A 112,080-nucleotide genomic window follows, 5' to 3' on the forward strand; every position below is an offset into this window, starting at 1 on the left:
GCCGTGTCCCCCCCCGCCCCCCCCCCCCACCCCCCCCCCCGCCCCCCCCCCCCCCCCCGCGCGGCCCCCCCGCCCCGGGGCCCCCCCCCCCCCCCCCCCCCCCCCCCCCCCCCCCCCGCCCCGCTACCAGCCGTTCCCCCGGGCCTCGGCACCCGTCACCGGCTCCGCCCGCTCCGCCTCCACCGCACGGGCCTCCGCCGCCCGGGCCGTCGGCGCGGGCCACACCGCCGGAGCCACCCGTCCCGTCGACATGCCCCCCGGCTCCAGCCGGGCGGCGGCCACGGACACGCCCTGCACGGCCTCCGCAGCCCTGAGCCCCGGCACCGACCGCGCGGCCTCCGCCCCGGACACCGCCGGCGCCCCGGGCATCGCCGGCGCCCCGGGCATCGCGGGCACCCCCGGCATCGCGGGCACCCCGGGCACCCCGGGCATCGCCCCGCCGACCGTGCCGACGCCCGCACCGGAGCTGGTCCGCAGACCGCCCCGGACGGCCGGGCCCACCGCCTCGGCGGCGGCCGGGGCCGCGCCCGGACGCTCGGCCACCGTCGCGGAGAGCCGGAGCACGAAGTTGCGCTCGGTCGGGTCCCCGTTCGGCCAGTCGCAGTCCTTGCTGCGCAGGATCCGGCTGCGCAAGCCGCCGGAGGTCTGCCACGGGTACGGCAGTACCCGGACGTTGGGCCGCCAGCCCACACCGGGCACGCAGTGCTGGAGCTCCAGCTCCCACTCCTCGGCCCGCACGTCCAGCGAGGCCCCGGCCCTCCCCTCCAGCACGAACGTGCCGTACGGGGTGCGTACCACCGCGCGCTGCTCGTAGTAGGCGTCCTTGTCGAGGACGGTGATCCGCAGCGGCCCGTTCATTCGCAGCATGGTGGCCCTTCCCGGCGGTCGAAGCTCTCGGAACCACGACGGCCCCGCACTCTGATCGACGGGGCGCCCGGAGGCCCGGGTTCATCTCCTGGCGGCAGGTGAACCCCAGGTGGACGTCCGGCCGTTGAACACTGGAGACGGGTCGTCCCGGTGTCCGCCCGGGGGCCCCGCGGCCCCGCCCGGGGGCCCTCTCCGGCCGTTCCCGTTCGGGCAGCGGGGCACGCCCTAAAGCGCACTCCTCCCGAACCGCCGGGCACGCGCTCCGCCCGGACGACCCGGGCCGCTGGGACCCCGCTCCCGGGACCGCCGCCCCCGGTCGCACCCGACGGGCCCGCCCGCACCGCCGCCCGCACCCGGCGCCCGCGCCCGCCGCCCCGGCACCCGACCCGCCCGCCGTCCCCTTTGTCAGCACGCGGACGACAGTGCCTCACCGGCGGCGCGACAACGGGCCCGGAGCCGCGCCGGGCGAACGCCGCGTCCGCCTCCGAACGGGGAACGCCCCCGCGCGCTCTCGCAGGAACCACGAACCGGCTGCCGTCAACCCCCCGGTCGGACAGATACCCACCATTCCCGAAATCGCACACCGAACGTCACAGGACGAACCTTCAGCGTGGCTAGACTGCGCCCCGCACAGGGAGGGAAGCCCTTGCCCACCCGCTCTCACCAGGGAGGATCCGTGTTCGTTCGGCTGCTGGGCCCGGTGGAACTGCGGACCGCCGACGGCCGGTCCGTCGAGCCCGCCGCCGCCAAGCGGCGCGCCACGCTGGCCCTGCTGGCGCTCGAACTCGGCCGCACCGTCCCGGTCGGACGCTTCTTCGAACTGCTCTGGGGCGACGCTCCGCCGGCCCGGGCCCGGGCCGCGCTGCAGGGCCACATCGCCGCGCTGCGCAAACTGATCGCCGGCTCGGGCCTCGTCCTCTCCACCCGCCCGCCGGGCTACCGGCTGGACGGACCGGCGGACGCGGTGGACTCGCTGCTGTTCGAGCGGCTGGTCGCCGACGCCGCCGCACGCAGCGCCCCGGACGGCGACGAGGCGGCGGCCGGGCTGCTGCGCCGGGCGCTCTCCCTGTGGCAGGGACCCGCCGCACTCGCCGACCTGCCCGAGACCGACCTGCGGGACGCGCTCGCCGACCGGCTGCGCAAGGACCGGACCCTGGCGCTGGAGGCGTGGGCCGACCGGCTGCTCCGGCTCGGGCTGGGCGCCGACGCCGTGCCCGAGCTCGACCGCGCGGCGGAGGCCGATCCGTGGAACGAGGCGCTGGCCGCCCGGCTGGTGCTCTGTCTGCAGCAGTCCGGCCGCTCCTGGGACGCCCTGAACGCCTATCACCGCACCCGCCGCCGGCTCGCCGCGGACCTCGGCGTCGGGCCCGGCAGCGCGCTGCGGTCGGCGGTCTCGGGCGTGCTGTCCGACGACCCGGCGCGGCGCCCGGGCACGGCGCCGGGACCGGTCCGCCTGATCGGACGGCCCCGGCCCGGCAGCGCCCCGGCCGCCGTCGCCCCGATCGTGGTCCGACCGGCCGTCACCCGACCGGCCACCGTGCCCGCAGCCGTCGCCCCGGCCGACCGGCCAACGACGGCGGTGCCGTTCGCGAGCTGCAAGTCGACGGCCCGCCCGGTCGGCGGCGGTCGCGCGGCCGCCGCCCGACCCGCGCCCCCGGCCCCCGCGCCGGACCCCGCCGTCACCACCGCACCGGCCGCGCCCGCCGCACCTCCGGCCCCCAGCGCCACCGCACCGGCCACCGCACCCGCACCCGCACCCGCACCCGCACCCGCACCCGCACCCGCACCCGACCAACTCCCCCGGCCCGCGGCCGGATTCGTCGGCCGCACCTCCGAACTCGACTGGCTCTCGGACCGGTTGCGCGGCTCGGACGCCGCCGACCCCAACCGCCCCGGCCCGCTCGGCGTCCTGGTCGGCCCGGCCGGGACCGGCAAGACCGCCACCGCCCTCCGCTGGGCGCACGACGCGGCCGCCGGGTACCCCGACGGACGCCTCTTCGCCGACCTCAACGCCTTCGGCCCGGGCCGTCCCGCCGACCCCGCCGCCGTCCTCGGCCGGTTCCTCCAGGCCCTGGGCGTACCGGAGTCGGACCTGCCCGCCGACCGGTCCGCCCGCGCCGCCCGGTACCGCTCGCTCAGCCGCCACCGCCGCCTGCTGGTGGTGCTGGACGACGTCGCGGACGTCGGGGACCTCGCCGACCTGCTGCCCGCCGGTCCCGGCTGCGCCACCGTGGTCACCAGCCGCAGCACCCTGGCGGACCTCGTGGTCACCGAGGGCGCCGCCCCGCTGCGCCTCGGCCCGCTGCCCGCCGAGGAGGCCGGACAACTGCTGGAGCACCTGCTCGGCCGCCCCCGGGTGGCCGCCGAACCGGAGGCCACCGCCCGGCTCGCCGAGCTCTGCGGCCGGCTGCCGCTCGCCCTGCGGATCGCCGCCGCCCGGCTGGCCACCCGTCCCGCCTGGGCGATCGCCGACCTGCTGCCCGAACTCGACGACGAGCGGACCAGGCTGCACGCCCTGGACACCCGGGGCAGCACCAGCCTGCGCGGCGCGCTCGACCGGACGCTCCGCCGCCTCAGCGGTACGGCGGCCCACCTGCTGGCCCTGCTCGCCGTCCACCCCGGCCGGGACACGGACGTCCCCGCCGCGGCGGCGCTGCTCGGCGCCGGACCGGACGAGGCCCGGGACGCGCTGGCCGCCCTGACCGCGCACCACCTGCTCAGCGAGATCGCACCCGGCCGCTACCGCCGCTGCGACCTGATCCGGCTCTACGGGGCCGAACTCCTCGACGAGCGGCACCCGTCCGAGCACACCACCGCCACCGCCGCGCTGGCCGACCACTACCTCGCGATGGTGGCCCACGGCGCCGCCCTGCTCCAACCCGCCCCGGGCGCCAGGGCCGCCGGTACCGCCGGTGGCCCGCCGAGGTCCGGCGGGCGCCGCGCCGCCCGGCCCCATCTGCCCACCGTCCGCTCGATCCTGGACTGGTTCCAGGCCGAGGAGCCCGCCGTCCGGGGCCTGGTCGCCGCCGCCTCCGAGACCGGCGACCACGACCGCGCGTGGCGGCTCGCCTACCGCGCCGACGGCCTGTACTACAGCGTCGGGCGCCGCACGGACCGGCTGTCCTGCCTGCGGACCGGCCTGGACGCCGCCGGCCGCACCGGTGATCCGGCGGCGGTGGCCGCGATGGAGGCCGTGACGGCCCGGGCCCTGAGCGGCCGGGGCCGGACGGTCGAGGCGCACCGGCTGGCCCGCCGGGCGGTCGACCGCAGTTCCGGCACCGACGACGCCGTCCGGGTGCAGGCGCTCACCGTGCTGGCCGTCACCACAGCGGCCGGCGGGCGGCCCGACGAGGCGGTCCGGCTGGGCGAGCGGGCGATCGCCCTGGCCGAGACGCACGGCCACGCCGAACACACCCCCTACGCGCTGAGCAACACCGCCGGCCTGTACGGCCTGGCCGGCGATCCGGCCCGGGCCCTGCGCCGCGCCGGCGAGGCCCGGGCCCTGCTCGCCGAACACCCGCTGGCGGTCTTCCACCTCTCCGCGATGATCAACGAGGCGCACGCCCTGCAACTGCTCGGCCGGTACGGCGACGCGGAGGACGCCTGGCGGCAGACGGTGGAGCGCTGCCGGTTCGCCGGCGCGGTCCATCTGCAGGCGGTGGCCGAACGCCACTTCGCGGACTTCCTGCTGGCGACCGGCCGCGCCCCGGAGGCCGTCGGCACCCTCCGGGCGGCCCGCGGCCTGTACGGGCGGCTCGGTGACACCACGGTGGTCGGCGAGCTGGACCGGCGGCTGGCGGCGTTAGCCGGCTGAGGTGCCCGCGGACTCCCCCGCCTCCCCCGTGAGCTCGGCCGTCAACAGGGTGACACCGTCCTCCCCGAAGCGGTGCAGCAGCAGCGCCACCCACTCCACGGCCTCCGCGCGCTCCCGCGCCGTCCACGCCCCCGCCGACGGGTACTCGTCCACCACCAGGGCCTCGGCGATCAGCCGCAGCCCCTCCGGCACCACCGCGGGCGCACCGCCACCGGCCAGCCGCCGCGCGGCCGCGACCACCACCGCCCCGGCGGCCGGCGGCACCGCCCACCCGCCGTCCGGCGGTTCCCCGCCACCGGCCCCGTCCTCACCGGGCCGCTCCGCCGCGAGCCACCCCGCGACCAGCTCCCGGACTCCCGCCTCACCCACCGCTTCCGCCATGGCGGCCAGCTTGCCAGCACCACGTCCCGAGGTCATCACTGTCACGCAGACGGATACGGCCCGCACCCCGCCCCGCGTTCACCACCCACCGCGAAGCCCTCCCCCGGCGCCCGCCCGACGCCCGCCCGGCTCGCGCCCGACGAGCGCCCGCCGGGGCGGCCTCAGGCTCCGGTGGCGCCGTCGATCGCCTCGCGGAGGAAGTCCGCGTGGCCGTTGTGGCGGGCGTACTCGTGGATCAGGTGGAGCATCACCAGCCGCAGCGAGACGTTCTCCTTCCAGCGGGCCTGGTAACCGGTGACGTCGAGCGACTCCGCCTCGCGCTCGATCCGCCGGGCGTGCTCCACCTCCGCCTCCCAGGCCGCGAAGGCTTCGGCCCGGTCGGCGCCGGTGGTGTCGTAGGCGACCTGGTAGTCGCCCTCCGCGGACCACACCAGCGGGACGTCCTCGCCGTCGATGACCCGCCGGAACCAGGTCCGCTCGACCTCCGCCATGTGGCGCACCAGCCCGAGCAGGCTCAGCGTCGACGGCGGGCTCGACCGCAGCCGCAGCTGTTCGTCCGTCAGCCCGGCGCACTTCATCGCCAGCGTGGCCCGGTGGAAGTCCAGGAACGCCCGCAGCGTCTCGCGCTCGCCCCCGGTCAGCGGCGGCGCGATCCGCCCGTCCGCCGCGGCGTCCCCCGCGACAACACCCGTGCCCGTGCCCATCCCCATGATGCTCCCCGTCCCCTTCGGATCCGAACGATCGATCGGCGCCCAGTCTGGCAGGCCGACCGCCCCGTCGACACCGAGTTCCCGTCCGTCCCTCCTGACCTGCTCCGCCCCTTCTGAAACCACCTCCTTCGGGTAGTTCCACCATCGGCCGGTTTGGGTACGTACTGCGGCGCGCGCCCGCGGGAGGCCCGGAGCACCGGCCCTCCCCCGCCCGCGCCCGTCACCCCGGCCACCGCCGTCACCCGGCCGTCGCCACGACACACGAGGAGCCCGAGCGAGCCATGAGCCAGGACCACATCCCAGGACCGGTACGCCGGACCTACGGCGCCGACGACCTGTCACAGGCCGCCTCCTTCGCGGGCGGATTCATCAACTTCGGCGACTGGCGCGGCGTCCGCACCACCGATCCGACGACCGAGGACCGCGTCCGCAGTCAGGAGAACCTCTACCGCCGGGTGCTGCGCGCCTTCCCCGGGCCGGCCGAGTCGCTGCGGCTCGGCGAGGTGGGCTGCGGGCGCGGGCTGGGAGCGGCGCTCGCGCTGTGCGAGTTCCGCTTCGCCGCCGTCACCGGGGTCGACATCCACCCCGACCAGATCGAGCGCGCCCGCGCCGTCAACGCCAAGGCGCTGGCGACCTTCCCGGACCGGCTCGGCTACACCCTGGGCTCCGCCGACGACCTGCCCTTCGCGGACGGCTCGATGGACGGCCTGTACTCGGTCGAGGCGGCCCAGCACTTCCGCGAGCTGACCGGCTTCGCCCACGAGGCGGCCCGGGTGCTGCGCCCGGGCGGCCGGCTGGTGGTGACCACGTTCTTCTCCGCCGTGGGGCCCGATGTCGCCGAGCGGCTGAGCATCCTGCTCGGCAGTTTCGCCAACGGCCTGGACGTCCCCCACCCGTTGGAGGGCTTCACGGCCGACCTCGGGGCGGCCGGCTTCGCCGAGGTCACCACCGAGTCCATCGGCGCGGACGTCTGGCCCGGCCTCGACCGCTATCTCGAAGGCACCGTCCCGCCCGGCCACTGGACCCGCAACTTCCTCCCCTCCTGGCGGGACGGCCTGCTCGACTACTACCTGGTCACCGCCACCCGCCGCTGACCCGGCGAGCACCGCCCCGGCACCACCGCCGCCACACCACCACCCCGACACCACCCCGCCCCTGCCCGACCTCCCCCGAGCGATCCCCGCACGCCGCGGGGATCGCCCTGCACCGGTCGTCCCAGGTCGTCCCAGGTCGTCCCGGGTCGTCCCGGCCGGCCCCGGTCAGCCCGTGTGCACCAGCAGCGCGCTCCGCACGGCCGACTCCAGCGCGCCCTCGACCCAGGCCGGCTTGGTCGAGGTGTGGTCCCCCGCGAAGTGCAGCGGCCCCTCCGAGCCGGGGATGTCGGGGAACAGTTCGGTGTGCTGACCCGGCAGCAGCACCGACGCCTCCCCGTAGGCGTAGTGGTCACGCATCCACGACTGCGTCCGGCCCTTCGTGGTGAAGAAGACCTCGCAGCGGCGGCCGAAGACGGCCTGCACCCCGGCCAGCGCCCGCAGGTACCGCTCCTCGTCGGCGTAGGCGTCCCACTTCAGCGCGTCGTCCGCCCAGCTGTACGAGGCCAGCACCACGCCGCCGTCGCTCCCCTCCAAGGGGTGGGCGTGCTCGAAGTAGGTGAACCGGTTGGCGTTGTCGCTCACCGCGCCGCCGCCGCGCACATGGGCGGCCGGCGGGTCCCCGCCGACCGGGCGGAAGGCCGCGAAGCACTCCCGCAGCTCACCGGGGACGCTCACCCCGAGCGCCTTCACCGAGTCGTGGGCCCCGAGGTACCGGCCGTCGGGGACCTTGCCCTGCCGGTACTTCTCGTGGAGGCCGGGCTCGACGGAGTCCAGCGCCGCCCGCCACTCCTCCTCGGTGAACTCCCACCAGCGCCGGGAGAACTCCAGCAGCACCTTGGTCGCGGCGTCGTAGTGGAGTTCGGTGACGGCCCGCCGCTTGCCGTAGCCGAGCGGCGGATCGAAGGTCACATGGCGCAGCCCGGCGAACGGGACGGTGACGATCGCCTCGTCCCCCTCGAAGACCTCGGTCGCCCCGCCCCGCCCGGCCTGGCACGCCTCGGAGACGGTGTGCACCCGGACCTTGCCGCCCTGCCGGTCGATCCGCACCGCGCGCCGGTCGAACCGCACCTTCCCCTTCACGGCCGCGTACAGGGCGTCGACGAGCTTCGCCGTGCCGCCCCTGATCTCCCAGAACCTCGTCCTCGGGTCGATCAGCGCGGCGGACAGGAAGCTGTGCACGAAGGACAGGTGCAGACGCGAGGTCACGTTCTGGACCGTGCCGATCAGGTCGACGGTCCTGGTGTCGAGCCCGCCCTCCTCGGTGAGGTACCGGTACATCGACCAGTGCCCGTACCGCCGCAGCACGGTGGCCCAGCCCTCGACCAGGGCCGGCCCCTCCTTGCCCCGGACGAGCGCCAGCGCGTGCTCCAGCGCCTCGGCGTAGACGGCGGCGGCGGTCCGGGTGCGGTTGGGGCCGGTGACGCCGAAGGACTCGTTGACCGCCGAGGGGTCCCGCTCGTAGTCGGCCCGCCGGACGTGCAGCCCGTTGACGTGGATCCAGGTGCGGTTGGTGCGCTGCGAGGGGTTCTGCGGGTCGACGTCCACCAGCAGGAACTCCTGCCGCGGCAACCGGTACTTGTCGAGCAGTTCCATCACCAGCGGGTGGCTCTCGGGCAACCGCATCGCCCCGGCCTCGGCGTACTGGAGCGGGTCGGCGAAGGGCTGGGCGCCGTTCTCGTGCCCGCCGGCGCGGAAGGTCTTGATCCGGCCGCCGACGCGGTTCCCGTTGGCCTCGATCACGACGACGTCGTGGCCCGCCCGGTTGAGCAGGTCGGCGGCCAGCAGTCCGGCCGGTCCGGCCCCGACGACCAGGACCCGCTTGGTCGCCCGGGCCCGTCCCGGCGGCAGGCCGTCCCGGACGATCTTCAGGTAGGCCGGGACGAGCGGCCGGTCGTGGTCGTCGTAGACGGCGATGGCGCGGGCGACCGTCGTGTACGCCCGCTCGTCGGTGCCCGGCGGGTCGGCGGCGGGCGGTACGGCGACGGGCGGGTCCGCGGCCGGCGGGACCGTCGGCGGGACGGCGGAGGCGAGGGCGGCGGCGGGAACGGCGGCGGCCGCGGCGAGGCCGGCGGCGAGCACCGAAACGCCGGTCGCCGCGACGACCGACCGCCGTGCGGGTCCGGGCACGGCGCCGGTCGCGCTCGGCCGGGGAGCGTCCAGGTCTTCAGTGGTCATGGCGCACCACTCTTGGCCCACGAACGGCCGCGCCGGAACCGGTGTCACCCGGACGGGAGGTATCCGCCACCCGTAAGCGTGGACCGGGCCGCCCCGCCTTGACGATCAAGCCTGCCGGGTCGGCAGCGCCACCAGGTGACGGAGGTTCACATGGCGAGGGCGGGTGACGGTGAAGGCGATCAGCTCGGCGATGTCCCCGGCGGTCAGCGCGGGCATCGCCTCGAACATCCCGGCGAGCTGCCCGCGCAGCTCCGGGTTGTCGATGTGCCCGCCGAGCTCGGTGTCGGTGAGCCCGGGTTCGAGGGCGGAGACCCGCACGTCCCGGGGGCCGAGTTCGGTGCGCAGCGCGGCGGACAGCTGGGTGAGCGCCGCCTTGGTGGCCCCGTAGACGGCGTAGTCGGGGAACAGGACGTGGGAGGCGATGGAGGAGACGTTGACCAGGTCGGCGGCGCTGCCCTCGGCGGCGGCCGCGACGAGGTCGGCGGAGAAGGCGCGGACGATTCGCAGCGCGCCGGTCAGGTTGGTGTCGATCATCCGGGTCCACTCGTCGATCCGGCCGTCCGCGAGCGGGTTGGGCAGCATCACACCGGCGTTGTTGACCACCAGGTCGACCGGACCCCAGGCGTCGTGCACGGTCCGGACCGCGGCGTCCACCGAGGACTGGTCGGTGACGTCGGCGGTGACGGCGATGGCCCGGCCGCCGTCGGCGGTGATCGCGGCGGCGAGGGCGTCCAGCCGCTCGGCGCGGCGGGCCAGCAGGGCCACCCGGGCTCCGCCGGCGGCGAGCAGCCGGGCGGTGGCCTCTCCCATGCCGCTGGCCGCCCCGGTGACGACGGCGGTCCGGTCGGCGAGGGAGGAGTACGTGGCGAGGGAGGGGTGTGCGGCGTGGTTCATGGTCTGCTCCGGTGCGGTCGGTCGGTACTGAGGGCCTGAGGGCCTGAGGGCCTGAATGCCTGACGGGGACCACTCTGGTCCCGCCGCCCCGCGCCACCCAGGGCCCTGCTCCACCGGGGTCCACGCGTCCCGGGTCCGGCGGACCCCGGGTCCCGCAGACCCTGGATCCCGCAGACCCTGGGAGCGCCCGTACCGCACGGGCTCCGTTCCGCGCCGACGCCCGCACCGCACGGGCGTCGGGGACCGGGGCCGGTCCCGCGGATTTCGCCGCGGCCCCGGAAGGATCCGCGGGACCGGCCCCGGTCAGCGCTTCATCAGCAGGTGACCGGCACGGTGACGGTGGCGGTCGACGGCGGCCAGCCCCACTGGGTCACGTTGAACGTGGCCTGGACGCTGGAGCCGCACGGCGCGGTGCCGGAGACGTTGCCGACCGGGATGCCGCCGGGGGTGATGAGCACGTAGGGCGAGTCGCTCCCGATCAGGGCGCCGCCGACGACGCCGGCGGTCAGGTTGAAGGAGACCTTCTGCGGGTTCCAGGCGATGCTGGCGGGGGTCGCGTAGCCGGAGAACACGACCTGGTCACCGGTCACCGAGGCACAGAGCCGCAGGTTCACGATGCCCGGGAACCCGTCGACGCAGTTCTTGGTGCTGGGGCCCGAAGGGCCGCCGGTGGTCTGCGCGGTGGCCTGGGTGGCCCCGGTGACGGCCAGCGCGGAGAGCGCGGCGCCGGTGGCGAGGAGCGCGGCGAATCGCTTCATCTCGGTACTTCTCCTTCGTACGAACAAGAGGGTGGGGTCGTGCGCGAGGCCGATATCGCACGTGACATGTGCAATGTCACGCCTCACAAGTCGGATGCTGCCACGCCACCCCCGGGAGTACCGACCGGTAGCCCGGATTCCGAAGATCCTTGCCGGATTCGACCTTCTTCTGGCGCGATTTCGCGGCCGTGCCGCAGACTCTCCGGGACGGCTCCCACCGCACCCGCCCGCACCAACGCCCCGCATCCGCACCAGCGCATCGGAGAACCCCCACGGTGACCACGAGTCGACAACTGGAGATCCCCTTCGCCGACGGCCGCTCCGGCAGCGGCCCCGCCACCTGGGGCCAGCGAGCCATCTGGGACGTCGTCAACCGCCTGGCCCCCGCCGACCGCCCCCGCTACAACATCGGCACCGCCACCCCGCTCGACCCCGGACTGCCGCTCCCGGTGGTCCTGGACGCCCTCGGGAAACTGCTGCACCTGCACGATTCCCTGCACACCCGGCTGCACCCCGGACCGGACGACCCGACGGAGGAGCCGGACGGCACCGAGGGCCCACCCGCCGCCGGAGAGCCGCGGAGCACCGGCCTGCGCCAGACCGTCGACCCGGCCGGCACCCTGCCCGCCCTGGTCCACGACCTCCCCGCCGGCACCGACCGGGCCGGGCTCACCGCCGCCGGGGCCGCGCTGCACCGGGAACTGACGGGCCGTACCTTCGACTGCGGCACCGAGTGGCCGATCCGGGTCGGCCTGGTCGTGGCCGACGGCCTGGTGCGGCACATCTCCCTGGTGCTCTCCCACACCGCCGTGGACGGCACCGGGATGGGCCTGCTGGTCCGCGACCTCACCGCACTCGCCCTGGGCGCCGAACCGGCCGCGCTGCTGGCCGCCCGGACCACCCAGCAGCCCCTGGAGGAGGCCGCGTTCCAGACCTCGGAGCGCGGCCGCAAGCGCGACGCCAACGCCCGCGCGCACACCGTGCGCAAACTGCGCGCCGCCCCGGCCCGGCTGTTCCCGCCCGCCCCGGCGGCCGACCCCGCCGCCCGGTTCCCGAACGCCGTCCTCAGCTCGCCCGCGCTGCTCCGCGCGGTCGACACGGTGGCCGCCGCCCACCGCGCGGGCTCCTCCGCCGTCCTGCTGGCCGCCACCGCCGCCATGACGGCCCGGCTGGCCGGACGTCCGGACGCGGTGCTCCAGGTGGTGGTCAACAACCGCTTCCTGTCCGGCCTCACCGACGCGGTGAGCGTGATCGCCGGTGACGCCCTGCTCCACCTCCAGGACGCCGACGGCGAGTTCGGCGCGGCCGTGCGCCGCACCCACGCCGCGTCGATCGCCGCCTACCGGCACGCCTACTACGACCGGCGCCTGCTGGACGCCGAGATCGAGCGCCTGACCGCCGACCGGGTACCGCTCGCCGACCGCTCCTGCGTCTTCAACGACACCCGCGACCTGCTGCCCGGCGGCCTCACCGCCCCGGACCCGGCCGTCGCCGGCGCCGGGGCCGACGGGGGCACCACCCTGGACTGGCCGGTCGAGTTCGACCCGCGCCCCGGGCTCACCTACGCCCTGGACGCGCAGCGCACCCCGACCGCCCTGCAACTCGCCCTGACGGCCGACCCCGCGGTGCTCCCCCGGCCCGCGATGGAGCGCTTCCTGCGCGGCATCGAGGAGCTGGTCCTCGCCGAGGAACACGCGCTGCGCCCCTGAGCGCACGCAGGGGCCCGGCCGACGCCCACGGGCGTCGGCCGGGCCCCTGTCACCGGTCCATCACGATGACCGACCGTCAGCCCTGGTGCTCGTGCACCGCGTTGGTGTCCTGGATCTTCTGCCAGGACTTCGGCTGCGCCGGCGCCGCCGCCGCCGCCCCCGGGGCGAGGCCGGCGAGCCCGGGCGCCGCCGCGAGCGCCGAACCGGCCCCGGCCGCCGCGCCGGCCGAACCCACCGCCGGCTTGCCGGCCGTGAACAGCCAGGTGTTGAACAGCGCGCCCAGCGGCTTGCCGGAGATCCGCTCCGCGAACGCCTGGAACTGCGGGATGGTGGCGTTGCCGTACTTGCGCTCGGTCGGCCACCCCTTCAGGATCGCGAAGAACTTCTCGTCCCCGACCGTGTTGCGCAGCGCCTGGATGGCGATCGCGCCCCGGTCGTAGACGGCGCCGGCGAACTGGTGGTCCGGACCCGGGTCGCCCGGCCGCACGGACCAGAACGCGTCGTCGGCCGGGTAGTAGCCGTAGACGTAGTCGGCCAGCTCCTGCGCGGTGCCCTCGTCCTCGTGCTCCGACCAGAGCCACTGCGCGTACCGGGCGAAGCCCTCGTTGAGCCAGATGTCGCTCCAGCGCTGCACCGAGACGCTGTCGCCGTACCACTGGTGGGCCAGCTCGTGGGCCACCACGGAGGTGTTGGCGCCGCGCGCGAACTGGGCCGGGCTGTAGAAGACCTGCCCCTGGGTCTCCAGCGCGTAGCCGGTCGGCACATTGGGCACGTAGCCGCCCACGGTGTCGAACGGGTACGGGCCGAACAGACCGCTCAGCCAGTCGGTCAGCTCGCCGGTGCGCTCGACGCTGGCCTGCGCCGCGCCGAGGTTGACGCCGAGGTCCGGGCTGTAGGCGGTGATGACCGGCAGCCCGCCCGGGGTGGTGTCCTGGCGGATGTCGAACTTCCCGATCGCCAGCGTGGCCAGATAGGTGGCCTGCGGCTTGGTCTGCCGGTAGTTGTAGCGGGTCCAGCCGGGCCGGGAGCTGGTGGTCCGGGTCCCGTTGCTGATCACCTGGGTGCCCTCGGGCACCAGCACCGAGACGTCGAAGGTGGCCTTGTCGGTCGGGTGGTCGTTGGCCGGGAACCACCAGGCGGCGCCCTCGGGCTCGTTGGCGGCCACGCCGCCGTCGGGGGTGCGCAGCCAGGCGGAGTACCCGCCGCGCTCGACCTCGCCCGGCTTGTCGGCGTAGCGGACGACCACGGTGAGCGGGCTGCCCTTGGCGACGGTCCGGGACGGGGTGATCACCAGCTCCTGCTCGCCGCTGGTGGTGAACTTCGCGGCCCGGCCGTTGACGAGCACCTCCTTCACGCTGAGCACGAAGTCGAGGTTGAAGCGGGTGAGGTCCTGGGTGGCGGTGGCCAGGACGGTGGTGGTGCCTTCCAGCTCGTCGGTGGTGGGTGAGTATTTGAGCCGGATGTCGTAGTGCGAGACGTCGTAACCGCCGTTGCCGGCGTTCGGGTAGTAGGGATCGCCGATCCCGGCCGCGCCCGGGCCGGCCTGGGCGGCCGAGGCGGGGACGGACAGCAGCAGGGCGAGCGCGCCGGCGGCGGCAGAGACGATCAGCCTCTTGCGCACAGGGGTCCTCCACAGGGTCACTGGGACAACGGGTCGGATCGATCCTTGTCCCAACGAACCCGGTCCTACGCCTCAACGATGAAATGTTCATGAGAAGAAACAGGCCGAAATGGCCGGGCGGCCAGGTCGTGACATGCCGTCATCGGCCCTCCACGGACGGCCTGCTGTCGCCGCATCAGGCGCCGAGCGCCACCGGCGCGCGGACCAGCGAGCCGTATTCGGTCCACGACCCGTCGTAGTTCTTGACGTGCTCGAAGCCGAGCAGCTCGGTCAGCGCGAACCAGGTGTGCGCCGAGCGCTCCCCGATCCGGCAGTAGGCGATCACCTCCTGCTCCGACCCGACACCGCGGCCGCCGTACAGCTCCCGCAGCTCCTCGGCGGAGCGGAACGTCCCGTCCTCCCGGGTCGCCTGCGACCAGGGGATGTTGACGGCGCCCGGGATGTGCCCCGGCACCTGGGCCTGCTCCTGCGGCAGGTGCGCCGGCGCCAGCGCCTCGCCCCGGAACTCGGCCGGCGAGCGGACGTCCACCAGTACCGCGTCCGAGCCGGGTTTGGCGAAGACCTCCGCCTTGGCCAGGACCTCGTCCCGCATCGCCCGCACCTCCGGGTGCTCGGGCCCGGTCATCCGGTACGGGCTGTGCTGGTGGTCCATCACCTCCGCGGTCAGCTCCCGCCCCTCCAGCTCCCACTTCTTGCGCCCGCCGTCCAGCAGCCGCACCGGGCCGAAGCCGCGCAGCCGCAGCAGCCAGTAGGCGTAGGCGGCGAACCAGTTGTTGTTGCCGCCGTAGAGCACCACGGTGGTGTCCTCCTCCACCCCGGCCGCTCGCAGCAGGTGCTCGACGCCCGCGCGGTCGACGTAGTCGCGCCCCACCGGGCTGTGCAGGTCGGTGGTCCAGTTCCAGCCGACCGCGCCGGGCACGTGGCCGCGCTCGTACGCGCCGTTGTCCTCGTCCACCTCGACCACGCGGAGCGTGCCGTCGTCCAGGTGCCGGGCGAGCCACTCGGTGCCGACCAGTGCCTCGGGGTGTGCGTAGCCGTTGCCGGTCATCGACGCCCTCCTTCGCTCGTGCCCTTCGGTCGTGGTGTCCGCGCCGGGTGCTACGCGGCGACGTCCAGCCGCGCCACGTAGTACTGGTTCAGCGGGTCGCCCTCGATCCGCGACACGTCCACCGAGCCGAAGCCGGCCTCGGCCAGCATCCGGCGCGCGGTCTGCTCGCCCCATACGGTGCCCAGCCCGGCGCCGCCCTCACCGAGCGAGACCGTCATGCAGTAGAAGGTCGAGAAGGTGTACAGCGCCGGGGCGAGCGGATGGTCGATGTTCTCCTCCAGCAGGCTGCTGGCGGCGATGTCGCCCATCAGGAAGACGCCCTCGGGCCGCAGCACCCCGGCGACGGCCCGCAGGGTGCGGTCGGGACGGGCCAGGTCGTGGACCACGTCGAAGGCGGTGACCAGGTCGTACCCGCCGGTGAGGTCGGCCGAGTCGGCGAGCACGAAGCGGGCGTTGTCCAGGCCGTGCGCGGAAGCCTCTGCCTTGGCCGCGCCGATGCCCTGCTCGGAGATGTCCACCCCGGTGAAGCGGCTGGCGGGGAAGGCCCTGGCCAGGACGTTGACGGCGTGGCCCTGCCCGGTGCCGATGTCCACCACGTCGATCCCGGCCCGCAGCCGCTCGGGGAGCCCGGGCACGAGCGGCACCACGGCGTCCACCAGCGCCAGGTCGTAGCCCGCCGCGCTCTCCTCGGCCTGGAGCGCCTGGAAGCGCGGGTAGGCCGAGTAGGGCATCCCGCCGCCCTCGCGGAACACGTCGACGAGCCCGTCCTCGACCTGGCCGAAGAGGGCGAGGTACTGCATCATCCCGGCCAGGTTCTCCGGGCCGCCGGCCCGGGTCAGCGAGGCCGCGTGCTCCGGTGGCAGCCGGTAGGTGCGGGCCCGCGGCTCGTACTCGACGAAGCCGCCGACGACCATCGCGCCCAGCCACTCCCGGACGTAGCGCCCGTCCAGCCCGGCGGCCAGGGCGAGGTCCTCGCTCGTGGACGGGGCGAGGCCGGCCATGGTGTCGAAAAGACCGGTCCGGTGGCCGAGGCTGGCCATGAATCCCAGGCAGGCGTCGTTGAGCACCTGCAATACGCGACCCGCGAACTCCTCCTGCTCCGCCGGGTCCGGCTCCCGTTCGGACATCGTTCCTCCTGCGCCGTGTCGGGACCTGCGCGAACCCCTCCCCCGGCCACGCTACGCCGTTCGGGCGAGGTCCACCCGGTCCGGCCGCTCCGGGTGGACCGGGTGCGGGGCCGGGCGCCTCGGCCCGCACCCGGCCCGCGCCCGGCCGACGGCGGCGTCAGGAGAAGACGACGGAGCGCAGCTTCAGGCGCTGACCGAGGATCTTGCCGGGGTTCATCACGTAGTAGACGTCGCCCGCGCAGTCGAATTCGACGAAGACCGTGGCGGTCGACAGGGTGAGGTTCCGCGGTGAGTGCGCGGGCTCATCGTCGCTCGTGCCGGGCAGGTTGAGGCAGTCCTCGCTCGGCGGGTCGGTCAGCCCGTGCGGGAGGCCGGGGCCGGTCTTGTAGAGGAACTCGCCGGTCGCCGCGTTGGCGGAGGAGGGAATGGCGAGGACGAGCGCGATCGCACTGGCGGCGGCGATCACGGTGTTGCGCAGACGCATGACAGGGAGCCTTTCGGGCGTTATTCCACGAGTTCGTATGGAATCGTGCGAGATAACCCTAGAGGCGCAAAAATTGCCGAAACGATTCTTCTTATCCATCCTTTCGAGTGGTTTATCCATTGTTTGCGCGACCTTTTCGTCTCCGACTCCACACCCTCGACCGCTCACCCGGGTGGGGCCGTGAAGTGGTACCCGGAGTCGATCAGCACCGGCAGGTACGCCTTCAGCGCCGCCACCGTCTGCGAACGGTCGCCGCCCCCGTCGTGGTTGAGCACGATCGAGCCCGGGCGGACGTCCTTGAGGATCCGGTCGGTGATCACGCCGGTGCCGGGGCGGGCCCAGTCCCGGGGGTCGACCGACCAGGCCATGGGACGCATGCCGAGTTCCGCGCTCACCTTCAGGGAGGCCGGGGACCAGTCGCCGCCCGGCGCCCGGAACCAGGTGGGCGCCTTGCCGGTGGTCCGGTGCAGCAGCTCGGAGGTGCGCTCCAGCTCGTCCCGGACCTTGGCCTCCGAGAGGTGGCGCAGGTCGGGGTGGGTCCAGGTGTGGTTGGCGATGTGATGGCCCCGGGCGGCGATCTCGCGGACCAGGTCGGGATGCTCGACCGCGTTCTCCCCGATCAGGAAGAAGGTGGCCCGGATGCCGTGCTGTTCCAGCAGCGCCAGCACGGTCGGGGTGTGCCGGGGGTCGGGGCCGTCGTCGATGGTGAGGGCCACCACCCGCCGGTCGGCGTCGAGCTCGTACACCGGACGGCTCTCGGCGGGCGTCAGCGCCCGTGCGGGGGCCGCCCCCGCCTGGTCGCCGGACGCGGCGGAGGGAGCGGAGGAGGCGGAGGGAGCGGAGGAGGCGGTGGGCGGACCGCCCGTCGGCGCCGGCGCGGCGACGGGCGAGGACGGGGCCGTGGGCAGGGCGGGGTCGGCGGGGGACGGCGCGGCGACCGGGGCCGGGGCCGGCCCGTCGGCGGGCGGCGTCCCCGGCAGCGGGTCCGGGCCCGCCGAACGGAGGGCGGCGGCGGTCGCCGCCACCTCCTCCGCCCGGCCGCAGCCGGCGACCCCGAGCAGCGACATCCCCGCCGCGACCAGCAGCAATCTTCGCGAAGTAATCTGACGATCAGACAGCATGACGGATGTGTCCCCCGTTCATCGGCCCGTCTCCCAGCGGCTACCCCGACCGGTCCGATCACCACCCCAACGGCCCATGGCGCCGGCTGTTCGCCCACCCCGTGACCGGATCCGCGCCGGGCCCGCTAATCTGACCTCTCCCAGTGTGATGATCTGTCTTAAAAGGACGTGGCCATGACGACGAGTCAGGACTTCGCCGACCGGTCCGAGAACGACGCCGCCGAACTCAGCCAGTGGGAGAAGTACGGGGTCGACACCAGCACCCCGCACTCCGCCCGCGTCTACGACTACTGGCTGGGCGGGAAGACCAACTTCCCGCCCGACCGCGCGATGGGCCAGGCCATCGAGCAGGCCGTGCCCACCATGAAGGCGCAGGCCAAGGAGAACCGCGGCTTCCAGAAGCGCGCCGTGCGCCACCTCGCCGAGCGCTACGGCATCCGCCAGTTCCTCGACCTCGGCACCGGCATCCCCACCTCGCCCAACACCCACGAGATCGCCGAGTCCGTCAGCGCCGGGACCCGGGTCGTCTACGTGGACAACGACCCGATCGTGCTGGCCCACGCCCGCGCGCTGATGGTCTCCACCCCGGCCAGCCGCACCACCTACATCCACGCCGACCTGGGCAAGCCCGCCGAACTGCTGGCCGACCCGGCCCTCAACACCACGCTGGACCTCACCCGGCCGGTCGGCATGCTGATGATCGCCGTCCTGATGCTGATCGCCGACGAGGACGACCCGTGGGCCAAGGTCGCCGCGCTGCGCGACGCGCTCCCCTCCGGCAGCTACATCGCGCTCACCCACCCCACCCAGGACTTCAACGAGGCCGCCGTCGCCCAGGTGACCGCCTCCGCCCGCGCCGCCGGGATGACCCTGGTGCCGCGCAGCAAGGAGGAGGTCACCCGGTTCTTCGACGGCTGGGAGCTGGTCGAGCCCGGCGTCGCCCCGGTGATGGCCTGGCACCCGGACGGCGAGCAGCCGGCCGACCCGTACGCGGCGTACTACTGGGGCGGACTCGCCCGCAAGCCGTAGGCCGTTCCCCCGGTCCCCGCCGGCCCCGCCCTCCCACCGCGGAACGGGGCCGGCCGACGGGGCCCGCCGCTCCGGGCGCCGGCCCCTCCCGCGGCCGCGCGCTACTTCAGCAGCCGGGACAGCCGCCGGTCCGCGAGCGGCTTCCCCCCGGTCTGGCAGGTCGGGCAGTACTGCAGTGAGGAGTCGGCGAACGACACCTCCCGCACGGTGTCCCCGCACACCGGGCAGGGCTGCCCGGTCCGCCCGTGCACCCGCATCCCCAGCTTCTTCTCCGCCTTCAGCTCCCCCGCCGCCAGTCCGCGCGAGCGCTCGACCGCCTCGCGCAGGGTCGTGCCGAGCGCCTCGAACAGCCGCGCCGACTCCTCGTCCGACAGGTCGGCCGCCAGCTTGTACGGGGACATCCGGGCCACGTGCAGCACCTCGTCCGAGTAGGCGTTGCCGACCCCGGCCAGCACCGTCTGGTCCCGCAGCACCCCCTTGATCCGGCGGCGCTCGCCGCCCAGCAGCGACCGGAAGCGCGCCAGGTCGAAGTCCGGGTCGAACGGGTCCGGGCCCAGCCGGGCCACCCCCGGGACCTCCTCGGCGTCCCGCACCACGTAGACCGCGAGGCCCTTCTTGGTGCCCGCCTCGGTGAGGTCGAAACCGTCCCCGTCCGGGCCCTCCAGCCGCACCCGCAGGGCCAGCGGGTTGCGCCCGCCCGGCTTCGGCGGCTCCTCCGGCAGGTGCTCCCGCCAGCGCAGCCAGCCCGCCCGGGCCAGGTGCACCACCAGGTGCAGCCCGTCGGCCCCGATGTCCAGGAACTTCCCGTGCCGGACCACCGCGCCGACCGTCAGCCCGGCCAGCGCCGTCACCGGCGGGTCGTAGGTCTTGAGCGCGCTGATCGCCACCGGCCGCACCTCGGCGATCACCCGCCCGGTCAGCCGTTCGGACAGGAACGCGGTCAGGGCCTCGACCTCGGGCAACTCCGGCATGTGCCCAGTCTCGCCCCGCTGCCCGCCGTTCGCCTCCTCCACCCGCTCTCCGCTCCCGCCCTTTGCCCGGACCGCCCCCGCGGCGCAGGCTGGAGGAGTGGACCGCGCGCCAACCCGAGGAGGTCCGGCCGGCCATGAGCACGCTGGAGGAACAGATCGACATCGACGCCCCCGTCCTGGCGGCCTGGGAGCAACTGCACCGCGTCCACGAGTACCCGCGCTTCGTCGACGGCGTCCGCACCGCCCAGCCGCACGGCCGCAACCTCGCCCACCTCGGGGTGGAGATCGCCGGCACCGAACTGGACGTCGAGACCGAGATCACCGACCGGGGCCGGGGCCGGGTGATGGCCTGGCGCACCCTGGACGGTCCGGCGCTGCACGGCGCCTTCGCGCTGCGCCCGCTCGACGCGGCGCACACCCGGGTGCAGGTCCGGGTCGAGTACGACCCGGGGGTGGTCCGGGAGGTGTTCGGCGGTCCCGGCGGCTTCGCGCTGGCCGGGGCGATCGAGCGGACCGTCCGGACCGACCTGGAGCACTTCCGGGAGCTGGTCGAGGCCCGGGTCGAGGCCGCCGCGACACCGCCCGAGCCGGTCGTCGAGGCTCCCGGCACAGCCACTGTAAACGGCATATAAGCCCAGCTCAGAGCCGGTGGTGAGGATCTTCACAGCGGGCCCGGGAGCCACTCGCCGGGCCTTCGACCTGTGGCACACTCGGGACTCATGAACTGTGCCCGGGACACCAGGACGCTGCGCGCGGCGGTCTTCGCCGCGCTGCTCGTGCTGCTCGCCGGGCTCGGCCAGGTGCTGGTCACCGGACGCCCGCTGCCGCTCGGCACGCTGGCGGTGGCCGGGGCCGCCGTGTTCGCGGTGGCCTACGCGCTGTCCGGCCGCGAGCGCGGCTTCCGGGTCGTCGCGGCGGTCTTCCTGCCGCTGGAACTGGGCCTGAGCGCCCTGTTCGAGCTCGCCCAGTCCACCTGCCCCTCGCTGCCGCCCGGCGCCGCCCGCGGTCTCGAACCGCTGCTGTGCGGCGGCGGCTCCCTCGGCGGCCTGCTGCTCGGCCACGGCCTCTCCCGTCCGGTCGGGCTCGCCCTGCTGCTGCTCCTGCACACCGCGCTCGCGCTGGCCGCCGCCTACTGGCTGCGCAGCGCCGACGCCGCGCTGTCCGGGCTGGCCCGCACGGCGCGGACGCTGGGCGACTTCGCCCGGAGCTTCCCCGCCGCGGCCGGCCACTGGCTGAGGCTGCTGACCGCGCCGCTGCCGGCCCGTCCGGTGGCCCGGGTGCCGTTCCCCCGGGCCAGCCGGGTGCTGGTCCCCGCCGAGTCGGTCCGGCTCCGGCCCGCCGTCCGGCGCGGCCCGCCCGCGCGGCTGCCGGCGCCCGCCCGCTGAGCGACCCCGCGGACCCTCCCGGTCCCCCGGTCCCCGGCCGGCCGTGCGCCCCCGCGCCCGCACGCCCCGCCACGAGCACCAGGACGACCTCCACCATGAGCACCTCCCCCAAGAAGAACACCACCCCCGGCGACCGGAAGGCCGCCCGCAAGGCCGCCACCGAGCGGATGCGCCAGGAGCGCGCGCAGGCCGAGCGCTCGGCCCGGATCCGCCGCCGGGCCGTGGTCGGTACCGCCTCCGCCGTCCTGATCGCCCTCGCGGCGGGCGTCGCCTTCGCCGTCGGCGGCTCGACCGGCTCCGGCTCCGGCTCGGCCGACACCGCGTCCGGCCCGCTGGTCGTACCGGCGAACGCGAGCGGCGCGGACGGCACCGTGGTCACCTACGGCAAGGCGGACGCCCCGCACACGCTGGAGGTCTACGAGGACTTCCGCTGCCCGTTCTGCGAGCAGCTGGAGACCACCACCGGCCCGACCGTCCAGCAGCTCGCCGACGCCGGCAGCTACAAGATCGAGTACCACCTGGCGACCTTCCTGGACCAGGGCCTCGGCGGCAAGGGCTCCCGCACCGCGCTGGCCGCCGCCGGCGCGGCGCTGAACGAGGGCGTGGACAAGTTCAAGCAGTTCCACGACGTGCTCTACGCCAACCAGCCGGACGAGCGCGACGACGCCTTCGCCGACGTCAACCACCTGCTCGACCTGGCCGACAAGGTGCCGGGCCTGAAGACCGACGGCTTCGTCAAGGCCGTCCGCGAGGGCACCTACCTGCCCTGGGCCGGCCAGGTGAACAAGGCATTCGACAAGAGCGGCGTCACCGGCACCCCGACCGTCCGCCTGGACGGCAAGAAGCTCGACGTGTTCTCCGGCGGCAAGGCCGTCTCGCCCGAGCAGTTCACCGCGATGGTCAAGCAGGTGACCGGATGACGGCCCCCGCTCCCGCCGGCGCCCGGCCCGGGTACGGCGCGAGCCGCCCGTTCGCCCTGCTGCTGGTGATCGGCGGCGCGCTGGGGCTGTTCGCCTCCGCCGTCCTCACCCTGGACAAGATCCGGCTGCTGAAGGACCCGTCCTACGTCCCGAGCTGCAACATCAATCCGATCATCAGCTGCGGCTCGATCATGCGCAGCGACCAGGCCGAGGCGTTCGGCTTCCCCAACTCGCTGCTCGGTCTGGCCGGCTTCGCCGTGGTGATCGCGATCGGCGCCGGACTGCTGGCCGGCGCCACCTACCGGCGCTGGTTCTGGCTGGGCCTCCAGGCCGGCACCGTCTTCGGGATCGGCTTCGTGACCTGGCTGATGTACCAGGCGCTGTACCGGATCGGCGCGCTCTGCCCGTACTGCATGGTGGTGTGGGCGGCGATGATCCCGCTGTTCTGGTACACCACCCTGCACAACCTGCGCACCGGCGTCCTCCCGGTCCCCCGCTCCCTGCGCCCGGCCGTCCGCGAGGCGGCCCGCTACCACTGGGTCGTTCCGGCGCTCTGGTACGCGGTGATCGCCCTGCTGGTCCTGAAGCGCTTCTGGTACTACTGGTCGACCCTGCTCTGACCGGACCCTACCGACGGCTCCCACCCGCGGTTTCCCGGGTGGGAGCCGTCCGTCCGTCGCCTCCGGGCCGTCCACGGACCGCCGGACCTGGTCGGTGCGCGCCGGGGACCCGCCTTCCGCCGGCAGCGGAACGCCGGTCCCACCGGCCGGGCGACCACTACGGTCCGGGTTCATGACGACGATCACCACGCGCGCGGTCGAGTACCCGGCCGACGGCCTGACGATGACCGGGCACCTCGCGCTCCCGCCCGGTGCCGACCGCCGGCCCGCGGTCCTGGTCGGACCCGAGGGGATGGGGCTCGGCGACGTCGAGCGCCGCCGGGCCGACGCGCTCGCCGAGCTGGGATACGTGGCACTCGCCTTCGACCTCCACGGCGGGCGCTACCTGGGCGAGCCCGAGGAGATGCTCGCCCGTTGCCTGCCGCTGCTCGCCGACCCCGGACGGATGCGGGGAGTCGGCCACGCGGCGCTCGACGTGCTCCGCGCCGAGCCGCGGACCGACCCCGACCGGATCGCCGCCGTCGGCTACGGCACCGGTGGCGCGATCGCGCTGGAGCTCGGGCGCGACGGCGTCGACCTGCGCGCGATCGGGACGGTCAACGCGGTGACCACGGGCCGACCGGGCGAGGCGGCGCGCATCCGCTGTCCGGTGTGGGCCGGGGTCGGGTCGGAGGACCCGATCATGCCGCCCGCGCAACGGGACGCGTTCACCACCGAGATGCAGGCCGCGGGCGTCGACTGGCGCCTCACGGTCTACGGCGGCGCCCTGCACGCCTTCCACCACCCGCCGGTCGACCACACCACGGTCCCCGGCGTCGGCCACCATCCGCGGCACGCGCGACGGGCGTGGCGTGACGTCCTCGACCTGCTCGCCGAGTGCCTGCCCCTGACGGAGTGATCCGGTCGGCGACGCGCTCCGACGCGCCCGCGGCGCCGTCCCCGGCCCCCGCCCCGGCGCCGTCCCCGTTCCCGGGGGCGGCGCCGCGGGCGGCCTCGGACGCCGGGGTCGGCATCAGACGCCGGGGGTGCCGAACTCGTAGGCGTCGACCTCGGCCAGCAGAGCGGCGCGGCGCTCCTCGGGCAGGAACGAGGCCCGGAAGGAGTTGGCCGCGAGCAGCCGCAGGGTGTCCTGGTCCAGGCCGAGCGCCTCGGCGAGGGCGTCGAAGGTGTCGCCGACATAGCCCCCGAAGTAGGCCGGGTCGTCCGAGTTGACGGTGGCCAGCAGGCCGGCCGCGAGGATCGCGGGCAGCGGGTGGTCGGCCAGGGTGTCCACGCAGCGCAGCCGCACGTTGGAGAGCGGGCAGAGGGTGAGCGGGATCCGCTCCCGGACCAGCCGCTCCACCAGCGCCGGGTCCTCCAGGCAGCGCAGCCCGTGGTCGATCCGCTCCACCCCGAGCACGTCCAGCGCCTCGGTGATGTACGAGGCCGGGCCCTCCTCGCCGGCGTGCGCGACCCGGTGCAGCCCGGCCTCGGCGGCCCGCCGGTAGACCTCGCGGAACTTGGCCGGCGGGTGGCCGACCTCGGCGGAGTCCAGGCCGATGCCGGTGATCCGCCCGCCGAACCAGGGCCGGGCCGCCTCGAAGGTCTCCAGCGCCGACTCGGCCGACTCGTCCCGCAGGAAGCACATGATCAGCCGGGTGCTGATGCCGTGCCGCTCCCCGGCCCGGTCCAGCGCCCGCCCGAGCCCGTCCACGACCACCGGCAGCGCGACCCCGCGGGCGGTGTGCGCCTGCGGGTCGAAGAAGATCTCCGCGTGCCGCACCCCCTGCGCGGCCGCCCGCTCCAGGTACGCCTCGGCGAGCTCCTCGAAGTCCTCCTCGGTCCGCAGCACCGCCATCAGCGCGTAGTACAGGTCGAGGAACGACTGCAGGTCGCCGAACGCGTACGCCCGCCGCAGCTCCTCGGCGTCCGCGAACGGGAGCACCACGCCGTTGCGCCGGGCGAGCGCGAAGGCGAGCTCGGGCTCCAGCGTGCCTTCGATGTGCAGGTGGAGTTCAGCCTTGGGAATTGCCATCGACGCCTGTCCGGTGATTTCGGTACGAATACGAAGGTTTCATCCTACGTTTCCCCGCCCGGTCCTTGCCCGATCCGGAGCCGGGCGGCCTCCCGGCGCGGCTCCACCGCCGTCGAACGGGTGTACCGGTGGGCCCGACGGGGCACCGGGTACTAGGGCGTGTTTGCACATTCCCGCCGGGTCCGCGACGCCGGGCATCCCGGCTGGACGCACGCCCGAATCGCCCAAGTACGACCCAGTACGAGGACGATTCGGGCGCACGCCCAGCCGGGCGCCCAACGCCGCGGCCTGGTCCGACGCGAATGTGCAAACACGCCCCAGGGGGTGCCGACACCCCCTTCGGGGGGTTCCCGTTCCGAGGAGGCAGTGGACATGGCGCAACCCGACACCGCGCACGCCAGGCCGCAGGGCATCTCCCCGCACGCCCTGGGCAACGACACGCTGCTGCACGAGCTGGAGCAGCTGCACCGGACCAGGCACGAAACCTTCCTGTACGGGTCGGAGGACGCCCTGAAGCGGCACACCCTGCGCACCGGGCAGCTGGAGGCCGAGTACCTGCACCGCTTCCCCAACCGCCTGGTCACCGCCGGGCGGACCAGGGCGGGCGCGCGGGCCCGTGACGCCGCGGTCCGGGCGGAGGCGCTGCCGGAGTAGCCCCGGCCCCCTGACGGCCGCGAGCGGCTCGGAGCGGCCGGGAAGAGGCGTCCGCCGGGACACGCCGGGCGGCGGTGGTGCCCCGGGCCCGGGCGGTGGGCCAGGGTGGGAGGACCGACACCTCCACCCCCGCGCACCCCTGGGAGGGGCCCCGATGCCCATCGCAAGCGTGAACCCGGCGACCGGCGAGACCCTGGAGACCTTCGAGCCGCTGGACGCGGCCGGTCTGGAACAGCGGCTGGCCCGCGCCGAGGCGGCCTTCCGCACCTACCGCACCACCTCCTTCGCCCAGCGCGCCGGACTGCTGCGCCGCGCCGCCGAACTGCTCGACGAGGACCGCGAGACGGTCGCCCGGACGATGACCGAGGAGATGGGCAAGCCGATCGCGGCCGCCCGCGCCGAGGCCGCCAAGTGCGCCAAGGCGATGCGCTGGTACGCCGAGAACGCCGAGGCGCTGCTCGCCGACGAGCACCCGGAGCCGGCCGACGTGGCCGACGCCGGGGCGGCCCGCGCCTATGTGCGCTACCGGCCGCTGGGCGCGGTACTGGCGGTGATGCCGTGGAACTTCCCGTTCTGGCAGGTGGTGCGGTTCGCCGCGCCGGCGCTGATGGCGGGCAACGTCGGGCTGCTCAAGCACGCGTCCAACGTGCCGCGCACGGCGGTGGCGCTGGAGGAACTGTTCCGGCGGGCCGGCTTCCCGGAGGGCTGCTTCCAGACCCTGCTGATCGGCTCGGGCGCGGTCGAGGGCGTGGTCCGCGATCCCCGGGTGGCCGCGGTGACGCTGACCGGCAGCGAGCCGGCCGGGCGGGCGGTCGCGGCGGCGGCCGCCGACGAGGTCAAGAAGGCGGTGCTGGAGCTGGGTGGCAGCGACCCGTACGTGGTGATGCCGAGCGCGGACGTGGACGCCGCCGCGGCCACCGCCGTCACCGCGCGGGCGCAGAACAACGGCCAGTCCTGCATCGCCGCCAAGCGATTCATCGTGCACGCCGAGGTCTACGACCGGTTCACCACCGCGTTCACCGAGGCCATGCGGGCGCTGCGGGTCGGCGACCCGATGGACGAGGCGACCCAGGTCGGCCCGCTGGCCAGCAGCCAGGGCCGGGACGACATCTCCGAGCTGGTCGAGGACGCCCGGGCGCACGGGGCCCGGGTGGAGTGCGGCGGGCGGCGGCCGGAGGGCCTGGAGGCGGGCTGGTTCTACGAGCCGACGGTGCTGACCGGCATCACGCCGCGGATGCGGATCCATCTTGAGGAGACCTTCGGCCCGGTGGCCACGGTCTACCGGGTGGCGGATCTGGACGAGGCGGTGGCGCTGGCCAACGACACCCCGTTCGGGCTCAGCTCCAACGTCTGGACCGAGGACCCGGCGGAGCAGGAGCGGTTCGTCCGGGACATCCAGGCGGGCGGGGTCTTCTTCAACGGCATGACCGCCTCGCACCCGGCACTGCCGTTCGGCGGCGTCAAGCGCTCCGGCTTCGGCCGTGAGCTGTCGGGCCACGGCATCAAGGAGTTCTGCAACGTCACCACGGTGTGGATCGCCTGACTCCGCTCCCCCCGCGCGACCTTCGCGCCCCCGGCCGGGGCCGTGCGCCCCGGCCGGATCCGGCCAAGTTCGGGCACGGTTGATTGCTCCGATTTGCCCGGTTGTCCCCGGCCCGCCACCCGAAGGGGAACCCGCCACCCTTCACAGGGTCCGGCCAGAACCTCCACAGAAATCCCTTCGCCGACAAACTGACGTGAATTATTGCGCTAATATTCAGAGCATTTATACGGCTCTATTGCCAGTGGCCGAAGAAAGACCCTCGATCTGGCCGGTAATATCGCCATCCCGCATTTCCGGATATGTTCCTCAACGACCGGCCGGAGGGCCGGTCACCACGGGAAGGAAATGCGATGAATCTCCTCCAGCGCACCGTCGCCCTCGTCGCCTCGACCGCCGTCCTGGCCGGCGGCGCGACCGTTCTGGCCGCCGGCCAGGCGAGCGCCGCCACCAGTGAGATCACCCTCCAGAACGTCGCCACCAGCCGCTACCTGGACAGCAACGGCAACGGAAACGTCTACACCCTCCCCGGCAACGGCGGCTCGTACCAGCGCTGGTACGCCGGCGACCTGGGCGGCTCCACCTTCACCCTGCGCAACAAGGCCACCGGCTTCTGCCTCGACTCCAACGGCAACGGCAACGTCTACACCCTGAGCTGCAACGGCGGCAGCTACCAGAAGTGGGTCCGCGGGAACGGCTCCTACGGGCACACCTACCGGAACCTCGCGACCGGCCTCTACCTGGACAGCAACGGCAATGGCGACGTCTACGCCCTGAGCGGCAACGGCGGCTCGTACCAGCAGTGGCGGTGAATGTCCGTCAGATCAGTGATCATCAAGCCAACATGATGATCTGACGAACAGGCAGAGAATAGGAACCCTCCCCGGCGCCTCAATCGCCGGGGAGGGCTTCTCCATGCTACGGTGCCCGCCCGGGGCCGACACGCCCGGCGGCGTTCGCCCGTGGCTGAACCCGCCCGCCACCCCGAGGCGTCGAACAAGAATCGGCCGCAGACCACTCGCACCCGGAACGACGGGGATGTTCAGTGACAATTAGTACACTCACATCAGCACTTCAACGCAGGACGGAGGGTGACGAACCGTCGAGCGCGGCGTCCCCCGCCGATCGGCGGGTGCGCTTCATCCCCTGGGCGGTCACCCTCACCCTGTTCCTGGTCTACGCTTTTTTCACCATCCGCCGTCATGAACTCCTCCTCACCAGCGGGTACGATCTCGGGATCTTCGAGCAGGGCGTCCGCGGCTACGCCGAGGGCCGCGGCCCGATCGTCGAACTCAAGGGCCCCGGCTTCAATCTGCTGGGCGACCACTTCTCCCCCGCCCTCGCCGCCCTCGCCCCGTTCTACTGGCTCTGGCCCTCCGCGAAGCTCCTGCTGCTGGCCCAGTCCGCCCTGGTCGCCGTGGCCGCCTTCCCGATCACCCGCTGGGCGTTGCGCGAGCTCGGACCGATCGCCGCCGGGGTCACCGGGGTCGGCTACGGGCTCTCCTGGGGGCTCGCCTCCGCCCTCGGCTTCGACTTCCACGAGATCACCTTCGCCGTCCCGCTGGTCGCCTTCTCCGTCGTCGCGCTCGGCGAACGGCGCTGGACCGCCGCCCTCGCCTGGGCCGCGCCGCTGGTCCTGGTCAAGGAGGACCTCGGCATCACCGTGGCCGCCGTCGGCGCCTACATCCTGTGGCGCGGCGACCGGCGTGTGGGCGTGGCCGGAATCCTCCTCGGCATCGGCTCCTCGCTGCTCGAACTCCTGGTGCTGCTCCCGGCCATGAGCCCCGGCGGCAGCTTCGCCTACTGGGACAACCTCAGCGGCGGCTCCGGCGGGCGGAACCTGCTCACCCTGCCGCTCGACCTGGTCACCCCGGGCGAGAAGGTCACCACCGTCCTGCTGCTGCTGGCACCGACCGTGCTGCTGGCCGCCCGCTCCCCGCTGATGATCGTCGCCCTGCCCACCCTCGGCTGGCGGCTGCTCTCCAACAACCCGGCCTACTGGGGCACCGGTTACCACTACAGCGCCGTCCTGATGCCGATCGTCTTCGCGGCCTTCGTCGACGTGCTGGTGAGGGCCCGCGCCTGGCAGCGGCCGCTGCCCCGCCGGATCGCCCGCGCGGCACTGCCGGTCAGTCTGACGGTCACCCTGGCGCTGCTCCCCGGCTTCGCGTTCGGGCAGCTCTTCTCCACCGAACTGTGGCGGACCCCGGCCCGGGTCGAGGCCGCCCGCTCCGTGCTCGCCGACATCCCGGACGACGCCCGGGTCGCCGCGTCCAACCGGCTGGTGCCGCAGCTGACCAACCGCTGCGAGGTCATCGTCTTCGGCTGGCCGCAGAACTGGGCGACGGCCGAATGGATCGTGGTCGACGAGGGACAGCCGATGGGCTGGCCGCTGCCGCCCGAGCGCGAGCGGCAGGAGCTCACCACCGTCAAGCACAGCGGCTACCAGGTCGTGCGCAGCGACCACGGCATCACCCTGCTGCGGCGCGCCCCAGGCACCGCACCACCCGCGGCGGCCGACCCACCGGCGCCCGCCGCACCCGCGGCCGGCTGATCCGGCGCCCGCCGCACCGCGGCCCGCCCGGACAGCAGCCCCGACCCCCGCCCCCGACCACTCCAGGGATCCCGTGCCAGTCGAAACCGGGCTCAGCCCGTCCACCCGCCCGAGCCGACCGCTGCTGCCGCGCACCGGACGCCCGCCCGCGCCCGGCGCCGCCGCGCTCTCCGGCCGCCGGACCGCCGTCCTCACGCTGCTCTGCTTCGCCGTCACCGCGGCCTGCGGACTCCAGCAGTGGTCGGCGGTCCTGCTGGGCGGCTTCGACCTCGGCATCTTCCACCAGGGCGTGGCCGGCTACGCCCACTTAGAACTGCCGATCTCGCCGGTCAAGAGCTACCACCACGAGTTCCCGCCCTCCTTCTCCCTGCTGGGCGACCACTTCTCCCCGATCCTGGCCGCGCTCGCGCCGCTCTACTGGATCTGGGAGGACCCGCGGACCCTGATCCTCGGACAGGCGCTGCTGCTCGCCGCCGGGGTCCCGCTGATCCGCCGGATCGCGGTGCGCTGCTTCACCCCGCCGACCGACGGCGGCGAAGCGGGGACCGAGGACCGGGACGGGGACGGGGACGGGCACCCGGCCGGGGACGATCCCGCGCGACTGCGGACCGTACGCCGGGTCGCCGACCTGGCCGGCCTCGTCTACGGCCTCGGCTGGCCCCTGCTCGCCGCCGGCCGGGGCGGCTTCCACGAGGTCGCCTTCGCCGTCCCGCTCATCCTGCTGATGCTCGAACGCGGCCTGGCCCGCCGCTACGGCACCGCCGCCCTCGCCGCCGCCCTGCTCTGCCTCACCAAGGAGGACCTCGGCCTTCTGGTCGGCATGTACGGCCTGGTCCTGCTCTGGCGCGGCCGCCCGCGCGGCGACCGGCAGGGCGAACGGGCCGGGGACCGGCGCGCCCTCGCCTACGGCGCCGGCCTGCTGATCGGCGGCCCGCTGGCCTCCGCGCTCGCCATCGTCGAACTGATCCCCGGTATGGGCGGCAAGCCCGACTACTACTGGGTGTACGGCCCGCTCGGCCCGGACGCCGGGACCGCGTTCGGCAATGTGCTCGGGGACCCCCTGCTGCTCGTCCAGGTCGCCACCAACGCCACCGTCAAACCGCTGCTGCTGCTCTGGCTGTTCGGCACCCTGCTGCTGCTGCCGCTGCGCTCCGCCACCACGCTCTGCCTGCTGCCGCTGCTCGCCGAACGCGTCCTGTCGGACAACCCCAACCACTGGTCGATCGCCCACCACTACGACGCCTTCCTGTGGCCGGTACTGCTCACCGCCACCCTGGAGGCGCTCGGCCGCCTGCACGCCCGGGGCGGGCGGCACCGGCGCACCGGCTACGGCCTGGGCCTCGCAGCCGTCGCGATCTCCCTGGTGAGCAGCCTGCTGCTGGGCGGGGTCAGTCTGCTGACCCCCGCCTTCTGGCGCCCCTCCGCGAGCAACGCGGCCCTGGTCCGGGGCGCCGCGCAGATCCCGGACGGCGCCCTGGTGGAGGCCGACAACCAGGTGGTGCCGCGACTGGTCGGCCGCACCGACGTGGTCCTGGTGGACGGCGTGCCGCGCGGGCGCGACTACGTCCTGATCCGCTCCGACACCCGGACCTTCCCGTTCCAGACCTCGGCCGAGCAGGCCGAGCGGATCGATCTGCTGCTGGCCCACGGCTACCGGCAGGTCTGGGGCGAGGACGGGGTGGTGCTGCTGCACCGCGAGAGCGACGAGCCGGTGCCCGGCGCGCGGGTGCCCGACGACGGCAGTACGCCGGTCAAGGAGATCGTCCCCTCCGATGTCGGCCACAACCTCTTCAAGGGCTGAGCGCCGGTCCCCGGCCCTGTCCCCGAGCGCGGGCTCGGGGACAGGGCCGGGGACCGGACGTGGGACTGGAACGGGGACCGACGGGGCCGGGGCCGGGATGCTCCCGGGGCGGGTCAGGTGGCCATCCGGTGACGGCCCCGGCCCGGTGTGGCCCATCGGGCGACGACGCCGACCAGCGCCAGCACGGTCACGCCCCAGATGACGCTGAAGACGATCAACCAGGTCAGCGAAGCCTGGGTGCCGATCGCGCCCAGACCGATCGAGAGGCCGACCAGGAAGACCACGGCCGTCGGGGAGAGACTGCACAACCAGTGCCAGACCCGGTGCGCCGGGCTCGGGTGGGCGGGCGCGTCGGGGCCGGTGTCCTGTGCCTTGTAGGTGATCAGGTCCATCGGGAATCGCCTCCGGGGGTGAGGGGGGAGGTCACGAGGCCCTCCGGGGAGCGGCGGGCTTCCGGGTCGTGGTGGTGCTCTTCTTGGCGGTCGTGCTCTTCGCGGTCGTGCTTCTCGCGGTCGTGCTCGTGGCGGTCGTGCTCTTTTTCGTGGCCGTGCTCCTGGCCGTGCTCTTCTTGTCGGTCGCGGCCTTCTGCGCGGTGGCGGGCTGCTTCGCGGTCGTGGACTTCCTGCTCGTGGCGGCCGACGGTTTCGAGGCCGTCGCCTTCGGAGCCGTCGTCCTTGTCGCCGTCTTCGCCGTCTTCGCCCTCGGGGCCGCCGTGCTCTTCGCGGCGGCACGTCCGCGCGGCGGCGGCCGCTCCTCGACCGACCCGGCCTCCGCCTCCCCCGGCTCCGCCCCGGCCTCGGTCCCGTCGGCGCCGGTCCGGTCCGGATGGGCGTCCTTGGCCCGCCGCAGACTGCTGCGCAGCGCCTCCATCAGGTCGATGACGTTGTCCGGCGCCTCCCCCGCCTCCTCCTCGTGCGGGATCTCGACCCCCTGCAAGCGCGCCTCGATCACCTGTTGGAGCGCCTGCTGGTAGTCGTCGTGGAGCTGTTCCAGGTCGAAGTCCTCGGAGAGGGTCTCCATCAGCGAACGCGCCATCCGCAACTCCTGCGGCCGGACGGTGATGTCCTCCTCGGGCGCGATCCCCGCCGCCGGGCGGACCTCGTCGGGCCAGATGCAGGTCTGCAGCACCAACGTGCCGTCGTGCACCCGGAGCACGGCCGGCGACTCCCGGCTGCGCAGCGCGATCTTGGTGACGGCGATCTGTCCGGACTCCACCAGCGCGTCGCGCAGCAGCGCGTACGGCTTCGAGGCCGCCTTGTCGGCGACACCGACGTAGTACGCCTTGGAGAACATCAGCGGATCGATCTCGCCCTCGTCGACGAAGGCGAGCACGTCGATGATCTTCTTGCTGGGCAGCGGAAGGTCGGCGAGGTCCTCGTCGGTGAGGGTGACCGTCCGGCCGTCCGGGGACTCGTAGCCCTTGGCGATCTCCGCGTACGGGACCTCCTTCTCCTCCTCCTCGCAGTACCGCTTCATCCGCACCCGCCCGCCGTCCTTGGCGTGCACCTGGTGCAGGGGGACGTCGTGCTCCTTGGTGGCGGAGTACAGGTGGACGGGGATGGAGACCAGGCCGAAGCTGATCGTCCCCTTCCAGGTGGTCTGCATGGGGTCGCTCCTTCCCGGAGCCCGCCCGTCGGTTCGCGGTCGGTCGCGCGACGGGTCGCACCGGCCGGGGCGCCCGGCCCCGGAGACTCCCACTCTGCCCGGGTTTGCCCCGATCGGCCACCGGCCGCCGACCGGCGGACAATGGACGGCGGAACGGAGGTGGACGCACCGTGCGCGACACCCGACCGCCCCCGCCGCCGGACACCACGACCTACCGCGTCCGCTACGCCTTGGCCGGCCGCCCCGGTGTACGGCGGGCGGAGGTCACCCTTGTGCCGGGATACTCCCGGGAGAGCGACATCCCGGCCCTGCTGGCCGCCCGGCTCCGCCTCGATCCGGACGGCCGGGTCGTCCTCCTGGACGTCACCGAAGCCTGAAGCGCCCGGCCCCCGCCCCCTGGCCCCCGTCCCCCGGACCCCGCGGGCCGCACCCCGCAGGCCGTCGCTCAGGCCCGGAGCGAGGCGAGCGTGACGATGGTGATGTCGGACGGGGCGCCGACCCGCACGGGCGGGCCCCAGGCGCCGGCGCCGCGGGTGACGTACAGCTGGGTGTCACCGTACCGCTCCAGGCCCGCGACGGTCGGGTTGGCCAGTTCCGCGATGTAGTTGCCCGGCCACAGCTGGCCGCCGTGGGTGTGTCCGGACAACTGGAGGTCGACGCCGTGCCGGACCGCGTCGTGGATGGTTACCGGCTGGTGCGAGAGCAGGACGGAGGTGCGGGCCGGGTCACGGTCCCCGAGCGCCCGCCCGAAGTCGGGGCCGTCACCCTCGCGCTCCCCGGCGATGTCGTTGACCCCCGCCAGGTCGAAGCCGCCGAGTTCGACCCGGGCGTTCTGCAGCGGGTGGACGCCCAGCTCGCGGACGAAGTCCACCCAGGGCGCCGCGCCGGAGAAGTACTCGTGGTTGCCGGTGACGAAGTAGGCCCCGTCGCGGGCCCGGAGCCGTGCCAGCGGCTCGGCGTCCCGTCCGAGCTCCGGCACCGTGCCGTCGACCAGGTCGCCCACGATCGTGATCAGGTCGGGCCGGGCGGCGTTGATGGTGTCGACGATCCGCTGGGTGTGGGCGCGGCCGAGGATCGGGCCGAGGTGGATGTCGCTGACCACCGCGATCCGGTAGCCGTGCGCGGCGGCCGGCAGCTTGGCGAGCGGGACGGTCACCTGCTTGAGCTTCGGCCCGCGCAGCACCCCGTACATTCCGTTGCCGACCACGGCCGCCGCCGCGCCGGAGGCGCCGATCGCGACCGCGCGGGCGACGAACAGCCGCCGTTCCGGCGAGGGCGCGGCGGGGACGGGGGCGGCCGTCGGGGCGGCGGGACCGCTGGCCGGGGTGGCGGGCGCGGGCCCGTCCGGCGCGCTCCCGTCCGCTTCGGGCCCGTCCGCTTCGGGCCCGTCCGCTTCGGGCCCGTCCACTGCGGGTCCGTCCGGCGTCGACGCGGCCGACACCGCCGATCGGGTCCGGGACGGCAGGCGGAGCAGCAGCGGCCGGAGCAGTTCCCCGACGGCGAGCGCCAGCAGCAGGTACAGCAGCACCGCCAGCCAGAGGTAGCCCGGCCAGGCGAACCAGCGCTCGACCGCTATCGGGAACGCCCGCCCGCCGACCAGCGCCCCCACCGAGAGCAGCGGCAGGACGACGGCGAGCACCGTGCCGGTCCGGCGCCAGGGGCCGCCGGGTGCCGAGACGTCGCGCACCAGCCGGCGCCAGAGGTACCAGTGGACGAGGGTCAGCAGGGCGAGCACGAGGAGGACGCCGAGCACCACGAGGACGATCATCACGCCGCCAGTATGAACGGCGCCCCGACAAACCCCCCGGGAGGGCCCCGAGTTACTGGCGATGCGTCAGATCTGAGCTTTCCCGGACACCAGTTCACCCACCCTGACCTGGGCCTTTACGTCCGCTGAGCGAACAGTTCCCGATGCCTTGTTCCGATACCCGGAGGTAGAGGTTAGGTTGCACCGCAATGCGCGGATCCGTCCCCCCACCCTCCGGTGATCGAGCCGAGAGTCGGGCCGCGCCGGAAAGGCACAGGGCACCCCACGATGAGTGCGGACACCACCACCCGGGCCGGATCCCCTCCGCCCCGTGACTCCGCTGAACGCCACCCCACCGGGCAGGGCCAAGGCGGCGACGGCCACCTCAAGGCCGGGCTCAAGAACCGCCACCTGTCGATGATCGCCATCGGCGGCGTGATCGGCGCCGGCCTGTTCGTCGGCTCGGGCGCGGGCATCGCGGCCACCGGCCCCGGCATCCTGCTCTCCTACGCGCTGGCCGGTGTGCTGGTCGTCCTGGTGATGCGGATGCTCGGCGAGATGGCCGCGGCCGACCCGCAGAGCGGTTCCTTCTCCGCGTACGCGGACCGGGCGCTCGGCCGCTGGGCCGGATTCAGCATCGGCTGGCTGTACTGGTTCTTCTGGGTCGTGGTGCTGGCCGTCGAGGCCACCGCCGGCGCGAAGATCCTCAACGGCTGGATGCCGGGCGTCCCGCAGTGGGCGTTCGCCCTGATCGTGATGGCCGTGCTGACCGCGACCAACCTGGGCTCCGTCGCCTCCTACGGCGAGTTCGAGTTCTGGTTCGCCGGCATCAAGGTGGTGGCCATCGCCGCCTTCCTGGTGGTCGCGACCCTGGCCGCGTTCGGCCTGCTGCCCGGCACCCACGCGGTCGGCACCAGCAACCTGACCGGTCACGGCGGCTTCCTGCCGCACGGGGTGGGCGCGGTCTTCACCGGCATGCTCACCGTCGTCTTCGCCTTCATGGGCAGCGAGATCGTCACCCTGGCCGCCGGCGAGTCCGAGGACCCGGAGAAGGCGGTCAGCAAGGCCACCAACAGCGTGATCTGGCGGATCGGCGTCTTCTACCTCGGTTCGATCCTGCTCGTGGTGACCTTGCTGCCGTGGGACTCCGCGGCCGTCAAGGGCAGCCCCTACGTCGCGGTGCTGGAGCACGTGGGCATCCCCGGCGCCGGCCGGGTGATGGACGTGATCGTCCTCACCGCCGTGCTGTCCTGCCTCAACTCGGGCATGTACACCGCCTCCCGGATGGCCTTCTCGCTCGGCCAGCGCGGCGACGCGCCCCGCGCCTTCGCGACGGTCACCCGGCGCGGCGTGCCGCGGGTGGCGATCCTGTCCTCGGTGGTGTTCGGCTTCGTGGCCGTCTTCTTCAACTACACCTCTCCCGACACTGTCTTCTCCTTCCTGCTCAACTCCTCCGGCGCGGTGGCGCTCTTCGTGTGGCTCGTGATCTGCTTCTCCCAGCTCCGTATGCGCCGGATCATCGAGCGTGAGATGCCGGAGCGGCTGACCGTCCGGATGTGGCTGTACCCGTACCTCACCTGGACCGCGATCGGCATGATCGGGTTCGTGATGGCGTACATGTTCACCGATGCCGACGGTCGGAAGCAGATGTACCTGTCGCTGGTCGCCGCGGCCATCGTGCTGACGGCGTCGGCCGTGGTGGGCCGTCGGCGGCGGGCCGCGGCGGAGGCGCCGGCATCCTGAGCCGGCGCGCAGTACCGTCCGCGGGCACCGGGCCCGGGAGCCGTTGCGGAGGCTCCCGGGCCCGGTGCCGTTTCCGGCACCCGGTTCTCCCCGCCACCCCGGCCGTCTCCTCCGCCTGCGCCGCCTGCTCCGCCCTCTGCCTGCTCCGGCGGCTCCGGCTGCTCCGCCCTCTGCCTGCTCCGGCGGCTCCGGCTGCTCCGCCCTCTGCCTGCTCCGGCTGCTCCACCTGGCTCCCCGGCCAGGCACGTCCGGTTCCGTTCCGTGACGGGACGGACATGACCCGGCGACCCGTCAGCACCTACCCTTCCCCTCATGCGAGATCTTGCAGCGGGGATGGGGTACCTGGCCAAGGGCCAGAAGTGGGTGGCGCGGCACGGCCGCTGGTGGGCGTTCGGGATGATCCCGGCACTGATCACCCTGGCCGGCTACGTGGTGGCGCTCTTCTTCCTCGGCGGCTGGGCCGGGGACATCGCCGCCTGGGCCACCCCGTTCGCCGACCACTGGACCTCGTTCTGGCAGGACCTGCTGCGCACCACGCTCGCGACGCTGGTGTTCGTCGGCGGGCTGCTGCTGTCCGTGCTCACCTTCACCGCGGTCACCCTGCTGGTCGGCCAGCCCTTCTACGAGGAACTCTGCGAGAAGGTCGACGAGACCGAGGGCGGCGCGCCGACCCCGCCGGACGTGCCGCTCTGGCGGGAACTGGTGGTGGCGGCCCGGGACAGCCTCTTCGTCCTGGTCCGGGCGGGCGGGTTCGGCGTGCTGCTGTTCGCGGCCGGGTTCATCCCGGTGGTCGGGCAGACCGTCGTCCCCGTGCTGGGCTTCCTGGTCTCCGGCTTCTTCCTCACCCTGGAGCTGACCTCGGTCGCCCTGCAGCGGCGCGGGGTGCCGCAACGGGAGCGGCTGCGGCTGCTGCGCGGGCGGCTCGGGCTGGCCTTCGGCTTCGGCGTGCCGCTGGTGCTGGGGTTCCTGGTCCCGCTGGTGACGGTGGTCGCCATGCCCGGCGCCGTCGCCGGGGCGACCCTGCTGGCCCGCGACCTGGTGCCGGTGGAGGAGGAGCCCATGGCGGACGAGGACGGGGACGGGGACGGGGACGGGGCGGGTGCGGAGGCCGCGAGCGGGGAGGCTCCGGGCCCGGCGGAGGTCCCGGACCTGCCGGAGTACCGGGCACAGCGGCCCGCGACGGCCAACCCCTACGCCGAGAACCCGTACCCCGAGAACCCGTACGTGAAGGACTCCTACGCCGGTGCGCCCCGACCCGCGGAGCCGAACCCGTACCGGAGCGCGTGACCGGAGCGCGTGACCGGAGCGCGTGACCGGAGCGGGTTGCCGGGCCGGCCGCCCGGAGCTCGTGACCGCACCGTCACACCGCGTGCGGATCGCCGCGCCCGCGTGTGAGGCCCCCCACAGGGCTCCGGCGATCTACTGCCGCCGATAGTGGTGGACGGCGAAGGCATTCGCCGCTCCCGACCCGGGCCCGTCGGTCCGGCATTCGACCGGGACGGCGGACCGGTCACCACGGACCCGAAGAACGCAGGCGGTCAGCCGCTTCGGGCCGATCGTTCGTCGACGATCCCGGGGCCTGTGCCATCGATTCATCAAAACGGACAAATCGTATCGAAGTGCCCGCCATGGGTCGGGCACTTCGCCGTTTCGGCGCCTTCGTGCCACTACCGACCGTAGTAGCCGGCGCCTTTGCCGCCCGTTCCGGGCTCTGCCAAGAATGGTCCGTCGCCAGGCAGCGCGGCCGGTCCCCCCGCCGCGCAGCTCCCGCCGCCCCGCACCTTCGACGGGGCACGCACCACGGCCGTCCCGTACGCCACCGCGGGCCGCTCACCCGAGCGGAACCCGCGTGATGCCCGGCGCCCGCGCCGCCGCCCCCACCCCGGGGACGGCACGCCCCGACGGCCACCCAGGTCCTGACGGCACCCCGACGGAAAAGGATTGTCCGCTCCATGCAGCTCAGCCATGCCCGCCGTAACTCGCTGATCACCGGTATCGCCACCCTCGTGGTGGCGAGCGCGGCCACCGCCGCCCTCGCCATCCCGGAGAGCGGCACCGCCGTCGCCGAGGCGCCCGTCGCCGCGGTGGCCGCCACCACCGACGGGATCTCGGCGGACGGGCAGGCGGCCGCGCAGGCGCAGGCCGAGGCGGACACCAAGGCACAGGCCGACGCCCAGGCCCAGGCCGACGCGCAGGCCGCCGCACAGGCCGAGGCTGATGCCGCCGCCGCGCAGGCCGACGCCCAGGCCGCGGCGAAGGCCCAGGCCGACGCCAAGGCGAAGTCCGACGCCGCCGCCTCCCGCTCGCAGGAGCGTTCCGCGCTGAACAGCAAGCCGACCTACTCCGGCAGCCCGCGCGAGATCGCCGCCCAGATCGTCCCGGCCGGCCAGCTCCAGTGCTTCAACAACATCGTGTCCCGCGAGAGCAGCTGGAACGTCACCGCGACCAATGCCTCCTCCGGCGCCTACGGCCTGGTCCAGGCCCTGCCCGGCTCCAAGATGGCCTCGGCCGGCTCCGACTGGCGCACCAACCCCGTCACGCAGATCAAGTGGGGCCTGGACTACATGAACTCCCGCTACGGCAGCCCGTGCGGCGCCTGGTCGTTCTGGCAGTCCCACCACTGGTACTGAGCCGACCCCGGCCCAGCCTGGGCCCCACTCCCGCGCTCGGCCGTGACCGTGGCCTTGGCTACGGCTACGGCTACGGCTACGGCTACGGTCTTGGCATTTTGCAAACAAGAGCTGTTTGCAAAATGCCAAGGGCCGACCGGCGGTGCAGCACCACCGAAGCAGCCCTGGGCAGCTGTCCCGCATTTTGCAAAGCCGCACTTTGCAAAATGCCGATAGGAGCGCCCACCCCCGAGCCCGCAGGCACACGCTTGCGGGCTCGGCGGCGTTCGGGGCACCGGGCGGATGCGGGCCGGGGGCGGGTTCGCGACCCGGACGGCCTCCGGCGATCCGGAGTTCGGCGGCCTCCCGCGATCGGCGGCCCTCAGGGCCCGGTGGGCGCTCGACGATCGGCGTTCGGCGGCCCTCAGGGGTCGGGCTGCAGTCGACGCCCAGTGGCGCTCCGGCCCGGCGGGTCTACCGGGCCCGGCCGTGCTCCGGCCCAGCGGTGTGGCCGGGCCCGGCGGTGCTCCGGCCCACGCTGGATCTCGGGCCCACGCTGGATACCGATCCCGGCCGGGCTCCGGCCCACGCCGGGTGTGGACAGGTCCGCCGTCAGGCCCGGGCCGTTCCGACCCGCCGCCCGCCGACACCACCCGGGCCACCGGGACCACCCGGACCACCTGAACGCCCCCACAGCGCCTGCCGCAGCAGCGGCAGATAGGAGCGCGCGATTTCATCGGCCGGCAGCGCGGCGAGCGGTTGGAGGCGCAGCACGTAGCGGGCCATGATCAGCCCGGCCAGCTGGGTGCCGAACAGGCAGGCCCGCCGGCGGGCGTCCGCGCCACCGAGCCGGGCCGCGATCAGGTCCACCATCTCGCGCTGCACGACCTCGCCCACCAACTGCGCGACCGCCGGGTCCAGCGCCGAGCCGCCGATCATGGCGCGCAACGGGCCCGCGCTGTCGGGGGCGTCCCAAACTCCGAGGAGCAGCCGCAGGGCGCGCTCGGGGAAGGTCTCCAGTTCGCCCTCCAGTGCTCCGGCCAGCAGTACCGCCGGGTTCCCGGTGAGGGCGAGGGCCGCCCCGAACAGGCCCTTCTTGCTGCCGAAGTAGTAGCTGACCAGCGCGAGGTCCACGCCCGCCTCGGCTGCCACCGACCGGAGCGTGACCGCGTGGTACCCCTCGGCCAGGAAGCGGCGGCGGGCGACGGCGAGGATCTGCTCCCTCGCCCCGGAGTTCCCACTGCGCCGGCCCCGGCGGGTCGCGCGCTCCCCGCCGGGCTCCCCGGACCGCTCACGGGTCGGCCCCCCTGACGGCTCGCGGGTCGGCTCCCCCGACGGAGCCCGAGGCGGCTCACGGGTCGGCTCACGGGTCGGCGCCCCGGCCCGGGCTCCGTCCGGCACCGCTTCCCCAGAATTCATCATGGTTGAAATGCTAGCCGCCGCACGCCCACGCTGGTCGGGCACCGACCGACCAGCGTGAGGAAGTCCTGCCATGCCCGCCACCGCCGCGCCCCCCGACCGGGCGGCCGCTGCCGCCGCCCCGGACCGCCGCCACCGCGCCGTCCTCCTCGTCACCTGTCTCGCGCTGGCCACCGTGGTCGCCGGGATGGCCTCGCTCAACGTGGCCCTGCCGGACATCGCCCGCGCCACCGGCGGCAGCCAGACCCAGCTGTCCTGGATCATCGACGCCTACAGCCTGGTGTTCGCCGCCCTGCTGCTGCCGGCCGGCGCCATCGGGGACCGGTTCGGGCGGCGGCGCGCCCTGCTGGTGGGCCTGGCGCTGTTCGGCGCCGGCTCCGGGCTGGCCGCGCTGACCACCGACCCCGGTGCCCTGATCGCGTTGCGCGCCCTGCTCGGCGTCGGCGCGGCGCTGGTGATGCCGGCCACCCTGTCGACGATCACCAGCACCTTCCCGCCGGAGCGGCGGGCCCGGGGTGTCGCCGCCTGGGCGGCGGTCGCGGGCGCGGCGGCGGTGCTCGGCCTGTTCGCCACCGGCATCCTGCTGGAGCTGTGGTCCTGGCCGTCGATCTTCGTGCTGAACGTGGTGCTGGCGGTCCTGGCCCTGGCCGGCACCCTGCTGTTCGTCCCGGAGTCCGCCGAGCCGGACGCGCCCCGGCTGGACGTCGTCGGCGCCCTGCTGGCCGTGGCCGGTCTGGGCTCGCTGGTCTACGCGGTGATCGAGGCGCCGGTCCGGGGCTGGGCCGACCCGTGGACCCTGGTCGGCGCGCTCGCCGGGCTGGCGCTGCTGGCCGGCTTCGTCCGCTGGGAGCTGCGGCGGCGGCACCCGCTGCTGGACCCCCGGCTGTTCCGCGAGCGCCGGTTCGCGGCCGGGACGCTGTCGATCACGTGCCAGTTCTTCGCCTTCTTCGGCTACCTCTTCGTGATCATGCAGTACCTGCAGCTGGTCCGGGAGCGCAGCGCGCTGTCGGCGGCCGTCGCGCTGCTGCCGATGGCGCTCGGGATGATGCCCGCCGCCCGGCTCAGCCCGCGGCTGACCGACCGGTTCGGCGCGCGGGGTCCCTGGGTGGCGGGCCTGCTGCTGATCGCGGGCGCGATGGCCTCGCTCGCGCTGCTCGACGCCGACAGTTCCGGCTGGCTGGTGGCGGCCATTCTGTTCCCGCTCGGTCTGGGCTCGGGCCTCGCCATGACGCCCGCCACCACGGCCATCACCGAGGCCCTGCCGAGCTCCCTGCAGAACGTCGGTTCGGCGATGAACGACCTGGCCCGGGAGCTGGGCGGCGCCCTCGGGATCGCGGTGCTCGGCAGCGTCCTGACCGCCGGCTACCGCGACCGGGTGGACGTCACCGGGCTGCCGCCGCAGCTGGCCGAAGCGGCCCGCGCCTCCCTCGGCGCCGCCTCCCGGTTCGGGTCGCCGGTCGCCGACCGGGCCCGCGACGCCTTCGTCGGCGCCATGCACCTGACGGTTCTGACCTCCGCCGGTGTTGTCGCCCTCGCGGCCGTCGCGGTGGCGCTCCTGCTGCGCGGCACGACGTCGCGGACCGGCCGCTGAGCGGACCCTCCGGACGCGGTGCCTCCGGACCGCCCCCGCACCGTCCGGGGGCGGTCCGGGGCTCGTTCGAGGCTCGCCCACCGCTCGTTCGGGCATCGCCGAGGGATCGCCGGGGGCTCGTTCGAGGACGATTCGCGGTGCTTCGCGGACGGTCCGTTCGAATGCGGGCTGGCCGAAATCCCAGTGGCCCGGCGAGCACGCGCCGGGCCAGAGTGGGCGCATGGATCAGGTGAGACTCTCGGACGGGGTCGTCACGCTCACCCCGTTCCGGGCCGCGGACATCGACGCGCACCTGGCGGGCGAGGACGACGAGCTGGTGCGCTGGCTGAGCGGTGGGCCGAGCACCCGGGCGGCGACCGAGGAGTACGTGCGGCGGTGCACCGCGCACTGGGCGTACCGGGGGCCGGCGCGGGTGTTCGGCATCCGGACCGGTTCGGCGCCGGTGCTCGTCGGCACGATCGACCTGCGGTTCGCGATGCCGTGCCTCGGCCGGGGGCAGGTCAACATCGCCTACGGCCTCTACCCCGCCTGGCGCGGACGGGGCCTGGCGACCCGGGCGGTGCACCTGGTGTGCCGGTACGCGGCGCGGGAGGGCGCGACCGAGGGCGTGATCCGGGTCGATCCGGAGAACACCCTCTCGGCGGCGGTCGCCCGGCGGGCCGGATTCCGGTACTCCGAGCGGGTGATGGAACCCACCGGCAACCGGCTCGACTGGTATCTGCGCGAGCTGGTCGCCGCCCCGGCGGACCGCCCAGCGGAGCGCCCCGACGAGCACCCGGCCGAGCACCCCGTCCCGGCGGCCGGCTGCTCCGTCTGACGGCCCGGCCCCCACCCTCCCCTGGCCCCGGCTCGGCCCCCGCTGATGCCCCCGGCCCCGGCTCCGGCTCCGCTCACTCCCCGCGCCGCGCGGCCGCCAGCACCTCGCCCGCGAGCAGGCCCACCGCGATCGTCGTCACCAGCGTCACCAGCTGCGTCAGATCACGGAAGCCGGCGATCGGATGACCGCCGGCCAGGTCGGTCAGCCCGCGCATGCCGAGCGAGCCGACGGTCAGGGTGAAGAAGCCGGGCAGCAGCAGGAGCAGCCGCGGCGGCGCGGCCGGACGGGCGGCGACCCGGGTCGCCGCGGCGCTGAGCGCGAGCGCGGCGACGAAGGTCCCGGTGACCTCGCCGGCCAGCCAGGTGAACAGGGTCTGCACCGCCACCGTCAGGTAGACCAGCAGCAGCAGCGACGGCCCGAGCCGCAGCGGGATCGCGAAGGCCAGCACGGTGCCGGCCGTGAAGACGATCCAGGCCGTGAACAGCGCCCAGCGCGGCAGGTCCTGCGCGGCGGCCACGTCGAACAGGGCGTGCCGGTCCCGCCCGGTGACGGCGAGTCCGACCAGCACCCCGACGTACAGCTGGAGCAGCAGGAACACCGCGTACACCAGCCGGACCGCGCCGGGGGTGATGTGGCCCGCGGCGAGTTCGGCGGCGGCGGCGCTCAGGTAGTCGCCGGGGACGAAGAAGAACAGCGCGGGCAGCATGATCAGCACCGGCCCGCCGTGCTCCGGGGTCCGGGCGAACAGCAGCAGCGCGATCACCGACACCAGGACGGCCGCGACGAACGGCAGCACCGCGCCCAGCCGGGGCCACCGGGACGCGCCGACGGCGAGCGCCGCGCTCGCCGTGCCGAGGACGGCGGTGGAGCCGATCTCCCACCAGGTCGGCTGCATCAGCGGGGCGAAGCCGACGGCGAACATCACGATCCCGAACGCCTTCACCCACCAGGGGTACGGCGGCGGGGAGGCGTCGATGGCGGCGAGCCGGGCGGCCGCGGCGGGCAGGTCGAGCCGGCCGGCGGTGACCTCGGCCAGCAGCGGTTTCACGGCGGCGAGCTGGTCCAGCCGGAACACCTCCGGGAACGCCCGGACGGTCACCGTACCGGTCTCGCCGCCGGCCGTGACGGTCAGCACCGCGCCGTCCGGGACGACCAGCAGTCGGGCCGCGCCGCCGAACGCCCGGGCCGCGTCCGCGACCTCCGGCTCCAGCCGTTGGACGCCCTCGCCGCTGTTGCGGAGCAGGACGGTGGTCAGCCGGACCAGGAAGGCGGTGAGCTCGCCGTGCCGGGGCGGCCGCGTCCGCTGCTCCATGCCCGCCTCCGTCCGCGCGACGCCGCGGCGCCCCCATGGTGTCCGGGTGGCGTCCGGGCGGTCTCCCGTGGTGTTCCGCGGCAGCCCCGCGGCGTCGCCTCCAGACTGCCCGCCGCCGCCGGATGCCGCGCGCCGAACCGGCGCCCGGGGGCGGGGGCGGAGTCCGCGTTCCTGACGTGGACGCGACCGGGGCAGCCGGTGAAGATATGGCGTACGTCCATACGATTTGGTAGGTCTTGATCGGATTTACGGACCGTCAGGGCTTTGCCACCGTTCGCAGGCGCTCCTACGCTCCGGCGTCATGCCCTCACCCCTGATCAGCGTCGTGATCCCCGCCTACGACCAGCAGAAACAGCTGGCGGACTGCCTGGACTCGCTGCTCGCCCAGTCCTTCCGCGACTTCGAGGTGCTGGTGGTCGCCGACCGGTCCCCCGACTGCCCGGCCCAGCTGGTCGAGCGCTACGCCGCCCGGCACCCCCAGGTCTCCGTCCTCCAGCTCGACGCGGCGGTCGGCGTCGGCGTCAGCCGCAACGCGGGCGCCGCCCGGGCCCGCGGCGAGTACCTGCTCTTCCTCGACGCGGACCACCTGCTCGCCCGCGACGCCCTGAGCTCCTTCGCCGACCACCTGGAGCGGACCGGGCCGGTCGACGTGCTGCTGTTCGGGCACACCCGCCAGCACGCCGGCCGGGACTGGCCGGGCGGCGCCGAGACGCTGCTGGCCGAGGCCGGGCCCGAGGTGTCCGGCCCGGCGGACCGGCCGGAGCTGCTGGGCGCGCCGCCGCTGATCTGGGACCGCCTGGTGCGGCAGGAGCACTGGCGCGGGCAGGCGCTGTCCTTCCCCGAGGGCCGCTACGAGGAGATCCCCGTCGTCCACCGGGCGATGCTGACGGCCCGGCGGATCGCCGTCCTGCCGCGCGCCTGCGTGCAGCTGCGCCGCCGTGAGACCGTCCACCCGACCGGCTCCCCGGGGAGCAGCAGCTTCGACCTGTTCGACCAGTACGAGCGGACCTTCGCGCTGCTGGACGAGCTGGACGTGCCCGGGGCCGTCCGGGACGTCCTGTTCACCCGGATGATCCGGCACTACCTGTTCGTCTTCGACCTCGCCGGCTGCGTCACCCGGGCCGAGCGCCCGCAGTTCTTCCACCGCGCGGCCGAGCACCACCGGCGGTTCCAGCCCACCGGTCACCGCCGCCCGGGCGGCCGCGAGGGCGTCAAGTTCTCCCTGCTGGCCGGGGGCGCCTACCCGGCGTTCGAGGTGGCCAAGCTGTCGCACATCGCCGCCGGCACCCTCACCGGCGCCTCCCGCCGCCGCTGACGGCGGGGCGCAGGAGGCCGGGGCGGGACCGGGCCGGGGCGGGACCGGGGGCGGCGCGGGTCGGCGCCGCGCCCGGCCGGCGCCCGGGTCAGGCGTGCGCCGTGCCGCCGTCGGCGGCCATGGCGGTCGCGATGCGGTGCAGGGTGTCCGTACGGAGGTCCTCCGGCAGCGGCGGGAGCAGGTCCATCCAGAGCGCGAGGGTGGAACCGATCAGCTGGCGCTGGCCCTCGGGGCGGGCGATCAGCCACAGGTGGAGGTGGGCCCCGCCGTCGCCCCAGCGGTTCACGTGGACGCGCCCGATGCCGCCGAGCGCGAGGATCGCCCGCTCCACCCGCTGGAGCATCGGGCCGAGCTCGACCGCCCGGGCCGGCGGGAGGTCCGTCAGGTCGTGGTGCGCGCGCGGGCCGAGGAACAGCACCGCGGGCAGGCCGTAGGGCGCGTCGAACTCCCGCAGCCGCCAGTGCTCGTCGGTCCAGACGAAGTCCTCGTCCGGGCGGCGGCACTCGTGGCACTCCTCCGCCCCCGCCTCGCCGTGCCGGGCGGGCTCGGGCAGCTCGGCGGCCTCCAGCGGACGGACGGTCAGCTCGCCCTCGTAGGGGAAGATCGACCAGGAGGGCGCCGCGTCCGCAGGTATCGGCAGCCGCTCTCCGACCGGCGGCAGATGGGCGAGGAAGCGGCGGGGGTCGTCAGGGTTCTTGGGGCGGTCGGGGTTCTCAGTGATCACGAAGGCCGACCGTGCCACAGCCCCGGGGCCGCCGCCAGGGGTTTTCCCTCCGGGTCCGGCCCGCGTGACCGGCCTGCGCGCCTTTCTCCCACTGTCCGCCGCGCTCCACCGCGCTCCGTCCGGGTGCCGTCCGCCCGCCGTCGTCCGGGGCGGGCTGCGATGATCGGCGGGGACCGTTCGCCACCGCCCGGGAGGACCACGCGTGAGCCGCCCCGACAGCACCCCCGACAGCGCCCCCGGCACCGGTCCGGCGCGCGGACCGGCCCGCGACCTCGCCCACGAACTGGCCGCCGCCCTGCGCGGCGAGGTCCGCTTCGGCGCCGCCGAGCGGACCGTCTACAGCCATGACGCCTCCAACTACCGCCACCTCCCGCTCGGCGTGGTCAAGCCCGCCGACCTCGACGACGTGCGCGCCGCCCTCGCGCTCTGCCGCCGCCACCGGGTGCCCGTGGTGGCACGCGGCGCCGGGACCAGCATCGGCGGGCAGGCGATCGGCCCCGGCGCGGTGGTGTTCGACTTCCGCCGCCACCTGGGCGCCGTCCTCGACATCGACCCCGAGCGCCGGACCGCCCGCGTCCAGCCCGGCACGGTGCTCGACGACCTCCAGCGCGCCGCCCGCCCGTACGGCCTGCGGTTCGGCCCGGACCCGTCCACCCACAGCCGCTGCACCCTCGGCGGCATGATCGGCAACGACTCCTGCGGCGCGCACTCGGTGGCCTGGGGCCGCACCGCCGACAACGTCGAGTCGCTGGAACTGCTGCTCGCCGACGGCACCGAACTGACCGTCGGCCGCCCCCTCACCCCCGCCGAACGCGCCGCCCTCGCCGCCCGGCCCGGCCCCGAGGGCCGGCTCCACCACCGGCTCCAGGAGTTCACCGAACGGAACCTCGGCACCATCCGCCGCGGCCTGCCCGCACTCCCCCGCCGGGTCTCCGGCTACCCGCTGGACGCGCTGCTGCCCGAACGCGGCCACCACCTGGCCCGCGCCCTCACCGGCACCGAGGGCACCTGCGCGCTGCTGCTCGGCGCCACCGTCCGGCTGGTCGAGGAGCCGCGCGCCCACGCCCTGGTGGTGGCCGGCTACCCGGACGAGACGGCCGCCGCCGACGCCGTGCCCGCCCTGCTGCCGCTCGGCCCGCTCACCGTCGAGGGCATGTCCGCCGACCTGATCGCCGCGCTGCTCGCCGCCGGACCGCGCCCGCCGGCCCTCGACCGGCTGCCCGACGGCGCCTGCTGGCTCTTCCTCGAAGCCGGCGGCGCCACCGCCGCCGAGGCCCTCGACGCCGCCCGCCGGCTCGTCGACGCCGTCCGGCGCGAACGCACCGCCACCGCCGCCGTGGTCACCGACCCGGCCGAGCAGCGCCGGCTCTGGGCCGTGCGCGAGGCCGGCGCCGGGATCGTGACCCGGCTGCCCGGCGGCGGCGAGGCGTGGCCCGGCTGGGAGGACTCGGCCGTCCCGCCGGAGCGGCTCGGCGACTACCTGCGCGGTCTGCGCGCGCTGCTGCGCCGCCACGGCCTGCGCGGCGTGCCGTACGGGCACTTCGGCGAGGGCTGCGTCCACCTGCGGATCGACTTCCCGCTCACGCTGCCGCAAGGGCTGCCCGTGTTCCGGGAGTTCATGGAGCAGGCGGCCGATCTGGTGGTCTCGTACGGCGGTTCGCTCTCCGGCGAGCACGGGGACGGGCAGGCCCGGGGCGAACTGCTGACGCGCATGTACCCGCCCGAGGTCATCGACCTGTTCCGCGAGTTCAAGCAGCTCTGGGACCCGGGGAACCTGCTCAACCCCGGTGCCCCGGCCGACCCGCGCCCGCTGGACGCCGACCTCCGCTTCGGCGGGCCCCCGGTGCGGGAGCTGCCGCTCGCCCTGCCGTACGAGCAGGACGACGGCAGCCTCACCAAGGCGGTCCGCCGTTGCGTGGGGGTCGGCAAGTGCGTCGACCCGACCACCGGCGTGATGTGCCCGAGCTACATGGCCACCGGCGAGGAACGGCACTCCACCCGGGGCCGGGCCCGGCTGCTCGCCGAGATGCTGCGCGGGGCCGGGCAGCTCCCCGGCACACTCCCCGGCGCCGGGGCCGGGGCTGGCGCCGCGATCACGGACGGCTGGCGGTCCGCCGAGGTACGCGAGGCGCTGGACCTCTGCCTGGGCTGCAAGGGCTGCGCGAGCGACTGCCCGGTCCAGGTAGACATGGCCACCTACCGGAGCGAGTTCCTCTACCAGCACTACCGGCACCGGCCCAGGCCCGCCGCGCACTACGCGATGGGCCGGCTGCCGCTGTGGCTGCGCGGCGCCGCGCTCGCGCCCGGCCTGGTGAACGCGATCGCCCGCTCACCGGCCGCCCCGGTGCTCAAACGGCTCGGCGGCATCGACGGCCGCCGGGCCCTGCCGGTACTGCCCCCGGAGACCTTCACCCGCTGGTACCGGCGGCACCGGGCCGGGCACCCGGCCGCGCTGGGCGCGCGGCCCGTCCTGCTCTGGCCGGACACCTTCTCCGACCACCTCCAGCCGGAGGTCCTGCGCGCGGCCGTCGAGGTCCTGGAACACCTCGGCTTCGACGTCCGGCTCCCCTCCGGGCCGGTCTGCTGCGGCCTGACCTGGTACTCCACCGGCCAACTCCCGGGCGCCCGGCGGGTGATGCGCCGCAGCCTGACCGCGCTCGCCGCCACCGGCCTGCCCGCCGACACACCCGTCGTCGGGATGGACCCCAGCTGCACCGCCACCCTGCGCGAGGAAGTGCCGCGCCTGCTCGGCGCCGAGGGCCGCCCCCTGGCCGAACGCACCCGCACCTTCGCCGAGTTCGTCGACGAGTACGCGCCGGACGCGGCCCTGCCACGACTGCCGGTGGACGCCGTCACCCAGACCCACTGCCACCAGCACGCGGTGCTCGGCAACGCGGCGGACCGCCGGATCGAGCGGCGGATGGGCGTCGAGAACCGGGTCCTGGACTCCGGCTGCTGCGGACTCGCGGGCAACTTCGGCTTCGAGCGCGGGCACTACGAGATCTCGGCGGCGATCGCCGAACGGGTGCTGCTCCCGGAGGTCCGGGCCGCCGGACCGGACACCGTGATCCTCGCGGACGGCTTCAGCTGCCGCACCCAGATCGCCCAACTGGCCGACGGGCGGCGGGCGCTGCACCTGGCGGAACTGATGCTCCGGGCACTGCGGGAGCAGGCGGGCGGGTCTTCGGGCGGGTAGCCGGGCGGGTAGCCGGCGCATCCGGCGGCCGCCGCCCCGACGCCCGGGCCCGCCGAGTCCCTGACACCGTTCGCGGCGGCCGCCACAATGACGGCATGACCCTCACCACCGCCGAGGCGGACAAGATCCTGGCCGACAACTTCGCTCCCTGGGTACAGGCGCTCGGCCTGTCGGTGACCGGTACCGGGGAGCGCCACGCCGTGCTCCGGCTGCCCTGGTCCGATCAGCTCGCCCGGGAGGGCGGCGCGCTGTCCGGCCAGGCGCTGATGGCGGCGGCGGACACCGCGAGCGTGATCGCGGTGTCCGCGGCCCGGGGCGGCTTCGGCCAGATGACGACCGTCCAGCAGTCCACCAGCTTCCAGCGCGCGGTCGTCGGACAGGACGTCCTGGTGCACGCCCGGGTCACCAAGCTGGGCCGGCGGATCGCCTTCCTGGACATCACCCTCACCGCCGAGGGCGAGGAGGAGCCGGCCGCCCACGCCACCACGGTCTACGCCCTCGCCTGAAGCCCCCTCCCCGGGCCGGGAGCGGGACCGGCCCGGGCCCGGCCCGGGAGCGGGAGCGTCGCCGGGTAGAGTTGCCGACCGTCGGGCGCGTGCCGCTGCCCGACGGTCCGGTACGCCGGGGCCACTGCCGCCCCCGGCACAGATTCCCTTTCCGCAGGAAACGAGCGTGCGCGAGGCCAGAACGCCCGGCACCGACGCCTGCCCGCCGTGACGCCGCGCCACCTGGCGTGAGACCGGCCCCGACGACTCCGCCCCCACACGCTTCCGCGTTCCGCGTTCCCGTCCCGGTCTCCCACCGGGACTTCGGCAGGGTGCCGTCCGCACCCGCGCCCACCTCCTCCTCGCGCGCCCGGTGTGCACCCGGCCGCGCCCGAGTACGACAGGTCCCCTGCGTGTCCGCTCCCCCCGTGCCCCGGGCTCCCCGCCCGTCCCGTCCGTTCCGCGTCGTAGGCCCGGGCGGTCTGCTGCCCGCGTGGGTGTCGGACCCGAAGGTCTGGCGCACCGAGGTGCTGGCCGGCCTGGTGGTGGCGCTGGCGCTGATACCGGAGGCGATCTCCTTCTCGATCATCGCCGGAGTGGACCCGAAGATCGGCCTGTTCGCCTCCTTCACGATGGCGGTGACCATCTCCGTCGTCGGCGGACGCCGGGCGATGATCTCGGCCGCCACCGGCGCGGTGGCGCTGGTGATCGGGCCGCTCAACCGCGAGCACGGGTTCGGGTACCTGGTGGCCGCCGTCGTCCTGGCCGGCGTGTTCCAGATCGCGCTGGGCGCGCTCGGGGTGGCGAAACTGCTGCGGTTCGTGCCGCGGGCGGTGATGGTCGGTTTCGTCAACTCGCTGGCGATCCTGGTGTTCGTGGCCCAGCTGCCCGAGCTCGGCCGGGTGCCGTGGGCCGTGTACCCGCTGTTCGCGGGCGGTGTGGCGCTGCTGGTGCTGCTGCCGAGGCTGAGCACGGTGGTGCCGGCACCGCTGGTGTCGATCGCCGTCCTCACCGCGATCACCGTCGGCGCCGGGATCGCGGTGCCGACCGTCGGGGACAAGGGGGCGCTGCCCTCCTCGCTGCCCGTACCGGGACTGCCGGACGTGCCGTTCACCCTGGGGACGCTGACCACGATCGCGCCGTACGCGCTGGCGATGGCGCTGGTGGGCCTGATGGAGTCGCTGATGACCGCCAAGCTGGTCGACGACATCACCGACACCCGCTCGAACAAGACCCGTGAGTCGATCGGGCAGGGCATCGCGAACATCGTCACCGGACTGTTCGGCGGCATGGGCGGCTGCGCCATGATCGGGCAGACCATGATCAACGTGAAGGTGTCCGGGGCCCGTACCCGGCTGTCGACGTTCCTGTCGGGCGCGCTGCTCATGGTGCTGTGCATCGTGCTCGGGCCCGTGGTCTCGGACATTCCGATGGCGGCGCTGGTCGCCGTGATGGTGATGGTGTCCTTCGCGACCTTCGACTGGCACTCGATCGCCCCCGCGACGCTGCGGCGGATGCCGGCCGGCGAGATCGCGGTGATGGTGATCACGGTCGTCTGCGTGGTCGCCACCCACAACCTCGCGATCGGGGTTGTCGTCGGCTCGGTCACCGCGATGGCCGTCTTCGCCCGCCGGGTGGCCCGGCACGCCGACGTCACCGCCGTCACCGACCCGGACGGGACACAGGTGGTGTACGCCGTGACCGGCGAGCTTTTCTTCGCCTCCAGCAACGAGCTGGTCGGACGGTTCGACTACGCCGACGACCCGGATCTCGTCGTCGTCGACCTCAGCGGGGCGCACGTCTGGGACGCCTCCTCGGTCGCGGCCCTGGACACCGTGACGGCCAAGTACGCCCAGCGCGGCAAGACCGTCCGGATCACCGGCCTCAACGACCCGAGCGCCGAACTCCACAACCGTCTCTCCGGCGAACTCGTCGCCGGCCACTGACCCGCCCCCTCGGGCCCGCCGCCTCCCGCCGGCCTGCCGTTCGCCCCTCTCGCTGCCCTCGCAGCCCTCGCACCTTCTCGCACCTCGCCGGCCCGCCTCCCCTCGCGCATTTTGCAAAGGGTGACTTTGCAAGATGCACGAGCCCGGGAACCTTTGCAAAATGCGCGGACCCGGGAGCCCGCGAGCCCCCCTTGCCCCGCCCCTGATCCGCTCGGCACACCCGTTTCAGCTGTCGCGCCCCTTTCCGCACCCTTCTCGCATTTTGCAAAGTCGTACGTTGCAAAATGCGAGAAGGGGCGGGATGGAGCGAGGCGCGGTGAGGCACGGTGCGGCGCGGCGCAGACGCCGCCCTTGCGCGTCAGGCGCCCCGCGACGTCTCCAGCACCTCCTGCGAACGCGGCGAGTCCTCGGCGCAGACCGCCGTCACGAACTCCGCCAGCCTCGTCTGCGGCATGCCGCGCGCGATGTCGGCCTCGCTGATCATCCCGACCAGCTCGTGCTCAGGGTGGTTGATCACCGGCAGGCGTCGCACCCGGTACTGCTCCATCACCCGCAGTACCTGTTCGACGTCCTCGTCCGCCTCCACCGTCATCGGCCGCCCCTGGGCCACCTCCCCCGCGGTCACCCGCTCCGGGTCCAGGCCCTCCGCGACGCACTTCAGCACGATGTCCCGGTCGGTGAGGATCCCCAGCAGCTTCTGCCGCTCACCGCAGATCGGCAACGCCCCGACATCGCGTTCCCTCATGAGCCGGGCCGCGGTGGCGAGCGTCTCGTGCTCGCGCACGCACTCGGCCCCCTGATGCATGATGTCGCCCGCACTGGTCATGATCGGCCTCCTGACCTGCCTGCCACTCCCGTCACTCCATCGTGGTCCGGCTGCCGGGGCCCCGCCACCGGGCCTACCGGCCGACGCCCGGCCCGTCCTCCCGCCCGTCCTCCCGCTCGTCCTCGGACCCGGCCGGCACATCCACCGGCACATCCACCGGCACGTCGAGCAGCACCGTGTCCGGCACACCGGACGGCACGTCGAGCGGCGGATCCGGCGGCGGGCTCTCCAGCACCTCCTCCAACGGCGGGAGTTCGCGCAGCTCGACCCCACCCACCGAGGGCGCCCCGTCCACCGGCCCCGGCACCTCGGCCGACTCCCCCGGCCCCGCCTCCGACCCCGGCCCCGCCTCCGCCTCCGACCCCGACCCCGCCGCCGATCCCGCGGCCCCGTCCGCGGCCCGCCGGTGGGTCTCCGTCGCACTGTCCAGGAAGCGCAGCAGTTCCACCGGGAACGGCAGCACCAGCGTCGAGTTCTTCTCCGCCGCGACCTCCACCACCGTCTGCAACAGCCGCAGTTGGAGCGCCGCCGGGGTCGCGCTCATCACCGCCGCCGCCTCCGACAGCCGCGCCGACGCCTGGTACTCGCCGTCGGCCGTGATGATCCGCGCCCGCCGCTCCCGCTCGGCCTCCGCCTGCCGGGACATCGAGCGCTTCATCGACTCCGGCAGGGCGACGTCCTTGATCTCCACCCGGTCGATCTCGATGCCCCAGCCGAGGGCCGGACTGTCGATCATCAACTCCAGCCCCTGGTTGATGGGTTCCCGGTTGGCCAGCAGGTCGTCCAGCTCGCTCTTGCCGATGATCGACCGCAGCGAGGTCTGCGCCACCTGGGAGATGGCGAAGTTGTAGTCCTGCACGTTGATGATCGCCTTCACCGGGTCCTCGACCCGGAAGTACACGACGGCGTCCACCCGGACGGTCACGTTGTCCCGGGTGATGCCCTCCTGCGCCGGAATCGGCAACGTCACGATCTGCACGTTCACCCGGCGCAGTCTGTCGGCGACCGGGATCAGCGCGACCAGTCCCGGACCGCGCACCTCGTCCTGCACACGGCCGAACCGGAACACCACGCCCTGCTGGAACTGCTGCACGACCCGGACGCTCAGCCCGGCCACCACGGCCGTCAGCATCAGGACGACCACCACGACCGCTATCACCACATCGACGACCATCACGGCCTCCTCGCGCGGCAGCGAGCCCCGGCCGTCGCCGACCCAGCCGGCCGACGGCCGCCGGAACAGCTGGTTCCACGCTACGCATGCCCCGTCCGGGCCGGGACGAACCCCGGGCAGAGCCTAGGATCGTCGCCATGCCGAAGTCCCCCGCCGACGCCCCGACGGACGGCACCCCGGACCCCGCCCAGCACTCCGCCCAGGACCCCATCGAGGACCTCAGCGAGGACCCCGCACGCGACTCCGACCCGGCCCGCGACCCCGACCATCCGCGCCACCCCGCCGCGGCCGCCGCCCGGGCCCCGGACCTCACCGCCCTCGACCGCGTCGTCACCGGCTGCCGGGCCTGCCCCCGGCTGGTCGAGTGGCGTGAGGAGAGCGCCCGGGTCAAACGCCGCGCCTACCTGGACTGGGACTACTGGGCCCGCCCGATCCCCGGCTTCGGCCCGCCGGACGCCCCGCTCGTCCTGGTCGGTCTCGCCCCCGCCGCCCACGGCGGCAACCGAACCGGCCGGATCTTCACCGGCGACCCCTCCGGCGACCTGCTGTACGCGGCCCTGCACGACCTGGGACTCGCCAACCGCGCCCGCTCCGTGCGGCACGGCGACGGCCTCGCCCTGCACGGCGTGCGGATCACCGATCCGGTCCGCTGCGCCCCGCCCGACAACAAGCCGACCACCGCCGAACGCGACACCTGCCGGCCCTGGGTCACCCGCGAGTTCGAGCTTCTCCGCCCCACCGTGCGCAGCGTGGTGGCGCTCGGTGGTTTCGCCTGGCAGGCGGTCCTCCCGGCGCTCACGGCGGGCGGCTGGACGGTCCCCCGGCCCCGGCCGTTGTTCGGCCACGGCGCGCACGTCACCCTGCCCGCCCGTGACGGCGGCCCGCCGCTGGAGCTGTACGGCTGCTACCACGTCAGCCCGCGCAACACGAACACCGGCCGGCTCAGCACCGTGATGCTGCGCGAGCTGCTGCGGACCGCCGCCCGTTCCGCCGGGCTCGACCCGACGGAGGAGTCGGAGGAGTGATCGCCCGGAGCACGGAGGGCGGGAGCACCGATGGCCGGAGCACGGAGGCCGCCGCGCCCGCCGCGCCCTCCCCGCTCCTCAGACGAACCGGGCCAGTTCCGGCCGGGCCGCCCGTTCCCACACCTCCGGCAGCGCGAGCCGCGCCCGCTCCGCCTCCGCCAGCTGCTGCCCGTACAGCACGCCGTAGCCGAAGGGCTCCTTCGAGGTGGGTGCCTGTCGGCGCAGTTCGGTCGAGGCGACCACCGCGTCCTGGTGCTCGCCCAGGACTTCCTGGACGGCCTTCATCCGGGCGACGTACCGTTCGGCCGCCCGGCCCGCCACCGGCAGCGCCGTCTCGCCCGCGTACCGGGCGCGTTTGGCGGCCTTGCGGGCCTCGTGCAGCGCGATGTCCTGTTCTTCGCCCCCGTCGGCCAGCGCGGTCCGGATCCGGTCCGCGGTGCGTCGCTGTTCCCTGGTGGCGACCCGGGTCAGCTCGGGGCCGGCCGCCCGGTCGGCGCGGCCGCGCAGCGGCGGGTCGGTGAGGAGGGCGGCGAGTCCGTCGGCGAGGGCACGGCGGCGGGGGCTGTCCAGGGCGGCGACGACCTCCGGCCGGACCCGGCGGTACTCGGCCTCCGCCCGGCGTTCCAGTTCGGCGGCGATCCGCTCGGGTCCGCACTCCGCGGGCAGTTGCCGGGCCCGGTCCGCCAGTCGTTCGCCCAGGACCTCCTGGTCCCGGGCCCGGCCCAGCGCCGCGGCGAGCCAGCGCAGCTCGGCCACGAGCCCGTCGGTGGCTCCGGGGGCGAGCAGCCGCCGGTAGGTCCGGAACGCGCTGCGCAGCCGGCGGCAGGCGACCCGCATCCGGTGCACGGCGTCCGGTTCGTCGGCGCGCACGGCCTCGTCCAGCCCGGCCAGCACCTCGGCCTGCGCCCGGATCCGTCCGAGCACCACCTCACCCACGGTGACCGTGTCGAGGGCCATCCGCCTGCACCCCCTTCCGGGGCGTCCGGGAATCGCCTCCAGGCTAGCCCGCGCCCCGCCCGGAGGGCAGCGCACCTTTCCGCCACCCGTACCCGCTTCCCGGAGCGGGAAGTCGGCGGATCCGACGTCCCGGGCGCGGGCGGAGCGCCTGCGAGCCACCGGTGGGGCACGGGTTCCGTCAGGGGCGCAGCTGGATGGCGAGGGACATGGTGTAGCCGACGAGGGCGGCGAAGAAGGTGACGGCGGTGGCGTAGCGGGGGGTGAAGGGGAGGCCGGCCAGGGCGGGGTAGAGCAGGACGGCGGTGCCGGCGGCGACGTCGGCGAGGTAGAGGCCGCGGGGCGGGAGGACGCCGGTGGTGTGGGCGGCCCAGCCGGTGGCGACGAGGAAGCCGGTGAGCAGGATGAAGCCGGAGAGCAGGCCGGAGCCGATGCTGGAGAGGACGGGGTGGGGTTCGGGTGGGAGTTCCCCCTCGGGGACGGCGGGGCGCAGCCGGTGGGCGACGGCCAGGGCGCCGACGGCGAGGGTGACGCAGCCGGCGGCACTGAGCAGGGGGACGGGGTTCATCGGCGGCTCCGGGAGCTGGTGTGGTGGTGGCCGAGGGCCGCGGCGAGGGCGGCCGGGACGAGGACGGTGAGGACGAGGACGGTGGTCCAGGTGGTGGGGTCGAGGTCGGCGGCCGGGGGGACAGCGGGGGGCGGGGGTGCGGCGGCGACGGCGGTGAGGGTGGCGGTCGGGGCGGGGGGCGGGGGCATGGGTGGGGGTTGCGCCGTCCAGTCGGGCGGGGCCTGTGGGTGCGGGGGTGAGGGGGACGGTTCGGGTCCCGGCCGGAGGGTGAGGGGGGCGTGCGGCGGGAGCGGTGGCGGGGCGGGTTTCGCGGGTTGCCGGGTGACGGTCGGCGCGGTCGAGGTGCTCGGGGTGGTCCGTGGGGGCGGTGGCGCGGTCGGCCCGGGGTGGGGGTCGGCGGTCGCCGGTGCGGGGGCGGACGACGCAGACGGTGACGGGGCGCCGGGCTCCGACCGCGAGGGCGAGGGCGAGGGCGACGGGGTGGCCGACGGAGAAGGCGACGGCGTGGCCGACGGCGTGGGTGACGGCGGCGGGCAGGGCGTCGCGGAGTGCGAAGGCTCCGGCGGGTGCGAGGGGTGCGGGGGATGCGGCGGGAACCACGGCCACGGCGGCCAAGGCCACGACGCCGGCAGCACCGCGGGCACGTCCGGCACATCGGGCACCCCCGGCCCCGGGCCACGGGCATAGTCCATCGCCCGATTGTCGGACCGTCCCACCGCCCCGTCAGCCGCTGACGGCCCCTCACCCGCCGTCGCGCCGTCAAACCCATCGCGCCGGTGAACTCCCCACCCCCGGACCGCGAACGAACGACCGATGCGGGACAATCTGTGCGCCGATCCGGCCGCCGCCCCCGACGCACCCTCGTGCCCGGCGTAAGGGCCGTGACATACTCCCGAGCGTGACGACCTCCACCCACGCGACGAGGGCCCTGCGGGCCGCGGTGTTCACCGCGCTCGCCGTGCCGCTGTCCGCGCTGGGCCAGGTCCTGATCACCGGTCGCCCGCTGCCGCTCACGCTGGTGGTGGTCGCGACCGCCGTCGTCTTCCTGGTCGCGGCCGCGCTGGCCGGCGGGGAGCGGCGGTTGTCGCAGATCGCGGCCGTGCTGGTGCCGGTCGAACTGCTGCTCAACACGACGTTCAATCTGGGCCAGACCAGTTGCGGTCCGGCCCTCGGCGCCGACCTCCCCGCCCGCGGCATGAACCTGCTGGTCTGCGGCGGCGGCTCGGTGGACGGATCGTCGCTGCTCTACGGCCAGTTGGGGCACACCGGGCGGTTGGCGCCCGCGGCCACCCAACTGCTGCTCCTCCTGGTGCACCTGGTGATCGCGCTGGCCGCCGCGGCCTGGCTGCGGCTCGGTGACGCCGCCCTGTCCGGCCTGGCGCGGGCGCTGCGCGCGCTGAGCCAGGCGGTCGCGGCGCCGCTGCGCGCGCTGGTCGCGCTGCTGGTTCCGGCTCCGGCCCGGCCGGTGCTGCGGGTACCGCTGCCGGTCCCGGACCGCCGCCGCCCGTGCCGCGAGGACGTGGTGCTGAGCCCGGCGCCGCGCCGCGGCCCGCCGCTGTGGGCGCCTGCCCGCTGACGACGTCCTGACGACAGCCCCCGTGACGGGCTGCCAGGTGTTCCGGCGGGCGGCGCGCGACTCCGCCCCCGCCCAGTAGTCCCCTCCGGCCCGTACTCCGCCGGCGCCTCCGCGCGCCCGCGCCGTACGTCGCGTGCCGGGGCGGGAACACCTCCGCGCGCCCCTCGGCGCGCCCCATCACGGAGTTGAACCGACATGGCTCACCCCAACCAGAAGCCCTCCCGCAAGCAGGCCCAGCAGATCAGCGCCCGTGAGCGCATCCAGGAGGCGCAGCGCCTGGAGAAGCAGGCGAACGCGCGCCGCCGGCGGATCGTCATCGGCGTCTCGCTCGTCGTCGGCCTCGCCCTGGTCGGCGGCACGGCACTGGCGATCAGTACGGCCGGTGACGGCAAGTCCACGTCGACCGAGGCGGTCGAGCCGACGGCGATGGTCGTCCCGGCGAACACCTCGGGCGCGGACGGCACGGTCATCACGTACGGCAAGGCGGACGCCGCGCACACCCTCCAGGTGTTCGAGGACTTCCGCTGCCCGGTGTGCAAGAACTTCGAGGCGGCCAACGGTGACGCCGTCCGGAAGCTGGTGGACGACGGAACGGTCAAGGTGGAGTACCACCTGGCCGCGTTCCTGGACAAGAACCTCGGCGGCAAGGGCTCGCGCACCGCGCTGGCGGCGATCGGCGCCGCGGTGAACGAGGGCGTGGACAAGTTCAAGGCGTACCACGACGTGCTGTACGCCAACCAGCCGGACGAGCGTGAGGACGGCTTCGGCGACGTCAATCACCTGCTGGAGCTGGCCGACAAGGTGCCGGGCCTGAAGACGGACGCGTTCGTCAAGGCGGTCACGGACCGGACGTACGCGCCGTGGGCGAAGAAGGTCGCGGACGCGTTCAACGACAGCGGGGTGACCGGTACGCCGACGGTGAAGGTGGACGGCAAGCCGTTGACGCTGTTCAGCGGCAACAAGGCGCTGACCGGTGAGCAGTTCACCGCGCAGGTGAAGCAGGCCGCGGGCTTGCAGTGAGCACCACCGGCCCGGCCGATTCCGGCCGGGCCGGCCCTTCCTCACCCACGGAGTGCTCTGCCATGACCGCATCGACCGCTCTGCCGTCCCACTCCTCCTCCCGTCCCGGTCCCGGTTCGGGTCCCGCCGGGTCGGCCGTGCCCGCTCCGGGGCCGGTCGGCGCGGGCCGCGCGTTCTCGCTGTTCGTCCTGCTCTGCGCCCTGGTCGGGCTGGCCGCCTCGGCGGTGCTGACCTTCGACAAGCTGCGGATCCTGGAGGACCCCTCCTACATACCGAGCTGCAACATCAATCCGGTGATCAGCTGCGGTTCGGTGATGCGCACCGCGCAGGCCGAGGTGTTCGGCTTCCCGAATCCGCTGCTCGGGCTGGCCGCGTTCGGCGCGCTGGCGGCGGTCGGGGCGGGTCTGCTGGCCGGGGCCGGGTACCGGCGCTGGTTCTGGCTGGGGCTGCAGGCGGGGACGCTGTTCGGGCTGGGTTTCACGCACTGGCTGATCGTCCAGGCGCTGTACGACATCGGTGCGCTGTGCCCGTACTGCATGGTGGTGTGGGTGACGGTGGTGCTGCTGTTCTGGTACACGACGCTGCACAATCTGCGGTCGGGCGTGGTCCCGGTCGGGCCGAGGTGGCGGCCGGTGGTCCGGGAGGCGGCCCGGTACCACTGGGCGGTGCCGGTGCTGTGGGCGGCGGTGATCGCGCTGCTGGTCCAGAACCGGTTCTGGTCCTACTGGTCGACGCTGCTCTGACGCCCGGCACCGCCGCGCGCACGCCCCCGCCGGGCCGTCAGCCGAGGACGGCCCGGCGGAAGGCGTTGCGCAGGTCGGTGAGCGGCTGGAAGTCGCGGTCGTAGTGGACCTTGTTGGTGAGCAGCAGGGCCCAGCGGCCGCGGCGGCGGGAGACCCAGATCCCGGTGCCGGTGAAGCCGTAGTGGACGAAGGTGCCGACGGCGGGGTCGGTGCCGGCGGCGCAGAGCCAGGACAGGCCGCGGGCGGGGGCGAGTCCGCCGGTGTGGACGCGCAGCGACTCGGTGATCCAGGGTTCGCCCCAGGGGAGTCCGGCGGGCGGGGGGAGCAGGGCGGTGAGGAAGCGTTCCAGGTCGCGGGCGGTGGAGAAGGTGCCGGCGTTGCCGGAGACGCCGCCGAGCAGCCGGGCCGAGGGGTCGTGCACGGTGCCGCAGAGGATGCCGTCGGCGGTGCGTTCGTACTCGGTGGGGGCGGTGCGGCGGGCGGTGTCCGGGGCGAGCGGGCCGTAACGGGTGTCGGTCATGCCGAGGGGCTGCCAGACCTGTCGGGCGGCGAGCCGGTCGAGGGGGGCGCCGGCGAGGTCCTCGACGAGGTGGCCGAGCAGGACGGCGGCCCGGTCGGTGTACTCGACGGCGGCGCCGGGCGGGCGGTGCAGCGGGGCGGCGAGCACGCCGGCCCGGATGGCGGCCGGGTCGTCGCCGTAGAGTTCGGCGAAGCGGGTGCGCAGGGGCATTCCGGCGGTGTGGGTCAGGAGTTGACGGGCAGTCACGGCACCGACGGGGTGCCGGGCGGCGGCGGGCCAGTAGTCGGCGAGGGGGCGGTCGAGGGGGAGCCGGCCGGCCTGCCGGAGGGCCCCGGCGCACGGCCAGAGGGCGACGATCTTGGTGAGGCTGGCCAGGTCGAAGACGGTGTCGTGGTCCATCTCCCGTGTGGCCCAGGGGCCTCGGCCGAGCGCGCCCGACCGGCCGCGGCCCCGGACGCCGTCGGCGTCACCGACCGACCAGACGCCGCCGGTGCCGACGGTGCGCAGCCCTTCGGCCACCAGGCGGTCCAACGGGCCTCCCGGCCGGGCGAGTTCGCCGAGGTCACCGGGATCACGGACGTCACCCGGAGCACGGGACCCGCCGACGTCACGGCGGTCGCCGAAGTCACCGGGTCCGGAGGATTCGACGGGCGGCGACGCTCCGGCGGGCGGTGCGGGGCGGTCGGGCAGTACCGGTCCGGTCATCCGCGGTTCTCCCCCACCCGGCGCCGACCGACGGTCGGCGCCCCTCCCGAGGAGACCGACCGGTCCCCCCGGGAGGCTACCCGGCCGGGGCGCGGCTCAGACGGCGGACGCGCCGTCGAACTCCTTGCCCAGGCAGATGCTCTGCGGGTGCTCGCGGTAGAGGCCGAACTTCTCGATCGCCGCGTACCCCTCGGAGGCGTACAGGGCGATGGCCTCGGGCTGCTCGCTGCCGGTCTCCAGGACGAACCTGGTCCGGCCGGCGTCGGCGGCGGTCCGCTCCAGGTGGCGCAGCAGGGTCCGGGCCAGGCCCCGGCCCCGCGCCTCGGGGCGGACGAACATGCGCTTCACCTCGGCGTCGCCGTCGCGGAGGCCGAACGGCGCCGCCGACTTGGCGCGCCAGCCGCCGCAGGCGACCGGCCGATCGTCGAGGTACACGATGACGAAGAGACCGGCGGGCGGCTCGAAGTGGTCGGGGTGCAGCTGGGTGATGTCGCCCTCGCCGTAGCGGACGACGTACTCCTGCTGGACCTCGGCCGCGAGGAGCTGGGCGTCGGGGTGCCCGAAGCCGGTGACACGCAGTTCGACGCGGTCACCCTTGCGGTCGTGTGCGAAGGTTCCGCCGGTGGTGGTGCTCTCCATGGTCGTCAAGCCTACGGTCCTCGTTCAGCCCGCCTCCGGTCGGCCCTCGAACCGGGCGACCAGCGCCGTCTTCTCGAACATCCGGGCGGTGTCGACGGCGGACGGGGTGCCGGCGGCGGGGTCGGCCCCGCCGGCGAGCAGCGCGTCGAGGACCTCGTCGTTGCCCTTGAAGACGGCGCCGGCGAGCGGGGTCTGACCCCGGTCGTTGGCCCGGTTCGGGTCGGCGCCGCGCTCCAGCAGGGCGGTGACCGCGACGGCGTGGCCGTGGTAGGCCGCGAGCATCAGCAGGGTGTCGCCGCGGTCGTTGGTGAGGTCGGCCGGGGCGCCGGCGTCGACATAGGCGGCGAGGACGGCGGAGTCCCCGGCCCGGGCGGCGTCGAAGAGCTTGCCGGCCAGGGCGATCACGTCGGCGTCGGGGGTGTCGGTCATGTCTCGGCCTTTCTCCGCGGGGCGGCCCGGGTCGGGGCCGCGCCGGTGTGGTCGGTGGTCGCGCCGGACGCACGGTAGCGCACGACACGCGGGCGGAAAGGTTGCGCGCCCGTTCGGGGGAACTTCCCCCCGCCCCCGGAAACTTCCCGCCCGGGGGGCGGGAATGACTCGGCACGCCGGAAATGCGGCACCTCCGGGCCCCGGCGGCTTCGGTTCGCATACCGCCGTCCGGGTCACAAGGTGGTGCATCTCCGCAGATCCACCCATTTGCACCGTTCCATCATCTATTACTTTTTGTCACGATTGTGGCACTTTCCGTGACACTGTCCCCGTCCCCTCCTCCGAGGAGCAGAACGTGATCCTCTCGATTTCCGGCATCGTCCTGTTCGGCACCATCACCTTCCTCTTCTTCCGCAGGGACGGACTCAAGGTCTCCCATGCGATCGTCTGCGCCCTCCTCGGTTTCTACATCGCCGGCTCATCGATCGCGCCGAGCATCACGGCGGGCGGCGCGACCCTCGCCAGCCTGCTCGGCGGCATCAAGTTCTAGCGCGGGTTCCGCCCATCCCCACGGGCCCGGGCGCGGATCCCACCGCCCCCGGGCCCGGTCGTTCCCGCCGGAGCCGCCGCACCGGACCGGCCGTCGCACCGGACCGGCCGTCGCGGCGAGCCCCGTTCCACCCGACCGTCCCACTCGCCCGGGGAGCCAGGAATGCCGCTCAACCGCCACCACCTCAGCAAGGGCCGCGACCTCGCCCGCACCGCCGGCGACCACGCCTCCGACATGTTCGCGCCGCTCACCGTCGTCGGCCGGGGGCTGCGCCACCACGTCGGCTGGGCCAAGGGGCGGTGGCAGGCCACCCCGAAGGAGCGGCGCGGGCCGACCGTCTTCCTGGTCGCCGCGATGCTGGTCGGCGTCTTCCTGCTGCCGCACGGCCTGCTGTTCGCCCTGGTCGCGCTGATGGCCAGCGCCGCCTGGGCCGGGCGCGCGCCCAAGGCCCCGCCGGCCCCGCCCGAGCCGGACGTCGCCGAGGTCAAGCTCACCGCCCTGTACGCGGCGCTCACCCCGTACCTGGCCGGACCGGACGAGCTCGTCCCGCTCTACCACCACGAGGGCAGCTGGAAGAACGTCTTCACCGGGTGGGAGTTCGACGCCGAGGGCCGGCTCTCCCGACTGGAGATCGCCTACCCCGCGTACTTCACCGACACCGAACCGGGCGCCCGGGCCCGGATCGAGCAGGTCGTCCAGGGCAAGGCCGGCCGGGCCCGGGAGTACCGCTTCGACTGGGACGAGGAGACCAACCGGCTGCGGATCGCCGCCCTGGCGCCGCTGCCCACCGACATCGCCGCCCAGCGCTTCGTGGCCGCGCCGGGCGAGATCGTGCTCGGCTTCACCGACGAGGACGGCAGCGCCCGGACCATCCCGGTCCAGCAGGGCGGCGTGCCCGCCCAGCAGCCGCCGGTGGTCTGGCGCACCGGCCCGCGCTCCGCCGAGCCGCACCTGCTGGCGCTCGGCGTCAGCGGCTACGGCACCTCCAGCCTGATCCGCTCGATCGCCCTCCAGGTCCTCCCGTACGCCGACCTGATGGTGATCGACGGCGCCGGCACCGGCGAGCACGCCTGCCTGGTCAACCGGCCCGGCGTGCACACCGTGGAGACCAGCCTGCACGGCGCGCTGGCCGCGCTGCACTGGGCGGCCAAGGAGACCGAACGCCGGCTCACCGCGCTGAACGCCGCCCGGCACGCCGGCACCGCGCCGCCCGCGGACGTCACCCGGCCGCTGTGGCTGCTCCTCGACCACCCGACCGAGTTGACCGAGCTGGCCCACGCCGAGGGCCGGCCGGACCCGCAGGACCTGCTGGAGCTGCCGCTGCGGCACGGCCGGGCCGCCCGGGTCACCGTGGTCGTCGCCGACGACATCGAGGCCCGGGACCGGATCTCCCCGAGCGTCCGGGCCACGGCCCGGGCCCGGGTGGTGCTCGGCCCGGCCGGCCCCGAGGAGAGCCACGCCGCCCTCGGGGTGCCGCTGGACATCGTGCCCGCCGCGCACGCCCCGGCCGGGCGCGGCTACGCCCGGATCGGCACCGGCGCCCCGGTCCGGCTCCAGCTGCCGGCCACCGTCGACCCCCTGGACGAGGACGCGCCGGCCGCGCTGCGGGACGCCGTGATCGCCCTGCTGCCGCACCGCGACACCCGCACCGAGGCACCCGCGGCGGCCCCGTCGGCGCAGCCGCTGCCGGTGCACCCGGACGGCCCGGCGACGGTGTCGGTGGAGCTCGACCCCGCCGCGCACGCCGGGGTGGACCTCGCCAAGGGCCCGGCCGCGCTACGCTTCCGCCCACTCGCCTGACCTCGCCGCCAGGCATCCGAAGGGGAGGGGCGGCTCCGGCCGTCGAATCCCGGCCCGGTAGGCTCGTCCGGGAAAGGCCGACCGATCGCCAGGTGTGAAATAGGTGACACCTGGGGTGATATCACCGGCCAGATGTGACAAATCGGGCGCCGGTGGGTACAAACAGGGACGGCACAACAGACGACGCATGTCCCGGGACGGGAATCTTCGTCGGAAGCCGAGCGTTGACCGAACGACGAAGAACAGCGACCACTAGTCCTGTGGGCCATAAGCCCGGGAGGCACGATTCATGAGCGAGCGAGCTCTCCGCGGCACGCGACTCGGGGCCACTAGCTACGAGACCGACCGTGGTATCGATCTGGCTCCCCGCCAGACCGTCGAGTACGCATGTCAGAACGGACACCGATTCGAGGTTCCTTTCTCGGTCGAGGCCGAGATCCCCTCCGCCTGGGAATGCCGCTTCTGCGGCCAGGAGGCGGTACTCCTCGACGGTGACGAGCCCGAGGAGAAGAAGACCAAGCCGACGCGTACCCATTGGGACATGCTGATGGAGCGCCGGACCCGTGAGGAGTTGGAGGAGGTGCTGGCCGAACGGCTGGCCGTGCTCCGCTCCGGTGGGATGAACCTCGCGGTACACCCGCGGGACACCCGCAAGAGCGCCTGACCCGCTCCCGCCGCTCGGCGGGGGCAAGCGAAAAGGGACCCTGGTCACCAGGGTCCCTTTCGCGTTGCCGCTCCCGGCCCGCTCCGTACCGGGAGCGGACCGCCGAGGGGCTCGCCGGCGCGGACCGGGCCGGCCCTTCGGGCATCCGGCCCGCGCCGCGGGTGTCCGGCCCGCGCGTCGCGGACCGGGTCAGCCGTTGAGGGGCGGACGGTAGCCGGTGTCCGGGCCCTGCGGTCCGGCCGCCGGGCCGGCGCCCGGCTCCACCACCTCGCCCTGGATCACCTTGCCGTCCGGGCGGTGGATCCGCAGCTGCTCCTGCAGCCGCATCGCCTCCGCCAGCGGGTCGGCGCCCGCGGTCGCGGTGGAGCGCAGCACCTTGTCGGCGGCCCGGCGCCCGGCCGCCCGCCACAGCGCGCGGGTCGGCGGGAACAGCAGGGTCAGCGCCAGCCCGTCCGAGAGGAAGCCGGGCAGGATCAGCAGCAGGCCCGCGAGCACGGTCAGGCTGGTCCCGGTCTGCGGCTGCTCGGGCTTCGGGTCGCGGGTCTGCTCGAAGGCCGCCGACAGGGCGCGCGCGCCGGCCCGCTTGATCAGCGAGCCGCCGATCAGCGCGCCCGCGATCAGCAGCAGCACCACGGTGAGGCCGCCCAGCCAGGAGCCCACCTGCACCAGCAGCCAGATCTCCAGTACCAGCCAGGCGGTCACGAGCAGCGGCAGCGCGCGCCGCAGCTTCGAGCGCGGGGCCGGACGGGTGGGGGTGTCTTGCCGGGTCACGGTACGAATCCACTCCAGGCGGTGCTCTGCGCGCCGCACGGGAGGTCCGGGCCGGCTACGGCACCACCTGGTCCAACGGTCGGCCGGCGGCCGGTGTTCCACCGGGCCCGGGCCCGGTGGAACACCGGGTCACTCGCCCGGGGCGGTCCCGCCGCCGGGGGCGGGGGCGGCGGCGTCCGCGGGGACCGTCGCACGGCGGCGGCGGGCCAGCAGCACGCCCCCGGCGCAGGCCAGCAGGCCCGCCACCGCGAGCGTCCACTCGGGGGCGGCGCCGACCCGGTCGGCGACGGTGGTGCCGTCGCGCAGCGGGACGGTCGCGGACAGCTCGGCGGCGGTCAGCTCCTCGGTGCGCTGGACGACGGTGCCGTCCGGGGCGATCACCGCGCTGATGCCGCTGGTGGCGGCGATCAGCACCGCGCGGCCGTGCTCGACGGCGCGCAGCCGGCTCATCGCGAGCTGCTGCTCCGGCTGCCCGGTCCTGGCGTAGGTGGCGTTGTTGGTCTGCACGACGAGGATCCGGGCGCCCTGGTCGACGGTGTCGCGGACGATCTCGTCGTAGGCGACCTCGAAGCAGATGACGTCGCCGATCCGGGCCGGGCCGAGCTGCATGACGCCGTTGTGGTCACCGGGGTAGAAGTCGCGGGCGACCCGCTGGAGCCGGGTGATGACCTTGGACAGCTGGTCGCGGAAGGGCACGTACTCGCCGAACGGCACCGGGTGCTGCTTGGTGTAGGAGGCGCCGGGTCCGGTCCTCGGGTCCCAGACGATGCCCTCGTTCTGCACGTGCTGCTCGTCGGGGCCGTCGACCAGGGTGCCGACCAGGGTGGGCACCCCGATCGCGCGGACGGCCTGGTCGATCCGCCGGTAGGCCGCCGGGTCGGAGAACGGGTCGAGGTCGGAGGAGTTCTCCGGCCAGATCACGATGTCCGGCTTCTCGGCCCGCCCCGCCTTGATGTCGTCCGCGAGCTTCTCGGTGGCGGAGGCGTGGTTGTTGAGGACCATCATCGGGCGGCCGAGGAAGTCCATGCCGGGGTTGGGCACGTTGCCCTGGATGACGGCGACCTTGACGGTGTCGGCGGCCGCGGTGGGCACCGGCACCAGGAACCCGGCCAGCATGGTGGCGACGGCGCCGAGCGCGCCCAGCGCGGCCGCGACCGGGCGGCGGTCGGTGCCGCGGCCGGCGGCCCGGACGGCGGCCCAGGCCAGCAGGGTGCCGGACAGGGCGACGGCGAAGGTCACCAGCGGGGCGCCGCCGAGTGCGGCCAGCGGAGTGAAGGGGGTGGCGGTGTTGGCGAACGCCAGCCGGCCCCAGGGGAAGCCGCCGAGCGGCAGCCGGTCGCGGGCCCACTCCTGGGTGATCCACAGGCAGGCGCCCCAGAGCGGCCAGCCGGGCAGCCGGGAGCTGAGGGCGAGGCCGGAGCCCAGGGCGGCCAGGAAGAGCGCCTCGATGACGGACAGGCCGACGGTGGCGTCCCAGCCGACCACCCGCAGCCAGCTGAGCAGCATCAGGAAGAACGGCAGGCCGAAGGCGAAGCCGGTCCAGGCGGCCTGGCGGACGGTGCGGCCCCGGGTGAGCAGGGAGAGCGCGGCGACACCGAGCAGCGACAGCGGCCACAGGTCGAACGGCGGGAACGCCAGTGCGAGCAGCAGCCCGGCGAGCGCGGCCAGCCCGGTCCGGGGCAGGCCGGCCCGGATCCTGGCGAGGGCGCGGGCGCCCCGGCCCGGGCCGGGTTCCTCGTCGGGGGCTTCGGGTGCGGTACCGGACCGCTCCTGGGTGACGGGCATGACCACCGTCGCACCATCTCTCTCGACGCCGTCCCGCCGTGGTGTACGGGGACGGCTGTTCGGACGCTGTCCGAAGAAGGTACCCCGTCCGGACACCCGGCCGTGAGCTGAGGGTCGCTTCGCGCCGTCCCGGCGGGGCCGGTCGGCGCGGGGACGGCGCCATCGGCGCGGTCGGCGCGCGGTCGGCGCGGGGACGGCGGGCAGGCGCGGGGACGGCGGCGGGCGCGGACCGCCGCGACCGGTCAGCGCGGGGCGTAGGCCGCCTCGGCGAACGGCCAGGTGGTGGCCAGCCAGTCGGAGACGGCGCGGTGCAGCGGGGCGTCCAGCCCGGCCCGGTCGGCCCGGACCCAGGAGCTGACCGCGGCGACGCCGGGCCGCTGGCGGTCCGGGTAGACGTAGACGCAGCCGACGACGGCGTCGCCGGGGACGGCGAACACGCTGTAGGTGAAGCCCCGGCGGGCCTCGAAGTCGGCGGCGTGGCGGCGCAGGTCGGCGAGGTTGTGGTCGGGGTCCATACCCTCGGCCGGGGGCCAGGTGCCCTGCCCGAAGCCGGAGGTGGCGCGGATGTGGGCGATGCTGCCGGTCCAGGCGGCGTGGTCGGCCTCGTTGTGCTGCTCGCCGAGGGGTTCCAGGCGGAACCCCTCGGTGTCGAGCGCGCGGGGGACGGTGAAGTCGGCGGGAATGAACGGCTGGTCGGTCATGGGGTCAACCTCCGGCCGCCGGCCCGCGCCGATCATTCGTTTTTCGCGGCGTCCGGGGCCCCGGCCCCGGCCAGGTGGACGGTGCGGCCCCGGACCACGGTGCGCAGGCAGGTGGGCAGCGGGTGGCCCGGGGTGAGGTCGGGCAGGCCGGGGGTGCCGGAGCGCGGGTCGGTGGACCAGCCGGCCACCCGGTCGTCCGGGGCCTGGACGACGAGCTCGGTGGCGGCCCAGACCGCGTAACTGGCGACCGCGCCGGGGACGAGCACGCCGTCCTGGTCGCGGCCGACCGCCCGCCAGCCACCCCGGGTGTGGGCGGTGAACGCGGCCCGGACCGAGATCCGGTGCTCGGGGGTGCGGTGGAAGGCGGCGGCCCGGACGGTGCCCCAGGGGTCGAGCGGGGTGACCGGGGCGTCCGAGCCGAAGGCGAGCGGGACGCCGGCGCGCAGCAGGGCGGCGAACGGGTTCAGCGCGGCGGCCCGTTCGGCGCCGAGGCGCTGGACGTACATGCCGTCCGGGCCGCCCCAGGCGGCGTCGAAGGCGGGCTGGACGGAGGCGGTGAGGCCGAGTTCGGCGAAGGCGGCGACGGTCTTGTCGTCGAGGGCCTCGGCGTGCTCGACCCGGTGGCGCAGGGCCCGGACGCGGTCGGCGCCGACCCGGTCGCCGGCCGCCCGGACGCCGTCGAGGACGGCGGCGACCGCGGCGTCGCCGATGGCGTGGAAGCCGGCCTGGAGGCCCGCCTCGGTGCAGGCGGCGACGTGGTCGGCGACCTGGGCGGCGGTCAGGTAGGAGGTGCCGGTGTGCGCGGCGTCGGCGTAGTCGTGGTGCAGGCAGGCGGTGTGGGAGCCGAGGGCGCCGTCGACGAAGAGGTCGCCGCCGGCGCCGACGGCCCCGAGCCGGCGGGCGGTGTCGACACCGCCGCGCTCGGCGAGCTCGCCCCAGTAGCCGAACACCTCGGGGCCCTCGCCCTCGGCGGCCAGTTCCAGCAGGGCGGTGAGGTCCTGCTCGGAGGAGATCTCGGGACCGGCGCACTCGTGCAGGGCGCCGATGCCGAGTTCGGCGGCGCGGGCGAGGGCGGCGCGCTGGGCGTGGCGGCGCTGGGCGGGGGTGAGGCGGGCGAGCGCGGTCGCGCGGACGGCGTGGTGGGCGTCGCGGGTGAGCGGGCCCTCGGGGTGGAAGCCGGGCCGGTCGGCGAGGCCGTCGGTGAGGGCGCGCAGCGCGGTGGTGGCGACCGCGGAGTGCACGTCGGTGCGGGAGAGGTAGACCGCGGCGCCGCCGGCCGCGGCGTCCAGTTCGGCGAGGGTCGGCGGGCGGCCCTCGGGCCAGCCGGTCTCGTCCCAGCCGTGGCCGATGAGGACGCCGCCGGGCTGTTCGCGGGTGGTGAAGGCGGTGACGGCGGCCAGGGCGGCGGCCAGCGAGGGGGTGCCGGTGAGGTCGAGGCCGGTGAGCGCCAGTCCGGTGGCGGTGGCGTGGGCGTGGGCGTCGACGAAGGCCGGGGTGACCAGGGCGCCGTCGAGTTCGACGATCTCGTCGGCGGTCCGCGCGTACGCCTCGGCGGCGCCGTCGCTGCCGACCCAGGCGACGTGCTCGCCCTCGACGAGCATGGCGGTGGCGAAGGGATCGGCGGGGCTGTAGACGGCGCCGCCGCGCAGCAGGACGGTCCGGGAGTTGCGTTCGGTCATGGGGCCAAGTCTGCACCCCCCGGGAGGCCGGTCAGAGCCTCGGGGGCCTGGCCTCGTAGGGGGTGGACAGGACGACGGTGGTGCGGGTGGAGACGCCGGCGGCGCTGCGGATGCGGGCCAGCAGGTCCTCCAGGTCGCCGGGGGCGCCGACGCGGACCTTGAGGATGTAGTTCTCCTCGCCGGCGACACTGTGGCACGCCTCGATCTCGGGCAGGTCGGACAGCCGGTCGGGGGTGTCGTCCGGGGCGCTCGGGTCGAAGGGTTTGACCGAGATGAACGCTGTGAGCGCGAGGTCGACGGCGTCGGGGTCGATGATCGCGGTGTAGCCGCGGATCACCCCGCGCTGTTCGAGGCGGCGCACCCGCTGGTGCACCGCCGAGGTGGACAGGCCGGTGGCCTTGCCCAGGTCCGTGTAACTCATCCGGCCGTCCTGGAGGAGCAGTCGGACGATGCGTTGGTCTAGATCCTCCACAAGGCGCAAACCTACCCTCTCGGGGGCGCGCGGATCGCGGCGGCGGGGGGCGCGGACGGCGGCGGGCCGGGGGCGCACGCGGGACCGGGAGGGGGGCGCGGAGCGGCGTCCGGCGCGCCCCGGGGTGCCGTACGGGCACATGCCGGACGAATGTGGCGAAGGACACACCCGGTGCATCACAGTGCGCCGAACTGCAGGGTTATGAGTCCGCGTCGGCGGGAAGTGCTGGTTGTGGCCCCGGGTGACCACACCGGGCCCGATCCGAGGGGGATCACCATGCGCGTGACCGACCAGCGCCCGACGGGCGCGGACGACGCCCACGATACGACCGACCGCGAGGATCTCGCGGTCCCCTACGACGCCGTGACGGGGGTGGATCCGGGGGAGGCCGAGCTCTGGGAGATCATCCGGGTGGACTGCCCGTCCTGCCGGCGTCCGATCGCCCTGGTGGGCGACGAGGAGCGGCTGCCGCAGCACGCCGTGCTGCCCCGGGCCTGGCACCCCTTCTCCCCCACCCTGTGCCCGGGTTCGGGCACGCCGACGGACGACCTGGCCGAGGTGGAGTGCGCCGACGACGCCGACGCGGCCGGACTGGCGGCGCTGCTCGCCCTGCCGGGCGAGCACGACTGGCGCACCCAGCCGTTCTCGCACGCGATGGTGCACCGCCCGGTGCGCTCGGGTTCCGCACCGGCCATTCCGGAGCAGCGCGGCCGATTCTCCCGGCGCTGAGCGCCTGCCGCGCGCCAGGGCATCGCGCGTCGGCCCCGATGATCGGCAGAACGGCCCCCGGCCCCGCTCCTCGGTACGGAGCGGCGGCGGGGGCCGTTCGCGTGCCCGCCGCGGGCCGCCGACGGCCGCCGACCGGGCGCCGACCGGGCGCCGCCGGAGGGGCGGGCACGGCCGGCGGGTACGGCGGCGGGAGGCGGCGCGGCGGGCGGCGACAGTGGCGGGGAGCCGCCGCGGCGGGCCGGTCAGCCCTTGGTGAGGTGGCGGCCGATCACCAGGCGCTGGATCTGGTTGGTGCCCTCGACGATCTGCAGCACCTTGGCCTCGCGCATGTAGCGCTCGGCCGGGAAGTCCTGGGTGTAGCCGTAGCCGCCGAGCACCTGGACGGCGTCGGTGGTCACCCGCATCGCGGCGTCGGTGCAGAACAGCTTCGCCATCGCCGCCTCCTTGGAGAACGCCAGACCGGCGTCGCGGCGGCGGGCGGCGGACAGGTAGAGCGCACGGCCGGCCTCGATCTGGGTGGCCATGTCGGCGAGCAGGAAGGACAGGCCCTGGAAGTCGGCGATCGGCCGGCCGAACTGGTGGCGCTCGCGCGCGTAGTCGACGGCGGTGTCGAGGGCGGCCTGGGCGACGCCGATCGCGCAGGCGGCGATGCCGAGCCGGCCGGAGTCGAGCGCTGCGAGCGCGATCTGGAAGCCCTGGCCCTCGCTGCCGACCAGCCGGTCCCGGGAGACCCGGGCGCCGTCGAAGTGCAGCTGCGCGGTGGGCGAGGACTTCATGCCCATCTTGTGCTCCGGCGGGGCCGCCGACAGACCGGGCTGGGTGCCCGGCACCAGCAGGCAGCTGATGCCCCGGGCGCCCTCCTCGCCGGTGCGCACCAGGGCGCTGTAGAAGTCGGCCCGGCCGCCGTGGGTGATCCACGCCTTGGTGCCGCTGACCACGTACTCGTCGCCGTCCAGGTCGGCCCGGGTGCGCAGGGCGGCGGCGTCGGAGCCGGACTGCGGCTCGGACAGGCAGTAGGCGCCGAGCTGCTCGCCGGAGAGCATGCCGGGCAGCCAGCGCTCGCGCTGCTCGTCGGTGCCGAAGGTGGCGAGCGCGTGGCAGGAGAGGGTGTGCACGCTGACGCCGAGGCCGACGGCCAGCCAGCCGGACGCCAGCTCCTCCAGCACCTGGAGGTAGACCTCGTACGGCTGCTCGCCGCCGCCGAACTTCTCGTCGTACGGGAGGGAGAGCAGGCCGGCCTCGCCGAGCGTGCGAAAGACCTCGCGCGGGAAGCGGCCGGCGGCCTCGTCCTCCGCCGCGCGCGGCTTCAGCTCGCGCTGGACGAGGTCCCGGGTGAGGCTCAGGAGCTCGCGGGCCTCCTCGCTGGGCAGCTGGCGGTCCACGGACTTCGCGGGGGAGGTGGTCATGGCGGCTGGTCGCCTCCTCGGTCGTGTGCCGGGCCCCGGGGTGTGTTCGGGCCCGTACGGGGTGTGGCAGCCTCGGCCGGGCGGCACCGGATTGCGGTGAACGGCCGTTCACAGGCATGGCGATGCGAGTATGCCCGATCAAGGCGCCGCCGTCACGGGGAGGACTCGAACACTGTCCGGACCGGTGCGGAGTCCGCCGTAGGGTTGACGTTGTGGCTTCTACCGAGATTTCCGCCGCCCCGGTAAGGGGGCCCGGCGCGCGGCCCGGGCCGGACCGCCCCGCGGGCGCCCCGGCTCCCGCCGACCCGCCGACCGCCCCGGCGGCGCCGACGGCCCTCGCCACCCTCGCCGCCGAGCTGCGGGCGCTGCCGCCGTCCTGCGGTCCGGTGCGGTTGGTCGCGGTGGACGGCCACGCGGGCTCGGGCAAGACCACCTTCGCGGCCCGGCTGTCGGCGGCGCTCGGTGGCGCCCCGGTGGTGCACCTGGACGACCTGGCGACGCACGACGAGCCGTTCGGCTGGACGGGGCGGCTGCGCGGCCAGGTGCTGGAGCCGCTGGCGGCGGGCCGGGACGCGGAGTACGAGGTGTACGACTGGACGCTGCGCCGGTTCGCCGGGACGGCCGCGGTGCCGCTCGCGCCGGTGGTGCTGGTCGAGGGCGTCGGCGCCGGGCGGCGCGCGGTGCGGCCGCTACTGGCCCGGCTGGTGTGGATGGAGCTGGACGCGGTGGCGGCCCGGCGGCGGGGCGAGGAGCGGGACGGTCCGGGGCTGGCGGAGTTCTGGGCCGGCTGGGCGCGCGCCGAATCGGCACATTTCGCCGCGGACCCGAGCCGCCCGCACGCCGGAACCGTGGTCGACGGGGTGACCGGGCGGATCGCGCCGAGCACCGTCGGTGAACCTTCAACAACCCTCTTGACCTGCGGCGTCGCCAGGAAATAAGTTCTCCCTCGTTCGCGGAATTGTTGATTCCGCAACTTCGGACCCGGCATCCCCGGCTTGTTCCCCCGTGAGCCGGGGGTGCCGTCCGACTCCCCCGCCCCGGGGCCGGCCACCCCTCAACGGCCCTCCGCCCGATCGCTTTTGACATCGCGCGACACCCTTCCGGATCAGCGCCGCGCCGGTACGATTCCAGGCAGGCGCAGATGCGCCCCGGGGGCAGACGACCACCGGCGGGTCCGCACACCGCCGCACCGGCCGGGCCCCGAGCCACATCGCGGGGGGCGTTGAGTGGAGAGTTCCAACAGCAACACCGCGGGCGGCCCGGCTCCGAACCGGCTCGCCGACCGCGCCTGGCTGCGTGCCATGGACGCCTACACGGCCGGGGCCTACACCCGCGCCGAGGAGGAGTTCCGCGCCGCCGTCCGGCTCGACCCCGGCATGGCCGACGCCTGGCTCGGCCTGCACGCGCTGCGCAGCGACACCTCCGGCGCGCTGCTCGCGATGTACCGGCACCAGATACGGTTCGGCGAGCAGCGCCGACGGCACGGACGCCCCCTCAGTTCCTGGTACTGGCTGGGCTGGTGGGTGCAGCCCGTGCTGGAGACCCCCCGGGACCTCGTGCTCGCGCACGCCTCGCACTGGCTGGACGGGCGCCACCTCACCGAGCTGGACCAGGCCCTGGAACAGTGCCCGGCCCCCGCCGAGGACCCGTCGGCGCGCTTCCTGCACGCCTGCCGCTCCTACCTGCTCAAGGACTGGGAGCAGCTGATCCGGGACACCGACCGGCTGCTCGACGACCCGCTGCTCGGCATCGAAGCCGGGCTGTTCGCCGGGATGGCCCGGGTCCGGCTGGACATGTGCGCGCAGGCCCAGCCGCCGCTGGCCGCCTCGCTCGCCCGCTGCCGCTCCGAGCAGCCGCAGCGCAAGGAGCTCAGATACTGGCTGGCCCGCGCCTACGAGGGCGCCGGGCGCAGCGCTGCCGCGCTGCCGCTGTACCGGGCCGTGCACCGGGCCGACCCCGCGTTCATGGACACCGCCGCCCGGCTGGCGGCGATCTCGGCGGAGGACGGCCTCGCGGACGCCCTGCTGGACGGTGTCGGGGTCGGCGGCCGGGACGGGGGGCGCGCGGAGGAGGACGCGATCGACGCGGCGCTGCTCGACGCGGCCGTGCTGGAGCAGGCCGGTTTCGAGGCGCTCGGCGCGGGCGGGGAGTTCGGGGCCGGCGGGGAGTTCGGGGCGGAGCCGGCGCCGGAACAGTCCGGGCCTGAGCCGGCGACGGCCTTCGCGGGTGTCGAGCCGTCGGGATTCGAACTGTCGGACGCGGACCTGTCGGGGTCGGAGCTGCCGGGGTCGGACCTGTCGGGGTCCGAGCCGGCCGGGTCGGACCTGTCCGGGTCCGAGCTGTCGGCGGCCGGGACGGCGGGATCGGAACTGCCGGGGGCCGGTGGGGTCGGCGGCCCGGGGGTGTCGGACCCCTTCGGGAGCCCGGCCCCGGGCGGGCCGGTCCAGGCCGACGAGGACGAGTCGGACGACGGCTACCCGGCGCTGCCGAGCCCGGCCGGACCGGGCACCGGTCCGGGGAACAGGCCCGGCGGTGGGGCGGGCGCACCGCCGCCGCTGGTCACCGGTGGACGCTCCGGCTCGACCGCCCCGCAGCCCGCCGCCGCCTCCCCCGCCGCCCCGGCGGCGGCACGCGGCGAGACCGCCCTGGCCCGGGTGGCGAGCACCAGCCCGGCGTCCGAACACGAGGACGACCGGGCCGAGTTGGACGCCGCACTGGCCGAACTCGCCCGGATGGTCGGCCTGGAGCCGGTCAAGCGGCAGGTGCGGGCACTCTCGGCACAGCTGCGGATGGCCCGGCTGCGCGCCGAGCAGGGGCTGCCGGTCCAGCCCCCCAAGCGGCACTTCGTCTTCTCCGGCCCGTCCGGCACCGGCAAGACCACGGTCGCCCGGATCCTCGGCCGGGTCTTCCACGCTCTCGGGCTGCTCACCGGGGACCACCTGGTGGAGGCCCAACGCGCCGATCTGGTCGGGGAGTTCCTCGGCCAGACGGCGGTGAAGGCGAATGAGCTGATCGACTCCGCGCTGGACGGCGTGCTCTTCATCGACGAGGCGTACAGCCTCTCCAACTCCGGCTACAGCAAGGGCGACGCGTACGGCGACGAGGCACTGCAGGTGCTGCTGAAGCGGGCCGAGGACAACCGGGACCGGCTGGTGGTGATCCTGGCCGGCTACCCCGAGGGCATGAACCGACTGCTGGCCACCAACCCCGGGCTCAACTCCCGCTTCACCACCCGGGTCGACTTCCCCAGCTACCGCCCCGGCGAGCTGACCGCGATCGGCGCCGCGCTCGCCGGGCAGGACGGCGACGGCTGGGACGAGGACGCGGCCGAGGAATTGGCCTCGATCTGCACCCATGTGGTCCGCGAGGGCTGGATCGACGAGCTCGGCAACGGCCGCTTCATCCGCACCCTGTACGAGAAGTCCTGCGCCTACCGCGACCTGCGGCTCACGCTGCTGCGCGAACCTCCCGGCCGGGAGGACCTCGCCACCCTGCGGCTGCCGGACCTGTTGCAGGCGTACGGCGAGCTGATCGACGGCCGGGGCTGAGGCCGGGGCGACCTGGTCCCGCCCGAGCCCGAGCCCGGGCCCCGCCCGAGCCCGCTCCCGTCGGGGGCGCGCCAGGAATCGGGCGCGCCGGGAGCCGGGCGGGGCGCGGACCGACCGCGGGAGCGGCCGTCAGCCGGAAAGCACCGCGGCCTCCAGCGCCGGGTCCAGGCCGACGGTCGGCCGGTCCGGGCGTCGCGGCGCGACGCCGCCGATCGACCGCAGCCACGCCCAGGTGTCGGCGACCGTCTCCGCAGCGGGACGGCAGCGCAGCCCGGCGGCCAGCGCCTTGCCCACGTCCGCGCCGTGCACGGTGTCGTACAGCTCGCCCGGCGGGACCCAGAACGGCAGCTGGACCCAGGGGGCGATGCCGGCCTCGGCGATCACCTCCGGCTCCGTCCAGCGCAGTTCGGGCTCGGCCCCGGTGGCCGCCGCGCACGCCTCCAGCAGCTCGCCCATGGTGCTGTGTCCGCGCGGGCCGACCAGGTCGTAGGGGCCGCCGAGGCCGGCCGCGACCGCGTCCAGGGTCCAGGTCGCGAGGTCGCGGACGTCGATGAACTGCACGGCGAGATCGCGCGGGCCGGGGGCGAGCACCGGGCCGCCGCGGGCGATCCGGTCGAGCCACCACGGCAGTCGGCCGATGTTCTCGTACGGTCCGACGATCAGCCCGGCCCGGACCAGCAGCGCCCGGTCGCCGAAGGCGTCCAGCGCCGCCAGCTCGCCGCCGCGCTTGGACTCCGCGTAGGGCATCTCACCGTCGTCCGGCGAGCCCTCGACCAGCGGCGCGCTCTCGTCCGCGCCGGCCGGCGTCGGGTACGCGTACACCGACCGGCTGGAGACGTACGCGTAGCGGCCGACCCGGTCGGCCAGCAGCCGGGCGCTGTCGCGCACCACCGACGGGGCGGCGGACCAGGTGTCCACCACCGCGTCCCACTCCCCCTCGGCCAGGGCCGCGAGCCCGCCCTCGGCCGTGCGGTCCCCGTGCAGGACCCGCGCCCCCGCCGGTGCCGCGTGCGTGCCCCGGTGGAAGACCGTCACCTCCCAGCCCCGCTCCAGCGCCGCCTCCGCGACGGCCCGCCCCACGAATTCCGTCCCACCCAGCAGGAGAAGTCTCATGCCGACCACCCTGCCCGGGGACGGTCGGCAGGGGAACCGCCGCACGCTCACAGCGGAATCGCCGAGAGCGAAGCGGCCCCGGGAACCCCGGTCGGAACCGGGGTTCCCGGGGCCTCCGGGGTTGTGCGCGGGGCCGCGGCGGCGACCCGTACGGGCTCCTCGGCCTCTGCGGGCTACGCGGCCGAGCGGTGGTCCGGGTCGTGCACCTCTCCGACCAGCTCCTCCAGCACGTCCTCCAGCATCACCACACCGAGCGTCCGCCCGTCCTGGTCGAGGACCGCCGCGAGGTGGCAGGTGGCCCGGCGCATCGCGCCCAGCGCGTCGTCCAGCGGGAGGGTGCCCCGGAGCACGGTGATCGGCCGCCACAGCCGGGCCGGGACGGGCACCGACGGGTCCTCGACCTCCAGGATGTCCTTGAGGTGCAGGTACCCCAGGTAGCCATGACCGGCCGGGTCGCCGTCGGTGACCGGGAAACGCGAGAAGCCGGTGCGCAGCGCCAGCTCCTCGACCTGGGCGGCGGTCACCTTGGTGTCCACGGTGACCAGCTCCTCGGGAGTGAGCAGCACCTCGGTCAGCGGGCGTCGGCCCAGCTCCAGGGCGTCCTCAAGCCGCTCCCGGCGGTCGTTCGCCAGGAGTCCGGCGTCACCCGAGTCGGCGAGCAGGTAGATCAGCTGCTCGGTGGTGAAGACCGACTCGACCTCGTCCTTGCCCTCGACCTTGAACAGCCCGAGCACGCTGTTGGCGAAGGCGTTGAGGAAGGAGATCACCGGGGCCAGCCAGCGGGCCAGCCGGTCCAGCGGCGGGCCGAGCCAGAGCGCGGCCTTCTCCGGGCCGGCCAGGGCCATGTTCTTGGGCACCATCTCGCCCATCACCATGTGCAGGTAGACCACGACGGCCAGCGCGATCCCGTACGAGAGCGGGTGCATCAGGCCGGCCGGGACGCCGAGCGCGTGGAACGGCGCCTCCAGCAGATGGGCGATGGTCGGTTCGGCGAGCGCGCCCAGGCCCAGCGAGCAGACGGTGATGCCGAGTTGGGCGGCGGCGAGCATCGCGGAGACGTTGGACAGCGCGTGCAGCACGGTGCGGGCGCGCTTGTTGCCGGCCTCGGCGAGCGGTTCGATCTGGCTGCGCCGGACCGAGACCACGGCGAACTCGGCGCCGACGAAGAAGGCGTTGCCGAGCAGGAGCACGAGGGCGACGGCCAGTTGGAGCGCGGTCATCGGGTGCGGTCCTCGTTCTCGGTGCCGTCGTAAGGGTCGTCGTAGGGGTCGTCGTGCCCGGAGGCGCGTTCCACCCGGACCCGGCTGGTGCGGTGGCGGTCCACGGCCTCGACGGTGAACAGCCAGCCGGGAAGTTCGGTCCGGTCGCCGGGGGCGGGCAGTCGGCCGAGCAGGTCGGTGACCAGGCCGGCCAGGGTCTCGTAGGGGCCCTCCGGGGCGTGCAGGCCGATGGCCTCCAACTGGTCGAGCCGGGCCCGGCCGTCGGCCGCCCAGACGGGCCGCCCGTCGACCGGCGGCAGCGGCAGCAGTTCGGGGCGGTCGGCCGGGTCGTGCTCGTCCTGCACCTCGCCGACGATCTCCTCGACGATGTCCTCGACCGTGACCACGCCGGCGGTGCCGCCGTACTCGTCGACCACGATGGCCATCGGCTGGAGGCGCCGCAGCTGGTCGAGCAGCCGCTCGGCGGGGAGGGACTCGGGCACCAGCAGCGGCGGGACGGCGAGGTCGCCGACCCGGACCGACCCGCGCCGGGCGGCGGGGACGGCGAGCGCGTCCTTGAGGGTGACGGTGCCGGTGACCTCGTCCAGGGTGTCCGTGTAGACCGGGAAGCGGGACAGGCCGGTGGCCCGGGTGAGGTTGAGGACGTCGGCGGCGCTGGCGTCCCGCTGGAGCGCGGAGACGTCGACACGGGGGGTCATCACCGACTCGGCGGTGAGGTCACCGAGGCCGAGGGTCCGCACGAACAGGGTGGCCGACTCCTCGTCTATGGCGCCGGCCCGGGCGGAGTGCCGGGCCAGCGAGACCAGTTCGGCCGGGGTGCGGGCGTGGTCCAGCTCCTCCTGCGGCTCGACGCCGAAGGCGCGCACGGTGCGGTCGGCCGAGCCGTTCAGGACCCGGATCAGCGGGCGGCAGGCCCGGGAGAACGCCATGTGCGGGGCGGCGACCGCGCGGGCCACCTGGAGCGGCCGGGAGATCGCCCAGTTCTTCGGGACCAGCTCGCCGATCACCATCTGGACCACGGTGGCGAGCAGCATGCCGAGGACCACGGCGACGCCGCGGGAGGCACCGTCGGAGAGGCCGACGGCACCGAACAGGGGCTGCAGCAGGGTCGACAGCGCGGGTTCGGCGAGCATGCCGACCACCAGCGAGGTGACGGTGATGCCCAGCTGGGCGCCGGAGAGTTCGAAGGAGAGGTGGCGCAGGGCCCGGGAGACCCGGCCGGCCTTGGCGTCCCCGGTCCCGGCGGCGCGCTCGACGGCGCCGCGCTCCACGGTCACGAAGGCGAACTCGGCGGCCACGAAGAGGCCGTTGGCGAGGATGAGCAGGAGGGCCGCGAGAAGCAGCAGCCAGGCCGTGATCACAGTGCCGCCTGCCGTCCGTCGGTCGGAGGGTGGGCGGCGCAGGTACTACCGGACGGATCGTCCATGGACGGGGAGTGTCACTCCTCAGGTCGATTTCGGGCAGGGCAATGCCTTTGCCCCGCTTTTGCCAGCGTAGACCATACCCGTGCGACCGTAGGATTCACGTTCGGGCGCGGCCGGGCGTCGGATTCCGGTCACCGGGCGCCGGTCATCGGGCGCCGGTCATCGGGCGCCGGCTCTGCCGGCCGGTCATCGGGCGCCGGTTCCGGGTGTCCACGGACGGGTGCCCGCCGCTGGGGGTCAGCCGCCGTGCCGCGCGACCAGGTCGCGAAGGGCGCGGGCGTCGGCGATCGCCTGGTTCCTGCCCACTCCGGGCTGGATGCCGACGGCCGCCAGCGAGGTCCCGTCGGCGAGGTCGAGACTGGCCCACGGGTCGCCCTGGCGGAAGTTCACGCCGACGATCTCCGCCCAGGCCAGCCGACGGCTGCGGACGAAGTTGACCACGGTCACGCCCTCGGCGTCGGCGCTCACCCGCGGCCGCGCCAGCATCAGGCCCACCGAGGCGAAGAGCACACCGCTGAGCGCCATCATGATCCGGTCGTTGAGCTGCCAGTTGGCCGGAAGGGCGACCGCGATCACGGCGAACAGCACGACCAGCAGCGCGCAGACCGGCAGCAGCACGGCGCGGGTGCGGCGCGGGGCCCAGGTGACGGGGAACTCGGCGGGGGTGGACACGAGGGGCTCCGGGGTGGTTCGAGGGTCGGGCGGTCGGACGGCGAGCGGGGTCGGACAACGGAAACGGGGTGGGGACGCCGACGGCGGCCCCACCCCATTCAACCGGTGCTTATGCCGGAGCCGCTCGGAGGCGGCGCCGGAACCGCTCAGAGGCGGCAGGCGTGGATGTTGGTGACCAGGATCGCGCGGGCGCCGATGGCCCACAGGTCGTCCATGATCTGCTGGGCCTCCTTGCGGAGCACCATGGAGCGGACGGCCACCCAGCCCTCGGTGTGCAGCGGGGAGACGGTCGGCGACTCCAGCCCCGGGGTCAGGGCGACGGCGGCGCCGACCTGCTCGGCGCGGATGTCGTAGTCCATCAGCACGTAGCGGCGGGCCACCAGCACACCCTGCAGCCGGCGCAGGAACTGGTCGACGCGGGGGTCCTCGCCGGCGCCCTTGGGGCGGATCACCACGGAGTCGGAGATCAGGATCGGCTCGCCGAACACCTCCAGGCCCGCGTTGCGCAGGCTGGTGCCGGTCTCCACCACGTCGGCGATCACATCGGCGACACCCAGCTGCACCGCGGTCTCCACCGCGCCGTCCAGCTTGGTGACGGTGGCCTTCACGCCGCGGTCGGCCAGGTGCTGCTCGACCAGGCCGGTGTAGGAGGTGGCGATCCGCAGGCCCTCCAGGTCCGCGACGTCCTCGACCGCCGCGCCGACCGGGCGGGCGAAGCGGAAGGTCGAGCCGGCGAAGCCGAGCGCGAGCACCTCCTCGGCGTTGGAGTGCGAGTCCAGCAGCAGGTCGCGGCCGGTGATCCCGACGTCCAGGCGGCCGGAGCCGACGTAGACGGCGATGTCGCGGGGACGCAGGAAGAAGAACTCGACCTGGTTGCCCGGGTCGACCAGCACCAGTTCCTTGGAGTCCTTGCGCTGCCGGTAGCCGGCCTCATGGAGCATCTCCGCCGCGGGACCCGAGAGCGAACCCTTGTTGGGCACGGCGATGCGCAGCATGGAGGTCAGTTCCTTACCTGTTCGGTGTGGGTGGGGTTCCGGGCGGCCGGGTGGACCCGAGGGTCCGGCGGTCCAGAGGTCCGGAGGGTCCAGCGGTACTCGTAGAAGTGCGGGCGGAGTGCGGGCGGAGGTGTGGCCCGGAGGTACTTGCTAGAGGTACTTGTAGACGTCGTCGAGCGTCAGCCCGCGGGCGACCATCATCACCTGAAGGTGGTAGAGGAGTTGCGAGATCTCCTCGGCGGTCTGCTCGTCGGACTGGAACTCGGCGGCCATCCAGACCTCGGCGGCCTCCTCGACGACCTTCTTGCCGATCGCATGGACGCCCTGCTGGACGAGCTGCGCGGTACGGGAGGACGAGGGGTCGCCGGTGGCGGCCTTCTGCTGGAGCTCGGTGAAGAGCTCCTCGAATGTCTTCGAAGCCATGATGGGACTCACCATACGGCGTGCGGGGTCGCGGGTGGTAAGCAGTTCCGGACCGTGGACAATCCGCTGGACGTCCACGGTCCGGGCCCGGCGGGCGCCCGTAGGCTCAGAGCGCGCGCAGGGCGAGGGCGGTCGCGACCGCCGCGGTGACCGCCTCGTGGCCCTTGTCCTCGGTCGAGCCGGGCAGGCCCGCGCGGTCCACCGCCTGCTGCTCGTTGTCACAGGTCAGCACGCCGAAGCCGACCGGGACGCCGGTGTCCACGGAGACCTGGGTGAGGCCCGCGGTGGCGGCCTGGCAGACGTAGTCGAAGTGCGGAGTGCCGCCGCGGATCACCACGCCGAGGGCGATCACGGCGTCGTAGCCGCGTCCGGCGAGGCGCTTGGCGGCCACGGGCAGCTCGAAGGTGCCGGGGACGCGCAGGACGGTCGGCTCGGCGACACCCAGCTCCTTGAGGGCGCGGTGGGCGCCGTCGAGCAGGCCGTTCATCACCTGCTCGTGCCACTGGGCGGCGATCACGGCGACCTTGAGGTCGGCGGCGTTGTCGATGGTCAGCTCGGGGGCTCCGTGGCCGCTCATGTTCGGTGCCTTTCGGTGGTTCGGGGTGCGGGGTTCTGGGTGCGGGGTTCTGGGTGCGGGGTTCGGGTCGGTGCGTAGGACAGGGGGTGGTGGTCCGGGCACGGACGGGCCGGGCCGGGCCGGAACGGGTCAGCCGTCGAGGCCGGGCAGGTCGTGGCCCATCCGGTCGCGCTTGGTCCGCAGGTAGCGCTCGTTGTGCGCGCCGGCCGGGATCTCCACCGGCTCGCGGCCCTTGACCTTGAGCCCGTGCTCGGTGAGCGCGGTGAGCTTGTCGGGGTTGTTGGTCAGCAGCGTCAGCGAGCGGACACCGAGGTCGCAGAGCATCTGGGCGCCGATGCTGTAGTCCCGGGCGTCCGCGGGCAGGCCCAGGTCGAGGTTGGCCTCGACGGTGTCCCGGCCCTGCTCCTGGAGCTCGTAGGCGCGCAGCTTGTGCGCCAGGCCGATGCCCCGGCCCTCGTGGCCGCGCAGGTAGAGCACCACGCCCCGGCCGCTCTCGGCGACCCGCCGCAGCGAAGCCTGGAGCTGGGGGCCGCAGTCGCAGCGCAGCGAGCCGAGCACGTCGCCGGTCAGGCACTCGGAGTGGACCCGGACCAGGACGTCCTCGCCGTCGGGGAGCCGGCCGTCCGCGCCCAGCCCGCCGGCGACCAGCGCGATGTGCTCGACGCCGTCGAGGGTGCCCCGGTAGCCGACCGCGGTGAACTCGCCGTGCGCGGTCGGCAGGGCGGTGACGGCGGCCCGGTCGACGTGCAGCTCGGTGCGGCGGCGGTAGGCGATGAGGTCCTCGATCGAGATGATCGCCAGGTTGTGCTCGCGGGCGAAGGTCATCAGTTCGGGGAGCCGGGCCATGCTGCCGTCGTCGTTGACCACCTCGGCGATCGCGCCGGCCGGCGGCAGACCGGCCAGCCGCGCCAGGTCGACCGCGGCCTCGGTGTGGCCGGGGCGGACCAGCACTCCGCCCTCGACGGCGCGCAGCGGGAAGACGTGCCCCGGCCGGGCGAGGTCACCGGGGCCGGTGCCGGGCGAGGCGAGCAGCCGAACGGTGCGGGCCCGGTCGGCGGCCGAGATGCCGGTGTCCACGCCTTCCCTGGCGTCCACCGAGACGGCGTAGGCGGTGCCCTTGCGGTCCTCGTTGACCTGGGTCATCGGCGGCAGCTTGAGCCGGTCCAGCTCGGCGCCGGTCATCGGGGCGCAGATCACGCCGGAGCTGTAGCGGACGGTGAAGGCCATCAGCTCGGGGGTGGCGGCGGAGGCGGCGAAGACGATGTCGCCCTCGTTCTCGCGGTCCTCGTCGTCGACGACGATCACGGCGCGGCCGAGCGCGATGTCGGCGACGGCCCGCTCGACCGGGTCGAGGACGAACTCGCCGGCGGGCTTCCCGGCCGGGTGAGGGACGGGGTGCTCGGTCGGGGACGCGGTGGGGGAAGCGGTGGGGGCGGCCGGGGCCGCGGTGGGGTGCTCGGCCGGACGCGGGGCGGGGTTCTCGGTCATGCGGAGGCTCCCTGGAGGGCGGGGTCGGTCACGGGGTGCGCGGTCCGGCCGCGAAGCCACCAGGCGCGCAGGCCGAGCAGGACCAGGACGAAGTAGACGGAGTAGGTGAGGCCGGAGAAGACCAGGCCGTTGTTGAAGGCGAGCGGCACGCCGACCAGGTCGACGGCGATCCAGGCGAACCAGAACTCGACCCACCCCCGGGCCTGGGCCACCATCGCCGCCAGGGTGCCGACGAAGATGTAGGCGTCCGGCCAGGCGTCCCAGGACAGTTGCGGGACGGCGGTGAAGAGCCCGCCGACCGCCAGGGTGCCGAGCGCGGTGCCGCCGACCAGCAGGGCGCGCTCACGGCCGGTGGCGAAGCGCACGGCGACGTCGCCCTCGCCCCGCGCGCCGCGCTGCCACCTGGTCCAGCCCCACACGGCGGCCACGATCACCACGATCTGCTTGCCGACGCCGCCACTGAGGTGGGCGCTCCAGTACGCGCCGACCAGGACCAGGCCGGAGAGCAGTTGGACCGGCCAGGTCAGCCGGGACCGCTGCCAGCCGAGGGCGAGCGCGGCGAGGCCGAGCAGGTTGCCGATGATGTCGGAGCGGTAGACGTCCTGGCCGAACAGGTGGACGGTGCCGTTGAGCCAGTTCACCGCTGCTCCCCCGGGGTGGTGTCCGGCAGGGACGGCAGTGACGGCAGTGACGGCAGGGTGCGGGCCTCCAGCAGCCGTTCGACGTACTTGGCGAGGACGTCGACCTCCAGGTTGACGCTCTCGCCGACGGCCCTGGTGCCGAGGGTGGTCAGCGCGAGGGTCGCCGGGATGAGGCTGACGGTGAAGCTGTCGCGCGCGGCCTCGACCACGGTGAGGCTGACACCGTCGACGGTGATCGAGCCCTTCTCGACCAGGTAGCGCGAGACCGAGTCCGGCAGCGAGAACCGCAGCACCTCCCAGCGGAGTTCGCCGGCCGCGTCGCGCTCCCCCGGCTCACGGCTCAACAGCCGTCCGGTGGCGTCGACATGACCCTGCACCAGGTGGCCACCGAGCCGGGCACCGAGCGCCATGGCGCGTTCGAGGTTGACCCGCCCGCCCGGCTTCAACTCGCCCAGGCTGGAACGGTGGAGCGTCTCGGCCATCACATCGGCGCTGAACTCGCCGGTGCCGGAGGCGAGTTCCTCGGGAGTGTCGACGACGGTCAGGCAGACGCCATTGACCGCGATGGAGTCGCCGTGCCGCGCGCCCTCGCAGACCACCGGGCCGCACAGACGGATTCGCGAGGATTCGCCGATCTCTTCGATCGACACGACCTCGCCGAGCTCTTCGATGATGCCGGTGAACACCCGGGTTCTCCTCGCGCTTGGGGCGCGGACTCCGGGGTGCGACAAGGGAGAAAGGGCCACGGACAGGCGTGGGCACGGGGGTGGGCGGATCACCGGACGGCAACGGGACCCGTCACCGGGCTGCCGCCGAGCCGGGCGCCGGAACGAGGGGAACCCCGTCCGTCGCCGCACACCGCCTCCCGAGGTCCACCGGGGGACCACGGGCCCTGCTCACTGGTCCGTCGCGCACGCCTCCCATCCGGACTTTAACCGTCGGTCCAGGAATTTCACCTGGTCAACCGGCCGCTGGCTGCGGACGGGTCGCGGACTGTAACCGCCGGTTCGGATTTTCACCGACCCCGGAGTGCGCTGAACGTCACTGCTACTTCTGCCGTCATTCTGCCATGATCCGCGCGGCGCCAGGGAGAGGTGTCCCCTGTGGCCTCTTTCACTCGGCGCCGGGGAATGGACGGCGAGGGACGGGCGGCGGGCCACCGTCGGGCGGAGCCGGGGGCGTTCGGTGGCGTATTGGGTGGCGTGTTGGCTGGCGTGTCGAGGGGGCGGGTCCGGTGCAGTCGGACGAGCTGTGCTCCGGGGCGCCGCCCGGGGCTTCGGGGATGCGCCTCGGGGCCTTGCCCGGGTGCCGTCGCGGATGCCGTCCGGGGCGTCGTACAAGGGCCGACCCGGGTGCCGTCCGGGGCCTCGTCCAGGCGGCCGTCCGGGCGTCCGGTGGCGGCTCGGGGTGCGTCGGGCGCAGGCTGGTGGTACCGGGGCGGCGACTCCCGCCGTCGCGGGCGACCGCGGGAGGTGCGGGAGCTATGGCCAAGTTCATGGACGTCCACCACGGGATGGCCGGCATCACCGAGGAGCAGTTGCGAATGGCGCACCAGGCGGACCTGGCGATCCAGGCCGAGGAGGGTGTGACCTTCGAGCAGGCATGGGGCGATCCGGAGTCCGGGCACGTCTACTGCCTGTCCGAGGCGCCGTCGAAGGAGGCCGTGCAGCGGATCCACGAACGCACCGGGCATCCGGCGGACGAGGTGCACGCCGTTCCGCTGATCGTCTGACCACTCGACCGTTCCGTTGTTCGGTTGTTCGGCTGACCAATTGCCGGTTGCGCGTCTGCTCGATCACCTTGATTGGTCATCCGTCCAATTGGCCGACCCGGGCGATCTGTTGTTCTGTTGCCCAATTGTGCAATTGGTCGGTTGGCCAATTGGTGGATCGCCGCATTGGTCGATTGCCCAACAGTACTGCTGGTCAGTCGACCAATAGCTGTTGTTCAACCGCCCAATTACCTGGCCGCCGGGCCCGACCGGGCAACGGGGCACGGCACTGCCACCCGGATCAGGGCGCGGGGACCGGCGTGAAGTGGGTGACCTCCGGAGGGTGGGCCAGGTAGCGCAGCTCGCCCTCCGACCAGACCGGCCGGATCCGCCACATCGGCCCCGCGTAGCCGAGCAGCGACGCCTCGTCGCGCCAGCGGCTGACCACGAGCACCCGGTGCCCGCCCTCGGTGACGGAGCGCAGCAGTTCGCCGCCGAGGCAGCCGTCGGTGCGCCCGAGCTGTGGCAGCACTTTGCTGGTCAGCACCTCGCAGAACTCCTCGATGTGCCCGGCCATGACCTGCCCGGCCCAGATTCTGATGATCACGGCGACCACCTGCCCCGAAGCGTCCTGACCCCGCCCCCATTATCGACGCGAAAACGCTGGTGGGGAGGGATTCGGGCGAGATTTCCCGACGGCACCCGACCGCCCCGGCGCGGGCTCGGTTACGTTGATCGGTATGACCAGCACACCGGCGTCCGTCGTTCCGTCAACCCCCGGGCCGGACCGGCCCTCCGGCCTGTTCGAGGCCCTCGCCGCCGCCTCCGTCCGTGACCCGGCCGGGCTGCGGGAGATCTACGAGCAGCCCGGGGACCACGCGCGCCGCAAGCAGGTGGACCGAATCCACGAGGTCGCCCGACAGTTGATCGCCTGCTCCTCACTGGTCCTCCTGGCCAGTGCGGACGCCGACGGACGCTGTGACGTGTCCCCGCGCGGCGGGCCGGCCGGACTCGTGTCGGTGCTCGACGAGTTCACCCTGGCGATCCCCGACGCGACCGGCAACAAGCGGCTCGACACCCTCCACAACATCGTCCAGACCGGCCGGGTCGGGCTGCTGTTCGTCGTGCCGGGCCGGGACACCACCCTGCGGGTCAACGGGCGGGCCTGCGTCTCCACCGATCCGCGGCTGCTGGAGCAGTTGACGGCGGTCGGCAAGCCGCCGCGCAGTGCGATCGTGGTCGCCGTCGAGGAGGTCTTCGCGCACTGCCCGAAGTCCTTCCTGCGCGCCTCGGCGTGGAAGCCGGAGAACTGGCTCGCCAAGGACGCCCAGCCGAGTTCGGCCGAGGTCACGCTCGCGCACCTCGCCGACCCCTCGCTGACCGTCGAGGCGATCGAGCAGACCGAGCGGGAGGCCCTGCTCTACCGCTACGAGTAGCGGCGCGGAGGCCGGCCCGGCCACCGGACCCGGGCCGGACAGCCCTGCGGGAACGACGGCACTGGAACGACGGCACGGGAACGACGGTGCGGGGCCGGCCGGCGCGCTCGTGCCGCCCCGGACCGGCCCCGCACGGACCGCCGCGATCAGGCCGCGGCCGCGGACTTGGCGACGTCCACCACGCTCGCGCCGTTCGCCGCCCGCTGAACGGCCTCGACGCCCTTGTGCGCCGCGTCCTTGCTCGCGTATCCCTGGCCGGTGGCGACGATCTCGCCGTTGCCCGCCTTGAGCCGGAACCGGTACTTGCCACCGGCGTCCTCGTACACCTCGAACTTGCCCGCCATCCGGGCCACCTCCTCGTCGACGGGACGCGCCGCGCGCCCCACCTGCACGGTGCGCCCGGACGCCGCCGGGCCGCACCCGCTCGGGGTCCGGACGGGTGACCCGGGCGGGAGCGCGTGCCGGGGCCGCGCGGGGCGGGTTGAATGGACGGATGGACTGCGTCTTCTGCGCGGTGGTCGCCGGCACGGAGCCCGCGCACCGGGTGCTGGACGACGAGGTGGCGGTGGCCTTCCTGGACCGCCGGCCGCTCTTCCCCGGCCATGTGCTGGTGGTCCCCCGCGACCATCACCCCACCCTGACCGACCTGCCCCCGACGGAGGTGGGCCCGTTCTTCCTGCGCGTGCGGCGGGTGGCGGCGGCGGTGGAGCTCGGCCTGGGGGCGGCGGGGAGCTTCGTCGCGGCGAACAACCGGATCAGCCAGTCGGTGCCGCACCTGCACGTCCACGTGGTGCCGCGCAACCCCAAGGACGGGCTGCGCGGCTTCTTCTGGCCGCGCCGGACCTACTCCGACGAGGCGGACGCGGCACTGGTCGCCGAGCGGCTGCGCGCCGCGCTCGCCCCCTGAGCCCGCCCGGGTCAGCCGACCCGGACGCCGTCCACGACCCAGTACCAGTTGTTGCTCCCGGTGTACCGGAAGCGCAGCCGCAGCCGGCTCGCGCCCGCCGGGACGGCCAGGTCCAGCCGCTGGCGGCCGTTGGTGTCGGCGGTGTAGCTCTTCACCTCGACGGGAGTGCCGCCGTCCCAGACCGCGAGCACCCGGGCGGTCTGGACGCCCTCGGGCCGGTAGAAGGTGTTGAACACGACCGGGACGCTGCTCCGGCCCGCCACCGGGTACTCGGGGCTGACCAGGGTGGAGTCGTAGTTCCCCTGGAAGGTCCTGTCGGCCCACTCGTCGGAGTCGGCGACGGCGAAGACGTTGCGGGAGCGGACGTTCAACTCGCGGTTCTGGTCGCGCTGGGCCTTGGTCCAGAACTCGTCGGTGGTGAACGACCAGCCGCGCCACTCGGTGACGCCGCCGGTGCCCATCGCCGAGTTGTCGACCGACCAGCCGGCCGGCGCGGTGCGGGTGAAACCGAGGACGCCGGCGGCGATGCCGGTCTCGTCGACCCGGCCGGTGAGCTGCGGGCGCAGCGCGTCGAAGTCGTCCGGGACGAGGGCCGGGACCGCGGTGCCGTCGAGGCCCCAGGCGGGGTCCGCGGCGATGCCGAGGTGGGCCAGCGCGGTGGGCGCGATGTCGACCATCCGCACGTCGTGGCGCACCGAACCGGCCGGGAACGCCGAACCGTTGGCGATCACGAAGGTCTGCCGCTCCTCCCAGGTGGAACCGCCGTGGCCGCCGGTGGGGGTGTGACCGTGGTCGGCGGTGACCATCACCAGCCAGTCCTCCTGGGCGTAGCCGGTCCGGCCCCGGACGGCGGCGAGGATCTGGCCGACCTGGGCGTCCACGCCCCGGATCGCGTCCAGGTACGCCCGGCTGGCGGAGCCGCTGTTGTGCCCGGCGTGGTCGACGTTGTCCAGTTGGACGAAGACCGCGTCGGGGTCACCGTCGCGCAGCCGGGCGACGGCGCGGGCGGTGGTGCCGGTGTCGTACTCGGCGGACGGGGTGGCGACGCGGGTGTCGACCCGGCCGGAGTAGATCGTGTCGGCGATCGGTGCCCAGGACGCCACCACGTAGGTGGAGAGCGCCGGGTTCGCGGTCTCGGCCCGGGTCAGGAAGTCCGGGTAGGCGGCGAAGGCGGGGGCGGTGAAGTTGTTGTCGCGGACGTTGTGCTTGTCCGGCCAGACGCCGGTGGCGATGGTGGACCAGCCCGGGCCGGAGGAGGTGCCCGCCATCGGGTTGGTGTAGAGGCTGCTGGCGGCGGTGAGGCCGCCGGCCATCAGGGCGGCGAGGTTCGGGGCGCCGGAGTCCTTGACGCGGGTGATCATGGTGCCGTCCAGGCCGATGACCAGGACCTTGGGGGTGCGGGCGGCGGCGGTGACGGGGGTGGCCGCGCGGGCGGCGGGCGTGGTGGCCGCGTGGGCGGCGGTGGCGGCCAGCGGGCCGGCGGCGAGTGCCGCGGCGGCGCCGAGGAGCAGGCCCCGGCGGGACAGGGCCGGGACCGCGGCGGGGGCGGTGGCGGTGACGGTTGGGCTCTGCGGGGTGGCGTGGGCCTGCTGCGCGGCGGGGATCCGGGGGGTCACGTCGTTCTCCTGATGCGTCGTCATGGCGCGGAACGGGGCGGTGACTACGGTCGGAGCGGCGGATGACCGGGGGTCGCCGGGTTGCCGACCCGGGTGTGAACAACGCCCGAATTCGGTCCAGACCCGTTATCTTTACGTGATCGAACTTGGCCCGCCGAACGATTCGGGCCGGACCGGTCCGCCGAGATCGGACCGCCGAGCTCAGTCCGCCTCCAGGCGGGTGGTGAAGCTGAAGCGGTCGCCCCGGTAGAGCGAACGGACCCGCTCCACCGGCCGGTCGGCGGCATCCCGGGTCAGCCGGTGCAGCAGCAGCATCGGCAGCGCGGGCGGGGTGCCGATCAGCAGCGCCTCGCGCGGGGTCGCCAGTACCGTCTCGATCCGCTCGTCCGCGGCGCCGAAGGAGATGCCCGCCTTCTCACCGAGGTACGCGTACAGCGAGGACCCGGGGTCGAACTCCTCCTCCAGCCCGGGCACCCGCCCGACCGCCAGATAGGTGCTCTCCAGGCCCACCCGCTCGCCGTCCGCGAGCAGGACCCGCTCCAGGTGCCAGACCGGATCGCCGGCGCCGATGCCCAGCTGCCCGGCCAACTGCCGGTCGGCACCCAGTCGTTCGAGCCCGATCAAGGTGCGACCCGGCACCCGGCCCTGGCGCCGCACCCCCTCGGTGTAACTGGCGAGCGAGAGCGGCTGCTCCAGCTTCGGGCCGGCCACCACCGTGCTGCGGCCCCGCCGCCGGACCCGGCCCTGGATCAACAGCTCGCGCAGCGCCTGCCGGAGGGTCTCCCGGGCCACCTCGAAACGGGCGGCGAGCTCACGCTCGGTCGGCAGCACGCCCCCCTCGCCGAGCTCGTCCAGCAGGGACTCCAGCCGGCCCTTGACGGCGTAGTACTTGGGCACCCGGCCGTGCTCCGGAATGCCCGACCTGATCGGTGCGCCGGGGCCGGGGCGGGCGGCGGGGTCGGGGGTCTGGTCCACCCGGACATCCTCCCAGACCCGGCGACCGGACCACGGCCAGCCGCCCGCGCCCCTCACGCCCCTCGCACCCCCTGCGGGCACCCCGCCCCGAAGCCGCCTCCGGCGCTCCGGCCGCTCCCCGGGGCGGTCCACCCCGGCGCCTTTCCGGGCGATTCGCCCCGAACCCCTTGACAGGTATAGACCACTCCGCTTGAGTCTGGAACTACCCCGCACCCGGCCCGCACCCCGGTCGGCCCGTCCCCCACGACGCGCCCCCACGCGGGGCCCGGCTCCCCTGCCCCGACGAACCGTCCTCCACGACCGTGCGGCCCCCACCGCACAAGGGGTGATCAAGTGTCCACGAAACGCCTGCTCGCACTGCTGTCCGCCGTTCTCACGGCGCTCGCGGTGATCCTGCTGCTGCCCGCCGCCAACGCCAGCGCCGCCGCCTGCGCGACGCCCTGGAACTCCTCCGCCGTCTACACCAACGGGGCCACCGTCTCGTACAACGGCCACAACTGGCTCGCCAAGTGGTGGACCCAGAACGAGCCGCCGAGCACCGGTGGTTCGGGCGTCTGGTCCGACCAGGGCGGCTGCGGCACCGGCCCGAACCCGACCGGCACGCCCACCCCCACGGGCACCGTGAACCCGGGCGGATTCCCGGTCAGCCAGGCACAGTTCAACCAGATGTTCCCGAACCGGAACCCCTTCTACACCTACCAGGGCCTGGTCGACGCCCTCTCCGCCTACCCCGCGTTCGCCGCCACCGGCTCCGACACCGTCCGCAAGCAGGAGGCCGCGGCGTTCCTCGCCAACGTCAACCACGAAACCGGCGCACTGGTCTACGTGGTGGAGCAGAACACGGCCAACTACCCGCACTACTGCGACACTTCCCAGCCCTACGGCTGCCCCGCCGGACAGTCCGCCTACTACGGGCGCGGGCCGATCCAGCTGAGCTGGAACTTCAACTACAAGGCCGCCGGCGACGCCCTCGGCATCGACCTGCTGCGCAACCCCAACCTGGTGCAGACCGACCCGGCCGTGGCCTGGAAGACCGGGCTCTGGTACTGGAACACCCAGAACGGGCCCGGCACCATGACCCCCCACAACGCCATGGTCAACGGCGCGGGCTTCGGCGAGACCATCCGCAGCATCAACGGCTCGCTGGAGTGCAACGGCGGCAACCCCGCCCAGGTGCAGAGCCGGATCAACGCCTACCAGCGCTTCACCCAGCTGCTCGGCACCGTCCCCGGCAACAACCTGAGCTGCTGACCGGGCGGCGGGACGGCGGCCGCCCCGTACCTCCCGGGGACGAGCGGCGGGTACCGAAATCGTCGCCTCGGTGGACGCGACCACCGTCCCGCCCCTCCTAGGCTCGGAACCATGAACGATCTTGGCAGCCTCGTCCAGCAGACCGCCGACCGCCTCGCCGGCCAACAGGTCGGCGCGGTGGTCGCCGGGCTCGCCCGCGGCACGGTGGAGATCCGCGGCGCCGGACGCACCGGCCCCGGGGCCGCCGGCGGTCCGCCCGGACCCGACACCCTCTTCGAGATCGGGTCGGTGACCAAGGTCTTCACCTCGCTCACGCTCGCCCGGCTCACACTGGCGGGCACCGTCACCCTCGACGACCCGCTCGCCGACGTGCTCTCCGACGCCCTCCCGGCCGGCGTCACCGTCCCGGCCAAGGGCCCGGACCCGCTCACCCTGCGGCACCTCGCCACCCACACCTCCGGCCTGCCGAGGCTGCCCGCCGGCATGCTGCTGTCCTCCCTGCTCAGCCCCAACAAGCCCGACCCGTACGCGCACTGCACCACCGAGACCCTGCTGGCCGGCCTCGGCCGGACCAGGCTGCGAGCCGCCCCCGGCCGCAGCTTCCGCTACTCCAACCTCGGCGCCGGACTCCTCGGCCTCGCGCTCGCGCACCGGGCCGGCGTCGGTTACGGGGAGCTCGTCCGACGGGAGGTCTGCGAGCCGCTCGGGCTGAAGGACACCGTCCTGGAACCGGACCCGGAGCAGACCGCCCGGCTCGCCCCCGGACACACCTCGGGCGGGCGCCCGGTCCCGGCCTGGAACCTCGCCGACCTCGCCGGCGCGGGCGGCCTGCGCTCCACCGCGGCCGACCTGGCGGTCCTGCTCCAGGCCCAACTGGCCTCGGGCGCGGCCGAGGACTCGGCGCTGGCTCCCGCGATCGCGCTCACCCGGGAGGTCCGGCACCGCGTCAACCCGGTCGCCTGGATGCACCTCGGCTGGCTCGGTCACCGCCTCCACGCCCGCCAGGGCGGCCACCTCCAGATCTGGCACAACGGCGGCACCGGCGGCTACCGCTCCTTCATCGCCTTCGACCCCGAACGCCAGGTCGGCGTCATCGTCCTCGCCAACACCCGCCGCTCCGTCGACGCCCCCGCCGTCCGCCTCCTCCGCGCCCTCCAAACCACCCGCGCCACCTTCCCCGGCCGGTAGCGGCGCATTTTGCAAAGTCCTCCCACCCGAAAGGACTTTGCAAAAGCCCGACACCTTTTGCAAAGTGGAGACTTTGCAAAGTCCCGCAGCGCCGTCCCCGTCCATAGCGGCGAGGGGGGCGGTCCCGGTCCGGGAGCACCACCGGGGTGGGGAAAACCGGTTGGGGCGGCGCAGGAGGGCAGACAGAATGACGGGGCGGCCGACCTGGCCGACCTCCGGGAACTCCGGGGGCAGGAGCGGCCGGACGTCCTGCGCGACGTCCTGACCGCGGTCGGGCGACGCCCGGGCGACTCGGTGCGGCTCTTCCCCAGGGCGGTCACGGTTCCACGCGACCGCTGCCCGGATTCGACGCCACCGCCGACGGGGTCGGGGTGATGCGGACGGCGCCGGACATACGAGGCTCCGCACCGGGCGTTCGAGCGGGGGGGCGGTACACACACTTGTCGGACGAGCAACAGCGGTAGAGGTGATGACGCGATGAAACTGGCTGAGGCGCTCGCGCAGCGTGCGGCGGCGGCGCGGCAGGTGGAGCAGTTGCGGGCGCGCGTCGTCGGCAGTGCCCGTTTCCAGGAAGGCGAGGAGCCCGCGGAGAACGCGGCGGACGTCCTGGCCCAGGCCGACGAGGCGCTGGACGAGTTGGAGCGGCTGATCCGTGCGATCAACCGGACCAACTCCGCCGCGGTCGTCGAAGGCGGCGGTACCGTGACCGATGCCCTCGCCCGCCGGGACGTCCTCCGGCTGCGCCACTCGGTGATCACCTCGGCCGCCGACGCGGCCTCCGGACGCGACCAGCGCGGAGCCGTGCGGCAGCTGCGGTCCGAGCTCCGGATCCTCTCCGCCCTGCCGGTCGCCGAGCTCCGCGCCCGGGCCGACGTCCTGGCCAAGGAGATCCGCGAGGTGGACACGCTGATCCAGCGCACCAACTGGGAGATCGACCTGATCGAGGACTGATCACCGACCGGGTGCGGGAAGCAGGTAGTCGCAGCGGAGGCGTGCACACACCGCGGCCGGCGGTTCATCCGGCCCGGCGCGTGAAGAGCAACGCAGGGGTTCAACTCCCCATCGACAACGCAGCTCAGCAACGCGTACAGGTGACAGAGCAGACCGTACGGCTCATTACCACGTGCAGATCCGCCGACGAGGGCAGGGAACGGGGCGCCCCGCACCCGGGGAAGGGGGCCGTGCGCACAGCCACGGCCCCCTTCACCGCGTCCGGCCGTACTCCGGTTGAGCTCCGGTTGAGCTCCGGCCGTCCGGTGATCCGGCCGGCCGGCCGGCGCCGGGTTGCGCGAGATCCTCGACAGCCTCGCGGCACACCACCTCGCACGACTCCTCCAGCCGCACGTCCTCCCGTCGCACGACCGTTCCGGCCGGAGGCCCCGGCGGCGCCGGAGGGCCTCGGTACCGGACGGCACGGACGCGGACCGCAGGGGCGCGCAGAGCCTGTCGGAACGGCCCACGGGCTCGCGTGCCGCGCGGGGGTGGTGGGGGGCGTGGGAGGATGGCAGGGCTGATGGGGACGACCTCCGGGCGGTGCTGGCCATGGTGACCGAGCATGGTGAACGAGCGTCCTGAGCATGAGACCGACGGGCCCGGGCGGGTGCCGTCCGGGGATGGGGTGCGTCCGGCACCGGCCGGGGGCCCGGAGGAGGCCGCGGCGGACTCGGACGCGCTGCTGATGGTGCCGATCGCGACCGCGCTGATCGAGGCGGACGGCCGGATCCTGCACTGGAGCAGTGACGCCGAGGCCCTGCTCGGATACTCCGCGCAGGAGGCGATCGGCGCGCGGGCCGCCCAGTTGCTGGCCTCGGACGAGCAGCGGCCGGACGTGCTGGAGCTGTTCCAGGAGATCCTGGACGGCCGCGGCTGGTCCGGTGTGTTCCCGGTGCGCCACCGCGACGGGCACCATGTGAACCTGGAGTTCCGTACCCATCCGATCGCCGGTCCGGCCGGGAGCCCGCTGGTGCTGGCGGTGGCCTCGGACGTGACCACGCTGCGCCGGATCCAGGCGGACCTGGCGGTGCTGGACGGCTTCTTCTCGCAGTCCCCGGTCGGGATGGCGGTGTACGACGCCCAGCTCGCCTTCGTACGGATCAACGAGGCGCTGGCCCGGGTGAACGGGCTGCCGGTGGAGCGGCACCTCGGGAACCGGCTGACCGAGCTGCTGCCCGGGATCAACGGCGCCGAGAGCGAGGCGGTGATGCGCCGGGTGCTGGAGACCGGCGAACCGGTGCTGGACGCCCGTTCGCACGGCCGTACGCCGGGCGACCCGACCCACGACCACGCCTGGTCGGCCTCCTACTTCCGTCTGGAGGAGCCGGGCGGCCGGGTACTGGGCGTGAGTTCGACCATCATCGACATCACCGAGCGTTTCCGGGCCGACGCCCGCGCCGCCCGCGCGCAGGAGCGGCTGGCCCTGCTGGTGGAGGCCACCGCCTCCATCGGGACCACGCTGGACCTGCGGCAGACCGCCCGGGAGCTGGCCGACGCCATGGTGCCCAAGGTGGCCGACATCAGCGGCGTCTTCGCGCTGGAGGCGCTGGCGGCCGGCCGGACCGTCGAGCCGCTGGACCCGTCCGCGCCGCAGCACGTGCGGCGGCTGGCCCTGGCGACCTCCGACCCGTTGTACCCGGCCGAGGCGCTGCCGGTCGACACCGTGTACGAGGTGACGCCGGACACCCCGTACGCGCGGGCGCTGGCCACCGGGCGGACGGTGGTGGTGCCGTCCTGGGAACTGCCGCCGCTGAGCGACGCGATCACCGAGAGCCGCCGGCAGGCGTACCTCGGTGACCGTCCGCGGTCGGTGCGGATCACCCCGCTGGTGGCGCGCGGCACCACCCTCGGCATGATCGTCTACTCGCGGCGGGGCGAGCGGGAGTCCTTCGCCGAGGCCGACATCACACTCGGCGACGAGCTCGCCTCCCGGGCCGCCGTGGCCATCGACAACGCCCGGCTCTACCTGCGCCAGCACCAGATCGTGCTCGCCCGGCAGCAGGCGCTGCGCGAGGCGAAGGCCGCGCAGGAGCGCCTGGCGCTGGTGAACGTGGCCTCGGCCCGGATCGGCACCACCCTGGACCTCGCCCAGACCGCCGAGGAGCTGGCCGCCGTGGCGACCCCCCGGCTGGCCGACACGGTGGTGGTCGAGGTGCTGGAGGACCTGGTGCGCGGCGAGCGCGAGGCGCGGCCCTCGGGCGACGGCTCGGCGCTGCTGCGGCGGATGGCCTTCCATTCGGCGGACCGCTCGACCCTGCGGCCGATCGACCGCAGCGGCGGGGTGCACCGCTTCCCGGCCACCTCCCCGTACGCCTGGGCGCTCGGGCACCGCCGTCCGGTGCTGGTCCCGCGGATGGACGAGGCCGGGATGGCCTGGTTCCGGGACGATCCGGTGCGCGCGGCGGCGGTGCACGAGCAGCGGGTCCGCTCGTTCATGGTGGTGCCGCTGATCGCGCGCGGTTCGCCGGTCGGCGTCGCGGCGTTCTACCGGACGGTGGTGGACCGCCCGTACGAGGACGACGACCTGGCGCTGGCCGGGGAGTTGGCGGTGCGGGCGGCCGTGTCGATCGACAACGCGCTGCTGTTCACCCGGGAGCGGGACGCGGCGGCGGCCCGGCAGCGGGCGCTCGACGAGGCGTGGGCCGCGCAGCAGCGGCTGTCGTTGTTGAACGAGGCGTCGAACCGGATCGGCACCACGCTGGATCTCTACCGCACCGCCCACGAGTTGATCGAGGTGGTGATCCCCCGGTTCGCCGACTTCGTCACCGTCGACCTGCGCGAGGCGGTGCTCGGCGGCGAGGACCCGGCGCCGGTGCCGCCGGACGGCTCGGTGCTGATGCGGGCGGTGGCGGTCGGCGAGGTGGACGCCGACGGGGTGATGTCGGACGCGGCCGACGCGGTGGGCGAGACCTCGCAGTCGGCCCAGGTGTACGCGGAGAGCCTGCGCACCGGGCGGTCGATCCTGGTGTCGGAGGTCGACGAGGCGGCGCTGCGCCGGATCGTGGCCTCGCCGGACCGGGTGCAGCCGGGCCTGGACGCGGGTGTGCACTCGTACCTGATGGTGCCGTTGCTGGCGCGCGGACTGGTGCTGGGCGGCGCGGAGTTCATCCGGACCCGCAATCCGCTGTCGTTCGGCCCGGCGGACCGGGCGCTGGCGGAGGAGCTGGTCGGCCGGACCGCGCTGGCGATCGACAACGGTCGGCTGTACCGGCGGGAGCGGGAGACGGCGTTGACCCTGCAGCGGAGCCTGCTGCCGCAGGAGATCCACCGCACGCTGGGGCTGGAGATCGCCTACCGCTATCTGCCGAGCAGTGTGGTGAGCGAGGTCGGCGGGGACTGGTTCGATGTCGTCCCACTCTCCTCGGGCCGGGTCGCGCTGGTGGTCGGCGATGTGATGGGGCACGGCATCAGGGCGGCCGCGACCATGGGGCAACTGCGGACTGTGGCAAGGACGTTGATCACGCTGGAGCTGGCGCCGGACCGGGTGATGCAGCGGCTGGACGAGGCGACCACGGCGATCGGCGAGGGCCAGTTCGCCACCTGCGTCTGTGTCGTCTACGACCCGGTCGACCGCCGCTGCACGGCCTCCTGCGCGGGCCACCTGCCGCCGGTGGTGGCCGACACCGGGGGGAACGCGCGGCTGCTGGAACTGCCGCCGGGCGCGCCGCTCGGGGTGGGCGGGGTCCCGTTCGAGAGCGTGGAGTTCACGCTGCCGGAGGAGGGGTTGCTGGCGCTCTACACCGACGGCCTGGTGGAGCGGCGCGGCCGCGACCTCGACGAGGGGCTGCGGCTGCTGTGCCGCACGATCGCGGACCGGCGCGGCTCGCTGGAGCAGACCTGCGACGCGGTGCTCTCCGAACTCACCGGCCGCAGCAGCGAGGACGACATCGCGGTCATCATGGCGCAGGTGCGGCCGGCCGGTTCGGACCGGATCGCCACGCTCCCGCTCGACGACGACCACGCGATGGTGGCGCACTCGCGCCGGTTCACCCGGGAGACGCTGACCGGTTGGGGGCTGGCCCCGCTCGCCGACTGGGCCGAGCTGCTGACCAGTGAGCTGATCACCAATGCCCTGGTGCACGCGGGTTCGCCGACGCAGCTGCGGCTGCTGTGCAACCGGACGCTGACCGTGGAGGTGGCCGACCGGGACGCCGAGGCGCCACGGATGCGGCGCGCCGACGAGGAGGACGAGGGCGGGCGCGGAATCCATCTGGTGAACGAACTCGCGCACCGCTGGGGCACCCGGCGGACGCCGGACGGCAAGGTGGTCTGGTTCGAACTGGAGCTGCCGCCGGGCCTGTCGGGGCCGTCGGGGCCGTCGGGGCCGTCCGACCGGTGAGCGGCCCGGCCCCCGGCGGGGGCCGGCGGGGGCCGCCCGGACGCGAAGACCGAGCACGAGGACCGGACGCGAGGACCGGACGCGAGGACCGGACGCCGCGGTCAGGTGTCCTCGGCGGCCAGCAGGTGCTCCAGGACCGGCAGGGCCGCGAGCAGCAGTGCCTGTTCGTCCGGGGTGAGGTTCTCGGCCCGGCGGGCCAGGAGTTCGGAGCGCTGCCGGCGGATCCCGGCGAGCAGTTCGGCGCCGGCCGGGGCGAGGGCGACCAGGAAGGAGCGGCCGTCCGTGGGGTCGGGGAGCCGTTCGACCACCCCGGCGGTCACCAGCGGGCCGACGGTGCGGGTCATGGACGGCGCGGACACCCCTTCCAGGGCGGCGAGTTCGCCGAGCCGCAGCGGTCCGTGCTGCTCGATCCTGGCGATCGCGGACTGCTGCGCGAAGGTGAACTCCTGGCCGGCCGAGGACTGCGCGAGCCTGCGGTGCAGCCGGGCGATCACCAGCCGCAGCCGGGCGACGGCCGCCGCGTCCAGCGGGCCGGGTTCCGCGCCCCCGGGCGCCGGTCCGAGCGGCTCCGGGGCGGTCACGAGCCCGCTCCCCGGGTCGCCGCGCGGGCCTTCCCGGTGCCGCCACCGCCCGTTCCGCTGCCGGTACCGGTTCCCGCCCCGGCCGTCGCGCGTCCGGCGCGCCCGCGCAGCAGCGAGGCGACGGCCCCGACCAGCGACATCGCGATGGCGAGCGCGAACACCACCACGAGGCCGTCGTGGAAGGGGCCGGAGATCAGGTGGGGGAAGAACTCCCGACCGGTGAGCGTCCCGGCGGAGTCGGCGGGCACCTGGGCGAGGACGTGCGGGCCGAGCAGTTCGCGGATCGGGTTGTAGCCGAGGAAGGCCGCGAACAGGATGCCGACCGGGGGCAGTTGAGCGACGGTGTGGGCGTCCGCGGCGGGCACGCCCTGGGCGGTGAGCCCGTCGGCGAGGGTGTGCGGCAGGGAGCCGGCCAGTCCGGCCACCATGAGTGAGAAGAAGACGCCGATGGAGAGCACCATGCCGGCGTTCTGGAAGGTGGCCCGCATGCCGGAGGCGGCGCCCCGGTCGGCGGCGGGCACGCTGGACATCACCAGGGCCGTGTTGGGCGCGGCGAACAGGCCGCCGCCGAGGCCGTTGAGGAAGACCAGCAGCGCGAACGCCGGGTAGCCGAAGTCGGTGGGCAGGGCGAGCAGTCCGGCGAAGGAGGCGGCCGTCACCAGCAGGCCGCCGGCGGCGAACAGCCTGGCCCCGAACCGGTCGGACAGGTGCCCGGCGACCGGCCCGGCGACGAGGAAGCCGACGGTGAGCGGTACGAGGTAGATGCCCGCCCACAGCGGGGTGTCGGCGTAGTCGTACCCGTGCAGCGGCAGCCAGATGCCCTGGAGCCAGACGATCAGCATGAACTGGAGGCCGCCGCGGGCGATCGAACCCAGCAGGGTGGCGAGGTTGCCGCCGGCGAACACCGGGTCGCGGAAGAGCCGCAGCGGGAACATCGGTTCGGCGACCCGGCGCTCGATCGCGCAGAACAGCGCGAGCACGGCGGTGCCGCCGATCAGCCCGGCCAGCACCCACGGGTCGGTCCAGCCCATGGTGTGCCCGCCGTACGGCTGGATGCCGTAGGTGATCGCCGCGAGCAGGGCGGTCAGGCCGACGGCGAAGGTGATGTTGCCCCACCAGTCGATCCGGCCGGGGCGGCGGACGCCGGTCTCGCGCAGCGAGCGGTAGGCCCAGACGGTGCCGATCACGCCGATCGGCACGTTCACCCAGAAGACGGACCGCCAGTTCCACTCGGCGAGCAGTCCGCCGAGGACGAGGCCGACGAAGGAACCGGCGATCGCGGCGACCATGTTGACGCCGAGGGCCATGCCGCGCTGCCGGGCGGGGAAGGCGTCGGTGATGATCGCGGCGGCGTTCGCCATCAGCATGGCGCCGCCGACCGCCTGCACCACGCGCCAGCCGATCAGCCAGAGCGCTCCGCCGCCGCCCTGGAAGGGGTCGAGGGAGAGGACGACCGAGGTGACGGTGAAGATCAGGAAACCGGCGTTGTAGATCCGCACCCGGCCCCAGATGTCGCCGAGCCGGCCGAGGGTGACCACGAGCACCGCCGTGACCAGCATGTAGCCCATCAGCATCCACAGCAGGTAGCCGACGTTGCCGGGCCGCAGCGGGTCCAGGTGGATGCCGTTGAAGATCGCGGGCAGCGAGATCAGCACGATCGAGGAGTTGATCGTGGCGATCAGCATGCCGAGTGTGGTGTTGGAGAGTGCCACCCATTTGTAGCGCGGGTGGTCCGTGTCCACGTCCATCGCCCCGTCCTCCCCCGGATGGGCCGGGCCCCGGACGGGCCCGAGAATATTTAGCTGAGGTCAACTAAATTACTCCGTACGGGGCCCCCGGAGAAGACCCCCTCGGGAAGACCCCCTCGCACGGGCGGGCGGGGCTACCAGGACTCCGGGTCCGACCAGGCCGCCAGCGTCCGTCGGCTGTCGAAACGGCGCGGACGGCCGGTCAGCGGATCGGTGAACTCCATCGCGGCGGAGAGCAGCTGGAGCGGCCGCCGGAAGTCGTCCGGCGCCGGCTCCGGCAGCAGCACCGGGTACACCGGGTCGCCCAGGATCGGCAGACCCAGGCCGCTCATGTGCAGCCGCAGCTGGTGGGTCCGGCCGGTGGACGGCCGCAACAGGTAGTGGCCCAGCCCGTCACGCCGCTCCAGCAGGTCGATCCGGCTCTCGCTGTTCGGCGGCGCGTCGAGCTCCTGGGCGGCGATCACCCCGCGCTCCTTCACGATGTGGCTGCGCACGGTGCGGGGCAGCTCCACCGCCGGGTCGAACGCCGCCACCGCCCGGTACTCCTTCCGGACCAGCCGGTCCCGGAACAGCGACTGGTAGGCGCCCCGGTCCTGCGGGCGCACCACGAACATCGCCAGCCCCGCCGTCAGCCGGTCCAGCCGGTGCGCCGGGCTCAGCGCGGGCAGGTCCAGTGCGTGCCGCAGCCGGCTCAGCGCCGTCTCGACGACGTGCCGCCCGCGCGGGGTGGTGGCCAGGAAGTGCGGCTTGTCGACGACCACCAGGTGCTCGTCCCGGTGCAGCACCTCCAGCTCGAACGGGACCGGCACCTCGGCCGGCAGCTCCCGGTAGAACCACAGGTGGGCGCCGGGACGGAACGGGTCGGCCGGGCCGACGGACCGGCCGTCCTCGCCGACCACCTCGCCGGCCCGCAGCAGCCCGTCCACCCGCTCGGCCGCCACCGCCGGCAGCCGCTCCCCCAGGTACTCCCGCACGGTCTCCCACGGCCCGCCGGTCACCGGCAGCCGCAGATGCACCGGATCGACCCCCTGCCGCTGCGGCAGGGGGGAGGTCGGGGCCGCGCTCCTACGTCTCATCGCGCCCGTCAGCCTAGTTCGTCCCGGCTCCCGGGCGGACGACGGGCGAGCGGGCCGGTACGGCGGACACCGGTGCGGAGGGCCCCCGGACCGGGCGCCGGGATGCCGGTGGGGCGGGCGGCGGTGGAGAGTGGACGGAGGGGACGGCGCCCCGACGGGCGCCGCCGTCGAGTCGTCGGACCGTCGAGTGACCGGGAGGCGGGTGCGTGAGCGCGAGCGGCGAGGACACCGGGAGCGCGACGGCGGTGGACGCCGCACCGCCGCCGCCCCGGCTGCCGCGGCGGACCAGGCTGCTGCTGGGCGGCGCCTTCCTGCTGCTGGTCGCGGCCGTGGTGACGGACCTGCTGACCGGCCCGGGCAGCACCCTCTCCCCCGTGCTCGCCGCGGCGCCCGTGCTGGTCGGTGCCACCACCCGCCGGGCCCGGGTGCCGCTCGCCACCGGCGCGGCCGCCGTCGTGGTGGCGGGTCTGCTGGAGGACCTCAACTCGCAGCTGCCCGCCTCCGTCCACCTCGTCTCGCTGGTCACCATCACGGCCACCACCCTCGCCAGCACCGCCAACGTGGTGCTGATCGCCGCCCGCGAACGCGAGCTGTTCCACGTCCGGACCGTCGCCGAGGCGGCCCAGCGGGCCCTGCTGCGCCCTCCGCCGGAACGGATCGGGCCGCTGCGGATCGCCGTCCGGTACGTGGCGGCGGCCGCCGAGGCGAGGATCGGCGGGGACCTGTACGAGGTGGCGGACACGCCGTTCGGGATCCGGATCCTGCTCGGGGACGTCCAGGGCCACGGCCTGTCGGCGGTCGAGACGGCGGCGGACGTGCTCGGCGCCTTCCGCACGGCCGCGCGCACCGAACCGGACCTCGCCCGGCTGGCCGAGCACCTCGACGCCGCGCTGACCGGACGGCCCTCCGACGGGCGGTTCGTGACCGCGGTGCTGCTCGGCGTGGACCGGGGGGACAACGCGGCCCTGCTGGTGAACTGCGGCCATCCGTACCCGCTGCTGCGCCGCGCCGGCCGGGTCACCGAACTCGTGCCCGCCCGGCACGCGCCGCCGCTGGGACTGCTCGACCTGCTCGGCGACGGCCGCTACACCGCCGAGCCTGTCGATCCGTGTCCCGGCGACCTGCTGCTGCTGTACACCGACGGGGTCTCCGAGGCCCGTGACGCGGCGGGCGGGTTCTACCCGCTCCCCGAGCGCTTCGCCGAACTCCCGGCCGGGACGCCGGAGGACCTGATGGACGCCCTCCTGCCCGACCTCGCCGCCTGGGTCGCCCCGGCCGGCCTCGCGGACGACGCGGCGGCCCTCGCGGTCCGCTGGGACCGCTGATCGCTCGATCGCCGGTCACCGGTCGCCGGTCGCCGGTCGCCGACCGTCGGGACCACGGCGGCCGGGCGCACGGCCCCACCGGAACACCGCCCCCGCCGGGAGTCACGGCGCGATTGTCAGTGGGGCGTGCGAGGGTGGCCCCGCGGTCGGTACCGACCGGGCGCACGGGCTTTCGTCGAGGGGACGGTGCGATGGGCGACAGGACGAGCGGGGCCTTCGAGGTGACGGCGTTCGAGCCGGAGGAGACGGACGAGCAGCCGGGCGCGACGCTCGGCCGGGTCCGGATCACCAAGGAGTTCACGGGTGGGCTGACCGGGGCGAGCGTGGTGCGGATGCTGTCGGTGCTGGACGGCTCGGGCGGCCCGGCCGCGTACGTGGCGGTGGAGCGGTTCACGGGCGCGCTGGACGGGCGGCCGGGGTCATTCGTGCTGCAGCACTCGGCGCCGGGGAGCCACGGCGAGCGGCTGTCGATCCGGGTGGTCGCGGGGACCGGCACGGACGGGCTGGCGGGGATCACCGGGGTGTTCGAGCTGGAGGTGGACGAGGAGGGCCGGCACACGTACGTCCTGGAGTACGAACTGGGCTGAGGCGCGGCGTCTGTGCGGCGCCTCCGACTCCTGTCACGATGATGCGATCAATACACGATCGACGTCGGAGGGTGACGGATGACCGGGGTGCCCACAGGGATCGCGGACGGGGCGCGGGGGATCGACGGCGTCGTCCGGCGGCTGCGGGCGATCGCGGCCGACCTCCCGCCCACCGACGGGGTGGCGGTGTTCAACCGGATGTACCTCACGGTCACCGAGGGCGTCGGGACCGGGCTGGGCGGGTTCGCCGACCCGTCCGCCGTCGCGGAGCTGGACGTGCTGTTCGCCGGGCGCTACCTGCTGGCGGTGGACGCGGTCGCGGCCGGGCGGAGGCCGCCGGCCTGCTGGCGGCCGCTGTTCGAGCAGCGCGCCGACCCGGAGGTGCACCCGCTGCAGTTCGCGCTGGCCGGGATGAACGCCCATATCCAGCACGACCTGCCGCTCGCCGTCGTCGACACCTGCCGCCGGCTCGGCCTGGAGCCCGAGCAGTTGGAGGACGACTACCACCGGATCAACGCTCTGCTGGCGGGGGTCGAGACGGCCGTGCGCGAGCAGCTGATGCCCGGGCCGGACGTACTGGAGCGGCTGGAGCCGATGACGCACCGGATCGGGGCCTGGTCGGTCGACACCGCGCGGGAGGCCGCCTGGGGCTCGGTGCGGCTGCTCTGGGGGCTGCGCGGGCGGCCGGCGGCGGCGCGGGCGTGCGCGGCGGCGCTGGACGGGGCGGTCGGGCTGCTCGGCCGTGCGCTGCTCCTGCCGCTGGGCCTGCGGGACGAGGCCGCCGAGGCACCCGCCGCCGCCGGCGCGCCGGTACCGGTGCCAGTGCCGGTACCGACGTCGGAGCCGGACCCGCAGGTATCACCGGCGCCGGACGCGCCGGTGGCCGGCCTGCTCCCCGTGGCGAGGAGCGGACCGGCCACCGACGGACGCCCGCCGGGCGGTGATCAGGCCCAGCTGGAGTGCAGCGGCTTGCCCTCGGCGTAGCCGGCCGCGCTCTGGATGCCGACCACGGCCTTCTCGTGGAACTCCTCCAGGCTCGCCGCGCCCGCGTAGGTGCAGGAGCTGCGCACGCCCGCGACGATGGAGTCGATGAGGTCCTCGACGCCCGGGCGGGCCGGGTCGAGGAACATCCGGGAGTGCGAGATGCCCTCCTCGAACAGCGCCTTGCGGGCGCGGTCGTAGGAGGAGTCCTGGGAGGTGCGGTTGCTCACGGCCCGCTTGGAGGCCATGCCGAAGGACTCCTTGTACTGGCGGCCGTCGGCGGTGGTCTGGAGGTCGCCGGGCGACTCGTAGGTGCCGGCGAACCAGGAGCCGACCATCACGTTGGAGGCGCCGGCGGCCAGCGCCATGGCGACGTCGCGCGGGTGGCGCACCCCGCCGTCGGCCCAGACGTGCTTGCCCAGGCGGCGGGCCTCGGCGGCGCACTCCAGCACGGCGGAGAACTGCGGGCGGCCGACGCCGGTCATCATCCGGGTGGTGCACATCGCGCCCGGGCCGACACCGACCTTCAGGATGTCCGCGCCGGCCTCGACCAGGTCACGCACACCGGCCGCCGAGACGACGTTGCCCGCGACGACCGGGACCTGCGGGTCCAGCCCGCGCACGGCGCGCAGCGCGTTGATCATCGACTCCTGGTGGCCGTGCGCGGTGTCCACGACGAGCGTGTCGGCGCCGGCCTCCAGCAGGGCCTTGGCCTTGCCGGCGACGTCGCCGTTGATGCCGACGGTGGCGGCGATCCGCAGCTTGCCGGCGGCGTCGACGGCCGGGGTGTAGAGGGTGGCGCGCAGGGCGTTCTTGCGGGTGAGCAGGCCGACCAGGCGGCCGTCGGGGCCGACCACGGGGGCGAGCTTGCGGTGCGCCTCGCTGAGCCGGTCGAAGGCGTCGCGGGGGTCGATGCCCTCGTCCAGCAGCAGCAGGTCGCGGGACATCACCTCGGCGAGCGAGGTGAAGCGGTCGACGCCCTGGCAGTCGGAGTCGGTGACGACGCCGACGGGGCGGCCGTCCTCGACCACGACCAGCGCGCCGTGGGCGCGCTTGGGGAGCAGCGAGAGGGCCTCGGCGACAGTGGCGCCGGGGTCGAGGGTGATGGCGGTGTCGTGCACCAGGTGGCGCTGCTTGACCCAGCCGACGACCTCGGCGATGACCTCGGTCGGGATGTCCTGCGGGATGGCGACCAGGCCGCCGCGGCGGGCGACGGTCTCGGCCATCCGGCGGCCGGCGATGGCGGTCATGTTGGCCACGACCAGCGGGACGGTGGTGCCGGTGCCGTCGTTGGAGGAGAGGTCGACAGCCTGGCGGGAGCCCACGGCGGATCGGCTGGGGACCATGAAGACGTCGTCGTACGTAAGGTCGTACGAGGGCATGAGGTCGTTCAGGAAGCGCATGAAACGGGGCTCTCTGGCTGGGAGAAATTACACCTCGGGTGCGGGTGCGGCACGGCCGCAGGGCGCACTCGGGCGCCCCGCACCCAACGTTCGATTCTCCGGTACCGGTAGGACAAACGCCAGCTGGCTGCCGTTTGCTGGGGCTGCCTACAAGTCATGATCAAAGCTTCGCGCGTAGATATGGAGGATCGTCCAAACCTCGGCTTTTCGCCCCGGCCGGGGCCGCTCCCGTAGCATTCACGCGGTAGACGCGGCGGACGCCGTGATCGGCGAGGCGAGCGGGAACGGCAGAGGCATGGCGGCGGGACTGACGACGGCGGCGGACGTGGACACCGGGCAGCAGCGCCCGGGCGACGAGGGCATCGAGGGCACCGAGGAGATCGACTACGGCCCCGGCCTCGACCCCGAACGGCTCCGGCTCTGCCTGGAGGTGCTCGCCGAGCTGGACGAGCTGCATGTCGACCACCCGGACGCGATCACCGTCCGCCAGGCCGTCGGCGGCATATTCCGCACCCTCAAGCAGCGCCGCCGCCAGGAGACCCGGGCCCGCAAGACCGCCAACGACCGCGAGGTCACCGCGCGCACCGCGACCGGCGCCCCGAGCCGGATCGACGACGAGACGGCCGGCGCCTTCGGCCTGACCACCGTCACCACCACGGAGATCGCCGGGATCCTGGAGCGCCCCCGCTCCTGCTACATCTGCAAGCAGCGCTACATCGAGGTCGACGCGTTCTACCACAACCTCTGCCAGGGCTGCGCGAGCAAGAACCGGGCCCACCGCGACGCCCGCGCCGACCTGACCGGCAAGCGCGCGCTGCTGACCGGCGGCCGCGCCAAGATCGGGATGTACATCGCGCTGATGCTGCTGCGCGACGGCGCGCACACCACCATCACCACCCGCTTCCCCAACGACGCGATCCGCCGCTTCACCGCGATGCCGGACAGCGCCGAGTGGCTGCACCGGCTGAAGATCGTCGGCATCGACCTGCGCGACCCGGCCCAGGTGATGGCGCTGGCCGACGAGGTCGCGGCGGACGGCCCGCTGGACATCCTGATCAACAACGCCGCGCAGACCGTGCGCCGACCGCCGGAGTCCTACCGGGAGCTGGTCGCCGCCGAGTCCGCGCCGCTGCCGGCCGGGGAGCTGCCGCAGTCGACCACCATCGGCCGCTTCAACAGCGGCAGCGTCGACCTGCCCGCGCTGCCGCACCAGGCGTCGGACCCGGCCGAGCGGATCTCCGCCGAGGACGTCACCTCGCTCGCCCTGGTCACCGGCTCGGCCACGCCGGAGCGGATCCGGGCCGGGACGGCGATCGACGCCGGCGGCCTGGTCCCGGACCTCGCGGACACCAACAGCTGGGTGCAGACCGTCAGCGAGGTCGGCCCGGTCGAGCTGCTGGAGGTGCAGCTCTGCAACTCCACCGCGCCGTTCATCCTGATCAGCCGGCTCCGCCCGGCGATGGCCGCCTCGGCGTCCCGCCGCAAGTACGTGGTCAACGTGTCCGCGATGGAGGGCGTCTTCACCCGCGGCTACAAGGGCGCCGGCCACCCGCACACCAACATGGCCAAGGCCGCGCTCAACATGCTGACCCGCACCAGCGCGATGGAGATGTTCCAGACCGACGGCATCCTGATGACCGCCGTCGACACCGGCTGGATCACCGACGAGCGCCCGCACCCGGACAAGATGCGCCTCGCCGACGAGGGCTTCCACGCCCCGCTCGACCTGGTCGACGGCGCGGCCCGGGTCTACGACCCGATCGTGCGCGGCGAGCAGGGCGAGGACCTCTACGGGTGCTTCCTGAAGGACTTCGACCGCGCCGCCTGGTAGTCGTCCGGCAGGACGGCGTGACCACCGCGCCGTCCTGCCACTGCCACTGCCGCACCGTCACCCCGTTCGGAGGAACCGACGTGATCCACGCACCGCTGCTCGGCGCCGGAGTGATCGTGCCCACCGGGGACGGCCGGGTGCTGATCGGCCGCCGCACGACGGCCGGCGAGCCGCCGACCTGGAGCCTTCCCGGCGGCAAGGTCGACCCCGGCGAGTCCTTCGAGCGGACCGCCGCGCGCGAGCTCGCCGAGGAGACCGGGATCGTGCTCCCGGCCGAGGAGATGCGGGTACTGGCACTGCTGCTCGACCACGAGCTGGGCCGCCCCAGGCTCACCGCCGCGGTGCTCGCGCCGCCGAGCCTGGCGCCCGCGGTGGTCATGGAGCCGCACTCCTGCGGCGGCTGGGAGCGGCTGCCGCTGGACGCGCTGCCGGAGCCGATGTTCTACCCGTCCGGGCTGGTGCTGGGGGCCTGGCGGGTGGAGCTGGGGTTCGCGCCCCGGCCGGGGACGCGCGCGTACGCCGTCCAGGGCTGACCGGCCGCCGGTCCGCACACGCGTGAACCCCGCACCCCCTGACAGCGGGGTGCGGGGTTCACGCGTGTCCGGCCGAGCCCGGAGTCAGCCGTTGCGGGCGGCCTCCGGGCCGGTGATCCGCTTCAGCAGCGGAAGCGTCGAGGCGATGATCCCGAGCGAGGCGACCAGCCCGAACAGCACCAACCCGAAGTACACCCACCCGGGCGACACCAGGTCGTAGTCCATCTGCGACTTGAGGAACATCGCGGCCGCGCCGAAGCCCGTCCCGATCGCGACGGCCGACACCAGGAGCAGCGGCAACGCGCTCTCCATCGCGATCACCACCCGCAGCATCCGCAGCGGCGCCCCGGTGAGCCGGAGCATCGCGAACGGCCGCCGCCGGTCGGACAGGCCCGCGACCACGCTCACCGCCAGGCTGCAGCCGGCGATCGGCAGGGTGGTGAGCAGCACCACGTCGGCGAGCTGGCGCCAGCCGGCGAGCGTCTTCTGCTGGGAGGACCCGAAGTCCTGCACCATCCGGGCGTGCTGCTCCGGGAAGGTCCGGCTGAGCAGGGTGCGGACGCGCTCCTTGGCGGCGGTCGTGCCGTCCGTCGTCACGTAGAGCGACAGCACCGGCAGTCGGTCGGCGGCCTCGGCGGTGATCGGCGCGGCCGGCCACTCCCTGGCGGCCTGGGAGGTCAGGCTCAGGAAGCCGAACGGCTCGACGGCGGCGACGGCGGCGCCGGGGGCGCAGTGGCCGATCACCGGGGCCAGGGCGAGGTCGGCGCAGGACACCAGGGACGCCTCGGGCCAGTCGGGCGGAGCGGTCGGGTCGTGCGCCAGGCCGTCCGGGTTGGCGTGGGCGACGGCGAGGGCCCGGAAGCCGGGGACGGAGCGCAGTTCGGCGAGGAAGCCGTCCGGGAGGGCGTCGGCCATCACGGGGTCGCCGGGCAGGGCGCCGTGCTCCACCGCGACCCGGGTCTGCGCGTCACCGCCGAGCGCGCCGCGGTTGGTGTCGATGGTGCCGATGACGGCGACCGTGGCGGTGGTGACGAACAGGGCCAGGATCAGGCCGGCGACGGCGCGGAAGCCCGTTCTCGGGTCGTCGGCGAGCCGGCGGACGGCGATCAGGGTGGCCGGGCGGCTGGTCCGGGCGGCGACCAGGCGGGCGACCGACATGGTGAGCCAGGGGCCGGCGATCACCAGGCCGGCCATGATCACCAGGAAGCCGGTCAGGTAGGCGGCGGTCTGGCCGCCGGTGGTGTGCGGGCGGCGGCCGACGAACCAGGCGAGTTCGGCGAGCCCGGCCGCCAGCGGCGCGGCCCGCCAGGCGGAGGGGGGCCGCGGGGTGGTCCGGCGGCTGACGCCGAGCGGGGAGACGGTGACCCGGCGCAGGGCGAGCCGGGCGGCGACGGCCGCCGCCACCGGGACGCCGACCAGTACGGCCAGGCCCTGCGGCAGGGTGAGGGTCAGATCGTCCACGAAGAAGCGGTCCCCGGTGAACGGGACCGTCGCGACCAGCGGGCGCAGCAGCAGGTGGACCCCGAAGCCGAGGACGGTGCCGGCCACGGCGGCCACGGTGGACTCGGCGGCGGCGATCACGGTGATCTGCCGGGGTGTCGCCCCGACCAGGCGCATCGCGGCGTAGCGCTGCTCGCGGGTGGCGGCGGACAGGCGGGTGGCCGTGCCGATGAAGATCACCACGGGGAAGAGCAGCGCGCCGGCGACCACCGAGAGGATGAGGGTCATGGCGTCGCCGCGGACGCCGGTGCCCGGGCAGTCGGCGTCACAGGTCGGCGGCAGGGTGGTGGCGATGGTGGTGACCTGCCGGGCGCCCGAACGGGCGGCGAGGGTCGCCGGGTCCTGGCCGCTCACCATGACCAGGGAGTCCGGGGAGGCGAGGGCGGCCTTGCCGATCTCTCCGGCGAGGTGGCCGGGGAAGCGGTCGGCGAGCTGGTCCGCGGGCCGTTCGCGGAGCAGCTCCGCCAGGGCGGGCGAGGCGTAGAACTCGCCGGCCGCGGGCAGCTTCGACAGGCCCGGGGGGACCGGCGAGGTCGGTCCGGTGGCGGCGACCTCGACCAGGAGGAGTTCGTGGCCGTCGTAGTACTCGGGGGTGCGGTCGCGCCACCAGAGCGGGTCGACGTTCGCGCTCTCGGTGCGGCTCTTGGCCCCGCTGTTGGCCCAGAGCGTCCGGTCGTTGGTGGCCCCGACGGCGTTGACGGCGGCGAGCGTGGAGAGCAGCAGGCCGACGCCGATGGCGGTGGCGGCGGTGATGATGAGCAGTCGGGCGACGGCCTGGCGGCCGCCGCTGACGGCGAGGCGGAGGGCGAAGGAGATCACGGGGCGACCCGCTCCGCGGCGGCGGCCGGCGGGTACGGGTTGGTGAGCGCCCGGGCCCGGCCGTCCCGGACCAGGGCCTCGCGGTCGGCGTAGGCGGCGACCCGGGGCTCGTGGGTGACCAGGACGACGGTGGTGCCCTGTTCGCGGGCGGCGCCGACCATCAGCTCCATGACCTGTTCGCCGGTGAGGGAGTCCAGGGCGCCGGTCGGCTCGTCGGCGAACAGCACCCGGGGGCGGGTGACCAGGCCGCGGGCGAGCGCGATCCGCTGGGCCTGGCCGCCGGAGAGTTCACCGGAGCGGCGGCCGCCCAGGCCGTCCAGGCCGAGCCGGGCGAACCAGGGGCGGGCCTCGGCGAGGGCGGCGGTCCGGCGGACGCCGCCGAGCAGCAGCGGTAAGGCGATGTTCTCCTCGGCCGTCAGTTCCGGGACGAGCTGGCCGAACTGGAACACGAAGCCGAAGGAGTCCCGGCGCAGGGCGCTGCGCCGGTTCTCGTCGAGCCGGTCGATCCGCAGGCCGTCGAAGTACACCTCGCCCGCGTCGGGGACGAGGATGCCGGCCAGGCAGTGCAGCAGGGTGGACTTGCCGGAGCCGCTGGCGCCCATCACGGCGAGGACCTCCCCGGCCTCGGCGGCCAGGCTGGCGC

Annotated in this window: 99 protein-coding genes and 1 riboswitch (1 of these 100 only partly in view); of the genes, 46 read left to right on the forward strand and 53 right to left on the reverse strand. The window is 74.4% G+C overall.

Features of this window, described 5'->3' with window-relative positions; genetic code table 11:
* Positions 1–123: 123 nt before the first annotated feature.
* The gene (locus ACIQ9P_RS30965) at positions 124–867 is read right to left on the reverse strand and encodes a hypothetical protein (protein ID WP_402363461.1); all 744 of its coding nucleotides are present in this window, start codon (positions 865–867) and stop codon (positions 124–126) included.
* A 676-nt stretch (positions 868–1,543) separates the two neighbouring features.
* Here ACIQ9P_RS30965 and ACIQ9P_RS30970 point away from each other — a divergent pair.
* Positions 1,544–4,681, forward strand: coding sequence for a BTAD domain-containing putative transcriptional regulator (locus tag ACIQ9P_RS30970; RefSeq protein WP_402363464.1), 3,138 nt, complete (start codon positions 1,544–1,546; stop codon positions 4,679–4,681).
* Here ACIQ9P_RS30970 and ACIQ9P_RS30975 read toward each other — a convergent pair.
* Entirely contained in the window at positions 4,670–5,062 is a 393-nt protein-coding gene (locus tag ACIQ9P_RS30975; protein ID WP_402363467.1) for a hypothetical protein, read from the reverse strand. The genes ACIQ9P_RS30970 and ACIQ9P_RS30975 overlap by 12 nt on opposite strands.
* 161 nt (positions 5,063–5,223) lie before the next feature.
* Complete coding sequence (locus ACIQ9P_RS30980; protein ID WP_402363469.1) at positions 5,224–5,766, reverse strand: DinB family protein; 543 nt, start codon at positions 5,764–5,766, stop codon at positions 5,224–5,226.
* A 287-nt stretch (positions 5,767–6,053) separates the two neighbouring features.
* Between ACIQ9P_RS30980 and ACIQ9P_RS30985 the strand changes: the two genes are divergently transcribed.
* Positions 6,054–6,866, forward strand: coding sequence for a class I SAM-dependent methyltransferase (locus tag ACIQ9P_RS30985; RefSeq protein WP_402363472.1), 813 nt, complete (start codon positions 6,054–6,056; stop codon positions 6,864–6,866).
* A 165-nt stretch (positions 6,867–7,031) separates the two neighbouring features.
* Here the strand turns inward: ACIQ9P_RS30985 and ACIQ9P_RS30990 are convergent, their stop codons facing one another.
* The 3 genes from ACIQ9P_RS30990 to ACIQ9P_RS31000 form a co-directional block, all read right to left on the reverse strand.
* Positions 7,032–9,041, reverse strand: coding sequence for an FAD-dependent oxidoreductase (locus tag ACIQ9P_RS30990; RefSeq protein WP_402363475.1), 2,010 nt, complete (start codon positions 9,039–9,041; stop codon positions 7,032–7,034).
* 105 nt (positions 9,042–9,146) lie between these two features.
* Positions 9,147–9,935: an SDR family oxidoreductase gene (locus ACIQ9P_RS30995; RefSeq protein WP_402363480.1), complete on the reverse strand. Its 789-nt coding sequence runs from the start codon at positions 9,933–9,935 to the stop codon at positions 9,147–9,149.
* 314 nt (positions 9,936–10,249) lie between these two features.
* Positions 10,250–10,693 (reverse strand): hypothetical protein, encoded by a 444-nt coding sequence (locus tag ACIQ9P_RS31000; protein WP_402363483.1) that lies wholly within the window; start codon positions 10,691–10,693, stop codon positions 10,250–10,252.
* Positions 10,694–10,968: 275 nt separating this feature from the next.
* Here ACIQ9P_RS31000 and ACIQ9P_RS31005 point away from each other — a divergent pair, with 275 nt between their 5' ends.
* A complete protein-coding gene (locus ACIQ9P_RS31005) occupies positions 10,969–12,402 on the forward strand; it encodes a non-ribosomal peptide synthetase condensation domain protein (RefSeq protein WP_402363486.1) in 1,434 nt (477 codons plus the stop codon).
* 76 nt (positions 12,403–12,478) lie between these two features.
* Here ACIQ9P_RS31005 and ACIQ9P_RS31010 read toward each other — a convergent pair whose 3' ends face one another.
* The 5 genes from ACIQ9P_RS31010 to ACIQ9P_RS31030 form a co-directional block, all read right to left on the reverse strand.
* A complete protein-coding gene (locus tag ACIQ9P_RS31010; RefSeq protein WP_402363489.1) occupies positions 12,479–14,023 on the reverse strand; it encodes a M1 family metallopeptidase in 1,545 nt (514 codons plus the stop codon).
* 175 nt (positions 14,024–14,198) lie between these two features.
* The gene (locus ACIQ9P_RS31015) at positions 14,199–15,071 is read right to left on the reverse strand and encodes a sulfurtransferase (RefSeq protein WP_402363492.1); all 873 of its coding nucleotides are present in this window, start codon (positions 15,069–15,071) and stop codon (positions 14,199–14,201) included.
* 50 nt (positions 15,072–15,121) lie between these two features.
* Positions 15,122–16,198: a class I SAM-dependent methyltransferase gene (locus ACIQ9P_RS31020; protein WP_402363495.1), complete on the reverse strand. Its 1,077-nt coding sequence runs from the start codon at positions 16,196–16,198 to the stop codon at positions 15,122–15,124.
* A 157-nt stretch (positions 16,199–16,355) separates the two neighbouring features.
* Positions 16,356–16,682: a hypothetical protein gene (locus ACIQ9P_RS31025; RefSeq protein WP_402363498.1), complete on the reverse strand. Its 327-nt coding sequence runs from the start codon at positions 16,680–16,682 to the stop codon at positions 16,356–16,358.
* Between the two features lie 164 nt (positions 16,683–16,846).
* Entirely contained in the window at positions 16,847–17,803 is a 957-nt protein-coding gene (locus tag ACIQ9P_RS31030) for a polysaccharide deacetylase family protein (RefSeq protein ID WP_402363501.1), read from the reverse strand.
* A 174-nt stretch (positions 17,804–17,977) separates the two neighbouring features.
* Between ACIQ9P_RS31030 and ACIQ9P_RS31035 the strand changes: the two genes are divergently transcribed.
* Positions 17,978–18,832 carry an SAM-dependent methyltransferase gene (locus ACIQ9P_RS31035; RefSeq protein ID WP_402363504.1) on the forward strand — a complete coding sequence of 285 codons (855 nt, stop codon included), beginning with the start codon at positions 17,978–17,980 and terminating at the stop codon, positions 18,830–18,832.
* A 101-nt stretch (positions 18,833–18,933) separates the two neighbouring features.
* On the opposite strand, the gene ACIQ9P_RS31040 is transcribed toward ACIQ9P_RS31035, so the two are convergent.
* Positions 18,934–19,803, reverse strand: coding sequence for an Fpg/Nei family DNA glycosylase (locus tag ACIQ9P_RS31040; protein WP_402363507.1), 870 nt, complete (start codon positions 19,801–19,803; stop codon positions 18,934–18,936).
* Between the two features lie 134 nt (positions 19,804–19,937).
* Here ACIQ9P_RS31040 and ACIQ9P_RS31045 point away from each other — a divergent pair, with 134 nt between their 5' ends.
* The 5 genes from ACIQ9P_RS31045 (at position 19,938) to ACIQ9P_RS31065 (ending at position 23,626) form a co-directional block, all read left to right on the forward strand.
* The gene (locus ACIQ9P_RS31045) at positions 19,938–20,435 is read left to right on the forward strand and encodes an SRPBCC family protein (protein WP_402363510.1); all 498 of its coding nucleotides are present in this window, start codon (positions 19,938–19,940) and stop codon (positions 20,433–20,435) included.
* 87 nt (positions 20,436–20,522) lie between these two features.
* On the forward strand, positions 20,523–21,188 hold the full coding sequence (locus ACIQ9P_RS31050; protein WP_402363513.1) for a hypothetical protein: 666 nt from the start codon (positions 20,523–20,525) through the stop codon (positions 21,186–21,188).
* Positions 21,189–21,283: 95 nt separating this feature from the next.
* Complete coding sequence (locus ACIQ9P_RS31055; RefSeq protein WP_402363516.1) at positions 21,284–22,108, forward strand: DsbA family protein; 825 nt, start codon at positions 21,284–21,286, stop codon at positions 22,106–22,108.
* Positions 22,105–22,728 (forward strand): vitamin K epoxide reductase family protein, encoded by a 624-nt coding sequence (locus ACIQ9P_RS31060; RefSeq protein WP_402363519.1) that lies wholly within the window; start codon positions 22,105–22,107, stop codon positions 22,726–22,728. The genes ACIQ9P_RS31055 and ACIQ9P_RS31060 overlap by 4 nt, the downstream gene beginning before the upstream one ends.
* Before the next feature lie 172 nt (positions 22,729–22,900).
* Entirely contained in the window at positions 22,901–23,626 is a 726-nt protein-coding gene (locus ACIQ9P_RS31065) for a dienelactone hydrolase family protein (protein WP_402363523.1), read from the forward strand.
* A gap of 114 nt (positions 23,627–23,740) precedes the next feature.
* Here the strand turns inward: ACIQ9P_RS31065 and ACIQ9P_RS31070 are convergent, their stop codons facing one another.
* A complete protein-coding gene (locus tag ACIQ9P_RS31070; protein WP_402363526.1) occupies positions 23,741–24,742 on the reverse strand; it encodes an adenosine deaminase in 1,002 nt (333 codons plus the stop codon).
* 372 nt (positions 24,743–25,114) lie between these two features.
* Here ACIQ9P_RS31070 and ACIQ9P_RS31075 point away from each other — a divergent pair, with 372 nt between their 5' ends.
* The 5 genes from ACIQ9P_RS31075 (at position 25,115) to ACIQ9P_RS31095 (ending at position 31,291) form a co-directional block, all read left to right on the forward strand.
* The gene (locus tag ACIQ9P_RS31075; protein WP_402363529.1) at positions 25,115–25,396 is read left to right on the forward strand and encodes a DUF6158 family protein; all 282 of its coding nucleotides are present in this window, start codon (positions 25,115–25,117) and stop codon (positions 25,394–25,396) included.
* Positions 25,397–25,550: 154 nt separating this feature from the next.
* Positions 25,551–26,939: an NADP-dependent succinic semialdehyde dehydrogenase gene (locus ACIQ9P_RS31080; protein WP_402363532.1), complete on the forward strand. Its 1,389-nt coding sequence runs from the start codon at positions 25,551–25,553 to the stop codon at positions 26,937–26,939.
* Positions 26,940–27,289: 350 nt separating this feature from the next.
* Entirely contained in the window at positions 27,290–27,748 is a 459-nt protein-coding gene (locus ACIQ9P_RS31085) for an RICIN domain-containing protein (protein ID WP_402363535.1), read from the forward strand.
* 320 nt (positions 27,749–28,068) lie between these two features.
* Positions 28,069–29,490 carry a DUF2079 domain-containing protein gene (locus ACIQ9P_RS31090; protein ID WP_402363538.1) on the forward strand — a complete coding sequence of 474 codons (1,422 nt, stop codon included), beginning with the start codon at positions 28,069–28,071 and terminating at the stop codon, positions 29,488–29,490.
* Positions 29,491–29,563: 73 nt separating this feature from the next.
* Positions 29,564–31,291, forward strand: coding sequence for a DUF2079 domain-containing protein (locus tag ACIQ9P_RS31095; protein WP_402363541.1), 1,728 nt, complete (start codon positions 29,564–29,566; stop codon positions 31,289–31,291).
* Between the two features lie 113 nt (positions 31,292–31,404).
* Here the strand turns inward: ACIQ9P_RS31095 and ACIQ9P_RS31100 are convergent, their stop codons facing one another.
* Together ACIQ9P_RS31100 and ACIQ9P_RS31105 are read right to left on the reverse strand one after the other, a co-directional pair.
* On the reverse strand, positions 31,405–31,683 hold the full coding sequence (locus ACIQ9P_RS31100; protein ID WP_402363545.1) for a hypothetical protein: 279 nt from the start codon (positions 31,681–31,683) through the stop codon (positions 31,405–31,407).
* A gap of 31 nt (positions 31,684–31,714) precedes the next feature.
* Positions 31,715–32,896: a Ku protein gene (locus ACIQ9P_RS31105; RefSeq protein ID WP_402363548.1), complete on the reverse strand. Its 1,182-nt coding sequence runs from the start codon at positions 32,894–32,896 to the stop codon at positions 31,715–31,717.
* A gap of 170 nt (positions 32,897–33,066) precedes the next feature.
* Between ACIQ9P_RS31105 and ACIQ9P_RS31110 the strand changes: the two genes are divergently transcribed.
* Positions 33,067–33,273, forward strand: a complete 207-nt coding sequence (locus ACIQ9P_RS31110) for a hypothetical protein (RefSeq protein ID WP_402363551.1) — start codon at positions 33,067–33,069, stop codon at positions 33,271–33,273.
* 68 nt (positions 33,274–33,341) lie between these two features.
* Here ACIQ9P_RS31110 and ACIQ9P_RS31115 read toward each other — a convergent pair whose 3' ends face one another.
* Positions 33,342–34,664 (reverse strand): metallophosphoesterase, encoded by a 1,323-nt coding sequence (locus ACIQ9P_RS31115; RefSeq protein ID WP_402363898.1) that lies wholly within the window; start codon positions 34,662–34,664, stop codon positions 33,342–33,344.
* Positions 34,665–34,931: 267 nt separating this feature from the next.
* Here ACIQ9P_RS31115 and ACIQ9P_RS31120 point away from each other — a divergent pair, with 267 nt between their 5' ends.
* From ACIQ9P_RS31120 to ACIQ9P_RS31130, 3 genes are all read left to right on the forward strand, one after another.
* Positions 34,932–36,386 (forward strand): amino acid permease, encoded by a 1,455-nt coding sequence (locus ACIQ9P_RS31120; protein ID WP_402363554.1) that lies wholly within the window; start codon positions 34,932–34,934, stop codon positions 36,384–36,386.
* Positions 36,387–36,698: 312 nt separating this feature from the next.
* Positions 36,699–37,673 carry an EI24 domain-containing protein gene (locus ACIQ9P_RS31125; RefSeq protein ID WP_402363557.1) on the forward strand — a complete coding sequence of 325 codons (975 nt, stop codon included), beginning with the start codon at positions 36,699–36,701 and terminating at the stop codon, positions 37,671–37,673.
* Positions 37,674–38,338: 665 nt separating this feature from the next.
* Entirely contained in the window at positions 38,339–39,016 is a 678-nt protein-coding gene (locus tag ACIQ9P_RS31130; protein ID WP_402363560.1) for a transglycosylase SLT domain-containing protein, read from the forward strand.
* 591 nt (positions 39,017–39,607) lie between these two features.
* Here the strand turns inward: ACIQ9P_RS31130 and ACIQ9P_RS31135 are convergent.
* On the reverse strand, positions 39,608–40,489 hold the full coding sequence (locus ACIQ9P_RS31135; protein WP_402363563.1) for a TetR family transcriptional regulator: 882 nt from the start codon (positions 40,487–40,489) through the stop codon (positions 39,608–39,610).
* On the opposite strand from ACIQ9P_RS31135, the gene ACIQ9P_RS31140 reads away from it, so the two are divergent.
* A complete protein-coding gene (locus tag ACIQ9P_RS31140; protein ID WP_402363565.1) occupies positions 40,488–42,005 on the forward strand; it encodes an MFS transporter in 1,518 nt (505 codons plus the stop codon). The two genes, ACIQ9P_RS31135 and ACIQ9P_RS31140, sit on opposite strands and share 2 nt — an antisense overlap.
* 220 nt (positions 42,006–42,225) lie before the next feature.
* Positions 42,226–42,822 carry a GNAT family N-acetyltransferase gene (locus ACIQ9P_RS31145; RefSeq protein WP_402363568.1) on the forward strand — a complete coding sequence of 199 codons (597 nt, stop codon included), beginning with the start codon at positions 42,226–42,228 and terminating at the stop codon, positions 42,820–42,822.
* Between the two features lie 73 nt (positions 42,823–42,895).
* On the opposite strand, the gene ACIQ9P_RS31150 is transcribed toward ACIQ9P_RS31145, so the two are convergent.
* Positions 42,896–44,134 (reverse strand): threonine/serine exporter family protein, encoded by a 1,239-nt coding sequence (locus tag ACIQ9P_RS31150; protein ID WP_402363571.1) that lies wholly within the window; start codon positions 44,132–44,134, stop codon positions 42,896–42,898.
* Positions 44,135–44,435: 301 nt separating this feature from the next.
* Here ACIQ9P_RS31150 and ACIQ9P_RS31155 point away from each other — a divergent pair, with 301 nt between their 5' ends.
* Positions 44,436–45,449 (forward strand): glycosyltransferase family 2 protein, encoded by a 1,014-nt coding sequence (locus tag ACIQ9P_RS31155; protein ID WP_402363574.1) that lies wholly within the window; start codon positions 44,436–44,438, stop codon positions 45,447–45,449.
* An 88-nt stretch (positions 45,450–45,537) separates the two neighbouring features.
* Here ACIQ9P_RS31155 and ACIQ9P_RS31160 read toward each other — a convergent pair whose 3' ends face one another.
* Complete coding sequence (locus ACIQ9P_RS31160; protein WP_402363577.1) at positions 45,538–46,173, reverse strand: hypothetical protein; 636 nt, start codon at positions 46,171–46,173, stop codon at positions 45,538–45,540.
* Positions 46,174–46,375: 202 nt separating this feature from the next.
* Here ACIQ9P_RS31160 and ACIQ9P_RS31165 point away from each other — a divergent pair, with 202 nt between their 5' ends.
* The 3 genes from ACIQ9P_RS31165 to ACIQ9P_RS31175 all read left to right on the forward strand — a co-directional run bounded on the left by ACIQ9P_RS31165 (position 46,376) and on the right by ACIQ9P_RS31175 (position 51,800).
* Positions 46,376–49,369 carry an FAD-binding and (Fe-S)-binding domain-containing protein gene (locus ACIQ9P_RS31165; RefSeq protein WP_402363580.1) on the forward strand — a complete coding sequence of 998 codons (2,994 nt, stop codon included), beginning with the start codon at positions 46,376–46,378 and terminating at the stop codon, positions 49,367–49,369.
* A gap of 95 nt (positions 49,370–49,464) precedes the next feature.
* Positions 49,465–49,875: a PaaI family thioesterase gene (locus ACIQ9P_RS31170; RefSeq protein WP_402363583.1), complete on the forward strand. Its 411-nt coding sequence runs from the start codon at positions 49,465–49,467 to the stop codon at positions 49,873–49,875.
* Positions 49,876–50,282: 407 nt separating this feature from the next.
* A complete protein-coding gene (locus ACIQ9P_RS31175; protein WP_402363901.1) occupies positions 50,283–51,800 on the forward strand; it encodes a SulP family inorganic anion transporter in 1,518 nt (505 codons plus the stop codon).
* Positions 51,801–52,158: 358 nt separating this feature from the next.
* Here the strand turns inward: ACIQ9P_RS31175 and ACIQ9P_RS31180 are convergent, their stop codons facing one another.
* Positions 52,159–52,626: a CBS domain-containing protein gene (locus tag ACIQ9P_RS31180; protein ID WP_402363586.1), complete on the reverse strand. Its 468-nt coding sequence runs from the start codon at positions 52,624–52,626 to the stop codon at positions 52,159–52,161.
* 73 nt (positions 52,627–52,699) lie between these two features.
* Complete coding sequence (locus ACIQ9P_RS31185) at positions 52,700–53,800, reverse strand: slipin family protein (RefSeq protein ID WP_402363589.1); 1,101 nt, start codon at positions 53,798–53,800, stop codon at positions 52,700–52,702.
* Between the two features lie 137 nt (positions 53,801–53,937).
* Here ACIQ9P_RS31185 and ACIQ9P_RS31190 point away from each other — a divergent pair, with 137 nt between their 5' ends.
* Positions 53,938–54,825, forward strand: coding sequence for a uracil-DNA glycosylase (locus ACIQ9P_RS31190; protein ID WP_402363592.1), 888 nt, complete (start codon positions 53,938–53,940; stop codon positions 54,823–54,825).
* A 78-nt stretch (positions 54,826–54,903) separates the two neighbouring features.
* Here ACIQ9P_RS31190 and ACIQ9P_RS31195 read toward each other — a convergent pair whose 3' ends face one another.
* The 3 genes from ACIQ9P_RS31195 to ACIQ9P_RS31205 all read right to left on the reverse strand — a co-directional run bounded on the left by ACIQ9P_RS31195 (position 54,904) and on the right by ACIQ9P_RS31205 (position 56,535).
* Complete coding sequence (locus ACIQ9P_RS31195; protein WP_402363595.1) at positions 54,904–55,782, reverse strand: CHAD domain-containing protein; 879 nt, start codon at positions 55,780–55,782, stop codon at positions 54,904–54,906.
* A 178-nt stretch (positions 55,783–55,960) separates the two neighbouring features.
* A complete protein-coding gene (locus ACIQ9P_RS31200) occupies positions 55,961–56,347 on the reverse strand; it encodes a hypothetical protein (protein WP_402363598.1) in 387 nt (128 codons plus the stop codon).
* A complete protein-coding gene (locus ACIQ9P_RS31205) occupies positions 56,344–56,535 on the reverse strand; it encodes a hypothetical protein (protein WP_402363601.1) in 192 nt (63 codons plus the stop codon). The genes ACIQ9P_RS31200 and ACIQ9P_RS31205 overlap by 4 nt, the downstream gene beginning before the upstream one ends.
* Before the next feature lie 710 nt (positions 56,536–57,245).
* On the opposite strand from ACIQ9P_RS31205, the gene ACIQ9P_RS31210 reads away from it, so the two are divergent.
* The 3 genes from ACIQ9P_RS31210 to ACIQ9P_RS31220 all read left to right on the forward strand — a co-directional run bounded on the left by ACIQ9P_RS31210 (position 57,246) and on the right by ACIQ9P_RS31220 (position 59,686).
* Positions 57,246–57,923 (forward strand): hypothetical protein, encoded by a 678-nt coding sequence (locus ACIQ9P_RS31210; protein WP_402363604.1) that lies wholly within the window; start codon positions 57,246–57,248, stop codon positions 57,921–57,923.
* Between the two features lie 195 nt (positions 57,924–58,118).
* Positions 58,119–58,943 (forward strand): DsbA family protein, encoded by an 825-nt coding sequence (locus tag ACIQ9P_RS31215; protein WP_402363607.1) that lies wholly within the window; start codon positions 58,119–58,121, stop codon positions 58,941–58,943.
* Between the two features lie 62 nt (positions 58,944–59,005).
* Entirely contained in the window at positions 59,006–59,686 is a 681-nt protein-coding gene (locus tag ACIQ9P_RS31220; RefSeq protein WP_402363610.1) for a vitamin K epoxide reductase family protein, read from the forward strand.
* Positions 59,687–59,723: 37 nt separating this feature from the next.
* On the opposite strand, the gene ACIQ9P_RS31225 is transcribed toward ACIQ9P_RS31220, so the two are convergent.
* The 3 genes from ACIQ9P_RS31225 to ACIQ9P_RS31235 form a co-directional block, all read right to left on the reverse strand.
* Positions 59,724–60,911, reverse strand: a complete 1,188-nt coding sequence (locus ACIQ9P_RS31225) for a serine hydrolase domain-containing protein (protein ID WP_402363613.1) — start codon at positions 60,909–60,911, stop codon at positions 59,724–59,726.
* Between the two features lie 96 nt (positions 60,912–61,007).
* Complete coding sequence (locus ACIQ9P_RS31230; protein ID WP_402363616.1) at positions 61,008–61,550, reverse strand: GNAT family N-acetyltransferase; 543 nt, start codon at positions 61,548–61,550, stop codon at positions 61,008–61,010.
* A 24-nt stretch (positions 61,551–61,574) separates the two neighbouring features.
* Positions 61,575–61,979 carry an ankyrin repeat domain-containing protein gene (locus ACIQ9P_RS31235; RefSeq protein WP_402363619.1) on the reverse strand — a complete coding sequence of 135 codons (405 nt, stop codon included), beginning with the start codon at positions 61,977–61,979 and terminating at the stop codon, positions 61,575–61,577.
* 355 nt (positions 61,980–62,334) lie between these two features.
* On the opposite strand from ACIQ9P_RS31235, the gene ACIQ9P_RS31240 reads away from it, so the two are divergent.
* The 3 genes from ACIQ9P_RS31240 (at position 62,335) to ACIQ9P_RS31250 (ending at position 64,993) form a co-directional block, all read left to right on the forward strand.
* Positions 62,335–62,529: a hypothetical protein gene (locus ACIQ9P_RS31240; protein ID WP_030306123.1), complete on the forward strand. Its 195-nt coding sequence runs from the start codon at positions 62,335–62,337 to the stop codon at positions 62,527–62,529.
* A gap of 162 nt (positions 62,530–62,691) precedes the next feature.
* Positions 62,692–64,329, forward strand: coding sequence for a hypothetical protein (locus ACIQ9P_RS31245; RefSeq protein ID WP_402363623.1), 1,638 nt, complete (start codon positions 62,692–62,694; stop codon positions 64,327–64,329).
* A gap of 289 nt (positions 64,330–64,618) precedes the next feature.
* Complete coding sequence (locus tag ACIQ9P_RS31250) at positions 64,619–64,993, forward strand: RNA polymerase-binding protein RbpA (RefSeq protein WP_030396357.1); 375 nt, start codon at positions 64,619–64,621, stop codon at positions 64,991–64,993.
* 189 nt (positions 64,994–65,182) lie between these two features.
* On the opposite strand, the gene fxsA is transcribed toward ACIQ9P_RS31250, so the two are convergent.
* The 5 genes from fxsA to ACIQ9P_RS31275 all read right to left on the reverse strand — a co-directional run bounded on the left by fxsA (position 65,183) and on the right by ACIQ9P_RS31275 (position 70,401).
* Complete coding sequence (fxsA, locus tag ACIQ9P_RS31255; protein WP_402363626.1) at positions 65,183–65,764, reverse strand: FxsA family membrane protein; 582 nt, start codon at positions 65,762–65,764, stop codon at positions 65,183–65,185.
* Positions 65,765–65,893: 129 nt separating this feature from the next.
* Positions 65,894–67,549: an apolipoprotein N-acyltransferase gene (lnt, locus tag ACIQ9P_RS31260; protein WP_402363629.1), complete on the reverse strand. Its 1,656-nt coding sequence runs from the start codon at positions 67,547–67,549 to the stop codon at positions 65,894–65,896.
* A gap of 242 nt (positions 67,550–67,791) precedes the next feature.
* Positions 67,792–68,250: an N-acetyltransferase gene (locus tag ACIQ9P_RS31265; RefSeq protein ID WP_402363632.1), complete on the reverse strand. Its 459-nt coding sequence runs from the start codon at positions 68,248–68,250 to the stop codon at positions 67,792–67,794.
* Between the two features lie 32 nt (positions 68,251–68,282).
* Positions 68,283–69,929 carry an amidohydrolase gene (locus tag ACIQ9P_RS31270; protein WP_402363634.1) on the reverse strand — a complete coding sequence of 549 codons (1,647 nt, stop codon included), beginning with the start codon at positions 69,927–69,929 and terminating at the stop codon, positions 68,283–68,285.
* 31 nt (positions 69,930–69,960) lie between these two features.
* Positions 69,961–70,401 (reverse strand): Lrp/AsnC family transcriptional regulator, encoded by a 441-nt coding sequence (locus ACIQ9P_RS31275; protein WP_402363637.1) that lies wholly within the window; start codon positions 70,399–70,401, stop codon positions 69,961–69,963.
* A gap of 276 nt (positions 70,402–70,677) precedes the next feature.
* On the opposite strand from ACIQ9P_RS31275, the gene ACIQ9P_RS31280 reads away from it, so the two are divergent.
* The gene (locus ACIQ9P_RS31280; protein ID WP_402363640.1) at positions 70,678–71,130 is read left to right on the forward strand and encodes a hypothetical protein; all 453 of its coding nucleotides are present in this window, start codon (positions 70,678–70,680) and stop codon (positions 71,128–71,130) included.
* A gap of 242 nt (positions 71,131–71,372) precedes the next feature.
* Here the strand turns inward: ACIQ9P_RS31280 and ACIQ9P_RS31285 are convergent, their stop codons facing one another.
* Entirely contained in the window at positions 71,373–72,536 is a 1,164-nt protein-coding gene (locus ACIQ9P_RS31285) for an acyl-CoA dehydrogenase family protein (RefSeq protein WP_402363643.1), read from the reverse strand.
* A 356-nt stretch (positions 72,537–72,892) separates the two neighbouring features.
* Between ACIQ9P_RS31285 and ACIQ9P_RS31290 the strand changes: the two genes are divergently transcribed.
* Together ACIQ9P_RS31290 and ACIQ9P_RS31295 are read left to right on the forward strand one after the other, a co-directional pair.
* Positions 72,893–73,474 (forward strand): uridine kinase, encoded by a 582-nt coding sequence (locus ACIQ9P_RS31290; RefSeq protein ID WP_402363904.1) that lies wholly within the window; start codon positions 72,893–72,895, stop codon positions 73,472–73,474.
* Positions 73,475–73,762: 288 nt separating this feature from the next.
* Positions 73,763–76,084 carry an AAA family ATPase gene (locus ACIQ9P_RS31295; protein ID WP_402363646.1) on the forward strand — a complete coding sequence of 774 codons (2,322 nt, stop codon included), beginning with the start codon at positions 73,763–73,765 and terminating at the stop codon, positions 76,082–76,084.
* Positions 76,085–76,213: 129 nt separating this feature from the next.
* Here the strand turns inward: ACIQ9P_RS31295 and ACIQ9P_RS31300 are convergent, their stop codons facing one another.
* The 10 genes from ACIQ9P_RS31300 to ACIQ9P_RS31345 form a co-directional block, all read right to left on the reverse strand.
* Positions 76,214–77,197 (reverse strand): NAD-dependent epimerase/dehydratase family protein, encoded by a 984-nt coding sequence (locus ACIQ9P_RS31300; protein ID WP_402363649.1) that lies wholly within the window; start codon positions 77,195–77,197, stop codon positions 76,214–76,216.
* 173 nt (positions 77,198–77,370) lie between these two features.
* Positions 77,371–78,417, reverse strand: a complete 1,047-nt coding sequence (locus ACIQ9P_RS31305; protein WP_402363652.1) for a hemolysin family protein — start codon at positions 78,415–78,417, stop codon at positions 77,371–77,373.
* The gene (locus tag ACIQ9P_RS31310; RefSeq protein WP_402363655.1) at positions 78,414–79,778 is read right to left on the reverse strand and encodes a hemolysin family protein; all 1,365 of its coding nucleotides are present in this window, start codon (positions 79,776–79,778) and stop codon (positions 78,414–78,416) included. The genes ACIQ9P_RS31305 and ACIQ9P_RS31310 overlap by 4 nt, the downstream gene beginning before the upstream one ends.
* A gap of 300 nt (positions 79,779–80,078) precedes the next feature.
* On the reverse strand, positions 80,079–80,513 hold the full coding sequence (locus tag ACIQ9P_RS31315; RefSeq protein ID WP_402363658.1) for a PH domain-containing protein: 435 nt from the start codon (positions 80,511–80,513) through the stop codon (positions 80,079–80,081).
* Positions 80,514–80,659: 146 nt separating this feature from the next.
* Positions 80,660–81,508: an ATP phosphoribosyltransferase gene (hisG, locus tag ACIQ9P_RS31320; RefSeq protein ID WP_266275875.1), complete on the reverse strand. Its 849-nt coding sequence runs from the start codon at positions 81,506–81,508 to the stop codon at positions 80,660–80,662.
* Positions 81,509–81,658: 150 nt separating this feature from the next.
* Positions 81,659–81,931 (reverse strand): phosphoribosyl-ATP diphosphatase, encoded by a 273-nt coding sequence (locus ACIQ9P_RS31325; RefSeq protein ID WP_030306151.1) that lies wholly within the window; start codon positions 81,929–81,931, stop codon positions 81,659–81,661.
* Positions 81,932–82,037: 106 nt separating this feature from the next.
* A complete protein-coding gene (gene ribH, locus ACIQ9P_RS31330) occupies positions 82,038–82,508 on the reverse strand; it encodes a 6,7-dimethyl-8-ribityllumazine synthase (RefSeq protein ID WP_402363663.1) in 471 nt (156 codons plus the stop codon).
* A 129-nt stretch (positions 82,509–82,637) separates the two neighbouring features.
* A complete protein-coding gene (locus ACIQ9P_RS31335; protein WP_402363666.1) occupies positions 82,638–83,996 on the reverse strand; it encodes a bifunctional 3,4-dihydroxy-2-butanone-4-phosphate synthase/GTP cyclohydrolase II in 1,359 nt (452 codons plus the stop codon).
* Positions 83,993–84,637 carry a nicotinamide riboside transporter PnuC gene (locus ACIQ9P_RS31340; RefSeq protein WP_402363669.1) on the reverse strand — a complete coding sequence of 215 codons (645 nt, stop codon included), beginning with the start codon at positions 84,635–84,637 and terminating at the stop codon, positions 83,993–83,995. The genes ACIQ9P_RS31335 and ACIQ9P_RS31340 overlap by 4 nt, the downstream gene beginning before the upstream one ends.
* The gene (locus tag ACIQ9P_RS31345) at positions 84,634–85,323 is read right to left on the reverse strand and encodes a riboflavin synthase (RefSeq protein WP_402363672.1); all 690 of its coding nucleotides are present in this window, start codon (positions 85,321–85,323) and stop codon (positions 84,634–84,636) included. Before ACIQ9P_RS31345 ends, ACIQ9P_RS31340 begins: the two co-directional genes overlap by 4 nt.
* Before the next feature lie 222 nt (positions 85,324–85,545).
* Positions 85,546–85,673: riboswitch (FMN riboswitch) on the reverse strand.
* A 447-nt stretch (positions 85,674–86,120) separates the two neighbouring features.
* On the opposite strand from ACIQ9P_RS31345, the gene ACIQ9P_RS31350 reads away from it, so the two are divergent.
* A complete protein-coding gene (locus ACIQ9P_RS31350; protein ID WP_402363675.1) occupies positions 86,121–86,369 on the forward strand; it encodes an SCO4226 family nickel-binding protein in 249 nt (82 codons plus the stop codon).
* A gap of 280 nt (positions 86,370–86,649) precedes the next feature.
* Here the strand turns inward: ACIQ9P_RS31350 and ACIQ9P_RS31355 are convergent, their stop codons facing one another.
* Entirely contained in the window at positions 86,650–86,955 is a 306-nt protein-coding gene (locus ACIQ9P_RS31355) for an antibiotic biosynthesis monooxygenase family protein (RefSeq protein ID WP_402363678.1), read from the reverse strand.
* 133 nt (positions 86,956–87,088) lie between these two features.
* Here ACIQ9P_RS31355 and ACIQ9P_RS31360 point away from each other — a divergent pair, with 133 nt between their 5' ends.
* On the forward strand, positions 87,089–87,784 hold the full coding sequence (locus ACIQ9P_RS31360) for an MSMEG_1061 family FMN-dependent PPOX-type flavoprotein (RefSeq protein WP_402363681.1): 696 nt from the start codon (positions 87,089–87,091) through the stop codon (positions 87,782–87,784).
* Positions 87,785–87,930: 146 nt separating this feature from the next.
* On the opposite strand, the gene ACIQ9P_RS31365 is transcribed toward ACIQ9P_RS31360, so the two are convergent.
* Positions 87,931–88,128, reverse strand: coding sequence for a YegP family protein (locus tag ACIQ9P_RS31365; RefSeq protein ID WP_375969629.1), 198 nt, complete (start codon positions 88,126–88,128; stop codon positions 87,931–87,933).
* A 149-nt stretch (positions 88,129–88,277) separates the two neighbouring features.
* Between ACIQ9P_RS31365 and ACIQ9P_RS31370 the strand changes: the two genes are divergently transcribed.
* Complete coding sequence (locus tag ACIQ9P_RS31370) at positions 88,278–88,691, forward strand: HIT family protein (protein ID WP_402363684.1); 414 nt, start codon at positions 88,278–88,280, stop codon at positions 88,689–88,691.
* Positions 88,692–88,702: 11 nt separating this feature from the next.
* Here the strand turns inward: ACIQ9P_RS31370 and ACIQ9P_RS31375 are convergent, their stop codons facing one another.
* Together ACIQ9P_RS31375 and ACIQ9P_RS31380 are read right to left on the reverse strand one after the other, a co-directional pair.
* On the reverse strand, positions 88,703–90,331 hold the full coding sequence (locus ACIQ9P_RS31375; RefSeq protein ID WP_402363687.1) for an alkaline phosphatase family protein: 1,629 nt from the start codon (positions 90,329–90,331) through the stop codon (positions 88,703–88,705).
* Positions 90,332–90,508: 177 nt separating this feature from the next.
* Positions 90,509–91,282, reverse strand: coding sequence for a GntR family transcriptional regulator (locus ACIQ9P_RS31380; RefSeq protein ID WP_402363689.1), 774 nt, complete (start codon positions 91,280–91,282; stop codon positions 90,509–90,511).
* 333 nt (positions 91,283–91,615) lie between these two features.
* Here ACIQ9P_RS31380 and ACIQ9P_RS31385 point away from each other — a divergent pair, with 333 nt between their 5' ends.
* The 4 genes from ACIQ9P_RS31385 (at position 91,616) to ACIQ9P_RS31400 (ending at position 99,053) form a co-directional block, all read left to right on the forward strand.
* Complete coding sequence (locus ACIQ9P_RS31385) at positions 91,616–92,533, forward strand: glycoside hydrolase family 19 protein (protein ID WP_402363692.1); 918 nt, start codon at positions 91,616–91,618, stop codon at positions 92,531–92,533.
* A gap of 111 nt (positions 92,534–92,644) precedes the next feature.
* Positions 92,645–93,721: a serine hydrolase domain-containing protein gene (locus ACIQ9P_RS31390; protein ID WP_402363695.1), complete on the forward strand. Its 1,077-nt coding sequence runs from the start codon at positions 92,645–92,647 to the stop codon at positions 93,719–93,721.
* Positions 93,722–94,198: 477 nt separating this feature from the next.
* Positions 94,199–94,672, forward strand: coding sequence for a DIP1984 family protein (locus ACIQ9P_RS31395; protein ID WP_402363698.1), 474 nt, complete (start codon positions 94,199–94,201; stop codon positions 94,670–94,672).
* A 667-nt stretch (positions 94,673–95,339) separates the two neighbouring features.
* Positions 95,340–99,053, forward strand: a complete 3,714-nt coding sequence (locus ACIQ9P_RS31400; RefSeq protein WP_402363700.1) for a SpoIIE family protein phosphatase — start codon at positions 95,340–95,342, stop codon at positions 99,051–99,053.
* Positions 99,054–99,154: 101 nt separating this feature from the next.
* Here ACIQ9P_RS31400 and ACIQ9P_RS31405 read toward each other — a convergent pair whose 3' ends face one another.
* From ACIQ9P_RS31405 to ACIQ9P_RS31415, 3 genes are all read right to left on the reverse strand, one after another.
* A complete protein-coding gene (locus ACIQ9P_RS31405) occupies positions 99,155–99,634 on the reverse strand; it encodes a MarR family winged helix-turn-helix transcriptional regulator (protein WP_402363703.1) in 480 nt (159 codons plus the stop codon).
* The gene (locus ACIQ9P_RS31410) at positions 99,631–101,382 is read right to left on the reverse strand and encodes an MFS transporter (protein WP_402363706.1); all 1,752 of its coding nucleotides are present in this window, start codon (positions 101,380–101,382) and stop codon (positions 99,631–99,633) included. The genes ACIQ9P_RS31405 and ACIQ9P_RS31410 overlap by 4 nt, the downstream gene beginning before the upstream one ends.
* Before the next feature lie 134 nt (positions 101,383–101,516).
* On the reverse strand, positions 101,517–102,458 hold the full coding sequence (locus ACIQ9P_RS31415) for an RluA family pseudouridine synthase (RefSeq protein WP_402363708.1): 942 nt from the start codon (positions 102,456–102,458) through the stop codon (positions 101,517–101,519).
* Positions 102,459–102,664: 206 nt separating this feature from the next.
* On the opposite strand from ACIQ9P_RS31415, the gene ACIQ9P_RS31420 reads away from it, so the two are divergent.
* The 3 genes from ACIQ9P_RS31420 to ACIQ9P_RS31430 all read left to right on the forward strand — a co-directional run bounded on the left by ACIQ9P_RS31420 (position 102,665) and on the right by ACIQ9P_RS31430 (position 105,354).
* Entirely contained in the window at positions 102,665–103,783 is a 1,119-nt protein-coding gene (locus tag ACIQ9P_RS31420; protein WP_402363711.1) for a PP2C family protein-serine/threonine phosphatase, read from the forward strand.
* Between the two features lie 191 nt (positions 103,784–103,974).
* The gene (locus ACIQ9P_RS31425; protein WP_402363714.1) at positions 103,975–104,370 is read left to right on the forward strand and encodes a DUF3224 domain-containing protein; all 396 of its coding nucleotides are present in this window, start codon (positions 103,975–103,977) and stop codon (positions 104,368–104,370) included.
* A 78-nt stretch (positions 104,371–104,448) separates the two neighbouring features.
* The gene (locus tag ACIQ9P_RS31430) at positions 104,449–105,354 is read left to right on the forward strand and encodes a DUF5995 family protein (RefSeq protein ID WP_402363717.1); all 906 of its coding nucleotides are present in this window, start codon (positions 104,449–104,451) and stop codon (positions 105,352–105,354) included.
* Here the strand turns inward: ACIQ9P_RS31430 and ACIQ9P_RS31435 are convergent.
* Positions 105,315–106,754 (reverse strand): GuaB1 family IMP dehydrogenase-related protein, encoded by a 1,440-nt coding sequence (locus ACIQ9P_RS31435; RefSeq protein WP_402363720.1) that lies wholly within the window; start codon positions 106,752–106,754, stop codon positions 105,315–105,317. The genes ACIQ9P_RS31430 and ACIQ9P_RS31435 overlap by 40 nt on opposite strands.
* 295 nt (positions 106,755–107,049) lie before the next feature.
* On the opposite strand from ACIQ9P_RS31435, the gene ACIQ9P_RS31440 reads away from it, so the two are divergent.
* Both ACIQ9P_RS31440 and ACIQ9P_RS31445 read left to right on the forward strand, forming a co-directional pair.
* Positions 107,050–108,585 (forward strand): SDR family NAD(P)-dependent oxidoreductase, encoded by a 1,536-nt coding sequence (locus ACIQ9P_RS31440; protein WP_402363723.1) that lies wholly within the window; start codon positions 107,050–107,052, stop codon positions 108,583–108,585.
* Positions 108,586–108,665: 80 nt separating this feature from the next.
* Positions 108,666–109,118 (forward strand): NUDIX hydrolase, encoded by a 453-nt coding sequence (locus ACIQ9P_RS31445; protein WP_402363726.1) that lies wholly within the window; start codon positions 108,666–108,668, stop codon positions 109,116–109,118.
* An 84-nt stretch (positions 109,119–109,202) separates the two neighbouring features.
* Here the strand turns inward: ACIQ9P_RS31445 and ACIQ9P_RS31450 are convergent, their stop codons facing one another.
* Positions 109,203–111,437 carry an FtsX-like permease family protein gene (locus ACIQ9P_RS31450; RefSeq protein WP_402363729.1) on the reverse strand — a complete coding sequence of 745 codons (2,235 nt, stop codon included), beginning with the start codon at positions 111,435–111,437 and terminating at the stop codon, positions 109,203–109,205.
* On the reverse strand, positions 111,434–112,080 hold the 3' portion of the coding sequence (locus tag ACIQ9P_RS31455) for an ABC transporter ATP-binding protein (RefSeq protein ID WP_402363732.1). Its footprint extends 64 nt past the window's final position; the window shows 647 of its 711 coding nt (coding positions 65–711); its start codon lies off the right edge, out of view; the stop codon is at positions 111,434–111,436. The genes ACIQ9P_RS31450 and ACIQ9P_RS31455 overlap by 4 nt, the downstream gene beginning before the upstream one ends.

Source organism: Kitasatospora sp. NPDC094019 (assembly GCF_044764505.1).
Classification (GTDB): domain Bacteria; phylum Actinomycetota; class Actinomycetes; order Streptomycetales; family Streptomycetaceae; genus Kitasatospora.

Excerpts from the sequence above, each read along its gene's own strand:
- ACIQ9P_RS30965 (WP_402363461.1), bottom strand. The coding sequence starts at position 867 with ATGCTGCGAATGAACGGGCCGCTGCGGATCACCGTCCTCGACAAGGAC.
- ACIQ9P_RS30975 (WP_402363467.1), bottom strand. The coding sequence starts at position 5,062 with ATGGCGGAAGCGGTGGGTGAGGCGGGAGTCCGGGAGCTGGTCGCGGGG.
- ACIQ9P_RS30980 (WP_402363469.1), bottom strand. The coding sequence starts at position 5,766 with ATGGGCACGGGCACGGGTGTTGTCGCGGGGGACGCCGCGGCGGACGGG.
- ACIQ9P_RS30985 (WP_402363472.1), top strand. The coding sequence starts at position 6,054 with ATGAGCCAGGACCACATCCCAGGACCGGTACGCCGGACCTACGGCGCC.
- ACIQ9P_RS30990 (WP_402363475.1), bottom strand. The coding sequence starts at position 9,041 with ATGACCACTGAAGACCTGGACGCTCCCCGGCCGAGCGCGACCGGCGCC.
- ACIQ9P_RS30995 (WP_402363480.1), bottom strand. The coding sequence starts at position 9,935 with ATGAACCACGCCGCACACCCCTCCCTCGCCACGTACTCCTCCCTCGCC.
- ACIQ9P_RS31000 (WP_402363483.1), bottom strand. The coding sequence starts at position 10,693 with ATGAAGCGATTCGCCGCGCTCCTCGCCACCGGCGCCGCGCTCTCCGCG.
- ACIQ9P_RS31015 (WP_402363492.1), bottom strand. The coding sequence starts at position 15,071 with ATGACCGGCAACGGCTACGCACACCCCGAGGCACTGGTCGGCACCGAG.
- ACIQ9P_RS31020 (WP_402363495.1), bottom strand. The coding sequence starts at position 16,198 with ATGTCCGAACGGGAGCCGGACCCGGCGGAGCAGGAGGAGTTCGCGGGT.
- ACIQ9P_RS31025 (WP_402363498.1), bottom strand. The coding sequence starts at position 16,682 with ATGCGTCTGCGCAACACCGTGATCGCCGCCGCCAGTGCGATCGCGCTC.
- ACIQ9P_RS31030 (WP_402363501.1), bottom strand. The coding sequence starts at position 17,803 with ATGCTGTCTGATCGTCAGATTACTTCGCGAAGATTGCTGCTGGTCGCG.
- ACIQ9P_RS31035 (WP_402363504.1), top strand. The coding sequence starts at position 17,978 with ATGACGACGAGTCAGGACTTCGCCGACCGGTCCGAGAACGACGCCGCC.
- ACIQ9P_RS31040 (WP_402363507.1), bottom strand. The coding sequence starts at position 19,803 with ATGCCGGAGTTGCCCGAGGTCGAGGCCCTGACCGCGTTCCTGTCCGAA.
- ACIQ9P_RS31045 (WP_402363510.1), top strand. The coding sequence starts at position 19,938 with ATGAGCACGCTGGAGGAACAGATCGACATCGACGCCCCCGTCCTGGCG.
- ACIQ9P_RS31050 (WP_402363513.1), top strand. The coding sequence starts at position 20,523 with ATGAACTGTGCCCGGGACACCAGGACGCTGCGCGCGGCGGTCTTCGCC.
- ACIQ9P_RS31055 (WP_402363516.1), top strand. The coding sequence starts at position 21,284 with ATGAGCACCTCCCCCAAGAAGAACACCACCCCCGGCGACCGGAAGGCC.
- ACIQ9P_RS31060 (WP_402363519.1), top strand. The coding sequence starts at position 22,105 with ATGACGGCCCCCGCTCCCGCCGGCGCCCGGCCCGGGTACGGCGCGAGC.
- ACIQ9P_RS31065 (WP_402363523.1), top strand. The coding sequence starts at position 22,901 with ATGACGACGATCACCACGCGCGCGGTCGAGTACCCGGCCGACGGCCTG.
- ACIQ9P_RS31070 (WP_402363526.1), bottom strand. The coding sequence starts at position 24,742 with ATGGCAATTCCCAAGGCTGAACTCCACCTGCACATCGAAGGCACGCTG.
- ACIQ9P_RS31075 (WP_402363529.1), top strand. The coding sequence starts at position 25,115 with ATGGCGCAACCCGACACCGCGCACGCCAGGCCGCAGGGCATCTCCCCG.
- ACIQ9P_RS31080 (WP_402363532.1), top strand. The coding sequence starts at position 25,551 with ATGCCCATCGCAAGCGTGAACCCGGCGACCGGCGAGACCCTGGAGACC.
- ACIQ9P_RS31085 (WP_402363535.1), top strand. The coding sequence starts at position 27,290 with ATGAATCTCCTCCAGCGCACCGTCGCCCTCGTCGCCTCGACCGCCGTC.
- ACIQ9P_RS31100 (WP_402363545.1), bottom strand. The coding sequence starts at position 31,683 with ATGGACCTGATCACCTACAAGGCACAGGACACCGGCCCCGACGCGCCC.
- ACIQ9P_RS31105 (WP_402363548.1), bottom strand. The coding sequence starts at position 32,896 with ATGCAGACCACCTGGAAGGGGACGATCAGCTTCGGCCTGGTCTCCATC.
- ACIQ9P_RS31115 (WP_402363898.1), bottom strand. The coding sequence starts at position 34,664 with ATGATCGTCCTCGTGGTGCTCGGCGTCCTCCTCGTGCTCGCCCTGCTG.
- ACIQ9P_RS31120 (WP_402363554.1), top strand. The coding sequence starts at position 34,932 with ATGAGTGCGGACACCACCACCCGGGCCGGATCCCCTCCGCCCCGTGAC.
- ACIQ9P_RS31125 (WP_402363557.1), top strand. The coding sequence starts at position 36,699 with ATGCGAGATCTTGCAGCGGGGATGGGGTACCTGGCCAAGGGCCAGAAG.
- ACIQ9P_RS31130 (WP_402363560.1), top strand. The coding sequence starts at position 38,339 with ATGCAGCTCAGCCATGCCCGCCGTAACTCGCTGATCACCGGTATCGCC.
- ACIQ9P_RS31140 (WP_402363565.1), top strand. The coding sequence starts at position 40,488 with ATGCCCGCCACCGCCGCGCCCCCCGACCGGGCGGCCGCTGCCGCCGCC.
- ACIQ9P_RS31135 (WP_402363563.1), bottom strand. The coding sequence starts at position 40,489 with ATGGCAGGACTTCCTCACGCTGGTCGGTCGGTGCCCGACCAGCGTGGG.
- ACIQ9P_RS31145 (WP_402363568.1), top strand. The coding sequence starts at position 42,226 with ATGGATCAGGTGAGACTCTCGGACGGGGTCGTCACGCTCACCCCGTTC.
- ACIQ9P_RS31150 (WP_402363571.1), bottom strand. The coding sequence starts at position 44,134 with ATGGAGCAGCGGACGCGGCCGCCCCGGCACGGCGAGCTCACCGCCTTC.
- ACIQ9P_RS31155 (WP_402363574.1), top strand. The coding sequence starts at position 44,436 with ATGCCCTCACCCCTGATCAGCGTCGTGATCCCCGCCTACGACCAGCAG.
- ACIQ9P_RS31170 (WP_402363583.1), top strand. The coding sequence starts at position 49,465 with ATGACCCTCACCACCGCCGAGGCGGACAAGATCCTGGCCGACAACTTC.
- ACIQ9P_RS31180 (WP_402363586.1), bottom strand. The coding sequence starts at position 52,626 with ATGACCAGTGCGGGCGACATCATGCATCAGGGGGCCGAGTGCGTGCGC.
- ACIQ9P_RS31185 (WP_402363589.1), bottom strand. The coding sequence starts at position 53,800 with ATGGTCGTCGATGTGGTGATAGCGGTCGTGGTGGTCGTCCTGATGCTG.
- ACIQ9P_RS31190 (WP_402363592.1), top strand. The coding sequence starts at position 53,938 with ATGCCGAAGTCCCCCGCCGACGCCCCGACGGACGGCACCCCGGACCCC.
- ACIQ9P_RS31195 (WP_402363595.1), bottom strand. The coding sequence starts at position 55,782 with ATGGCCCTCGACACGGTCACCGTGGGTGAGGTGGTGCTCGGACGGATC.
- ACIQ9P_RS31200 (WP_402363598.1), bottom strand. The coding sequence starts at position 56,347 with ATGAACCCCGTCCCCCTGCTCAGTGCCGCCGGCTGCGTCACCCTCGCC.
- ACIQ9P_RS31205 (WP_402363601.1), bottom strand. The coding sequence starts at position 56,535 with ATGCCCCCGCCCCCCGCCCCGACCGCCACCCTCACCGCCGTCGCCGCC.
- ACIQ9P_RS31215 (WP_402363607.1), top strand. The coding sequence starts at position 58,119 with ATGGCTCACCCCAACCAGAAGCCCTCCCGCAAGCAGGCCCAGCAGATC.
- ACIQ9P_RS31220 (WP_402363610.1), top strand. The coding sequence starts at position 59,006 with ATGACCGCATCGACCGCTCTGCCGTCCCACTCCTCCTCCCGTCCCGGT.
- ACIQ9P_RS31225 (WP_402363613.1), bottom strand. The coding sequence starts at position 60,911 with ATGACCGGACCGGTACTGCCCGACCGCCCCGCACCGCCCGCCGGAGCG.
- ACIQ9P_RS31230 (WP_402363616.1), bottom strand. The coding sequence starts at position 61,550 with ATGGAGAGCACCACCACCGGCGGAACCTTCGCACACGACCGCAAGGGT.
- ACIQ9P_RS31235 (WP_402363619.1), bottom strand. The coding sequence starts at position 61,979 with ATGACCGACACCCCCGACGCCGACGTGATCGCCCTGGCCGGCAAGCTC.
- ACIQ9P_RS31245 (WP_402363623.1), top strand. The coding sequence starts at position 62,692 with ATGCCGCTCAACCGCCACCACCTCAGCAAGGGCCGCGACCTCGCCCGC.
- ACIQ9P_RS31250 (WP_030396357.1), top strand. The coding sequence starts at position 64,619 with ATGAGCGAGCGAGCTCTCCGCGGCACGCGACTCGGGGCCACTAGCTAC.
- lnt (WP_402363629.1), bottom strand. The coding sequence starts at position 67,549 with ATGCCCGTCACCCAGGAGCGGTCCGGTACCGCACCCGAAGCCCCCGAC.
- ACIQ9P_RS31265 (WP_402363632.1), bottom strand. The coding sequence starts at position 68,250 with ATGACCGACCAGCCGTTCATTCCCGCCGACTTCACCGTCCCCCGCGCG.
- ACIQ9P_RS31270 (WP_402363634.1), bottom strand. The coding sequence starts at position 69,929 with ATGACCGAACGCAACTCCCGGACCGTCCTGCTGCGCGGCGGCGCCGTC.
- ACIQ9P_RS31280 (WP_402363640.1), top strand. The coding sequence starts at position 70,678 with ATGCGCGTGACCGACCAGCGCCCGACGGGCGCGGACGACGCCCACGAT.
- ACIQ9P_RS31285 (WP_402363643.1), bottom strand. The coding sequence starts at position 72,536 with ATGACCACCTCCCCCGCGAAGTCCGTGGACCGCCAGCTGCCCAGCGAG.
- ACIQ9P_RS31300 (WP_402363649.1), bottom strand. The coding sequence starts at position 77,197 with ATGAGACTTCTCCTGCTGGGTGGGACGGAATTCGTGGGGCGGGCCGTC.
- ACIQ9P_RS31305 (WP_402363652.1), bottom strand. The coding sequence starts at position 78,417 with ATGACCGCGCTCCAACTGGCCGTCGCCCTCGTGCTCCTGCTCGGCAAC.
- hisG (WP_266275875.1), bottom strand. The coding sequence starts at position 81,508 with ATGCTGCGCATCGCCGTGCCCAACAAGGGTTCGCTCTCGGGTCCCGCG.
- ACIQ9P_RS31325 (WP_030306151.1), bottom strand. The coding sequence starts at position 81,931 with ATGGCTTCGAAGACATTCGAGGAGCTCTTCACCGAGCTCCAGCAGAAG.
- ribH (WP_402363663.1), bottom strand. The coding sequence starts at position 82,508 with ATGAGCGGCCACGGAGCCCCCGAGCTGACCATCGACAACGCCGCCGAC.
- ACIQ9P_RS31335 (WP_402363666.1), bottom strand. The coding sequence starts at position 83,996 with ATGACCGAGAACCCCGCCCCGCGTCCGGCCGAGCACCCCACCGCGGCC.
- ACIQ9P_RS31350 (WP_402363675.1), top strand. The coding sequence starts at position 86,121 with ATGGCCAAGTTCATGGACGTCCACCACGGGATGGCCGGCATCACCGAG.
- ACIQ9P_RS31360 (WP_402363681.1), top strand. The coding sequence starts at position 87,089 with ATGACCAGCACACCGGCGTCCGTCGTTCCGTCAACCCCCGGGCCGGAC.
- ACIQ9P_RS31365 (WP_375969629.1), bottom strand. The coding sequence starts at position 88,128 with ATGGCGGGCAAGTTCGAGGTGTACGAGGACGCCGGTGGCAAGTACCGG.
- ACIQ9P_RS31370 (WP_402363684.1), top strand. The coding sequence starts at position 88,278 with ATGGACTGCGTCTTCTGCGCGGTGGTCGCCGGCACGGAGCCCGCGCAC.
- ACIQ9P_RS31375 (WP_402363687.1), bottom strand. The coding sequence starts at position 90,331 with ATGACGACGCATCAGGAGAACGACGTGACCCCCCGGATCCCCGCCGCG.
- ACIQ9P_RS31390 (WP_402363695.1), top strand. The coding sequence starts at position 92,645 with ATGAACGATCTTGGCAGCCTCGTCCAGCAGACCGCCGACCGCCTCGCC.
- ACIQ9P_RS31395 (WP_402363698.1), top strand. The coding sequence starts at position 94,199 with ATGAAACTGGCTGAGGCGCTCGCGCAGCGTGCGGCGGCGGCGCGGCAG.
- ACIQ9P_RS31410 (WP_402363706.1), bottom strand. The coding sequence starts at position 101,382 with ATGGACGTGGACACGGACCACCCGCGCTACAAATGGGTGGCACTCTCC.
- ACIQ9P_RS31415 (WP_402363708.1), bottom strand. The coding sequence starts at position 102,458 with ATGAGACGTAGGAGCGCGGCCCCGACCTCCCCCCTGCCGCAGCGGCAG.
- ACIQ9P_RS31425 (WP_402363714.1), top strand. The coding sequence starts at position 103,975 with ATGGGCGACAGGACGAGCGGGGCCTTCGAGGTGACGGCGTTCGAGCCG.
- ACIQ9P_RS31430 (WP_402363717.1), top strand. The coding sequence starts at position 104,449 with ATGACCGGGGTGCCCACAGGGATCGCGGACGGGGCGCGGGGGATCGAC.
- ACIQ9P_RS31435 (WP_402363720.1), bottom strand. The coding sequence starts at position 106,754 with ATGCGCTTCCTGAACGACCTCATGCCCTCGTACGACCTTACGTACGAC.
- ACIQ9P_RS31440 (WP_402363723.1), top strand. The coding sequence starts at position 107,050 with ATGGCGGCGGGACTGACGACGGCGGCGGACGTGGACACCGGGCAGCAG.